The sequence below is a fragment of the Kitasatospora sp. NPDC001660 genome (genome assembly GCF_053596725.1).
Map to the genome: position 1 here is coordinate 111,498 of NZ_JBSFGU010000007.1, position 112,191 is coordinate 223,688.

At 73.3% G+C, this 112,191-nt stretch carries 104 protein-coding genes and 3 pseudogenes (2 of these 107 running past the window's edge); 53 read left to right on the forward strand and 54 right to left on the reverse strand.

Features of this window, described 5'->3' with window-relative positions; genetic code table 11:
* From ACWCXH_RS10565 to ACWCXH_RS10585, 5 genes are all read left to right on the forward strand, one after another.
* Nucleotides 1–698 carry the 3' portion of a thioesterase II family protein gene (locus ACWCXH_RS10565; RefSeq protein WP_449801001.1) on the forward strand. It extends 73 nt beyond the left edge of the window, so only the last 698 of its 771 coding nucleotides appear in the window; the start codon falls outside the window, past its left edge; it ends in the stop codon at nt 696–698.
* 299 nt (nt 699–997) lie between these two features.
* A complete protein-coding gene (locus ACWCXH_RS10570; RefSeq protein WP_449801002.1) occupies nt 998–1,459 on the forward strand; it encodes an archease in 462 nt (153 codons plus the stop codon).
* A 25-nt stretch (nt 1,460–1,484) separates the two neighbouring features.
* A complete protein-coding gene (locus ACWCXH_RS10575) occupies nt 1,485–2,912 on the forward strand; it encodes an RtcB family protein (RefSeq protein ID WP_449801003.1) in 1,428 nt (475 codons plus the stop codon).
* Between the two features lie 142 nt (nt 2,913–3,054).
* The gene (locus ACWCXH_RS10580; protein WP_449801004.1) at nt 3,055–3,981 is read left to right on the forward strand and encodes an ABC transporter ATP-binding protein; all 927 of its coding nucleotides are present in this window, start codon (nt 3,055–3,057) and stop codon (nt 3,979–3,981) included.
* Nucleotides 3,978–4,811 (forward strand): ABC transporter permease subunit, encoded by an 834-nt coding sequence (locus tag ACWCXH_RS10585; protein WP_449801005.1) that lies wholly within the window; start codon nt 3,978–3,980, stop codon nt 4,809–4,811. The genes ACWCXH_RS10580 and ACWCXH_RS10585 overlap by 4 nt, the downstream gene beginning before the upstream one ends.
* A 17-nt stretch (nt 4,812–4,828) precedes the next feature.
* Here the strand turns inward: ACWCXH_RS10585 and ACWCXH_RS10590 are convergent, their stop codons facing one another.
* Nucleotides 4,829–5,218 (reverse strand): hypothetical protein, encoded by a 390-nt coding sequence (locus ACWCXH_RS10590; protein WP_449801006.1) that lies wholly within the window; start codon nt 5,216–5,218, stop codon nt 4,829–4,831.
* Nucleotides 5,219–5,608: 390 nt separating this feature from the next.
* On the reverse strand, nt 5,609–6,793 hold the full coding sequence (locus ACWCXH_RS10595) for an erythromycin esterase family protein (RefSeq protein ID WP_449801007.1): 1,185 nt from the start codon (nt 6,791–6,793) through the stop codon (nt 5,609–5,611).
* Between the two features lie 77 nt (nt 6,794–6,870).
* Between ACWCXH_RS10595 and ACWCXH_RS10600 the strand changes: the two genes are divergently transcribed.
* On the forward strand, nt 6,871–7,608 hold the full coding sequence (locus ACWCXH_RS10600; protein ID WP_449801008.1) for a MerR family transcriptional regulator: 738 nt from the start codon (nt 6,871–6,873) through the stop codon (nt 7,606–7,608).
* Between the two features lie 120 nt (nt 7,609–7,728).
* On the forward strand, nt 7,729–8,778 hold the full coding sequence (locus ACWCXH_RS10605; protein WP_449801009.1) for a TIGR03617 family F420-dependent LLM class oxidoreductase: 1,050 nt from the start codon (nt 7,729–7,731) through the stop codon (nt 8,776–8,778).
* Nucleotides 8,779–8,808: 30 nt separating this feature from the next.
* Here ACWCXH_RS10605 and ACWCXH_RS10610 read toward each other — a convergent pair whose 3' ends face one another.
* Nucleotides 8,809–10,437, reverse strand: a complete 1,629-nt coding sequence (locus tag ACWCXH_RS10610; protein WP_449801010.1) for a serine/threonine-protein kinase — start codon at nt 10,435–10,437, stop codon at nt 8,809–8,811.
* Nucleotides 10,438–10,567: 130 nt separating this feature from the next.
* Between ACWCXH_RS10610 and ACWCXH_RS10615 the strand changes: the two are divergent.
* Both ACWCXH_RS10615 and ACWCXH_RS10620 read left to right on the forward strand, forming a co-directional pair.
* Nucleotides 10,568–10,645: pseudogene (locus ACWCXH_RS10615) on the forward strand (ABC transporter ATP-binding protein); the annotation flags it as partial.
* A gap of 208 nt (nt 10,646–10,853) precedes the next feature.
* The gene (locus ACWCXH_RS10620; protein ID WP_449801011.1) at nt 10,854–12,002 is read left to right on the forward strand and encodes an agmatine deiminase family protein; all 1,149 of its coding nucleotides are present in this window, start codon (nt 10,854–10,856) and stop codon (nt 12,000–12,002) included.
* A 382-nt stretch (nt 12,003–12,384) separates the two neighbouring features.
* On the opposite strand, the gene ACWCXH_RS10625 is transcribed toward ACWCXH_RS10620, so the two are convergent.
* From ACWCXH_RS10625 to ACWCXH_RS10635, 3 genes are all read right to left on the reverse strand, one after another.
* Complete coding sequence (locus tag ACWCXH_RS10625; protein WP_449801012.1) at nt 12,385–12,939, reverse strand: TetR/AcrR family transcriptional regulator; 555 nt, start codon at nt 12,937–12,939, stop codon at nt 12,385–12,387.
* 79 nt (nt 12,940–13,018) lie between these two features.
* Nucleotides 13,019–13,315 carry a hypothetical protein gene (locus ACWCXH_RS10630; protein WP_449801013.1) on the reverse strand — a complete coding sequence of 99 codons (297 nt, stop codon included), beginning with the start codon at nt 13,313–13,315 and terminating at the stop codon, nt 13,019–13,021.
* The gene (locus tag ACWCXH_RS10635) at nt 13,312–13,848 is read right to left on the reverse strand and encodes a nucleoside-triphosphatase (protein WP_449801014.1); all 537 of its coding nucleotides are present in this window, start codon (nt 13,846–13,848) and stop codon (nt 13,312–13,314) included. Before ACWCXH_RS10635 ends, ACWCXH_RS10630 begins: the two co-directional genes overlap by 4 nt.
* A 153-nt stretch (nt 13,849–14,001) precedes the next feature.
* Between ACWCXH_RS10635 and ACWCXH_RS10640 the strand changes: the two genes are divergently transcribed.
* On the forward strand, nt 14,002–14,460 hold the full coding sequence (locus ACWCXH_RS10640; RefSeq protein ID WP_449801015.1) for a DUF5709 domain-containing protein: 459 nt from the start codon (nt 14,002–14,004) through the stop codon (nt 14,458–14,460).
* Between the two features lie 489 nt (nt 14,461–14,949).
* Here the strand turns inward: ACWCXH_RS10640 and bla are convergent, their stop codons facing one another.
* Nucleotides 14,950–15,873 (reverse strand): class A beta-lactamase, encoded by a 924-nt coding sequence (gene bla / locus ACWCXH_RS10645; protein ID WP_449801016.1) that lies wholly within the window; start codon nt 15,871–15,873, stop codon nt 14,950–14,952.
* A gap of 115 nt (nt 15,874–15,988) precedes the next feature.
* Here bla and ACWCXH_RS10650 point away from each other — a divergent pair, with 115 nt between their 5' ends.
* On the forward strand, nt 15,989–16,936 hold the full coding sequence (locus ACWCXH_RS10650) for a LysR family transcriptional regulator (RefSeq protein WP_449801017.1): 948 nt from the start codon (nt 15,989–15,991) through the stop codon (nt 16,934–16,936).
* Nucleotides 16,933–17,844, forward strand: coding sequence for a serine hydrolase (locus tag ACWCXH_RS10655; RefSeq protein WP_449801018.1), 912 nt, complete (start codon nt 16,933–16,935; stop codon nt 17,842–17,844). Before ACWCXH_RS10650 ends, ACWCXH_RS10655 begins: the two co-directional genes overlap by 4 nt.
* A 25-nt stretch (nt 17,845–17,869) precedes the next feature.
* Here ACWCXH_RS10655 and ACWCXH_RS10660 read toward each other — a convergent pair whose 3' ends face one another.
* Nucleotides 17,870–18,793 (reverse strand): winged helix-turn-helix transcriptional regulator, encoded by a 924-nt coding sequence (locus ACWCXH_RS10660; RefSeq protein WP_449801019.1) that lies wholly within the window; start codon nt 18,791–18,793, stop codon nt 17,870–17,872.
* An 89-nt stretch (nt 18,794–18,882) separates the two neighbouring features.
* On the opposite strand from ACWCXH_RS10660, the gene ACWCXH_RS10665 reads away from it, so the two are divergent.
* Nucleotides 18,883–20,121 (forward strand): MFS transporter, encoded by a 1,239-nt coding sequence (locus ACWCXH_RS10665; RefSeq protein WP_449801020.1) that lies wholly within the window; start codon nt 18,883–18,885, stop codon nt 20,119–20,121.
* A gap of 115 nt (nt 20,122–20,236) precedes the next feature.
* Here ACWCXH_RS10665 and ACWCXH_RS10670 read toward each other — a convergent pair whose 3' ends face one another.
* Nucleotides 20,237–21,418 carry a helix-turn-helix domain-containing protein gene (locus ACWCXH_RS10670; protein ID WP_449801021.1) on the reverse strand — a complete coding sequence of 394 codons (1,182 nt, stop codon included), beginning with the start codon at nt 21,416–21,418 and terminating at the stop codon, nt 20,237–20,239.
* A 259-nt stretch (nt 21,419–21,677) separates the two neighbouring features.
* Here ACWCXH_RS10670 and ACWCXH_RS10675 point away from each other — a divergent pair, with 259 nt between their 5' ends.
* Nucleotides 21,678–22,622, forward strand: coding sequence for an esterase/lipase family protein (locus ACWCXH_RS10675; protein WP_449801022.1), 945 nt, complete (start codon nt 21,678–21,680; stop codon nt 22,620–22,622).
* Nucleotides 22,623–22,674: 52 nt separating this feature from the next.
* Here ACWCXH_RS10675 and ACWCXH_RS10680 read toward each other — a convergent pair whose 3' ends face one another.
* The 3 genes from ACWCXH_RS10680 to ACWCXH_RS10690 form a co-directional block, all read right to left on the reverse strand.
* On the reverse strand, nt 22,675–23,433 hold the full coding sequence (locus tag ACWCXH_RS10680) for a G1 family glutamic endopeptidase (RefSeq protein ID WP_449801023.1): 759 nt from the start codon (nt 23,431–23,433) through the stop codon (nt 22,675–22,677).
* 270 nt (nt 23,434–23,703) lie between these two features.
* The gene (locus ACWCXH_RS10685) at nt 23,704–24,573 is read right to left on the reverse strand and encodes a class I SAM-dependent methyltransferase (protein ID WP_449801024.1); all 870 of its coding nucleotides are present in this window, start codon (nt 24,571–24,573) and stop codon (nt 23,704–23,706) included.
* Nucleotides 24,574–24,765: 192 nt separating this feature from the next.
* Nucleotides 24,766–25,317 carry a PadR family transcriptional regulator gene (locus ACWCXH_RS10690; protein ID WP_449801133.1) on the reverse strand — a complete coding sequence of 184 codons (552 nt, stop codon included), beginning with the start codon at nt 25,315–25,317 and terminating at the stop codon, nt 24,766–24,768.
* A 115-nt stretch (nt 25,318–25,432) separates the two neighbouring features.
* Here ACWCXH_RS10690 and ACWCXH_RS10695 point away from each other — a divergent pair, with 115 nt between their 5' ends.
* Entirely contained in the window at nt 25,433–26,812 is a 1,380-nt protein-coding gene (locus ACWCXH_RS10695) for an MATE family efflux transporter (protein ID WP_449801025.1), read from the forward strand.
* Nucleotides 26,813–26,863: 51 nt separating this feature from the next.
* Here the strand turns inward: ACWCXH_RS10695 and ACWCXH_RS10700 are convergent, their stop codons facing one another.
* The 3 genes from ACWCXH_RS10700 to ACWCXH_RS10710 form a co-directional block, all read right to left on the reverse strand.
* A complete protein-coding gene (locus ACWCXH_RS10700; protein WP_449801026.1) occupies nt 26,864–28,234 on the reverse strand; it encodes an MFS transporter in 1,371 nt (456 codons plus the stop codon).
* Entirely contained in the window at nt 28,231–28,821 is a 591-nt protein-coding gene (locus ACWCXH_RS10705; RefSeq protein WP_449801027.1) for a TetR/AcrR family transcriptional regulator, read from the reverse strand. The genes ACWCXH_RS10700 and ACWCXH_RS10705 overlap by 4 nt, the downstream gene beginning before the upstream one ends.
* Before the next feature lie 287 nt (nt 28,822–29,108).
* Complete coding sequence (locus ACWCXH_RS10710; protein WP_449801028.1) at nt 29,109–29,285, reverse strand: antitoxin; 177 nt, start codon at nt 29,283–29,285, stop codon at nt 29,109–29,111.
* A gap of 198 nt (nt 29,286–29,483) precedes the next feature.
* Here ACWCXH_RS10710 and ACWCXH_RS10715 point away from each other — a divergent pair, with 198 nt between their 5' ends.
* The 6 genes from ACWCXH_RS10715 to ACWCXH_RS10740 all read left to right on the forward strand — a co-directional run bounded on the left by ACWCXH_RS10715 (nt 29,484) and on the right by ACWCXH_RS10740 (nt 36,954).
* Entirely contained in the window at nt 29,484–31,058 is a 1,575-nt protein-coding gene (locus ACWCXH_RS10715; RefSeq protein WP_449801134.1) for a M28 family peptidase, read from the forward strand.
* Between the two features lie 147 nt (nt 31,059–31,205).
* Nucleotides 31,206–31,526: a hypothetical protein gene (locus ACWCXH_RS10720; protein WP_449801029.1), complete on the forward strand. Its 321-nt coding sequence runs from the start codon at nt 31,206–31,208 to the stop codon at nt 31,524–31,526.
* A 132-nt stretch (nt 31,527–31,658) separates the two neighbouring features.
* On the forward strand, nt 31,659–33,065 hold the full coding sequence (lpdA, locus tag ACWCXH_RS10725) for a dihydrolipoyl dehydrogenase (protein ID WP_449801030.1): 1,407 nt from the start codon (nt 31,659–31,661) through the stop codon (nt 33,063–33,065).
* 324 nt (nt 33,066–33,389) lie between these two features.
* A complete protein-coding gene (locus ACWCXH_RS10730) occupies nt 33,390–34,556 on the forward strand; it encodes an alanine--tRNA ligase-related protein (RefSeq protein WP_449801031.1) in 1,167 nt (388 codons plus the stop codon).
* 142 nt (nt 34,557–34,698) lie between these two features.
* Nucleotides 34,699–35,364, forward strand: coding sequence for a DUF5701 family protein (locus tag ACWCXH_RS10735; RefSeq protein WP_449801032.1), 666 nt, complete (start codon nt 34,699–34,701; stop codon nt 35,362–35,364).
* 84 nt (nt 35,365–35,448) lie between these two features.
* Entirely contained in the window at nt 35,449–36,954 is a 1,506-nt protein-coding gene (locus ACWCXH_RS10740) for a flavin-containing monooxygenase (protein ID WP_449801033.1), read from the forward strand.
* Between the two features lie 150 nt (nt 36,955–37,104).
* Here ACWCXH_RS10740 and ACWCXH_RS10745 read toward each other — a convergent pair whose 3' ends face one another.
* From ACWCXH_RS10745 to ACWCXH_RS10760, 4 genes are all read right to left on the reverse strand, one after another.
* Entirely contained in the window at nt 37,105–37,512 is a 408-nt protein-coding gene (locus tag ACWCXH_RS10745; RefSeq protein ID WP_449801034.1) for a hypothetical protein, read from the reverse strand.
* Nucleotides 37,509–37,772, reverse strand: coding sequence for a hypothetical protein (locus ACWCXH_RS10750; RefSeq protein ID WP_449801035.1), 264 nt, complete (start codon nt 37,770–37,772; stop codon nt 37,509–37,511). The genes ACWCXH_RS10745 and ACWCXH_RS10750 overlap by 4 nt, the downstream gene beginning before the upstream one ends.
* Nucleotides 37,773–37,993: 221 nt before the next feature.
* Entirely contained in the window at nt 37,994–38,464 is a 471-nt protein-coding gene (gene cynS / locus ACWCXH_RS10755; protein ID WP_449801036.1) for a cyanase, read from the reverse strand.
* A 108-nt stretch (nt 38,465–38,572) separates the two neighbouring features.
* Nucleotides 38,573–39,157 (reverse strand): carbonic anhydrase, encoded by a 585-nt coding sequence (locus tag ACWCXH_RS10760; RefSeq protein ID WP_449801037.1) that lies wholly within the window; start codon nt 39,155–39,157, stop codon nt 38,573–38,575.
* A 127-nt stretch (nt 39,158–39,284) separates the two neighbouring features.
* Here ACWCXH_RS10760 and cynR point away from each other — a divergent pair, with 127 nt between their 5' ends.
* The 3 genes and pseudogenes from cynR (at nt 39,285) to ACWCXH_RS10775 (ending at nt 41,895) form a co-directional block, all read left to right on the forward strand.
* On the forward strand, nt 39,285–40,196 hold the full coding sequence (gene cynR, locus ACWCXH_RS10765) for a transcriptional regulator CynR (protein WP_449801038.1): 912 nt from the start codon (nt 39,285–39,287) through the stop codon (nt 40,194–40,196).
* Between the two features lie 230 nt (nt 40,197–40,426).
* Nucleotides 40,427–41,281 (forward strand): annotated as a pseudogene (locus ACWCXH_RS10770) (multicopper oxidase family protein); the annotation flags it as partial.
* A 305-nt stretch (nt 41,282–41,586) separates the two neighbouring features.
* Nucleotides 41,587–41,895 (forward strand): multicopper oxidase domain-containing protein, encoded by a 309-nt coding sequence (locus ACWCXH_RS10775; RefSeq protein WP_449801135.1) that lies wholly within the window; start codon nt 41,587–41,589, stop codon nt 41,893–41,895.
* A gap of 191 nt (nt 41,896–42,086) precedes the next feature.
* Here ACWCXH_RS10775 and ACWCXH_RS10780 read toward each other — a convergent pair whose 3' ends face one another.
* From ACWCXH_RS10780 to ACWCXH_RS10790, 3 genes are all read right to left on the reverse strand, one after another.
* Complete coding sequence (locus ACWCXH_RS10780; protein ID WP_449801039.1) at nt 42,087–42,575, reverse strand: YybH family protein; 489 nt, start codon at nt 42,573–42,575, stop codon at nt 42,087–42,089.
* A gap of 195 nt (nt 42,576–42,770) precedes the next feature.
* A complete protein-coding gene (locus ACWCXH_RS10785) occupies nt 42,771–44,873 on the reverse strand; it encodes a PIG-L family deacetylase (protein ID WP_449801040.1) in 2,103 nt (700 codons plus the stop codon).
* Between the two features lie 165 nt (nt 44,874–45,038).
* Nucleotides 45,039–46,268 carry a globin domain-containing protein gene (locus tag ACWCXH_RS10790; RefSeq protein ID WP_449801041.1) on the reverse strand — a complete coding sequence of 410 codons (1,230 nt, stop codon included), beginning with the start codon at nt 46,266–46,268 and terminating at the stop codon, nt 45,039–45,041.
* A gap of 425 nt (nt 46,269–46,693) precedes the next feature.
* Here ACWCXH_RS10790 and ACWCXH_RS10795 point away from each other — a divergent pair, with 425 nt between their 5' ends.
* Entirely contained in the window at nt 46,694–47,557 is an 864-nt protein-coding gene (locus ACWCXH_RS10795) for a hypothetical protein (RefSeq protein WP_449801042.1), read from the forward strand.
* A gap of 55 nt (nt 47,558–47,612) precedes the next feature.
* On the opposite strand, the pseudogene ACWCXH_RS10800 reads toward ACWCXH_RS10795, so the two are convergent.
* A pseudogene (locus tag ACWCXH_RS10800) lies at nt 47,613–48,230 on the reverse strand (alkaline phosphatase family protein); the annotation flags it as partial.
* Nucleotides 48,231–48,405: 175 nt separating this feature from the next.
* On the opposite strand from ACWCXH_RS10800, the gene ACWCXH_RS10805 reads away from it, so the two are divergent.
* Entirely contained in the window at nt 48,406–50,472 is a 2,067-nt protein-coding gene (locus ACWCXH_RS10805) for a phosphocholine-specific phospholipase C (RefSeq protein WP_449801043.1), read from the forward strand.
* 52 nt (nt 50,473–50,524) lie between these two features.
* Here the strand turns inward: ACWCXH_RS10805 and ACWCXH_RS10810 are convergent, their stop codons facing one another.
* The 15 genes from ACWCXH_RS10810 to ACWCXH_RS10880 form a co-directional block, all read right to left on the reverse strand.
* The gene (locus tag ACWCXH_RS10810) at nt 50,525–51,451 is read right to left on the reverse strand and encodes a JmjC domain-containing protein (RefSeq protein WP_449801044.1); all 927 of its coding nucleotides are present in this window, start codon (nt 51,449–51,451) and stop codon (nt 50,525–50,527) included.
* Between the two features lie 72 nt (nt 51,452–51,523).
* The gene (locus ACWCXH_RS10815) at nt 51,524–53,173 is read right to left on the reverse strand and encodes an AMP-binding protein (RefSeq protein WP_449801045.1); all 1,650 of its coding nucleotides are present in this window, start codon (nt 53,171–53,173) and stop codon (nt 51,524–51,526) included.
* Nucleotides 53,174–53,190: 17 nt separating this feature from the next.
* On the reverse strand, nt 53,191–54,609 hold the full coding sequence (locus ACWCXH_RS10820) for a class I adenylate-forming enzyme family protein (RefSeq protein WP_449801046.1): 1,419 nt from the start codon (nt 54,607–54,609) through the stop codon (nt 53,191–53,193).
* A gap of 6 nt (nt 54,610–54,615) precedes the next feature.
* Nucleotides 54,616–54,867, reverse strand: a complete 252-nt coding sequence (locus ACWCXH_RS10825) for an acyl carrier protein (RefSeq protein WP_449801047.1) — start codon at nt 54,865–54,867, stop codon at nt 54,616–54,618.
* A gap of 64 nt (nt 54,868–54,931) precedes the next feature.
* Nucleotides 54,932–56,302 (reverse strand): condensation domain-containing protein, encoded by a 1,371-nt coding sequence (locus ACWCXH_RS10830; RefSeq protein WP_449801048.1) that lies wholly within the window; start codon nt 56,300–56,302, stop codon nt 54,932–54,934.
* Nucleotides 56,290–58,572 carry a peptidase domain-containing ABC transporter gene (locus ACWCXH_RS10835; RefSeq protein ID WP_449801049.1) on the reverse strand — a complete coding sequence of 761 codons (2,283 nt, stop codon included), beginning with the start codon at nt 58,570–58,572 and terminating at the stop codon, nt 56,290–56,292. The genes ACWCXH_RS10830 and ACWCXH_RS10835 overlap by 13 nt, the downstream gene beginning before the upstream one ends.
* Before the next feature lie 536 nt (nt 58,573–59,108).
* Nucleotides 59,109–60,011 (reverse strand): class I SAM-dependent methyltransferase, encoded by a 903-nt coding sequence (locus tag ACWCXH_RS10840; protein ID WP_449801050.1) that lies wholly within the window; start codon nt 60,009–60,011, stop codon nt 59,109–59,111.
* A gap of 70 nt (nt 60,012–60,081) precedes the next feature.
* Nucleotides 60,082–61,317, reverse strand: a complete 1,236-nt coding sequence (locus ACWCXH_RS10845) for a cytochrome P450 (RefSeq protein WP_449801051.1) — start codon at nt 61,315–61,317, stop codon at nt 60,082–60,084.
* A gap of 11 nt (nt 61,318–61,328) precedes the next feature.
* A complete protein-coding gene (locus tag ACWCXH_RS10850) occupies nt 61,329–62,402 on the reverse strand; it encodes a Gfo/Idh/MocA family protein (protein WP_449801052.1) in 1,074 nt (357 codons plus the stop codon).
* Between the two features lie 10 nt (nt 62,403–62,412).
* A complete protein-coding gene (locus ACWCXH_RS10855; protein ID WP_449801053.1) occupies nt 62,413–63,246 on the reverse strand; it encodes a phosphotransferase in 834 nt (277 codons plus the stop codon).
* A gap of 43 nt (nt 63,247–63,289) precedes the next feature.
* Nucleotides 63,290–64,897 carry a B12-binding domain-containing radical SAM protein gene (locus ACWCXH_RS10860; RefSeq protein ID WP_449801054.1) on the reverse strand — a complete coding sequence of 536 codons (1,608 nt, stop codon included), beginning with the start codon at nt 64,895–64,897 and terminating at the stop codon, nt 63,290–63,292.
* 46 nt (nt 64,898–64,943) lie between these two features.
* Nucleotides 64,944–66,209: a B12-binding domain-containing radical SAM protein gene (locus tag ACWCXH_RS10865; protein WP_449801055.1), complete on the reverse strand. Its 1,266-nt coding sequence runs from the start codon at nt 66,207–66,209 to the stop codon at nt 64,944–64,946.
* On the reverse strand, nt 66,206–67,348 hold the full coding sequence (locus ACWCXH_RS10870) for a Gfo/Idh/MocA family oxidoreductase (RefSeq protein ID WP_449801056.1): 1,143 nt from the start codon (nt 67,346–67,348) through the stop codon (nt 66,206–66,208). The genes ACWCXH_RS10865 and ACWCXH_RS10870 overlap by 4 nt, the downstream gene beginning before the upstream one ends.
* On the reverse strand, nt 67,345–69,003 hold the full coding sequence (locus ACWCXH_RS10875; RefSeq protein WP_449801057.1) for a hypothetical protein: 1,659 nt from the start codon (nt 69,001–69,003) through the stop codon (nt 67,345–67,347). Before ACWCXH_RS10875 ends, ACWCXH_RS10870 begins: the two co-directional genes overlap by 4 nt.
* Before the next feature lie 376 nt (nt 69,004–69,379).
* Entirely contained in the window at nt 69,380–69,610 is a 231-nt protein-coding gene (locus tag ACWCXH_RS10880) for a hypothetical protein (RefSeq protein ID WP_449801058.1), read from the reverse strand.
* Nucleotides 69,611–69,794: 184 nt separating this feature from the next.
* Here ACWCXH_RS10880 and ACWCXH_RS10885 point away from each other — a divergent pair, with 184 nt between their 5' ends.
* From ACWCXH_RS10885 to ACWCXH_RS10905, 5 genes are all read left to right on the forward strand, one after another.
* On the forward strand, nt 69,795–70,667 hold the full coding sequence (locus tag ACWCXH_RS10885) for a response regulator transcription factor (RefSeq protein WP_449801059.1): 873 nt from the start codon (nt 69,795–69,797) through the stop codon (nt 70,665–70,667).
* A gap of 321 nt (nt 70,668–70,988) precedes the next feature.
* Entirely contained in the window at nt 70,989–71,882 is an 894-nt protein-coding gene (locus tag ACWCXH_RS10890; RefSeq protein ID WP_449801060.1) for a hypothetical protein, read from the forward strand.
* A gap of 412 nt (nt 71,883–72,294) precedes the next feature.
* On the forward strand, nt 72,295–75,042 hold the full coding sequence (locus ACWCXH_RS10895; protein ID WP_449801061.1) for an SdrD B-like domain-containing protein: 2,748 nt from the start codon (nt 72,295–72,297) through the stop codon (nt 75,040–75,042).
* Between the two features lie 91 nt (nt 75,043–75,133).
* Complete coding sequence (locus ACWCXH_RS10900; protein WP_449801062.1) at nt 75,134–75,913, forward strand: hypothetical protein; 780 nt, start codon at nt 75,134–75,136, stop codon at nt 75,911–75,913.
* Between the two features lie 96 nt (nt 75,914–76,009).
* Nucleotides 76,010–77,233 (forward strand): cytochrome P450, encoded by a 1,224-nt coding sequence (locus tag ACWCXH_RS10905; RefSeq protein ID WP_449801063.1) that lies wholly within the window; start codon nt 76,010–76,012, stop codon nt 77,231–77,233.
* 12 nt (nt 77,234–77,245) lie between these two features.
* Here ACWCXH_RS10905 and ACWCXH_RS10910 read toward each other — a convergent pair whose 3' ends face one another.
* Nucleotides 77,246–78,544: a right-handed parallel beta-helix repeat-containing protein gene (locus ACWCXH_RS10910; RefSeq protein WP_449801064.1), complete on the reverse strand. Its 1,299-nt coding sequence runs from the start codon at nt 78,542–78,544 to the stop codon at nt 77,246–77,248.
* Between the two features lie 265 nt (nt 78,545–78,809).
* On the opposite strand from ACWCXH_RS10910, the gene ACWCXH_RS10915 reads away from it, so the two are divergent.
* From ACWCXH_RS10915 to pip, 3 genes are all read left to right on the forward strand, one after another.
* Nucleotides 78,810–79,802, forward strand: coding sequence for a Dyp-type peroxidase (locus tag ACWCXH_RS10915; protein WP_449801065.1), 993 nt, complete (start codon nt 78,810–78,812; stop codon nt 79,800–79,802).
* A 187-nt stretch (nt 79,803–79,989) separates the two neighbouring features.
* Nucleotides 79,990–80,640 carry a TetR/AcrR family transcriptional regulator gene (locus ACWCXH_RS10920; RefSeq protein ID WP_449801066.1) on the forward strand — a complete coding sequence of 217 codons (651 nt, stop codon included), beginning with the start codon at nt 79,990–79,992 and terminating at the stop codon, nt 80,638–80,640.
* Between the two features lie 64 nt (nt 80,641–80,704).
* Nucleotides 80,705–81,664, forward strand: a complete 960-nt coding sequence (gene pip, locus ACWCXH_RS10925; protein ID WP_449801067.1) for a prolyl aminopeptidase — start codon at nt 80,705–80,707, stop codon at nt 81,662–81,664.
* A gap of 127 nt (nt 81,665–81,791) precedes the next feature.
* Here pip and ACWCXH_RS10930 read toward each other — a convergent pair whose 3' ends face one another.
* Nucleotides 81,792–82,703 (reverse strand): phytoene/squalene synthase family protein, encoded by a 912-nt coding sequence (locus ACWCXH_RS10930; RefSeq protein ID WP_449801068.1) that lies wholly within the window; start codon nt 82,701–82,703, stop codon nt 81,792–81,794.
* 278 nt (nt 82,704–82,981) lie between these two features.
* Nucleotides 82,982–84,910 (reverse strand): putative Ig domain-containing protein, encoded by a 1,929-nt coding sequence (locus tag ACWCXH_RS10935; protein WP_449801069.1) that lies wholly within the window; start codon nt 84,908–84,910, stop codon nt 82,982–82,984.
* Between the two features lie 1,118 nt (nt 84,911–86,028).
* Here ACWCXH_RS10935 and ACWCXH_RS10940 point away from each other — a divergent pair.
* A complete protein-coding gene (locus ACWCXH_RS10940; protein WP_449801070.1) occupies nt 86,029–86,346 on the forward strand; it encodes a low affinity iron permease family protein in 318 nt (105 codons plus the stop codon).
* 195 nt (nt 86,347–86,541) lie between these two features.
* On the opposite strand, the gene ACWCXH_RS10945 is transcribed toward ACWCXH_RS10940, so the two are convergent.
* A complete protein-coding gene (locus ACWCXH_RS10945) occupies nt 86,542–87,756 on the reverse strand; it encodes a YihY/virulence factor BrkB family protein (RefSeq protein ID WP_449801071.1) in 1,215 nt (404 codons plus the stop codon).
* A gap of 167 nt (nt 87,757–87,923) precedes the next feature.
* Between ACWCXH_RS10945 and ACWCXH_RS10950 the strand changes: the two genes are divergently transcribed.
* The 12 genes from ACWCXH_RS10950 (at nt 87,924) to ACWCXH_RS11005 (ending at nt 94,735) form a co-directional block, all read left to right on the forward strand.
* The gene (locus tag ACWCXH_RS10950; RefSeq protein WP_449801072.1) at nt 87,924–88,436 is read left to right on the forward strand and encodes a hemerythrin domain-containing protein; all 513 of its coding nucleotides are present in this window, start codon (nt 87,924–87,926) and stop codon (nt 88,434–88,436) included.
* Between the two features lie 543 nt (nt 88,437–88,979).
* On the forward strand, nt 88,980–89,603 hold the full coding sequence (locus tag ACWCXH_RS10955) for a hypothetical protein (RefSeq protein ID WP_449801073.1): 624 nt from the start codon (nt 88,980–88,982) through the stop codon (nt 89,601–89,603).
* Nucleotides 89,604–89,608: 5 nt separating this feature from the next.
* Nucleotides 89,609–90,733, forward strand: coding sequence for an SRPBCC family protein (locus ACWCXH_RS10960; protein ID WP_449801074.1), 1,125 nt, complete (start codon nt 89,609–89,611; stop codon nt 90,731–90,733).
* A 4-nt stretch (nt 90,734–90,737) separates the two neighbouring features.
* On the forward strand, nt 90,738–91,178 hold the full coding sequence (gene gvpJ / locus ACWCXH_RS10965; protein WP_449801075.1) for a gas vesicle protein GvpJ: 441 nt from the start codon (nt 90,738–90,740) through the stop codon (nt 91,176–91,178).
* Entirely contained in the window at nt 91,175–91,987 is an 813-nt protein-coding gene (locus tag ACWCXH_RS10970) for a GvpL/GvpF family gas vesicle protein (protein ID WP_449801076.1), read from the forward strand. The genes gvpJ (ACWCXH_RS10965) and ACWCXH_RS10970 overlap by 4 nt, the downstream gene beginning before the upstream one ends.
* Complete coding sequence (locus tag ACWCXH_RS10975; protein WP_449801077.1) at nt 91,978–92,229, forward strand: gas vesicle protein GvpG; 252 nt, start codon at nt 91,978–91,980, stop codon at nt 92,227–92,229. Before ACWCXH_RS10970 ends, ACWCXH_RS10975 begins: the two co-directional genes overlap by 10 nt.
* 3 nt (nt 92,230–92,232) lie before the next feature.
* Nucleotides 92,233–92,670 (forward strand): gas vesicle protein GvpO, encoded by a 438-nt coding sequence (gvpO, locus tag ACWCXH_RS10980; RefSeq protein WP_449801078.1) that lies wholly within the window; start codon nt 92,233–92,235, stop codon nt 92,668–92,670.
* Entirely contained in the window at nt 92,667–93,080 is a 414-nt protein-coding gene (gene gvpJ, locus ACWCXH_RS10985) for a gas vesicle protein GvpJ (RefSeq protein ID WP_449801079.1), read from the forward strand. The genes gvpO and gvpJ (ACWCXH_RS10985) overlap by 4 nt, the downstream gene beginning before the upstream one ends.
* Nucleotides 93,077–93,883, forward strand: coding sequence for a GvpL/GvpF family gas vesicle protein (locus ACWCXH_RS10990; protein WP_449801080.1), 807 nt, complete (start codon nt 93,077–93,079; stop codon nt 93,881–93,883). Before gvpJ (ACWCXH_RS10985) ends, ACWCXH_RS10990 begins: the two co-directional genes overlap by 4 nt.
* Nucleotides 93,880–94,131, forward strand: coding sequence for a gas vesicle protein (locus ACWCXH_RS10995; RefSeq protein WP_449801081.1), 252 nt, complete (start codon nt 93,880–93,882; stop codon nt 94,129–94,131). The genes ACWCXH_RS10990 and ACWCXH_RS10995 overlap by 4 nt, the downstream gene beginning before the upstream one ends.
* Nucleotides 94,128–94,472: a gas vesicle protein K gene (locus tag ACWCXH_RS11000; RefSeq protein WP_449801082.1), complete on the forward strand. Its 345-nt coding sequence runs from the start codon at nt 94,128–94,130 to the stop codon at nt 94,470–94,472. The genes ACWCXH_RS10995 and ACWCXH_RS11000 overlap by 4 nt, the downstream gene beginning before the upstream one ends.
* Nucleotides 94,473–94,561: 89 nt before the next feature.
* Entirely contained in the window at nt 94,562–94,735 is a 174-nt protein-coding gene (locus ACWCXH_RS11005) for a CsbD family protein (RefSeq protein ID WP_449801083.1), read from the forward strand.
* Between the two features lie 842 nt (nt 94,736–95,577).
* Here ACWCXH_RS11005 and ACWCXH_RS11010 read toward each other — a convergent pair.
* The 6 genes from ACWCXH_RS11010 to ACWCXH_RS11035 all read right to left on the reverse strand — a co-directional run bounded on the left by ACWCXH_RS11010 (nt 95,578) and on the right by ACWCXH_RS11035 (nt 103,001).
* On the reverse strand, nt 95,578–96,231 hold the full coding sequence (locus ACWCXH_RS11010; protein ID WP_449801084.1) for a hypothetical protein: 654 nt from the start codon (nt 96,229–96,231) through the stop codon (nt 95,578–95,580).
* A 300-nt stretch (nt 96,232–96,531) separates the two neighbouring features.
* Complete coding sequence (locus ACWCXH_RS11015; RefSeq protein ID WP_449801085.1) at nt 96,532–99,285, reverse strand: bifunctional YncE family protein/alkaline phosphatase family protein; 2,754 nt, start codon at nt 99,283–99,285, stop codon at nt 96,532–96,534.
* Between the two features lie 88 nt (nt 99,286–99,373).
* Complete coding sequence (locus ACWCXH_RS11020) at nt 99,374–100,732, reverse strand: ABC transporter permease (RefSeq protein ID WP_449801086.1); 1,359 nt, start codon at nt 100,730–100,732, stop codon at nt 99,374–99,376.
* The gene (locus tag ACWCXH_RS11025; protein ID WP_449801087.1) at nt 100,729–101,676 is read right to left on the reverse strand and encodes an ABC transporter ATP-binding protein; all 948 of its coding nucleotides are present in this window, start codon (nt 101,674–101,676) and stop codon (nt 100,729–100,731) included. Before ACWCXH_RS11025 ends, ACWCXH_RS11020 begins: the two co-directional genes overlap by 4 nt.
* Nucleotides 101,677–101,996: 320 nt before the next feature.
* A complete protein-coding gene (locus ACWCXH_RS11030; RefSeq protein WP_449801088.1) occupies nt 101,997–102,470 on the reverse strand; it encodes a nucleoside deaminase in 474 nt (157 codons plus the stop codon).
* 93 nt (nt 102,471–102,563) lie between these two features.
* Nucleotides 102,564–103,001 carry a DUF2000 family protein gene (locus ACWCXH_RS11035; protein ID WP_449801089.1) on the reverse strand — a complete coding sequence of 146 codons (438 nt, stop codon included), beginning with the start codon at nt 102,999–103,001 and terminating at the stop codon, nt 102,564–102,566.
* Nucleotides 103,002–103,050: 49 nt separating this feature from the next.
* On the opposite strand from ACWCXH_RS11035, the gene ACWCXH_RS11040 reads away from it, so the two are divergent.
* Nucleotides 103,051–103,854, forward strand: coding sequence for an AraC family transcriptional regulator (locus tag ACWCXH_RS11040; protein WP_449801090.1), 804 nt, complete (start codon nt 103,051–103,053; stop codon nt 103,852–103,854).
* 17 nt (nt 103,855–103,871) lie between these two features.
* On the opposite strand, the gene ACWCXH_RS11045 is transcribed toward ACWCXH_RS11040, so the two are convergent.
* A complete protein-coding gene (locus ACWCXH_RS11045) occupies nt 103,872–104,027 on the reverse strand; it encodes a hypothetical protein (RefSeq protein WP_449801091.1) in 156 nt (51 codons plus the stop codon).
* A gap of 196 nt (nt 104,028–104,223) precedes the next feature.
* Between ACWCXH_RS11045 and ACWCXH_RS11050 the strand changes: the two genes are divergently transcribed.
* Nucleotides 104,224–105,882 carry a beta-1,3-glucanase family protein gene (locus ACWCXH_RS11050; RefSeq protein WP_449801092.1) on the forward strand — a complete coding sequence of 553 codons (1,659 nt, stop codon included), beginning with the start codon at nt 104,224–104,226 and terminating at the stop codon, nt 105,880–105,882.
* 247 nt (nt 105,883–106,129) lie between these two features.
* On the opposite strand, the gene ACWCXH_RS11055 is transcribed toward ACWCXH_RS11050, so the two are convergent.
* On the reverse strand, nt 106,130–106,654 hold the full coding sequence (locus ACWCXH_RS11055; protein WP_449801093.1) for a hypothetical protein: 525 nt from the start codon (nt 106,652–106,654) through the stop codon (nt 106,130–106,132).
* A 76-nt stretch (nt 106,655–106,730) separates the two neighbouring features.
* On the opposite strand from ACWCXH_RS11055, the gene ACWCXH_RS11060 reads away from it, so the two are divergent.
* Nucleotides 106,731–107,132 carry a peptidase inhibitor family I36 protein gene (locus ACWCXH_RS11060; protein ID WP_449801094.1) on the forward strand — a complete coding sequence of 134 codons (402 nt, stop codon included), beginning with the start codon at nt 106,731–106,733 and terminating at the stop codon, nt 107,130–107,132.
* 46 nt (nt 107,133–107,178) lie between these two features.
* On the opposite strand, the gene ACWCXH_RS11065 is transcribed toward ACWCXH_RS11060, so the two are convergent.
* The 3 genes from ACWCXH_RS11065 to ACWCXH_RS11075 all read right to left on the reverse strand — a co-directional run bounded on the left by ACWCXH_RS11065 (nt 107,179) and on the right by ACWCXH_RS11075 (nt 109,553).
* Nucleotides 107,179–107,718 carry a SixA phosphatase family protein gene (locus ACWCXH_RS11065; RefSeq protein ID WP_449801095.1) on the reverse strand — a complete coding sequence of 180 codons (540 nt, stop codon included), beginning with the start codon at nt 107,716–107,718 and terminating at the stop codon, nt 107,179–107,181.
* A complete protein-coding gene (locus tag ACWCXH_RS11070; RefSeq protein ID WP_449801096.1) occupies nt 107,715–108,131 on the reverse strand; it encodes a hypothetical protein in 417 nt (138 codons plus the stop codon). The genes ACWCXH_RS11065 and ACWCXH_RS11070 overlap by 4 nt, the downstream gene beginning before the upstream one ends.
* Nucleotides 108,132–108,233: 102 nt before the next feature.
* A complete protein-coding gene (locus ACWCXH_RS11075) occupies nt 108,234–109,553 on the reverse strand; it encodes an MFS transporter (RefSeq protein ID WP_449801097.1) in 1,320 nt (439 codons plus the stop codon).
* A 72-nt stretch (nt 109,554–109,625) separates the two neighbouring features.
* On the opposite strand from ACWCXH_RS11075, the gene ACWCXH_RS11080 reads away from it, so the two are divergent.
* On the forward strand, nt 109,626–110,123 hold the full coding sequence (locus ACWCXH_RS11080) for an ArsR/SmtB family transcription factor (protein ID WP_449801098.1): 498 nt from the start codon (nt 109,626–109,628) through the stop codon (nt 110,121–110,123).
* Nucleotides 110,124–110,142: 19 nt separating this feature from the next.
* Here the strand turns inward: ACWCXH_RS11080 and ACWCXH_RS11085 are convergent, their stop codons facing one another.
* Entirely contained in the window at nt 110,143–111,084 is a 942-nt protein-coding gene (locus tag ACWCXH_RS11085; protein ID WP_449801099.1) for a TIGR01777 family oxidoreductase, read from the reverse strand.
* A gap of 156 nt (nt 111,085–111,240) precedes the next feature.
* On the opposite strand from ACWCXH_RS11085, the gene ACWCXH_RS11090 reads away from it, so the two are divergent.
* Nucleotides 111,241–111,876 (forward strand): PadR family transcriptional regulator, encoded by a 636-nt coding sequence (locus tag ACWCXH_RS11090; protein WP_449801100.1) that lies wholly within the window; start codon nt 111,241–111,243, stop codon nt 111,874–111,876.
* Nucleotides 111,873–112,191: the start of an FAD-dependent monooxygenase gene (locus ACWCXH_RS11095; RefSeq protein ID WP_449801101.1), read on the forward strand. Its footprint extends 1,175 nt past the window's final position; the window shows 319 of its 1,494 coding nt (coding positions 1–319); it begins with the start codon at nt 111,873–111,875; its stop codon lies beyond the right edge, outside the window. The genes ACWCXH_RS11090 and ACWCXH_RS11095 overlap by 4 nt, the downstream gene beginning before the upstream one ends.

The window sequence follows — 112,191 nt, forward strand, 5'->3', positions numbered from 1 at the left end:
TCGTCTTCTTCCCGCACGCGGGCGGCGCCGCGAGTTTCTTCGTCGACCACGCGACCGCGCTGGCGCCGTACGCCGATGTGCTCGCCGTGCAGTATCCGGGGCGGCAGAACCGGTTCGCGGAGCCGGGGATCGACTCGGTGGCGGAGCTTGCGGAGTGCGTGTACCGGGAGTTGCGGGCGTGGGCGGACCGGCCGTTGACGTTCTTCGGGCACAGTCTGGGGTCGGCGGTGTGCTTCGAGGTCGCCCGCCGGTTCGCGCGGGACGGGGTGGCCGGGCCGGAGCACCTGTTCGTGTCGGCGGGGCGGGCGCCGTCGCAGCCGCGCGACTCCGAGGTCCACCTCATGTCGGACGACGGGCTGCTCGCCGAGATCGGGCGGCTCGGCGGCACCGATCAGAGGCTGCTCGCCGATCCGGAGCTGCGCGCCCTGATCCTCCCGGCGCTGCGGGCCGACTACACCGCCATCGAGACGTACCGCTGCGCGCCGGACGACACCGTGCCGCAGCCGATCACCGCGCTGGTCGGCGACGCCGACGACCGGGCGACGGTCGCCATGGCCGAGCCGTGGGCCGGGCACACCACCGGGGGGTTCGACCTGCGGGTCTTCCCCGGTGGGCACTTCTACCTGACCGACCAGGCCCCGGCGGTGCTCGACCTGCTCACCGCGCACCTGCGCGGCCGGTCCGGTTCTAGCTGGTGACGACGCCCGACCGTCCGACTACTGTGCACATTTGACGTCCAGTCGGCCCGACTCCCCATCGGCCGGGTCACCCGGGAGGCGCGCCATGCGTCGGATCGCCGTTGTCGGAGCGGGCCAGGCCGGTCTGCAGCTCGCGCTCGGACTGGCGGCGGCGTACCTGGCGGCGGTGGGTGTGCACGCGCAGTGACCGAGGCGACCTGCCCTTCTGTGCACGCACAGTGACCTGTCCTGCTGCTCTTGCCGCCGCCCGGGGTGCGGGTCGACGCTGGGAGGAGACGACGGCGGAGGAGGCATCGCTCGTGGACGGGCGGGAGCCCGCGGTGCCGCCGGGTGCCGGCAGCGGCCACCGGACCGTGCCGCACACGGCGGACCTGCAGGTGGAGGCGTGGTCGCCGACGGCCGAGGGCTGCATCGGCGAGCTGGTCCGTGCCGTCGTCGGCAGCTTCGCCGACCTCACCGCCGCCCGCCCCGTCGGCGAGCGCGCCTGCACGGTCGTCGCGGCGAGTGACGCCGACCTCCTCGCCGGCGTCCTGGAGGAGGTCATCTACCGGATGGACGCCGACGGCGAACTCCCGGCCGACCTCGCCCTCGGCGCGATCCACGACGAGGACGGCGGACGGACCCTGGAGGTGCGCTTCCGGATGGCCGACACCGCCACCGCCGCCCTGGTCGGGGCCGTGCCGAAGGCCGTCTCGCTGCACGGCCTGGACCTGCGGCCCGGCCCCGGCGGCTGGACCGGCCGGGTCACCGTCGACGTGTGAACCTGTCAGCTGCGGGGTGAGCACCGTGGAGATCGCACTGGTCGAGGAGGGCCGCTACCGCTGGCGGATCGAACCGAGCCCGCCCATGCGCGTGCCCGGCGTCGTGTTCGCGACCCGCGAGCTGCTGCCCCAGGCCGCCGGGGACAAGGCCCTGGAACAGGTCGCGAACGTCGCCACGCTGCCCGGGATCGTCCGCGCCTCCTTCGCGATGCCCGACGTGCACTGGGGCTACGGCTTCCCGATCGGCGGCGTCGCGGCGACCGACGTCGACCAGGGCGGCGTCATCTCGCCGGGCGGTGTCGGCTTCGACATCTCCTGCGGCGTCCGGCTGCTGGCGTCCGGCGTCGGGCGGGACGAGCTCGGCCCCGAGCGGCTGCGCCGGCTGATGGACCTGCTCGGCCGGACCGTCCCGCGCGGCCTCGGGCGCGGCGGCCTGTGGCGGCTGGACGGGCCGCAGGAGATGGACGAGCTGCTCGTCGGCGGCGCCCGCTACGCCGTCGAGCACGGCCACGGCGTGCCGCGCGACCTGGAGCGCTGCGAGGACCGCGGGGTCCTGGAGGGCGCGGCGCCGGGCGAGGTGAGCACGCGCGCCGTCGAGCGCGGTCTGCAGCAGGTCGGCAGCCTCGGCTCGGCGAACCACTTCCTGGAGGTGCAGGCGGTGGACACGGTGCACGACACGGAGACGGCGGAGGCCTTCGGGCTGCGGCCGGGGCAGGTCTGCGTCATGATCCACTGCGGGTCGCGCGGCCTCGGCCACCAGATCTGCACCGACCACGTCCGCGTGATGGACCGCGAGCTGCACCGCTACCGGATCGAGGTCCCGGACCGCCAGCTCGCCTGCACCCCGGTCGACTCGCCGCGCGGGCGGGCGTACCTGGGCGCCATGATCGCCGCCGCCAACTACGGCCGGGCGAACCGCCAGTTGCTCTCCGAGGCGGCCCGCCACGCCTTCGCGACGACCCTCGGGGTCGGCCTCGAACTCGTCTACGACGTCTCGCACAACCTCGCCAAGCTGGAGACGCACGAGGTGGACGGTGTCACCCGGCGCCTGTGCGTCCACCGCAAGGGCGCCACGCGTGCCCTCCCGCCCGGTGACCCGAGCCTGCCCGCCGACCTCGTCCGGGCCGGCCAGCCGGTGCTCGTCCCCGGCACGATGGGCACCGCCTCGTACGTCATGGTCGGCCTGCCCGGCAACGACGCGTTCCGCTCCGCCTGCCACGGTGCCGGGCGGGTGTGGAGCCGGCACCAGGCGCTGCGGATGGTGCGCGGCGAGCGGCTGCACAGCGAGCTGGAGGCGCGCGGCATCGCCGTCCGGCCCGCCTCCTACCGGGCGCTCGCGGAGGAGACGCCGGACGCGTACAAGGACGTCGACGCGGTGGCCGCCGTCACCGAGGGCGCCGGGCTGGCGCGGCAGGTGGCCCGGCTGGTGCCGCTGGGCGTCTGCAAGGGTTGAGCGCCGCTCCCGCGCGGCGGCGTTGCTCGACACCTCTGGCGGGGAAGGATTTGATGTCCCAGGCCGGACGGGCCCGGCCGGGGGCCGCCGCGTCCGTCATGATCCGCCGAGATCCGCCACGATCCGCCACGGGAGGTGGGCCATGCCCAGCAGCACGCCGGTGATCGAACTGCGCGCGCTCACCAAGCGGTACGGTGCCACCGTCGGCATCGACCGGCTGGACGTCACGGTCGCGGCCGGGGAGGTCTTCGGCCTGCTCGGGCCGAACGGCGCGGGCAAGACGACGACGCTGCGCTGCCTGGTCGGGCTGCTCCAGCCCTCCGACGGGCGGGTGCGGGTGCTCGGCCTCGACCCGGTGGCCGACCATCGCCGCCTCGCGCCGTCGATCGGCTACCTGCCCGGCGAACTGCGGCTCTACCCCGAGCTCACCGGGCAGCAGACGCTCGACCTGCTCGCCGCCCTCCAGGGCGCCCCGGTGCCGCGCCGGCGCGAGCTCTGCGACCGGCTCGCCCTCACCCGCGCCGACCTCGGCCGTGCCGTGGGCGAGTACTCGCGGGGGATGAAGCAGAAGCTCGGGCTCGTCCAGGCGCTCCAGCACCGGCCCGAGGTCGTGGTGCTGGACGAACCGACCGAGGGGCTGGACCCGCTCGTCCAGGAGACCTTCTTCGAACTGCTCGCCGAGGAGACCGCCGCCGGGCGGACCGTCCTGCTCTCCAGCCACGTCCTGCCCGAGGTGCAGCGCACGTGCGAGCGGGTGGCGATCGTCCGGCGGGGGCGGCTGGTCACCGTCCGCTCGGTCGCCGAGCTGCGCCAGGCCCGGGCCCGGCGGGTGCGGCTCGTACTCGCCGACGGGCAGGGCGCCCGGTCGCTCGGCGCCGCCGACCGGTGGTCGCCGCGGTGGGAGGGGCGGCGCGTGGAGCTGGTCGTGCCACCGGACGAACTCGTCCCGGCGGTGCGGGAGTTGCTCGCCGATCTGCCGGTGGCGGACCTCACCGTCGAGGAGGCGGGGCTGGACGAGGCGTTCCTCGATCTTTATCGCAACTCGGAGGATCCGGGGGAGCGGCCGTGATCGCGCGCACCGTCAACCGTCGCCTTCCGCTGGTCTGGCTCGCCCTGCACCGGCGGCGCCGGATGCTCTTCGGGCTGGTGCTGGGCATGGCCGTCTTCGAGACCCTGATCACCGTGATCACCGGCACCATCCCGCCCGGGGAGCTGTTCGGCGCCCGCCGCACCCCGCCCGACGCGTTCAAGGCCTTCAGCGGATCCAACGGCGATGTCTCCATCGCCAGCTACCCCGGACTGCTCGGCGCCGGCCTGACCCACCCCTTCTGGATCGCGCTGCAGCTGACCGTCATCGGCTCGCTCGGCGCCGCCGCCGTCGCCGCCGACGTCGAATCCGGCACCATCGAGCTGCTGATGACCCGCCCGCTCTCGCGCCGCCGCCTGCTCGCCGAGCGGACCGGTGCCCTCGTGGCGGCCTCGGTGCTGCTCAACGCCGCGGCGACACTGACGATCGCGCTCGGGGTGGCGTTCTCGCCGAAGCTGCGGGACGCCGTGCCCGAGGGCGGGGTGTTCGCGGCCGGACTGCTCGGCTGCGCGCTGGCGTTCAGCCTGACCGGGCCGGTGCTCGCCGTCTCGGCCTTCAGCCGCCGCCGCGCCTACGTGATCGGCGCGGCGGTGGCCCTCGGCGCGGTCGGCTTCGCGCTCAACTTCGTCGCCCTGGCGTGGTCCCCGGCCGCGCCGCTGCGGTACGTGAGCCCGTTCCACTACTACGCGCCCGGCGACATCCTGGCTCACGGGGGCGTGCCGTGGCAGTCGTTGGGCGTGCTGGTGGGCATCGGCGCGGTGGGGCTGATCGCCGCGTTCCGGCTGCTGGAGCGGCGGGACCTGGCGATCTGACGCTCGGGCGCGGGGTTCTACGCGCGCGGGACGGCGTTGCCCGGGCCGGGCGCGCCGGAGCGGTCGGCGTGCTCGGCGATGGACTCGGCGGCCGCGACCGGGAGACCGAGGTGCTGCGCGAGGCAGTCGGGGCCGTGGCCCTGGAGCGCGAGCAGGTAGGCGGTCTGGACGCGGGCGTCGTACGCCACCTCGGGGGACGTGGTCGCGGCGAAGTCGCGGTGGTCGAGCAGGTACAGGCGTGGGGTGCCGTCCCGCAGGGTCAGCCGCAGGTTGCCGCGGACGATCGGGGCGTCGGCGGGGAGTGCGAGCGGCGGCACGCGCCGGGACGGGCGGCGCAGACCGCGCAGCAGGCCGGTGCCGCGGGCGTGGGTGTGCGAGAACGACTGCGGGAAGGAGAGGCGGGTCATGGCGAACCTCCGACGGCCCGGGGCCGGGGGGAGGGCGCGCGCGAGCGGACCGACTGGCGTCAGCGCGCGCCGGGGCGGGGTGCGGAAAGCGGGGTACGGGGCCGACTGGGGCCCGGACTACTGCTGGAGTCCATGTCTCTCGCCTCCCTCCCGATCGGTGCCGCCACGAACCACCCGTAGCGTAGCCCCCGTTTGTGAACGGACCGCCGATGGCGGAGGAGGAACTGCTGCGCCTGCTGGGTTGAGGCGGTTGTATGGCGGGCTGGTAAAGGGAATTGACCGAGCGGAGCCGACGGCACCTACCCCACAGCGGTTGGGTGCCGCCGGTCCGCTCTCGCAACCGTATCGAGCTCGCGCGGGTCGTGACGCACCGACCCGCCGCCTGCGGGACTACCGGATGTCGCGGACGAAGACGATCGCGTCGGCCTGGTCGGTGGTGGCCGGGTCGAGGGCGGCGTAGGTGTGGTCGGCCGGGACGCGGGGCGCCAGCTTCCCTGTGATGTCGGAGAGTTGGGTGGGATCGACGACGGCCCGGTCGTGCGGGAGGGTCGACAGCAGCCCTTCGAGCGTGCCGGGCGGCGGGACGTCGGAGCCGCGGCTGCCGAAGGTGGTGGCAGCGAAGGCGTACCGGTCGCCGAGGCGGGTGCCGATGATGGCGCCCGCGCTCCACCAGCGGGCGGGCCGGTTGGCGAACCGCATGCTGCTCTCCTCCCGCTGGAGGTGGGCGTTGTGGGCGAAGGCGAGGGTCGGGCCGCGGCGCTCCTCGCGGCGGAGGACGGCGTCGAGGTTGTCGGCCATCATCGCGTCCCGTCGGCACAGGAGAGTGCCGATGCGCTCGGGCGTGGTGTCGGCCATGGCCGCGTGGTAGCGCAGGAGGCCGGTGGCGGCACGGGCGTGCAACTCGGCGCGCCAGAACGCGTCCGGAGAGGTCGCGGCCGTCAGGTGGGGAGCGTGGGCAGTGAGTAGAGCAGTCAAGTCGTCTGCCATCACGCGCAGTTCACGGGCCGCGGGGGTACGGCCGACGGACTTGGTCGGATCCATCATGATGGCCTCGTCCGTCCAGTGCTCGTCGTCGCCGAGGAGGTCGTCGAGGGCCGTGCGGTCGCAGGACGGTTCGAGGTGGGCGGCGACGTAGTCGTGCAGCGCGGTCAGTGCCGGGCGCGGACTGGCGGCGCCGGTGATCTCCAAGGGGCCGTCGAAGCCGTAGAAGCGGAGCTGCTCCGAGCGCGGGCGTTGCTGGTTGAACTCGCGCATCCAGCGCAGGAGTTCGCGGTTGGCGGGCGAGGCGCCGAAGCCATGGCTGAAGCCGTGCGCCATCGCGTCGTCGAGGGTGCCGGCGCCGTCGGTGACGTACGCGTCGGCGACGAGACCGGCGAGGCAGTCGCTCTCGACGGCGATCGAGCGGTAGCCCTCGTGCTCGACGAGGTGGCGGAAGAGTTCGTTGCGCAGCTCGGGGAAGGCCTCGACGCCGTGGGTGGGCTCGCCGAGGCCGAGGAGGCGGGTGGCGGGGGAGAGGAGTGCGCCGAGGGCGTGGCCGGAGAAGGGACGGGCGGCGTCCCGGATCGATGCGGTCATGGCTTCAACCGTATCGTTGAAGCCTCGGTGTAGACTTTGCCGCCATTATCCGCCAGTGATGGGGGGAAAGTTTCAAAATGAGGTTGCGGCCCATCGATCTGGCGCGCGAGCACGGCCTCTCCACTCAGGCGGTGCGCAACTACGAGGAGGCGGGCTTCCTGCCGCCGGCCGAGCGCTCGCCGAGCGGCTACCGCGTCTACGCCCCGCGCCACGCGGCGGCGCTGCGGGCGTTCCTGGCGCTGCTGCCCGGACACGGCCACGCGACGGCGGGGGCCGTCATGCGGGCCGTGCACGCGGGTGAGGTCGAGGAGGCGCTGCGGCTGATCGACGCGAGCCACGCGCAACTGGCCGGCGACCGTGCCACGGTGGACGCGGTGGAGGAGGCGCTGCGCGACCTCACTCCGTCGCCCGACCATGAACCGCCGGCCCACCCCGAACCGGGCGGCACGTTCATCGGCCCGCTCGCGCACCGCCTCGGCCTGCGCCCGGCGACCCTGCGTACGTGGGAACGCGCGGGCCTGGTCGTGCCCCGGCGAGACCCGCGGACCGGCTACCGCGTCTACACTCCCGCCGACGTGCGCGATGTGCTGCTCGCCCACCAGCTGCGGCGCGGCGGGCACGGCCTGGAGCAGATCGCGCAGGTGCTGGAGCGGGTCCGGACGGCGGGCGGACCGGAGCCGCTCCAGGCGACGCTGCGCGAGTGGCACGACCGGCTGACGGCACGCGGCCTGGCACTGCTGGCGGGCGCGGCCGCGCTGCACGCCTACCTGGGTGACGCCTACCCGGCCGACGAGTCCGGACCGGCGAGGTCGTAGGCGGTGGGCGACTGCCCGGCCGCGTCGGCGGACGGGCGGGGCAGCCCGGGAGGTGACGGCATGGCAGGCTGGCCGCGTATCGCCGACGCATCACCGAAGCCCGTGACCAGGAGCCCCGCCATGGACCGCCCGACCGCCGCCCTCCGCCTCGACGCCGTCGCCTCCGGGCACCCGGCGGGGATCCTCGACGCCGCCGAGCAGGCCGAGCGCCGCGGCATGGACCGGCTGGTGGTCGCCGAGACCGCGTACGACCCGTTCCTCCAGCTCGCCCGCGCCGCCGACCGGACCGAGACCATCGAGCTGGCCACCGGCATCGCGGTCGCCTTCGCCCGCACGCCGATGACCCTCGCCTACCAGGCCTGGGGCCTGCACGCGGCCTCCGGCGGACGGGCCGTCATCGGACTGGGCTCGCAGGTGAGGACGCACATCGAGAAGCGCTTCGGGATGCCCTGGGACCGTCCGGCCGCGCGCATGCGCGAGTACGTCCACGCGGTGCGGGCGATCTGGGACAGCTGGCAGACCGGTGCGCGGCTGCGCTTCCGCGGCGAGTTCTACACGCACACGACGATGACCCCGGTCTTCTCGCCCGACCCGGTGCCCGCCGGGGTGCCCCGGATCCTGCTGGCCGGCGTCGGCCCGCTGATGACCCGCACGGCCGGCGCCGTGGCCGACGGCTTCCTCGGCCACCCGTTCTCGTCCCCCGCCTACCTGGCCGAGCGGGTGCTGCCCGGTCTGACGGAGGCCCGGGCCGCGTCCGAGGCCGAGGGCGCCGCGTGGACGGCGCGCCCGTTCGAGATCGCCGGGAGCGTCCTCACCGCCACCGGGCGGACGGAGGAGGAGCTGGCCGCCAACCGTGCCGCCGTGCGCGAGCGGCTGGCCTTCTACGCCTCCACGCCCGCCTACCGCCCGGTGCTCGCCCAGCACGGCTGGGAGGACCTCCAGGAGCGCCTGCACCCACTCTCGGTGCGCGGTCGCTGGCAGGAGATGGCCGCGATGATCGACGACGAGGTCTTCGACACCTTCGCGGTCTCCGGCCCGGTGGAGGACGTCGCCCGCGAGATCACCCGCCGCTACGCGGGCCTGGTCACCCGGCTGTCCGTCAGCCTTCCCGAGGACGCGGACCCGACGCTGGGGCTGGACGTGCTGGCGGCGGTGCGCGCGCTGGGGTGAGCGCCGGGGTGAGCGCCGGGGGCCGCGGCGTCAGGCGGTCTTCCGCAGCACGGCGGCCTGGGTCACGACGCCCGCGTGCGCGACGCCGTAGTGGATCGAGCCGTCCAGTTCCAGCACGATCACGCGGAGGTCGGTGCTGGCGGCGGCGGCGCAGGCGCCGCTCGGCGTACTCCGCACCAGTCGCGACGTGTAGGTCAACGAGGTCGCCGAGACCTCGGTGAGCTTCCACACGGCCTCGCACCGCGTGGCGCCGTTGTCGAGGCGCGATCTGGTGCTCTCGTCGCCGATGGCGCCCTGGCCGACCGTCAGGGTGACGACCCCGGCCGGGGTGTGGTCGGGGTGTACGGCCGGACCGCTCCACGTGCCGAGGTACGCGACCGGCACGCGGTCTCCGCCGAGGGCGTTGCCGCCGGCGGGAAGCTGGGGGGCCGGCGCGTTGCCGGAGGCCGACCCGGTGGTGGACGTGGCCGTCGTCCGGTCCTTCACCGCGTAGCCCCAGACGGCGACCAGCAGCACGGCCATGACGACGGCCACCAGCACCAGCACGCCACGCCGCCCGCGCGGGCCGTGGCCCGACGGGGCGTACACGGGGATCGGCTGGGGCGGCAGGGGCCACGGCCGGGTGGGTACCGGCTTCGTCGGGGCGGTGGGCTGCCGCAGCGGCTCGGCCGGCGCCGGGCGCGGTGGCGGCACCGTGGCGCGGGGCGGTGCCGACGGCGGCTCCGGCACCGCGGTGCGCGTGGTCCCGGTCCGGTCCGCCTCCAGGTCCAGCAGCTGCGCGGCCGCCCGCCCGATCGCGGCCGCCACCCGGGACGGCAGCCAACTCCCGTTCGTCAACGTCCTGGTGGCCTCGCCGTCGTCATCCAGCCAGGCCCGCAGCAGCTGCGGCGACGGGCGCGCGGCCGGGTCCTTGGCGAGGCAGTCGAGCAGGTTCCGGCGCAAGGAGTCGCTCATCGCGAGGAGGCGGGGATACTCGTGCAGCACCCGGTAGAGCAGCACCACCGGTGCCGTCCCCTCGCCGTACGGGAGTTCGCCGGTGGCCGCGTAGGCGAGGACCGCGGCGAGCGAGAACACGTCACTGGCCGGTCCGACCTGCTCCCCCCGGGCCTGCTCCGGCGACATGAAGCCGGGCGAGCCGATCGCGTTGCCGGTCCCGGTGAGGGTGCTGGTGACGGCCAGGGCGCGGGCGATGCCGAAGTCGATCAGCCGCGGCCCGTCCGGCGTGAGCAGCACGTTGGACGGCTTGACGTCCCGGTGCACCAGCCCGAGCGCGTGCACGTGGGCGAGGGCCTCCGCGAGCCGGACGCCGAGCGCACGGACCGACGCCTCGGGCAACGGGCCGAACTCCCGAACGGCGGCGCTCAGGGACGGCCCGGCGACGTACCCGGTGGCCACCCACGGCCGCTCGCCCTCGGTGTCCGCGTCCAGCACGGGCGCCGTCCACGCCCCGCCGACCCGCCGGGCCGCCTCCACCTCCCGCCGGAACCGCGCCCGGAACTCCCGGTCCCCGGCCAGCTCCGGGCGCACCACCTTGACGGCCACCGTCCGCCCCCGCGCCGACCGTCCGAGGTACACCCGCCCCATCCCGCCCGCCCCGAGCCGGCGCAGCAGCCGGTACTCGCCGACCCGTCGCGGATCGTCATCCTCCAGCGACTGCACGCCCCCACGCTCCCCTCGGCACGCCGTGTGCCCAGAGCAGACCGTACCGGTCCCAATATCCGGAAGCGGCACCGTTGTTGTCACAGCCCGGTGACCACGGCCGGTACCGGGAACCGGCTCCGCGCGGCGGATCGGGGGAGCCACCGCCGAGGTCCTCGACGGGCCATGGCACCCGTACACCCGGATCCTGCTGGAGTCCATGCCGCGGCCCGGCTGGGACCCGCGAACTCGATCGCCGCCGCCCGCCGGGCGCTGTAGGGCCCGGTGTCCTGAAGGCGTGGCCGCTCCGGATTCCGCCGGGCCGGGGCGGCCACCGGGTGATTCGCCCGGATGGCGGGTGCCTGTCGGGCCCGCTCCTGACCGCTCTTTCAGTAGCGTGCGGGACCGTACCCAAGCGTCTATCGGAACGAGGCCCCATGGCTCACCCCCGGCCGTCCCGCCGCTCGCTCCTGCGCTCCGGGGCCGCGTTCGCCGCGCTGGCCCTCACCGACGGCTGCTCCTCCGACGGCGGTGGGGAGGAGCGGCCCCGCCCGGCCCCGTCGAGTGGCCCGGCGGCCTCGGGCAGCCGGGTGATGCCGGCCGAGTCGCGCCCGCACACCCGCACCTTCATGGCCTGGCCGGCCCTGGAGGAGGTGTGGGGCGACCAGCTCCCCGGCGTCCGCCAGGACATCGCCGCGCTGGCCCAGGCGATCGCCGGCTTCGAGCCGGTGGTGCTGATGGCCCGCCCCGACCAGGCCGACCAGGCCCAGCAGGCGTGCGGCTCCTCGGTCGAGGTGATGGAGCTGATGGTCGACGACCTGTGGGCCCGGGACACCGGCCCGACCTTCGTCGCCGGCCCGCAGGGGCTCGCCGGGATCGACTTCAACTCCAACGGCTGGGGCAACAGGCAGACCCACGCCAACGACGGCCAGGCCGCCCGCGACCTCCTCGACCACCTCGGCATCACCCGCCTCCAGGCGCCGATCACAGGGGAGGGCGGCGGCATCGAGGTGGACGGCGAGGGCACGCTGATGGCCACCGAGAGCTCCTGGGTCAACGACAACCGCAACCCCGGCAAGTCCCGCGACCGGATCGAGGCAAGCCTCAAGGACCTGCTCGGCGTCCGGAAGGTGCTGTGGTTCGAGGGCGTCGCCGGGCAGGACATCACCGACTGCCACGTCGACGCCCTCGCCCGCTTCGCCGAGCCCGGCACCGTCGTCCTGCACCGCCCGGCCGCCGACACCCCGTCGGACATCTGGAGCGCGGCCCACGACCAGGCCCTCCAGGTCCTCAAGTCCGAGACCGACGCGAAGGGGAGGACGCTCAAGGTGGTCGAACTCCCCGAGCCGAACTTCGACCTGATCCAGGGCACGGGCAAGAACTTCCTCGCCACCTACGTCAACTACTACGTGTGCAACGGCGGCGTCATCGTGCCGCGCTTCGGCGACCAGGCCGCCGACGACCACGCGGCCGGGATCATCGGCGACCTGCACCCCGGGCGGAAGGTCACCCAGGTCACCATCAACCACATCGCGGGCGGCGGCGGGGGCATCCACTGCGCCACCCAGCAGCAGCCCGCGGTGTGAGCCGACCGGACCTCAGAGCCGTGCGTCTTCTGCGCGGCGTTCGCTCCCGAGGCGGTCGTGACCGGGGCTGCGGCAGCGGCTCGTGCATGGTCGAGCAGTCGTGCACGGGGATCACCTGGAGGCGGCGGCCCCGGGCGTCGGTGGGGATGGCGGTGGTGACCTCGACCGCGGGGCCGCACTTCGCGCGGGCCTCGGCGGCGGTGTGGTCGTCGGGGGCGCACATGACCACGGGCTCGAACTCGGCGATCGTGCGGGCGATCAGCGCGATGTCGGGTTCAGGCCCGCATTGACTGAAAAATCAGTCAAATCTTGGGAGAAGCCATGACGCACCGGGGAGCAAGGTCGTACGGAGCGCGACGCCCCGCGGCCTTCCCGGGCCCGATCAGGAACCGAGCCGCGCCACCTCGGCGTCGATCGCGTCGACCATGAGCGTGCGGGCGTGCGCCAGCGGGAGGCTGCCGCTGAGCCAGCGCACGCTCAGGCCCTCCAGCAGCGCGGTCAGCCGCTCGGCGGCGCCGGCCAGCGCGACCGCCGCCGATATCGGCTGCACGCCCCCCAGCAGTTCGGCGATCTCCTGCACCCAGATCCGGGTGGCCCGGGCCAGGTCCTCGCGGAGCGTCTCGTCGAACACCGCGCTCGCCCGCAGCTCGCCCCACGCGGTGCTGTTCTCGCGCACCTCGGCCGTGTCCCGGAGCTCCAGCAGCAGCGTCTGCTCCAGCTCCTCGCGCGGTGTCAGCGGCGGCGCGTCCGCGGCGCGTTCGGTCGTGTAGCGCCCGGCCCGGTCGTTGATGAACTCCAGCGTCTGCCGGAGGATCCCGGTGCGGTCCTTGAAGTGGTAGTAGATCAGCGCGGTGGACACCCCCGCCTCCGCCGCGAGCTCCTCCACCCGCAGCCCGCGCACCCCGCGCCGCGCGATCACCCGCGCCGCTGCTTCCATGATCGACGTTTTACGACTGGCCACGATCCACCACCTTACCCGGGCTCGACCGGGCGCGGCCCGCCCCCTGAAAACGGCGTCAGCCCACCCGGTCGCCGAGGGCGCGGGAGAAGACCCGGCAGGTGTGGTGGGCGGCTCGGCACCACACGCGGGCCGTACCGCCGACGGCCAGGTACCACCCGATGCCGAAGGGCAGTGCGATCGCGAACCACGACGGCGGAGCCATCTCACCAGGCCGCTGCGCGCCCTCGCGGGCCCACCGGCGGCACCGCTCGACGCCCCGGCGGGTCCAGGCGGCGCAGCGCGAGGCGCGATCGGCCCAGCGGGCGGAGGCGAGCAGGAGCCGGGCGTACAGGTCGTCGCGGCGGCCGCTCATCCCGGCTCCAGGCGGGCCGCGAGCCGCCGGGGGAGGGCATCCCGGTTCGCGGGGGTGAGGTGGAGGACCTCGACGTCGGGGCGGCGCTTGAGGGCGTCCGTGAACGGTCCGGGCTGCGCCTGCACGGTGGCCACGACGTCGACGTCGGCGGCGAACAGCGCCCGGACGGCGTCCTCGAACGGGCGATAGGCGAGCTCCATCCGTCCGAGCTCGTCGATGAGCACCAGCGACGTCCCGGAGGTCCACGCCAGGGACGGCAGCGCCAGCCGCTCCATGACCCCCAGGTCGACGCCGTACCGGCCGACCTTCGGAGGCCCCGGGAAGCCCACATGGGCGAGCACGGCCCGCCGGCCCGCCAGCGTCTCCAGGGCGAAGCCGACCCGGGCGCCGCGGCCCTCACCGTCCGGGTCGGCGCGAATCTCCTCCGTGGTGAAGCCGACGGCCACGCGGGCGCGCAGCAGCCCCGCCAGCCGGCGGATCGCGGTGGTCTTCCCGGCGCCGGGGCGGGCCTCCAGCAGGATCCTGGTGGGCATCGCGGGGACCGTGGTTCGGGAGTCGTCCTGCTACCAGCCTGCCACCGGGAGCGCCGGCGTTCCCTGCGGGCCCGGCCGCCGCGTGGGACTCTGGGGTAGTAGCGACGGACGGGCGGTGACGGCTCGGCGCGGTGGTCCGTGAAGGAGGACCTGATGTCGGACGAAGCGTTGATGGGCGACCAGGTGTACCAGCCCGACGGCTCGGAGGTGCAGGACGACGCCGGCCCTCTGGAACCGGAGGACACCCTGATCGACCGCGGCCTCGAATCGGCGCTCGACGAAGGCTACGCGCCCCCCGAGCGCCCGCTCGCCGTGGAACGCCACGGCGTCACCGCGGCGGAGCAGCACACCCGCGAGAGCCTGGCGCAGCGCCTGGCGGAGGAGCTGCCGGACGTCGCCGCGCCCGAGTGGGACGGCATCGGCGACACCTACGGCACCGACGGCGAGCCGATCGACACCGAGGCGGGCGAGGTCCGGACCGGCCGGCTGATCGCCTCCTCCGGCTCGCGCAGCGACCTGATCGCCGAGGACGTGGGCATCTGCGGCGGCGCCGCGACCGCCGAGGAGGCGGCCATGCACACCACCGACGACCCCGAGGCCCTCATCGACTGACGGCTGCGACACCTCCCCCGTTCCGCTGACAACGCCGACGGCCGTGCGCGAGCATGGGGCGATGCCCGAGACGTCGCACTCCCGCGCCCCCGGGCAGCTCCGGCGCGCCGTAAGGACAGTGACGTAAGGACAGTGAGGAGTGGGAAGTCGGCCGTCCCGACTTCCCATGGGGCTCCGGGAGTCGCGCCGTTCGCGGTCTCCCACCGTGCGACGCCATCGTGGCCCAGGGCCGGTTTCCGCCGTCCCCGGCGGGAACCGGCTCGCAGGGTGGTGAGGGTGCCGGGGCGGCGTCGTCGGCGGTCCGACGGGCGGGCCTCGCCGGCGGGCGGGGCCGCGCCGAGTACGGCAGTGGCGCCCGCGCTTGTTGCGGAGGCGGTGAGCAGGCGGCGGCGGGACAAGGGCATCGTCAGCGGTGCCCTTGGGCGGGTGAGTCGGGTCAGCAGGTGTGAAGCGTCGCCGTGGGCCGGAGCTCCCGGGACCTGGGGCGGGTCAGCCGAGGGCGCCGACGACGGCCTTCGTCGTCTGGGCGATCAGAGCGTCGTCGGAGGTGGCGTCGGCCTTGCCGCGGTCGGACAGGACGGCGATGACGATCGGGCTGCGGCCGCCGGCCGGCCACGCGACGGCGACGTCGTTGCGGGTGCCGTAGCCCGCGTTGCCGGTCTTGTCGCCGACCTTCCAGTCGGCGGGCAAGCCCGCGCGGATGTACGGCGCGCCGGTGGTGTTGCCGACGAGCCAGCTGGTCAGCAGCTGGCGCCAGTCCTCCTTGAGGGCGTCGCCGAGCACGTAGCGGCGCAGGTCGGCGGCGAGGACCCGGGGCGTGCTGGTGTCGCGGGTGTCGCCGGGGGTCGCCTCGTTGAGGGTGGGTTCGGTGCGGTCGACGCTGGTGGTCATGTCGCCGAGGAAGCGCAGGGACTGCTGGACGGCCGCCGGGCCGCCGAGCTCGGCCATGACGAGGTTGGCCGCGGTGTTGTCGCTGTACTCGATGGCGGCGGCGGCCAGATCGCGCACCTTCATGCCGGTGGCGACGTGCTGCGAGGTGATCGGCGCCCACTTCAGCACGTCCTCCTGGCGGTACGCGACCACCTTGTCCAGCTCCTCGTCGGAGGCCTTGCGCAGCAGGGCCCCGGCGGCGAGCGACTTGATCGTGGACGCGAACGCGAACCGCTCGTCGGCGCGGTACGCGATCTCCCGGCCGCTGCCGGTGTCCACCGCGTACACGCCGAGGCGGGCGCCGAAGTGCTGCTCGAGTTCCTCGAAGGACTCGGTGGTTGCAGCAGTCGTCGCGGCGGCCGCCGGCGCCGGCGGGCTCTTGTCGCTGCTCCTGCCGGCATGGCCGCACCCGCTCATCAGGGCGGTCGCGAGCAGGGCCACGGCGGGCAGCGCGGTACGGGGGCGGCGGAGCGCAGGCGTCATCGGTCATCTCCAGGGCGGGTTGTGCCGTCGCCCTCAGCTAAACAGGCCGTCAGGTCCCCAGTCCAAGAGCATGATGATGAAGAGACCTATATCGAAATGCCTATGATTGCTGCCCATGGACCTGTTGGGGCACCTCCGCCACTTCCGCGCCGTCGCCGAGGAGCGGCACTTCGGCCGCGCCGCCGAGCGCCTGCGGATCGCGCAGCCCTCGCTCTCGCAGCGGATCCAGCGCCTGGAGCGCGAACTCGGCGTGACCCTGTTCGACCGCGGCCCGCGCGGGGTCGACCTCACCCCGGCGGGCCGGCTGCTGCTCGCGGAGGCGGAGGAGGTGCTGGAGAGTTCCGCCCGTCTCCTCGCCACCGCCGCCGACCTGCGCACCGGTCGGGCGGGTACTCTGCGCGCCGCCGTACCACCCGAGCTCGGGTCCGCCGCCCTGGCCGCGCTGCTCACCGGCTTCGAGAGCGCCTCCCCGGGTACCCGGCTCGAACTGCGGGAGCTGCCGGTCGCGGCCGTGGTGCGCGAACTCGCCCAGCACACGGTGGACGTCGCCGTCGTCCGCCACCCGTGCCCGGCCGCCGGGTTGGCCTTCGGGCCGATCCTGCACCAGCCGCTCGGCGTCCTGCTGGCAGCCGGGGGCCCGTACGCCGACCGCGCCGAGCTGGCGGTGGCCGAGCTGACCGGCCGTCGCCTGGTGCTCTTCCCCCGCGCCACGGCCCCGGCGCTGTACGACGAGATGCTCACCACCCTGACCCGGCACGGCTGCACCCCGGAGGCCGTCGTCGACCCGCCCGGCCCGGACGTCGCCGGCGCGCTCGTGCTCACCGGCAGCGCGGTCGCCCTGGTGCCGCGCACCGCGCCGCCGCCGGGTACAGTCTGGCGTCCGCTCACCGGCACCCCGTTGGCCTGGCGCATCTCCACGGCCTGGCCGGCCGGGCGCGGCGGACCCGCCGTCCGACTGTTCGCCGAGGCCGCCCACGAGGCGCTGACCGAACACGGCGGCCTGCTGCCCCAGCCGCCCAACCGCCCGCTCTTCCCCCGGCCCGCAATGGAGTTCCCGCTGTGACCAGCGACCGCACCAGAGCCGATCGCACGGCGCGCGCCCGCATCGCCGCCGCCTTCGCCGACGCCGGCGTCAGCGGCTGCCTGCACGCGCGCGACCTCGACACCGGCGCCGAGGTCGCCGTCGGCGCCGACACCGCGGTCAGCACCGCGAGCGTCCACAAGGTCTGCCTCCTGGTCACGCTGTTCCGCGAGGCCGCTGCCGGACGGATCGACCTGGCCCGGCAGGTGGACGTCCCCGCCGCCGGCCGCACCCCCGGGCGGACGGGCCTGGCGGCCATGCTCGACGCCGCCCGGCTCTCCCTGCGCGACCTCGCCTACCTGACCGTCGCCGTCAGCGACAACACCGCCGCCGACGTGCTGTGGGACGCGGTCGGCCTGGACACCGTCAACCGCACCATGGCCGACCTGGGCCTCACCCGGACCGTCGCCGTCCACAAGCTCCGCGACCTGTTCGGCGCCCTCGCCGAGGACACCGGCCCGGACTCCCCGGTCGACCCCGCCGTCGTCGCGAGGCTCCGCGTCCTCGACCCGGCCTTCACCAACCACAGCACCGCCCGCGAGATGACCGCCCTGCTCGCCGCCCTCTGGCACGGCGACGCCTGCCCCGGCGAACAGGGCGCCGCGCTGCGCCGCCTGCTCGGCCTCCAGGTCTGGCCGCACCGGCTCGCCTCCGGGTTCCCGTTCGACGACGTCCGCGTCCACGGCAAGACCGGCACCCTCCCGACCCTGCGCCACGAGGTCGGCGTCGTCGAGTACCCCGACGGCGGCCGCTACGCCCTCGCGGTGTTCACCCGCGCCGCCGCCACCACCATCACCCTCCCCGCCGCCGACGCCGCCATCGGCACCACCGCCCGCCTCGCCGTCGACGCCCTGCGTGCGACGGCGGCCGGGAGGGATGGCAGGCCCTGACCCCGAGGAGTGGTTCCGACGTCGGTCAGTGGCCGTCGGCGATCAGTGAGCGGGTGACGGGGTTGTCACTCCTCCGGTGCGCGGCCCGGGCTGCGGCCAGGGCGGCCGTCACGCTCGCGGTGATGTCGGTGATCGGGTAGAACACCTCGCGGATGGTCCGGTCCCGGTCGACCACCAGGGTCAGCCGCTTCAGGCGGGTGGTGCCGGCGGCTCGGAAGGTGGGCAGGCGCAGGGCGCCGGTGAGGCCGAGAGCGAGGTCGGAGAGCAGCGGGAAGCCGAGGTCCTGGGCGTCGGCGAAGGCGCGCTGCTCGTCCGGGCGTTGGGTGGAGACACCGTGCACGACGGCACCGGCGGCGGTGAACTCGGCGAGGCGGTCCCGGTAGGTCAGCGATTCCAGGGTGCAGCCGGGTGCCCCCGGCACCGACGACCAGCCGGGCGGGTAGGACTCGGGCCGGGCGAAGGCTCCGGGGAAGCAGTACAGGACGGTGGCCGCGCCCGCGGCGACGGGATCGTGCGCCTCGCCGTCGGCGCCCGGGAGCAGCAGCTGGGGGATCCGGGTGCCGCGCAGCGCGTGTACGCGCTCCGCCTCCTGGGAGTCCTCGGCGGCGGTGGCCGTGTGCGTGCCGTCACCGAGCAGCCAGCTGTCGCCCCAGTCCTGGAGGGCGACCAGGACCGGCAGCAGGGCGCGCCCGCGCGGGGTGAGCCGGTACTCGTGGCGCGGCGGGTGCTCCTGGTACGGCTCGCGGGTGAGCACGCCGGAGTCGACGAGCAGACGCAGGCGTTCGGCGAGCACCTTCCGGGAGAGGCCGAGCTCCTGCTGGAACTGCTCGAAGCGGTTCAGCCCGCGGGCCGCGTCGCGGACGATCAGCAGCGTCCAGCTGTCCCCCACCACGTCGAGGGCCTGGGCGATCGCGCAGTTGTCGTCCTCCGGGCCGCCGCGTCGGACCATCCTGGCCTCCTTCCGGGAGTGATCACGTCGTTGACCATAGCCCCGCCGGGCTGAGATAGTCCGTTCCGAAAAGGAACGGACTAGCGGGGGTGGCCGTGCGGAACGGGACCAGCGGCAGTGCGCGGGACAGGGGTGCGCTACGGGCGCTGCCGAAGACGGTCTGGCTGCTGGCGGCCGGGGGCTTCGCCAACACGATGGTGTCCTTCACCTTCGTCTACCTCTTCGTCTACCTGACCGGTTCGCGCGGGCTCAGCACGGCCGCGGCCGGGACCATCGCCGGCGCCGGCGGCTTCGGCCTCGTGGCGGGCAACTTCACCGGCGGCTGGTTCGGGGACCGCTTCGGCCACCGCCGGACGCTGCTCACCGGGGCCGCGGTCGGCGGCGCCGGGCTGATCGCCCTGCCGGTGCTGCCGACCGCCGTGCTGCTCCTGGTGCTGCCGGTCTGCCAGTACGCGGCCGGAACGGTGCGCGCGGCCAGCTCGGCGCTGGTGGCGGTGGCCGTGCCGCCCGGCGACCGGCGGCAGGGCTTCGCGGTGCTGCGCTTCGCCGGCAACGCGGGGTTCACCATCGGGCCGCCGCTCGGCGCGTTCATCGCGACCCACTACTCGTACGAGTGGCTGTTCCGCGCCGACGGGCTCGGGTCGCTGCTGTTCGCCGCGTACGCCGCGCGCGTGCTGACCGCCGACCAGCCGCGCAGCCGGCGGGCCGCCACCGGGGGCGGGATGTGGGCGGCGCTGCGGGAGCGGCCCGCGGTGCTCGTGCTGCTGCCCGCGATCGTGGTGGTGGACACCGTCTACCGGCAGCAGTACTCGATCCTGCCGGTGTTCCTCGCGGACCACGGGATCGGCACCGGCGTGTACGGCGCGGTGCTGGCGATCAACGGCGGTCTGATCCTCGCACTGGAGCTGGTGGTCACCATGGCGCTGCGCGACCGGGCACCGCTGCGGATCATCGGCACCGGCCTGCTGCTGGTCGGCGCGGGTTTCGCGGCGCTGGTCGCGGGGGCGTCGGTCGGCGCCGCCGTGGTGATGATGGTGGTCGTCACGGCGGGCGAGATCCTCTACAAGACCCCGGCGACGGCCTTCGTCGCCGACAGCGCGCCGCCGGAGTTCCAGGGCCGCTTCCAGAGCCTGTACGCGGGGGCCTCCACCGCCGGAACCGTCCTCGCCCCACCGCTCGGCGGAGCGCTCTACCAGTCGGCGCCCGGCTTGCTGTGGCCGCTGTGCGCCTGCCTCGCGGTACTCGCCGGGCTGGCCGTGTTCGCGGCCGGCCGCCTGGCCGCTCCGGGCGTGGACGCTTCTCCGGTGCCCGAGGCGGTCGGGGGATGAGCAGCCCGCGCGGGTGGGCGCGGACGGGGCCGCGCGGGGCCATCCCCTGTCGCGTGGGCTCCGTGTGATGATGCCGGCGGGTTGCTCCACGGCGCCCCGCCTCGGTAGGTGACGGTCACCCGTCCGGGCGGAGGGCCCGGGCGCGCAGGGCGATCTCCAGCTCGAAGCGGCCGCCCGGGCCGGTGAGCGCCGCGCCGAACAACTCCTGGACGCGGTGCAGGCGTTGGCGGGCGGTCTGGGGGTGGATGTCGAGCCGGTCCGCCACCTCGGGTGCGCTGCCGTGGTCGGTCTGCAGCCAGGCCAGCAGCGTCTGCGCCGCCCGGTCGGCCTGCTTGGCGGTCAGGCCGTTCAGCGGCGCCAGCCGGTGTTCGGCGATCAGCCGGACCAGTGGGCGGTCGGCGAGCAGCAGCAGTTCGGACAGGTGGTCGTGGCAGTCCGCCGGCTCCGGCGGCGGGGGATCGGGCAGCCGGGTGCGCAGCAGCCGGGCCCAGCGCAGGGAGTGTGCGGCCTCGCCGAGCGGCACGGTCGGGCCGATCACCGCTCCCCGTCCGCGCAGGGCGTCGCGGACCGCGCCGTCCCGCAGGAACGGTTCCGGCAGCAGGAGACAAGGCTCGGGCGGTTCCAGGTCCGCCAGCACCGGATCCGGCAGCCGGGGCGGCCAGGAGGGCGGGGACGGCAGGGGCCGGTCCGTGCCCGGGGCGTCCAGCGCCACCGCGGCCACGCGCGAGGGCAGCGCCCAGTCCGCCGCGTCGGCGGCCCGTCGCACCTCGTCCTCGCTCGCGCCGTCCAGGAGGGCGCGCAGCAGGTGGTGCCGGGCGCGGCCCAGCGCCCCGGCCCGGTCGGCCCGCGCGTCGAGGTACCCGCGCACGCTCGCGGCGGCGATCTCGTCGATGTGCGCGAACACCGCCTCCGCCAGCGTCACCAGCGCGTCCGCCCCGAGGCCGCGGCGTCGCGCCACGCGGGCGTAGCGCCGCCAGGCGACCCGGGCGCCGAGCCGGTAGGCGGCCTGGAGCGCGTCCAGGCTGCGGCCCTCGGTGAGTTCACCGCGCCCGAGCGAGCGGTAGACGTGCAGCCGCTCCGGGGCGAGTCCGGCGGCGTCCTCGACGCGGTCGGCGAACTCGGCGAGCGCGGTCTCGACGCCGTGCTGGATTCCCGCGCCGAATTTCCCGGAGAGGGGGCGGGAGAATTCCGGAATGGCCGCCCGGATCTCCCTGATGATCTCGGCGGCGAGGCCCTTCTGTTCGGCTCTGAGTTCGGTGGAGAAACCGCGCGGAAGGGCGGCCCATGGTGCTGTCACGTCGTGTGAGTATGCGGCGGTGTTACTGGTCAGTCAATACTTCCGGCAAGGGGTTGAGCACCCGTCGGACGGCCGGTGGCCTACCGGACACTCGCGCGGGTGACAGTTTTTGGCGCGCGTGGGAGAAATTCCTGGCAGCTGGGAAAGAACTTGCGGCAGGGCGTTGTCGAATCCGTTGACGATCCATCGTGGCGCACCTAGCTTCGGGATCCGTCGCCGGATGTCAGGGAATTCCGGCGCGAACCGGAAGGCGTGCAATATGAGAACGAAGCGAGCACGGGCGCTCGCGGTCGCGGCACTCGCCGGGACCGGCCTGCTGGCCACCGCCGCCCAGCCGGCCGACGCGGCCACGGCGTACCCGGTCGAGTACCACTACGCGGTCGGCTTCCCGCAGGGCTTCTTCGCCCCCGACGGCGCCCCGCCCGGCGCGAACGACTGGTCCTGCCGGCCGAGTGCCGCCCACCCGGAGCCCGTCGTGCTCGTCCACGGCACCGCCGAGAACATGAACGACAACTGGCGCGGCGCGGCGCCGCTGCTCGCCGACGCGGGGTACTGCGTCTTCGCCTTCGACTACGGTGGCGCTCCGGGTTCACCGGTCCAGGGCCTCGGGCCGATCGCGGACTCCGCTCAGCGGTTGTCCGCGTTCGTCGACGAGGTCCTCGCCGCCACCCGGGCGGGCAGGGTCGACCTCGTGGGCCACTCCCAGGGCGGCGGCCTGCTGCCGCGCTACTACCTGAAGAACCTCGGCGGCGCGGCCAAGGTGGCGAAGCTCGTCGGCATCACCCCCAACAACGGCGGGACCACGCTGGACGGCCTCACCGAACTCGGCCGTCAGCTCCACCTGCTGGAGCCGGCCAACGCGGTGCTCGACACCGTCTGCGCGGCGTGTGTGGAGCAGGAGATCGGCTCCCCGTTCCTCACCGGGCTCAACGCGGGCGGGATGACCGTCCCGGGCGTCGACTACACCGTCATCGCGACGCGGTTCGACGAGGTCGTCACCCCGTACACCAACTCCTACCTCCCGGCGGGCCCGCGCGTCACCAACCTCACCGTCCAGGACCAGTGCGCACTCGACACCACCGACCACCTGGAAGGCGGCTACGACCCGATCGCGCTCGCCGACGTCCGCAACGCGCTCGACCCGGCGCACCCCGTCCCGGTCCCGTGCCTGCCGGTGCTCCCGGTCACGGGCCCGCTGCTCTGACGCACCGCCCGGCGTGCCTCGGCGAGGAGGCGCGCCGGGCGCATGCCGTTCGTCAGCTGTGCTTCCAGGCCACCGAGAACGCGGTGCCCCCGCTGAGCCCGGAGGTGGCGGCCTTGGTGACGCCGCCCGAGGCCATGGTGATGCTCGACGCGCCGGACGAGCCGAGGCTCTGCCCGTTGACGGTCGCCCCGTTGAAGCCGACGGTGCCGAAGTCCGAGAGCGGGAGGACGCCGGTGGAGCTGGACGGCGCTTCCGCGATCACCTCGGCGGAGGCGAGGGCCGCGCTCCGCAGCGACTTGTTGACGGTGCGCTTCCAGCCCTGCGTGGTGTCGGCGAGCGTGAGCGTGAACGACCCGGAGCCGGTGGTGGTGACGCTCGCGGTGAAGCGGTCGCCGGGCCGCACGGTGTTGGTGAAGTCGGTCGGGTACGCCGGGTACATCTCGTACCAGGACGAGTACACCGGCGAGCCGCCGGAGCAGTCCGCCTCGGTGCCGAGCTGCTCGACCGTGCTGCTGCCGTCCCCGTCGATCCCGACCCAGAAGCTGGACCAGGTGTCGGAACCGGAGCAGGAGATGGACGGCTGGACCCAGCTGGCGCTGACGCTGGTGAACCTGCCGCCGGTGGCGGCGTAGCCGGCCCAGTTGCTGCTGGTGCTCTGCAGCACGCCGCCGCCGTGGTGGCCGAGCGGGGCGTGGACCAGGGTGGGGGCGGTGGCGGCGAGGGCCGGCGTCGCGCCGCCGAGTACGGTCAGCAGGGCGACGGAGGAGGCGACGAGGGCGCGTCGAGGCGTGCGTCGACGGGCTATGGACATGGCTACTCCTGTGTGAGGGAGTGGAGTTGACCAAGCGTCGACAACGGTAAGGCTGGCGGTCCGCGGTGATGAGTCACCGGGCGGTAAAGAATTTCCGGGGGGATCCTGGGACGGCATGGCCGCCTACCCGGTCGCATCGTGACCGTTGTTCACGATCGATCGGATCGCCGATGGTCAAGTCGACCACCGCACTGCCGTCGGACTGCCGATCCCCGACGGCTACGACTTCCCGACGCGCGCCATCGTGGGCATGCCCGCGGGGGTCGGCCGTCAGGCGGAGCGCACCGGCTGGACGGCGCGGCGCTCGCGCAGCGTCCGCAGCACGCGCCGGGTCGCGCGGGTGGCGACCGGGGGAAGGAGTTCCAGGGCGAGCCGGCGCGGCGTGGAGCGCTGGACCGGCGCCTTGACCTGGTAGTTGAGCCGCAGGACGCGCGCCCCGGCGATGGTGTCCTCGTCCACCGTGTAGCCCTCCGCCCGCCAGTCGCGGCCGAGCAGGACATCGCGGGCGGCGGCCGCGTCGCCCCAGGTGCCGTAGAACTTCATCGGGGTGAGCAGCACCGGCCGGAGTCCGCCGGTGAACACCGCCTCCCAGACCGCCGCGGAGACGCCCGGGGTGTGCTCGGAGCGGTAGTCGTCGAGCGCGACGAGGCCGTCGTCGGCGAGCGCGGCGCGGGCGACGGCGATGTCCCCGGCGACGTGCTCGTACAGGTGCGAGGCGTCGACGTGGGCGAACCGGCAGCTGCCTGCCGGGATCCGGCCGTCGGCCAGCACGGACGTGGGGGCCTGCACGATCTCCGGCAGGGTGGCGTGGAACGCGAGGTAGTTGGCCTCGAACGCGCTGCGGGTGAGCGTCTTGTGGTAGGACATCGCCATCTCGGCGGCGTTGTCCGCGTCCCCCGCGTCGGAGTCGAAGAGGTCGCAGACGGTGAGGCGCTCGCCGGGCCGGAGGTGGTCGCCGAGCAGGACGGCGCTGCGGCCGAGGTAGCTGCCGAGTTCGAGGATGTCGCCGGCGACCCCGGCCGCGCTCTGGGCGGAGAGCAGGTGCCCGAAAGCCGCCCGGTCGAGACTGAAGAACCAGCCGGGGATGTCGTCCCGCTTCAGCGGGGCGGGTTGGGCGGCTGCGGTCTCGCTCGTGGTCACGGCGGCCTCCAGGGGAGCGGGCGGGGCCCGGCGGCGGGTTCACGCCGCACCGGTGCCCCGCGGGTCCGTCGGACGTGAGGCGGATCATCATAGCGATGGCGGGGCCCGATGGGACCAGGTGGCGATCGGCAGAATTCCGCTTCCCTGCCCTGCTGTTCGGTCCCGCTCGGCAGGGGCGTGGGGCTGTCCGGCCTACGCCCCCGTGCCCTTCGGGCCGGCTCCCACCAGCTGCTCGATCGTCTCCGCGAGCCACGTCCGCTCCGCCGCGCCGGAGGCGCGGGCGACCAGGAGCATGCCCCGGCGGAACGGGTTCGGCTCGCGCTCGGCGGTGACCGGCCGGCCCTCCCCGTCGTAGAAGAAGCTGCTCGGCGCCTCCAGGAAGTCGAGCCGGCGGCGCAGCACCGCGGCCTGGCGGGCGGGGTCGGCGAGGTGGTGGAGGAAGGCGGCCAGGGCGAAGAAACGAATCTGGTCGGTGATCTCCGCCTCCTCCGGATCGGCCAGCCGGCGCCGGAGTTCGGCCCGCCCGGCGTCGGTGAGCTCCAGCGTCTGGCGGGGGACGGCGCCGCTGCCCGGCTCGGTCCTGCGGTGCAGCAGGCCGGCCTTCTCCAGCCGGGTGATGGCGGGGTAGAGCGCGCCGTCGCTGACCGGCCGGACGTGCCCGGTCAGGCCGGTGATCCGGGACTTGAGCTCGTAGCCGTGCAGCGGCTGGTCGTAGAGGAATCCGAGGATCGCGAGCGTCAGCACGTCGAAGCCCTTTCGTCGGAGTGCGCCCGATGCGTGCGCCACTTTACCTCTTGCCGATGTGCATCGATGAGAGGTATCTCTATTCGATGTATCGCACATCGAGTGGGGGAGAAGCATGCGCACACACCTGGCACGACTGGCCGCCCTGGCCGGACCGGTCTACGCCGAACTCCTGTCGGGCGTGATCGCCTCCGTGGTCGGTGCCTTCTGGGTGGCCGGGCTCGGCGGCGCCGCCGTCGCGGCCGTCACCCTCGCGGGCACCGTCGAGAACCTGCTGCTCGGACTCGTCCTCGTGGTCGCCTCGGGCACCGGCCTGCGGCTCTCGCGTGCCCTCGGTGCCGGCGACCACGCCGAGGCCGCCCGCACCACCCGCGCGGCGTGGCGGCTCTGCGCGCTCGGCACCGCCGCCCTCGCCGTTCCCGGCTTCCTGCTGCGCGAGCGCCTCGCGGCGGGCTTCCTCGACGGCCCCGCGGCGGGGCTCGCCGCCGGGTACTTCGCCGTCGCGTTCCCGGCGTTCGCGCTGTTCTCCGGCCAGCGCGTCGCCGACGAACTGTTCAAGGGCGCCGGTGACACCCGCACCCCGATGCGGATCGCGCTGCTCTCCAACGCGCTGCTGGTCGCGCTCGACCCGCTGCTCGTCCTCGGCGCCGGGCCCCTCCCGGGCCTCGGCGTGACCGGCGCCGCGTTGGCGCTGACGGCCGCCCGGGCGGGGGCGTTCGCCGTCACGCTGCGCCTGCTGGCGAGGCGTCGGACGGCCGGGCGTGGGACGGCCGGGCCCGCCGGGGGAGTCGGCCCGGCGATGGGGCGGATCGTCCGCGCAGGGGCGCCGTTCGGCCTGGACTTCACCGCCCGGATGGCCGTCGGGACAGCCCAACTCGCCCTCGTCGCGGGCTTCGGCGTCGCCGCCGTCGCCGGGTACGGGGTCGGCTACCGGGTTCTGCTCGTCGTCACCATGGCGTTCTACGCGCTGCGGCAGGCCGCCGCGATCGAGGCTGCCCGCCTCGGCGGTGCGGGGAGAGGTGGCGAGCTGCCCGAACTCGCCCGCGCCACCGGCCGGTTCGCCGCCCTCCTCGGCGCGGTGGGGGCCGTGCTGTGTGCGGCGCTCGCCGGGCCGGTGAGCGGGCTGTTCACCGACGACCCGGCCGTGGCCGGGCAGTCCGCCGGCTTCCTGCGCATGGCGGCGCTCTACCTCCTCCCGTACGCCCTCGTGGTCGCCCTCGGCGGCGTGCACCAGGCCGCGGGCGCGGGGCGGGCGCTGGTGCTGTCCGTCGCGGTCGGCCTCGGTGCCCAACTCGCCTCCGCGGCCGCCCTGTCGGGGCCGCTCGGGGTGAACGGCGTGTGGGCCGGCCTCGCCGTGGGCGCGGTCGTCCAGCTCGCCCTCCTGCTGGCGCTCACCCGCCGCCGTGCGCCGAGAAAGCCGAGGAACGGGCCAGCCGAGAAGCGCGCGGTCGACGTGCTGGTCGAGGGGCGTGAACCGTCCAGGCCGGTGATGTGACCGATGGTCAGAACCTCCTTGCTCTCCGTTATTCCGTACCGGGCCCCGCTCTCACGGCTGAGGAGCGTTCTGTGCGCGCGCCGTGCCGGGGATGCGGGTGGCGAGCAGCGCGCCGCCCGCGGCGACGGCGGCGAGGGCGAGGGCGGCGGGGCCGAGGGCCGTGCCGACGGCGGCGGGTCCGGCGACGGTGGTGGCGAGCGCGATCCCGAGGGCGGGGCCGACGTTCATCGCGGTCTGCTGGAGGCCGCCCGCGACCCCGGCCCGGGTGGCGGCCGCTCCGCGCACGAGGACCACCGTGGCGGTGGCCATCACCGCGCCGAACCCGCCCCCGAGCAGCAGGAAGCCCGCTGCTGTCTCGACCGGCCCGGACGACCGGTCGAACCGGGAGATCAGCAGCACGCCCAGCGCGATGAGCGCCATGCCCGACACGACGGTTTCACGCGGGCCGTGACGCTTCGCCAGTCGCGTCGACGCGGGCGCCGCGAGCACCATCGTCACGGCGAGCGGCAGCGCCCGCAGTGCGCTCTGCAACGGGTCGAGGGCGAGGACGTCCTGGAGGAAGTAGGTGGCGAGGAAGAGCGTCCCGGAGAGCGCCGCCGACGCCGCGAGCAGGACGCCCAGCGCGGGCGCCACCTCCGCCGAGCGCAGCACGGCGGGCGGCAGCAGCGGACGGGCGGTGCGCCGCTCGTGCTGGGCGAACGCGAGGCCGAGGACGGCGGCCGCGGCCAGGCCGAGCGCGCCCGAGACCGATCCGCCGGCGGTCGGCAGGACGACCAGGGTGTGGACGAGGCAGGCCAGGGTGAGTGCGAGCAGGGCCGCGCCCGGCAGGTCGAGCCCGGCGGCGTGCTCGTCACGAGCCGGCCCCGGCATCGGGACGGCGAGGGCGAGCAGCCCGGCGGCAGCGGCGGGCAGGAGGGTCAGGAAGAACACCGCCCGCCAGCCGAAGTGCGCGGTGAGCGCGCCGCCGACGAGCGGTCCGACGGCGGCCGCGAGCCCGAGCGCGCTGGTGCGCACGGCGATCGGCGTGGCGAGCCGGTCGGCGGGGAACACCGCGCGCAGCATGCCGAGCGTCGCGGGCTGGAGCAGGGCCCCCGCGACGCCCTGCGCGACCCTGAGCGCGATCACCCACCCGATGTCCGGCGCCAGGCCGATCCCGGCGGAGGCGGCGGCGAAGCCCGCCACACCGGCGCCGAACACGCGCCGGTGCCCGTACCGGTCGCCCAGGCGGCCGGCGAAGACCAGCAGGGCGGCGACGGCGACGAGGTAGCCGGTGCTGGTCCACTGGACGGCCGCGGCGGTGGTGCGGAGGTCGCGCTGGAGGTCGGGCTGCGCGACGGTGAGCACGGTGCCGTCCAGGGCCACGACGACGGCGCCGGTGATGCTCGCGGCGAGCGTGCGGCGCTCCCGCCGGGTGGCGCTCACCGCTGCCCCGGGCCGCCGACGTGGGCGTCGATGATCGCCTCCACGAGCGGCTCGACGCGGTCGTCCCCCGTGAGCAGCCGCAGGCTGCCCCAGGTGCGCAGCTGGGCGAGGCCGTGCAGGTTGGCGAGCAGGGCGACGGCGGTGGTGTCGGTGTCGCGCTCGGGGCAGGCCTCGCCGACCAGGCGGGCGAAGGTGCGGAACAGCGGCAGGGAGGTCGAGCGGAGGTCGGCTCCGCTGCCCTCCAGCAGGTCGTGGCGGAACATCAGCTCGAACATGCCGGGGTTGGCGGCGGCGAAGCGCAGGTGGGCGCGGGCGAGGCCGGTGAGCCGCTCCCGTGGCGGGAGGCCTTCGGTGGCGGCGAGGGCGTCGACGGTCGCGAGGGCGTCGGTGAGTTTGCCGAAGCCGTGCCGGGCGATGGCGGCGAGCAGTTCGCGGTGGGTGGGGAAGTAGCGGCGCGGCGCACCGTGCGAGACGCCGGCCTGGCGGGCGATCTCGCGCAGGCCGAGCGCCTGGACGCCGTCACGGGCCAGCAGCTCGACGCCGGCGGCCACCAGGCGGGTGCGGAGGTCCTTCTCCTCTTCGGTCATAGACACTGTCTACCAGGACTGCGTAGACAATGTCTACTCGCCGGGGCGCGGCGCCGCGCGGCACGATCGGCGCCATGGACGAAGGCGGAGAGCCGGCCTGCCGGCTGGATCGGGTGTGCCCGGAATGCGGCCGGCTGCGCGAGCGGCCCGGGCCCGGGCCGTGCGAGAACTGCGGCGCCGGTCCGGACGGGCCGGACGGGAGGCGATCGAGCCCGGAGGGCGACTGAGCCCCGGCGCGGCACGGCGGCCGGACCGGGGCGTCAGGGGCTCGCGGGAGCGGTGGCCGACTACTGCGGCGGCTCGTCGCGGAACTGTTCCTTGAGCTTGTCCTGGGCGGTGTCCACCTGGCTGCTGTACTTGCCCTCGGTGCGCTCGTCGAAGGCGTCTCCGGCCTTGTCGACGCCCTTCTCGGCCTGGTCCTCGTGGCCCTTCAGCAGGCTCTTGAGCTTATCCAACATGGACATGGTCACACTCCTGGAAGTCAGGCCCCCGCCCCTCCAGGATCACCGCGCGGGCGCGGGTCCGCATCCCGTTGCGATCCGGCCGCGATCCGGCCGCGATCCCGCCGCCGTCCCCCGGGTGGACGCGGCGGTCTTGGCAGGCGTGGTGACGGTCATGTCAAATCGGGATTCCATGGACCGTCGGAAGGACTCGCCTTGACGCTGCGTAGCCGCCGCCCGGGCCCCCGCCGCCCGAGCGCCCCGTTCGCCCGTCCCACCGGAGTCTCCCTGACCATCGCCGTCCTGGTGACCCCGGTGCTGCTCGCCGGGGCCAGCGCCGAGAGCGCCGATCCGGATCCGGCCCGCCGCGGTGCGGAGTTGGCCGCCAAGCTGGTCGGCGAGAGCAGCGCCGACGACGCCCTGGACACGCTGAGAGCCCTCCAGCGGATCGCGGACCGCAACGGTGGTACCAGGGCGGCCGGTTCGAAGGGCCACGACGAGTCGGCGCGCTACGTCGACGAGCAAGCTCGCCGGGCCGGGCTCAAGGTCTCGCGGCAGGAGTTCACGTACACCTTCTTCGAGGTGCGGGCGCAGCGCCTCGACGTCGTGTCGCCGCAGGCCGAGCAGGTGCCGGTGATCGCCATGACGTACTCGCCGAGCGGCCCGGGGGCGGGCGCGAGGGGCGAGTTGGCGGTGGTGCCGGTGAGCGCGTCCACGGGCTGCGCGCCCGCCGACTATCCGGAGGGGGAGTTCACCGGCCGGATCGCGCTGATCCGGCGCGGCGGGTGCAGCTTCGCCGTCAAGCAGGCCGCGGCGGCGACGGCGGGTGCGGTCGGCGTGATCGTCTACAACAACGCGGACGGCGGACTGAGCGGGACGCTCGGCGATCCGAACGCCGTACGGATTCCGATCGGCGGCGTCTCGAAGGCGGCGGGGGAGGCGCTGGCGGCGAAGGCGGCGGCCGGGCGGGTCGAGGTGAGCCTCGACATCCGTACGTTCATGGAGCCCCGCTCCACCTGGAACGTCCTCGCCGAGACCCGCGACGGCGACGAGAACAACACCGTCGTCGTCGGCGCTCACCTCGACTCCGTCCCGGCCGGTCCGGGCGTCAACGACAACGGCTCCGGCTCGGCGGGCATCCTGGAGGTCGCCCGCAACCTCAACGTCCGCCAGGTGCGGAACAAGGTGAGGTTCGCCTGGTGGTCGGCCGAGGAGTTCGGGCTCAAGGGTTCGGAGGCGTACGTCGGGTCGCTGTCGGAGGCGGATCGGAAGAAGATCCGGCTCTACCTCAACTTCGACATGATCGCCTCGCCGAACTACGGCCAGTTCGTCTACGACGGCTCCGGCAGCACCGGCGGCGGTGCCGGTCCCGCGGGTTCGGCGCAGATCCAGCGGCACATCTCCGACTTCCTCGACCGCCGCCGCCTGCCGCACGAACCGGTGGCCTTCAACGGGCGCTCCGACTACGGCCCGTTCATCGAGGCGGGCATTCCGGCGGGCGGCACCGACACCGGCGCCGAGGTCGTCAAGTCGACCGCGCAGCAGGTCCGTTACGGCGGAACCGCGGGTGTGCCCTTCGACCCCTGCTACCACAAGGCCTGCGACGGCCTGGACAACCTCGACCGGGACGCCTTCGACGCGAACATCGCGGTGATCGCCCACGCCGTCGGCACGTTCGCGTGGGACCTGAGCGAACTGGAGCGGCCCGCGCAGGTGTTGCCCGCGGCGAACGGCGGCGGCCCCGGCGGCGCCGGGGGAGGCCTGGGCGCGGACCACGCCCACGAGGTGGCGGCCTGACGACCGGGTGGGCCCGCTGCCGTCCTCGGGCGGCGGGCCCACCTGGCCGTCAGCGCCCGCCGGTGCCGGAGCGCTTGAAGCCGACACGGATTTCAGCTCTTCCAGGAGATCCGCGAGGCCTGGCCCGGCCGCCTGATCGCCAACCCGGTGCTCGGCCGGGGCGGGCCCCTGCCCGAGGACGGTGGCCGGGCCGGGGCCGACCGCCTGCTCGCGGCCGGCGCCGACCTGATCTCCTTCGGCCACGGCTTCCTCGCCGACCCCGACCCGGTCGAGCGCCTGCGCACCGGCGCGCCGCTCAGCCCGGTGCGTGACGGCCTGATGTACACGGGTGGCGCCGAGGGATGCACCGACTACCCGGCGCTCACCGGGTGCCGCCCCGGGGGCCGGACGGGTCTCGAACGCGCGTGCCGGTCGTCCGCCTCACCCCGGGTGACCTGCGCCGTCGAGCACAGTAGCGGACGCCACTGACAATTCCGCCCCCGGGCGGGTACGGTGCCGCGCGGAGCGCGTCCGCCGAGACCCGGTGGGTGCGCCGGGCCCGGTCCTGCCACCATGGGACCGAGATCACGACACCGTGACACCCTCGGAGGAGTCAGCAACATGAGCACGCACTACGACGTCGTCGTCCTCGGCGCGGGCCCCGGCGGTTACACCGCCGCCGTCCGCTCCGCCCAGCTGGGCCTGAAGACCGCGATCATCGAGGCCAAGTACTGGGGCGGCGTCTGCCTGAACGTGGGCTGCATTCCCTCCAAGGCCCTGCTGCGCAACGCCGAGCTCGCCCACATCTTCACCAAGGAGGCCAAGACCTTCGGCATCAAGGTCGAGGGCAAGGTCACCTTCGACTTCGGCGAGGCCTTCCGCCGCAGCCGCGCCGTCGCCGACGGCCGGGTCAAGGGCGTCCACTACCTGATGAAGAAGAACGGCATCACCGAGTACGACGGCTGGGGCACGTTCGTCGACGACCACACGCTCCAGGTCGCGCTCAGCGGCGGCGGCTTCGACGTCGTCACGTTCGACCACTGCATCATCGCCGCCGGTGCCACCACCCGCCTGCTGCCCGGCACCAGCCTGAGCGACCGCGTGGTCACCTACGAGGAGCAGATCCTCACCGAGCAGCTGCCGGAGAGCATCATCATCGCGGGCGCCGGAGCGATCGGCGTCGAGTTCGCCTACGTGCTGCACAACTACGGCGTGAAGGTCACCATCGTCGAGTTCCTGGACCGCGTGGTGCCGCTGGAGGACGTTGAGGTCTCCACCGAACTCGCCAAGCAATACCGCAAGCTGGGCATCGAGGTGCTGACCTCGACCCGGGTCGAGTCGATCGACGACAGCGACCCGAACGCCAAGGTCCGCGTCACCGTCACCAAGGACGGCCGACAGCAGGTGCTGGAGGCCGACAAGGTGCTCCAGGCGATCGGCTTCGCCCCGCGCGTCAACGGCTACGGGCTGGAGAACGCCGGCGTCAAGCTGACCGACCGGGGCGCCATCGCCGTCGACGGGCGGGGCCGCACCAGCGCCGACCACATCTTCGCGATCGGCGACGTGACGGCCAAGCTGATGCTCGCCCACGCCGCCGAGACGATGGCCGTGATCGCCGCCGAGACCATCGGCGGGGCGGAGACCATGGAGGTCGACTTCGCCATGATCCCGCGCGCCACCTACTGCCAGCCGCAGATCGCCTCCTTCGGCTACACCGAGGCCCAGGCCCGAGACCTCGGCTACGACGTCAAGGTCGCCAAGTTCCCCTTCACCGCGAACGGCAAGGCGCACGGCCTCGGCCACCCGATCGGCTTCGTCAAGGTGATCAGCGACAACACCCACGGCGAGCTGCTCGGCGCCCACCTGATCGGCCCCGAGGTCACCGAACTGCTCCCCGAGCTGACGCTCGCCCAGCAGTGGGACCTCACCGTCCACGAGGTCGCCCGCAACGTCCACGCCCACCCGACCCTGGGCGAGGCCGTCAAGGAGGCCATCCACGGCCTGGCCGGCCACATGATCAACATGTGATCCCCGCCGTCTCCCGACACCGGCTCCCGAGGCCCTGCCGGTGGCCTCGGGAGCCGGTGCTTCCGTGCCCCGGAAATCGGGTGGCCCCTGGTACGCCCGGGGCGTTAGCCTCGGTGGCATGGACGTCATGGACCGAAGCACCACCGCAGCCGCGCGAGCGACCAGCTCGCCGGTTGCCGCCGCCTGACGTACCTCCCCCTCCCCTCGGCGACCGGAGACGGTCCGCCGGTGGTGGCTTCGAGGCGTTTCCCTCCTCGGTTCCGATGATCGCGTGGACTCGTTGTCCGGTGCCTCCCCCCGGCACACACGCGAAGGAGCCACCCCGTGAACACCGATCAGCTCGTCCGCACCTTCATCGAGTACTACGAGGACCGCGGCCACCACCGGATCACCGGCTCGACCCTGCTGCCCCCGCCCGGCGACCCGGTGCTGTTCACCACCTCGGGCATGCACCCCCTCACGCCGTACCTGGAGGGGCGCCCGCACCCGCTCGGCAGGCGACTGGTCAACGTGCAGCGCTGCCTGCGCACCACGGACCTCGACGAGGTCGGCGACCGCACCCACCTGACCGTCTTCGAGATGCTCGGCACCTGGTCCCTCGGCGACTACGAGGGCCCGCAGAGCCTCGACTGGGGCTACGGGCTGCTCACCGACGGGTTCGGCATCGATCCCGGCCTGCTCCACGTCACCGTCTTCGGCGGCGACGACCAGGTCGGCCCGGACACCGGCTCGCTGGAGCTGTGGCAGGACCGCGGAGTCCCGGTCGAGCTCACCGTCGAGGACAACTGGTGGTCCAACGGACCGACCGGCCCCTGCGGCCCGGACTCGGAGATCTTCCTGTGGACCGGCGACACCCCGCCGCAGTCCACGCCCACCCGGGACGACCGCTGGGTGGAGGTGTGGAACCACGTGATGATGCGCCACCGGCGGCTCGACGACGGCTCGCTCGTCCCGCTCCCGCAGCGCAACGTCGACACCGGGCTCGGCCTGGAACGGCTCTCCTCGCTGCTGCAGGGCCGGAACTCGGTCTTCGAGTGCGACGTCTTCGACCCCTGGCGCCGGCTCGTCCCGACCCTCTGGCAGTTGGACGAACCCTCCCTGCGCCTGGTCTGCGACCACCTGCGCTCGGGCATCGTCGTCATCGGCGACGGCGTCCGCCCGTCCAACACCGGCCGCGGCTACGTGCTGCGCCGCCTGGTGCGCCGGGTGCTCACCGTGCTCCGCCGGGACGACCCGCAGCGCGGACTCGGCGACCTGCCGGGCGAGTTGATCCGGCACACCCTGGACCGCTTCCGCCAGGACGTGGATCCGGAGTCGGTGCGCCAGGTGCTCCTCGACGAGGAATGCCGCTTCGGCCGCCTCCTGGAACGCGGCCGCCGGGTACTGTCCCGTCCCCGCTTCCGCGGCCCCCTGAGCGAGGACGACCTGCACTACCTCCACGACACCCACGGCCTGCCCCGCGAGCTCGTCCTGGACCTGCGGCCGCAGTGACGGGCGGGGCCGAAGCCGTTCGCCCAACTTCCGAACCAACGACGGAAGTTGGGCTGCTCTGCCGTTGCGGGCCGGACGAGGGGAATGTTCCGGCGGGCGCCGGCGTTGTGCGACCGTATTCGTCGCAAGTGATGGGAGCACTGTGCTCGAAACGACGTTCGCCGACTCCGCCGCCCTGCCCCGGCTTCCGGCCCCCGGCGCGCAAGCCGAGCGGCTGATCGGCCTGGGGGTGCACTCGATCGCCGGGCTGTCCGCCGACGAACTCCGCGCCTTCGCCACGGCTGCCGGGGACGGTGACGGAGCCCTGCTCGTCATCCACCCCGCCCACGCGCCCGCCTCGGCCGTCGCGCCGCTCCTGCGCCACGACGGCAAGGCGGGCTTCGTCGTCACCGACATGACCGACGTCGACCTCTTCGCCCCGCTCGACACGGTGTCCCTGCCCGACGCCCCGGTCTACCTCGTCACGGGCCTCGACCGCGGCGACCGGATGGCCAACTGGAGCCCGAACGAGGCGCTTCCCGCCCTCACCGCACAGGCCCGCACCCCGCTGCTGCTCGCCGAGGGCATCCACTGGGTGATCCAGCAGCCGTCCGCGCTGGAGCGCAACCGCTGCTTCATGACGGTCGGCTCCCGGCTGCGCAGGGCCAACGGCACCCTGGACGCCCGCACCCCGGCGATCTGGATCAGCAACGGGACCGGGCGGGACGGGCGCGAGCGCCGCAACGCGCCCAAGGTCGGCTGGTGCTGGGCGGGCAACCGGCACACCTGGCTGGGCTTCGCCTCCGCCACGGGCCGCCGGGTGCCGTAGCCGCGTCGGGTGGAACGTTTCGGCGCTGTCGGGCGATGGTCATGACTGACATGTCCCCAGCACCGCGACGGCCAGGAGGCACGAGTGACGACCACGACCAACAGTCAGGCGACGGGCACGGATGTCGACGTGCTGATCATCGGCGCCGGCATCTCGGGCATCGGCGCCGCCTGTCACCTCAAGGCGCGCCGCCCGGGCACGTCGTTCGCCGTGCTGGAGGCGCACGACTCGATCGGCGGCACGTGGCGCCAGTTCCGGTACCCCGGGATCCGGTCCGACTCGGACATGCCGACCTTCGGGTTCGGCTTCCGGCCGTGGACGAGCCGGAAGTTCCTCGCGGACGGCGACAGCATCCTGGACTACCTGCGGGAGACCGTCGCCCGGTTCGGGATCGCGGAGCGCATCCGGTTCGGGCACCGGGTGCTCGGCGCGGAGTTCTCCTCGGCGACCGGGCGGTGGACCGTCACCGCCCGGCCGGCCGGGAGCGCGGAGCCGGTGACGTTCACGGCGCGGTTCCTCTTCCTCGGCACCGGCTACTTCGACCACGAGGCCGGCTACGCACCCGAGTTCGCCGGCATCGACGACTTCGAGGGCCGGGTGGTCCACCCGCAGCACTGGCCGCAGGACCTCGACCACGAGGGCAGGCGCGTGGTCGTGATCGGCAGCGGCGCCACGGCGGTCACGCTCGTCCCGTCCCTGGCGGTCCGGGCCGGCCACGTCACGATGCTCCAGCGCTCGCCGGGCTACGTCCTCTCGGCACGGGCCGAGGACGGGATCGCCGCCGTGCTGCTGAAGCTGCTCGGCCCCCGGCTCGCCCACCGGATCGTCCGCCGCAAGAACATCCTGCTCGGCCGCGGCCTCTACAAGGCCTGCATGCGCGCGCCGAAGCTGATGCGCCGCGTGTTGATCGCCGACGTGCGCCGGCAGCTGCCGAAGGACTTCGACGTCGACACCCACTTCGCGCCGCGCTACAACCCGTGGGAGCAGCGCCTGTGCATCGTGCCCGACGGCGACCTGTTCAAGGCGATCTCGGCGCGACGGGCCTCGGTGGTCACCGACCGGATCGAGCGGTTCACCAAGGCGGGCATCCTCCTCGTGTCCGGCCGGGAGCTCCCCGCCGACATCGTCGTGACGGCGACCGGGCTCGCCCTGTCGCCGTTCGGAAAGGTGCGGCTGAGCGTCGACGGACGGCCGGTCGACCCGGCGGACACGACGGTCTACAAGGCGATGATGCTCTCCGGCGTGCCGAACCTCGCGTTCGCCTTCGGCTACACGAACCTCTCCTGGACGCTCAAGGTCGACCTCGTCTGCACGCACTTCTGCCGCCTGCTCGACCACATGGACGCCCACGGGCACGGGATCGTCGAACCGGTGCTGGACGATCCGCTCGTGGAGCGCGTGCCGTTCCTCGACCTGAGCTCCGGCTACGTGCAGCGGGGGATCGCGGCCTTCCCACGGGCGGGGACGCGCGGGCCGTGGACGGTCGAGATGGCGTACGAGAAGGACGTCGAGCGGCTGATCGAAGGGCCGGTGGCGGACCGGGCGCTGCGGTTCACGGGCGTCAAGTCGCCGTCGGCGGAGGCCCGCTGAGATCGCGGGCCCGGCCGCGTCGAGTGAGAGCGCGGGGCGGTGGGTGTCGTACGAGAGGTCGTTTCGTCGCGCGCGCATGGCGGCGCTCACCGGTACGTCAGCCTGCGGTGGGGTGGCTCCGTTGTCGCGGCCGGTGTCACGGGCCAGACCCTACGAGTCGGCACCGACAGCGCTGCCGGTCTCCGGCAGCGTTCCGACGATGTGGGCGAACCGCAGCTCCGGCTGGTAGTGGCCGCCCGCGAGGTTCTCCGCCACCTGCAGCACCAGCCGGCCGGTGCCGACCCGCCAGACCGTCGAGGTCTCGAAGTCGCCGAACAGCGGCAGCCTGAGGTCGTCCTGCACCGGCTCTCCGTAGCGGGCCGACAGCAGCTCGGCGAGGACGTCCTGGTAGTGCGCGAATCGCGAGGCGTGGTCGTCGATCAGGAAGGGGAACTCGCCCGCGACCATCTCGTCCACGTAGCCGCGGGCCAGCACGACGACCGCGCCGGTCTCGACGCCGTAGTCGTCGTCCTCGTCGCACCCGGACAGGTCGTACGGATCGCGATCGCGGCCGCTCATCGAGTTGGGGATGCGGAACCTCCGGGGTTCGGCGGCGATGAGCGTTCCGCCAGGTCCCGGGCGGGGACGAGGTGACCGCCGCGGCCGTCCGGCGCGAACTCCCCGACCCAGCTGAGGTCCGGCCGCCGGACGAGCCGCCCGGCCGAGTCGACGAGCGCGAACCGCAGCCCGTACGGCCCCTCGCCCTCACAGGGGACGACGTACGGCGCACGGGCCGCGCCCCGGGCGGACGGGGCGGCGGCATCGGTGGGTACGGACACGGAAGAACTCCTCACGACGGACGGCATGGTGACGTGCGAGTGGAACGGCGCTTTCCACTCGCACGCCATCATCCAAGCGCCTCCCGCCGACAGTCCCCAACGGCGTGAAACCGCGAGGGTCTCGTCGTCCGCCCTCCGGCGCCAGAGCAGCGGGCCGTTGCGGTTGGCCGGGCGCCTGGCACGGCCTCGCGGTCGCGGCCCGCCCCACCAAGGGAAGTGGATCAGAACGGCTTGGTCGCCAGGTACTTGCCGTCCAGGGTGATGACGGCGCGCTCGCCGCCCTCGGGGTCCGCGACCTTCTTCACGTCGAGCTTGAAGTTGATCGCGGAGATGATGCCGTCGCCGAACTGCTCGTGGACCAGGGCCTTCAGGGTCGTGCCGTAGACCTGGAGCATCTCGTGGAAACGGTAGATCGTCGGGTCGGTGGGGATGCCGCCGGGGATCGAGCCGCGGGTCGGGATGGTCTGCAGGAGCATCGCCGCGTCCTCGTCCAGGCCCAGCAGCTCGGCGACCGCCTTGGCGGAGCCCTCCGGCAGGGCGTGCTGGCCGAGGACGGCGGCGGTGGTGAAGGCGACCGACAGGCCGGAGGCGTCGGCGATCTCCTGCCAGGAGAGGTCCTTGCGGGTCTTGGCGTCGACGGCGGCGATGGCGAGGGCCTGACGGGCGGTGGGGTCGAACTGGGCGTGCACCATGGGTGGTTCCTTTCGCTGGGTGCCCCTCGCGTGCTTCGTGCGCGCAGAGCGGGCGGGATCAGGGGCCCCGGGCGGCGCCGAAGGGGCGGGCCCGGGAAGGGGGTGGGCTCAGGCGGCGAGCGGGGCGGTGGCCCTGAGTTCCTCGACGCGGCCGGTGGCGATGTCGAAGACCCAGCCGCGTAGGGTGACCGTCCGCCCGGCCAGGGCGCGGGCCACCGACGGGTGGGTGGCGAGGTTCGCCAGCTGGGCCAGCACGTTCTGGCGGACCAGGGCCGGTACGTCCGCGGCGGTGGCGGTACGGGCCACCGAGGCGTCGGCGAGCCGCAGCCAGCCGGCGACCGCCGGCGCGCCGCTCAGGTCGTGGCCGTGGGCGAGCGCCGTCATGGCGCCGCACGCGGAGTGGCCGCAGACGACGATGTCCCGCACGCCCAGCGCGGCGACGGCGTACTCGATGCTCGCCGCGACGCCGTCCGCGCCCGGAGTGTAGGCGGGAACGAGGTTGCCGGCGGTGCGGATGACGAACAGCTCGCCGGGCTCGCACCCGGTGATCAGCTCGGGGACGACGCGCGCGTCCGAGCAGCCGATGAACAGCGTGTGGGGCGCGTGATGGGCGGCCAGGCGGGCGAAGAGCTCCTTCTTGGCGGGGAAGACGTCCCGCTGGAACTGCGCGACGCCCTCGGCGAGGTCAGGCATGAGGTCACTCCCTTTCGTGGCGGCCCGGCCCGTCGGGCCTGGCGAGATCCACCCTGCATGACCTGTGCCTATAGTGTCCAAGACGTACGATCCATGGTTTCCATTGATGCCATCTATAGTTGCCCCCATGGCCCTGGAACTGCGCCACCTGCGCTACCTGCTCGCTGTGGCCGAGCACGGCAACTTCACCCGCGCCGCCGAGGAGCTGCACGTCTCCCAGCCGACGCTGTCCCAGCAGATCAAGCAGCTCGAACGGACCCTCGGCACGCAGCTGCTGGACCGCACCGGCCGCACCGTGCGCCTCACCGACGCCGGCGAGGCGTACGCCCACCACGCGCGCAGCGCGCTGCGGGACCTCGCCGCCGCCGAGCGGGCCGTCCACGACGTGCAGGACCTCTCCCGCGGGCAGCTGCGGCTGGCGGTCACCCCGACCTTCACCGCCTACCTCGTCGGCCCGCTCGTCGCCGGCCTCCACACCCGTCACCCCGGCATCGCCCTGACCATGCGGGAGACGACCCAGGACCGCATCGAAACCGGCCTGCTGGCCGACGAGTTCGACCTCGGCATCGCCTTCGCCGGCCGCCACCTGCCGGGCGTCACCGCCACCGCCCTGTTCACCGAGACCCTCACCCTCGTCACCGGCCCGCACCACCCCGCCGCCGATCCGGCCGGCCGGCCGCTGCCGGTGCGGGAGCTCGCCGATCGGCAACTCGCCCTGCTCGGAGCCGACTTCGCCACGCGCGGCCACATCGACGGCTACTTCGAGCAACACCGCGTCAGCCCGCGCATCGCCGTCGAGGCCGACTCCATCCAGGCCCTCACCGAGGTCGTCCAGCGCACCCCGCTCGCCACCGTCCTGCCCGACGCCGTCACCCACGACCACCCCCACCTCACCCCCGTCCCGCTCGACCCGGCCCTCCCGACCCGCACCGTCGCCCTCCTGCGGCGCACCGACGCCTACGAGAGCGCCGCCGCCCGCGCCTTCACCCGTCTCACCCGCGACCTCGTCCGCGCCCGCGGATATCCGCCCGCCGCCTGAGCACCGGCTGCTGCGGTGTGCCTGCGGACCACCCTTGTCCGATTAATCTAGATTGCCCGGCTGTGAGCGAAAAAGAAGGAATCGTCCGTCGATCGGTGCTCAAGGCCATCCCCGCAGCCGCCGTCCTCGTGGCGTCGTCCGACGGGCTCTTCGCCGGCCGGAGCGCGGCGGCGCCCGTCCCCTCCCCGCCGGCGTCCTTTCCCCAGCCGGTCGTGTGGACCTCGCGACCGGTGCCCGGCTCGCCCGCCCCGGCCGTCGAGCGGACCCTCGACGTACGGTTCACGGACGTCGCCATCCCGGGCTACGGGCCGGCCACCACGCGCACCTACAACGGGACGATCCCGGGCCCGACCCTGCGCGTGCGCGGAGGGGACACGCTACGGCTGACGCAGGTCAACGGCCTGCCGCCCAACCCGGCCCACAGCGGTGACCACAACAGGCCGCACAACGCCAACAGCTTCAACCTGCACACCCACGGACTGCACGTCTCCCCGTCCGGCGACGCCGACAACGTCCGCCGCGAGTTCGCGCCGCGCACGGCCGACGAGGTCGCCGCCGGCGCTCCGGAGCCGCGGTACGTGACGACCGTCGACATCCCGGCCGGCCACCCGGCCGGCACGTACTGGTACCACCCGCACCTGCACGGGGCCACGTCCGTGCAGGTCGTCGGCGGCATGGCCGGGGTCCTCATCGTCGAGGGCGACGTCGACGAGGTGCCGCAGATCGCGGCGGCCGCCGACATCGTCGTGTGCATCAACGAACTCAGGCTCAAGGACGGCAGGGTGCCCGACTTCGCCTCGGGCGGCGCGCTCGCCGCCGTGCCCGCCACCTTCACCGTCAACGGCGCCGTCAACCCCACCCTCACGCTGCGCCCGGGCGAGGTGCAGCGCTGGCGGCTCGTCGCCGCGACCGCGTCCACCGCACTGTCGTTGCAGATCGCCGGTGGCGGAAAGAACGTGACGTTCCATCAGATCGCGCAGGACGGTGTGACCTTCCCGGCCGTGGTCGCCTCCGACACCGTGCGCCTGGCCATGGGCAACCGCGCCGACGTCCTGGTCCAGGGCTGCGAACCGGGCACGTACGAACTGCGCGCCGACGGCGTGTCCGGGCCCCTGATGACGGTCGAGGTGGCGGGAGCGCCCGTCGAACCGCCGATGGTCTGCCGACCGCGCTGCCGCCCGGAAAGCCGTTCCTCGACGAGAGCGACATCGCCAACCCGGACGCGGACCGCGAGGTCGTCTTCCACGTCGACCCGGGCGTCTTCGAGGGCCCGTTCTCGAACGCCTTCCGCGCCCTGGGCACCCACCCGACCCCCGCGGCCGACCCCGCCGGCGACCTCACCCGCGACCCGGCCTACGGCCTGTTCGACCCCGGACACGTCAACCACACCCTGCAACTCGGCACCGTCGAACGGTGGACGGTCCGCACCGACGAGACCAACCCGGCCTTCGACCACCCCTTCCACCTGCACACCAACCACGTCCTCGTCACCCACCGGAACGGCAACCGGCTCGACCCGCCGGTGTGGCACGACACCATCGGCCTGGCGGGCGGCGAGCCCGGCGACCGCGTCACCTTCCTCGTGCGGTACGAGGACTTCACCGGCGGCACGGTCGTCCACTGCCACCAGCTCCCGCACGAGGACCTCGGCATGATGCAGGCCGTCGACTACGTCGTGCCCCGCGGGCCCGGCCGCTGACGCCACGGGTCCGCCGGCCCGCCGCGGCCGCCACCGATCCCGAGGCCTCCCCGCCGGCGCCGACGGGCGGGCGCCGACCGTGATGGTCGAACAGTTCGGCCACGAGGACCTCGGGACCTTCACCCGCGGCTGACCTCAGGGCGTGGGGAACCCGCTGGGGATCCAGTTGTCGGGGCAGCTGGGGCCGCGGCTCAGCCGCGGACGGCCTGCTGGTAGGCGCGGAGCATGTCGGCGTCGTCGATGCTGCCGTGGTGGTGGTACTGGCGCCAGTGGCCGTCCTCGTAGCGGAAGTAGCGGCTGGTGCGGATCTCCAGCGGGCGGCGCTCGCCGTCGGGGCCGCGGTAACTGCCGCTCTCGCGGCCGGCGTAGACCGCGTGGTCGGTGCCGACGTAGGCGACGACGTCGTGGAACGTCACCTGGACGTCGAGCGGGCCGGCGAAGATCCGGCCGTAGAGCTCGGCGATGGCGTCGCCGCCGCGCAGGATCCCGCCGACGGGGTTGTTGAGCTGGGCGAGCGGGTCGGTGGACCAGTCGGCGCGGAGCGCGTCCGCGTCGCGGTTGTTCAGGGCGTAGTAGAAGGACTCGAGTGCGGCCAGCGCACCCTTCTCGGAGGGCTCGGCCGTGTCGGCGAGCCGGTTGCCGGAGTCGGGGCCGAAGGAGATGTCTGTCTTTTCGATCACGGCTGGAGCAACGCCGCCCGGGGGATGGGAATTCCGCACCGTGACGATCCATCAGGTGGGGTTCGACGCTCGTGCGGCTCGTGTGCCTCCCGGGCGAAGGACTGTGTCGTCGACATCGACCAGATGGTCTCGCTCCAGGGCAACACGGGCGTGTGCATGCGGGATGCACACGCCCGGGGCGCGTCGGCGGGACGGTCAGGAGGAGACGGCCGGCCGCCAGGCGGCGAACGGACTGTCCGCCTTCGCGTCGGTCTGGCGCCGCAGCTGGAGCTGGGCGTCCGTTCCGAGCGCGAGCACGACCACGCGGCCGGTGGCGTCGGTGGCCAGGGACGGCGAGCCGACGATCACCGAGCCGAGGTCCTGCCAGGTGGTGGCGAAGGCGCCGTTGTCCTCGGTCTGCGTGGCCAGGCTGAGGCCGCCGCCGCCGTTGCGCGTCGCGACGACGATGCGGCCGTTCGCACTGACGACGCCGGGGCCGTCCACGCTGACCGGGCCGCCCGTGGACGACGAGACCGGGGTCCAGGTCCTGTCGGCCCGCACCCACTGGTTGACGGTCTGCCCGGTGTCGGGGTGCGAGAAGAGGATCTCCTCCCGGCCGCCGGCGGTCCGCGCGACGCCGATCGGGCCGGCCGGGGTCGGCCCGCTGAAGGCGGTGTCCTGGACGAACGGGCCGTTCGGCGCGGACTGGCGCCAGTGCAGGATGCCGCCGTGGCCGGTCACCGTGGGGGCGAAGAGGTCGATCCGGCCGTCGTCGCCCAGGGCGGCCGCGAGGCCGTCCTGGACCCACGCGCCGTGCAGGTCGTCCCAGCTGCCCGGCCAACCGCCGTCCGTCTGCTGGGTGATGGCGCTGACGCCGCCTCCGGCGTTGGGCACGAAGACGGTGAGCGCTCCGCTGCTGTTGGCCGTCACCACCGGCGAGCCGATCATCTCGCCGACGTCGTCGGAGTTGGGGTTGCCCAGGGAGGTCCATGCGCCCCAGCCGCCGCCGACGGCGGTCTGCGCGAGCGTGACGACCTCGTCGTGGTTGTCGGTGCCCTTGTCGTCCGCCAGACGGATGCCGAAGAGGTGGAGCAGGCCCTTGCCGTCCTTGATCACGGTCAGGTAGGGAGCGAACTGCCCGCCGCCGCCCAGGCCCTTCGGGCCGGTCCACGATCCGCCGGTCGCGGTCTCCTTCCACTGCGAGGGCTGCCCGTTGATCACCGCGAAGGCGTTGAGCAGGTGGTTGCCGTCCTGGGCCGACCAGGTTGAGCCATTGAACCAGCGCGGGTACTCGCGGAACTCGTACATCGCGTAGTGGTTCTGCCAGACGCTCTCGTTGCTCTCGTGGAGCTCCGAGTCGTGCGGCATGTAGCCCTCTCTGAAGACGTGCCACTTGGCCGCGGCCTGGCCCGGGTCCACGTTCGTCGGCCGCAGCCGGATGTTGTAGTCGCGGTAGTACCGCAGCAGGACGTTGCCCTGCGCGGGGTGGTACCCGGCCGCCGCCTCGCCCGCGAACCGGGCGGCGCCGCGATGGTCGGAGTTGTCCCCGTAGTTGAGCGGGTCCTTCCGGTAGTCGTAGCCGGCGTCGTCGTGTCCCCTGCCCAGTGGATACACCTTCGGGTCCTGGGCCAGCAGAATGCTCGGGTTGTACTTCCCCATCAGGTCGGTGAGGGCGGTGACCAGCTCTTCGTGGGTGTAGGTCTGGTTGTCGTAGGGCCGGTAGTCCGGCGTCTTCAGGGGGTCATCGGGTGCGGTCCGGCACTCCGTGCCGTCCGTGTCCTGGCTTCCCACGGTCCGTTTGGGATTCGGGGTGACGGGATTCCCGTCCTTGTCGGGGAGGGGGCCGATGTAGAGGTCGTCCAGCGAGGTCTCGGTGGCGGCTCCCGGGTCGCCGCTCTGGTAGAGCCGGAAGAAGACCAGGCGCACCGGGTTCGCGGTGCCGCGCAGGGTGTCGACCTCGACGACCTTGTTGTTGCCGAGCGTGAGCGTGTCGAAGGCCCAGTCGTTCGCCACCCCGGCCAGTTCGGCGTGCGCCTCGCGCGCGCCGTCCTCGCGGTGCTGCGCGTAGAGGCACGCGCTCTCGGTGTCGCCGGCCTGCTCGCCCGAGGTCAGGTAGACCGTGGTGGACGGGGCGCCGTACTCCCGGGCGAGGTCGGGGTTCATGAACAGGATGTCGTCGTCCTCGTGGGCGACGATCTGCAGGTAGCCGTTGGCATGCGGCACGGTGTCGGCCGCTGCCGTGCCGACGAGCGGTGTGACCGTCGCGGCGACCAGCGCCGTGGCGGCGCAGACGGCGGTCCGCCGGAATCCGAAACGCATTGGTGAAGTCCTCCCCGTCGGCGGACCTGGTGATGTGGAAGATCGTCCGCCGTGGGGGAACTGTTCTGCAGGATACGAACAGCTGTCAAATTGTGGGTGAGTGCCGGACTTTGGTGGATCGAACGGAAGGCCGGAAGTCCTTTCCCGGGAAACCGGCGCCCGGAGTCAGAGCGCGAAGTCGAGCCGGACGAACGGGTCGTGGTGGATGCGGTCGAGCGGTACCCCGGCGTGGTACAGGGCCTGGGCCGCGCTCACGATCATCGGGCCGGGGCCGCTGACGTAGGCGTCGTGGTCCCGCCAGGGGCCGGCCGCCGTCAGGGCCCCGGGCAGGCCCGGGACGGCGCCGGGGGTGTCGTCGTCGTGGACGACGGCCCGCACCGTGAGCCAGGTGTGCTGGTGGGAGAGCCGGCGGAGGTCGTCGAGGCCGTGCGGTCCGTCCGTGCCGCACGTGCCCACGAAGACGTCCGTCCGCCGCCGGACGCCGTCCAGGACGGCCTGTTCGACGAGGGCGAGGATCGGCGCGAGGCCGGTGCCGCCCGCGACGCAGACGACGTCGCGGCCCGCGGTGGGATCGAGGACCATGTCGCCGAGGGGCCGGCCGAGCCGCAGGACGTCGCCGACCCTCGCGCGGTGCACCAGGGCGGTGCTGACCGGGCCGCCGGGGACGGCGCGGACGTGGAAGGTGATGGTCCCGTCCGGGCGCTGGGCGTTGGCGGGGGAGTAGTAGCGCCAGCTCTTCGGCCACCACGGCGTCGCGAGGCTCACGAACTGCCCGCCGGTGTACGCGTACGGCGGGTCGGTCCGCACGGTGATCTCCGCGAGGTCGCGGCCGTGCCTGCTGTGGTCCACGACGCGGGCCTCCCAGACGGCCGGCCGCTCGGCGGCGTCGGCCGTGGCGGCCCCGTCCATGACCTGGGCGGCCGCGGTGTAGGCGCGGGTCCACGCCGCGGCGACGGCCGGGGTCCACGCGGGGCCGGCGAAGTGCTCCAGCGTGGCGAGCAGGCACTCGCCGACCGCCGCGTAGTGCTCGGTCCTGGTGCCGAACTTGCGGTGGTCGCGGCCCAGTTCGGAGCAGAAGCGGACGAGGGTCGCAGGCTCGTTCACCAGGTCGACGATGAGCATCAGTGCGCGCACCAGCTTGTCGTGCTGGACATCCATGTGCTCCGGGAAGAGTTCGCGGACCTGGGGGTGACGCTGGAACAGGGTCGCGTAGAAGTGGCCCGGGAGGTCGGCGGCGTACGGCTCGACGGCGGCGCGGCTCGCCCGCAACAGGGCGATCTCGTACGGGGAGACGATCACCTCGGCGGTGCGGTGCGGTGTCGTCGGCCGGGGGCTGTCCCGGGAATTCGCCGGTGCGGAGGGGTTTCTGACCGGGTATTGGGCGCGAAGGTCCACGCGATATCTCTCCTGTCGAATTCTTTGCGTTCTTCGCGCTGGTGGGTGCGGCTGGCGGTTCGGAAAGCGGCTCATTCTTCCCACGGCGGCGATCGGATTTGCAAGCCGGCGTGGTGAATGATTTGTGAAGCGCAATACTGGCGTGTAGTGGCCGCGACTGGTAAGGTCCGCCCGCGCGAGGCGGGCCGGGCGCTCCGGGCGGCGGCACTTTCGGAACCCGCGTGAACAATCTCGGCCTCCGGTTGCCGTACGGGGCGGTAGGTTCGCCGGGGCGGCCGGAAATAACAATTCGCTCTCGGGAGCCGTTCGGGGCTGTCCGAAATTCCCTCCGGGGTCCTACGCTGCGGCGCGTGTCGATATTCCGAAGACTCCGCGCTTCCGGACCGCGCGTGCGGCCGGAACTCGATGACGTCCAACTCGGCCGCGTGCGGAAGCAATTGAATTCCGCCGGGCGGCTGGGGCCGGACGACATCCAGATCGACCAGGTCGAGCGGCTGCTCCAGGACGCCGGGCGGGACCCGGACCGCCGGGCGCACCGCTTCGCCGTGCTCGCCGAGGCCGCCGCGCCGTCGGCGTTCGCGCGGTCCTGGCGGCTGCGCCGGCGCGGTGCGGATCCGATGGTGTTCGAGGCCTGGGTCGAGCTGGTCCGCGGCCGGGCCGCCGGGGGGATGGAGGACGCCCGGGCGGCTGCCGACCACTGCTACCGCGCCGCCGAGGTCGCGCCGGCCGACCCCTTGCCCTGGGTGGTGCTGCTCGGGATCCTGCGCCTGATGCGGGCCGAATCGCGCCAGCTGTTCGCCGTCTGGGCGGAGGTGACCGCGCGCGACCCCTGGAACCGCGAGGCCCACCTGCAGATGCTGCGCTACCTGTCGCCCGAGGAGCGCGGCTCGCGCAGCAGCCAGCTGGACTTCGTGGAAACGCTCCGGGCCTCGGCGCCGCCGGTCTCGCCGGTCGTGGGCGTGGAGTTGGCGGCCCTGGTCGACGAGCACGACCGCACCGCCGCCAAGGGCGGCGTCGAGGCGCTGCTGGCCCGCCGTCTCTGGACGCACAGCCGGGCCGTCGGCGCGCTGGACGCGGCCCTCGCCACCTGGCCCCGCGAGGGTTACCTGCGGCACGCGGCGGCCCTGGCCGACCTCAACGTGCTCGCCTACGCCCTCGTCCAGGCCGGCCGCGTCCGCGAGGGCGGCAACACCTTCGACGCGATCGGGGACACCGTCACCGCGTGGCCGTGGTCGCTCGACGGTGACCCGATCGAGCGGTTCACGTACTGGCAGGCGAAGGCCCTTTGACCGGCTCGACCGGTGCGGCTTCCCTCCGTGCGGCGTCCCTCCGGGTGATGGCCGCTCAGGCCTGCTTGGCCAGGGCGTCGCAGACCCGGTCCAGGTACGACTCGGTGCTCACGAAGAAGGCGTTGCCGTCGGAGGTCGGGACCAGGGCCAGGGGGTTGTCGGTGCGGGGGGAGTCGAGGGTGAGGACGTCACCGAAGCCCGGGGCGGCCTTGTCGCGGTCGCTCAGCGGGGGGAGGTTCCACCGCTGCTCGATCGTCTTCAGCAGGGAGGTGTGGTCCAGCGGGGTGTCGCCGGTGGCCCGGTAGACGGTTCCGGCCGCGATCAGCGGGGAGACCAGCACGGTGGGCACGCGGACGCCGAAGCGGGTGAAGTCGAAGCCGAACTCGCCCTGCGCGTCGTCGGGAGGGACCGCCCCGGAGGGCGGGGGCACGTGGTCGTAGCAGCCGCCGTGCTCGTCGTAGGTGATGACCAGGAGGGTCGAGTTCCAGTCCGGCCCGGTGCGCAGGGCGGTGGAGACGTCGAGCATGAGCTGCTCGCCGTTCGAGACGTCGTGGACCGGGTGCTGGTCGTTGCCGGCCAGGCCGAAGTCGGGTTCGAGGAAGACGAAGCCCTTGGGGAGGGTGCCCGTCCTGGCGGCGTTCCGGAACTGGGTGAAGGTGCCGAAGTGGCTCGGGTCGGCCCGGGTCGTGTCGGGGGCCGCCCTCTGCGCTGCCGCGAGGCTTCCGCCAACCGTCGACCGCGTGTAACTTCTCCGCCACCCGGCTACCGACCGGTAGCCATCTGACTGCCCGACAGTCGCCGCTGCCGGATCGTCCGCCGGAGTTGTCCGTACTTCTCGGAGGCCTCACGTGTCCCCTGTCACCCGCCGCACCTTCCTCGGCTCGGCCGCCGCACTGGGCGCGGCCATCGGGCTGGACACAGCCCTGCCCGGCGCGGTGCCGAGCGCGTCCGCCGCCACGACGGGGACGATCCGCGACGTCAAGCACGTCGTGGTGCTCATGCAGGAGAACCGCAGCTTCGACCACTACTTCGGCGCGCTGAAGGGCGTGCGCGGCTTCGGCGACCGCACCGCGATCCAGATCGCGGGCGGAAACAGCGTGTTCAACCAGCCCAACGGCAGCGGCCGGCAGTACCCCTGGCAGCTCAGCAGGACCAGCACGTGGTGGTGGGGCGTCAGCGGTGAGCAGCTCGCGCAGTGCGACGGTTCGCTCGACCACTCGTGGTCCACCCAGCACCAGGCGTGGAACAACGGGAAGATGGACTCCTGGATCTCCGCCAAGGGCTCGGACCGGACCATGGGATTCATGGCCCGCGAGGACATCCCGTTCCACTACGCGCTCGCCGACGCCTACACCGTCTGCGACGCCTACCACTGCTCGATCCTGTCCGCCACCGGCCCCAACCGCACCTACCTGTGGTCCGGCACGATCGACCCGGGCGCCACCGCGGGCGGTCCGGCCTACGACGGCGGCGAAGAGAAGGGACTGCGCTGGCAGACCTACGCCGAGGCCCTGCAGAACGCGGGCGTCAGCTGGAAGGTCTACCAGAACGCCAGTGACAACTTCGGCGACAACGCCCTCGCCTACTTCAGCCAGTTCACCAGCGCGCCGAGTTCGAGCCCGCTCACCCAGCGCGGCATGGCCTCGGTGCCCAGCAGCGGCTCGACCCCGGACGACATCGCCGCCGCGATCAGGGCCGACGCGCTCGCCGGCAGGCTGCCCCACGTCTCCTGGGTGGTGTCCAACCAGCTGTTCTCCGAGCACCCGGACGGCCCGCCGGAGAACGGCGCGCACTTCGTCAACCTGGTGGTGCAGGCCCTGGCGGCCGACCCGGACGTCTTCAACTCCACCGTCCTGTTCCTCAACTACGACGAGAACGACGGCTTCTTCGACCACGTGCCCCCGCCCGCGGCCCCGGCCGGCACCGCCGGCGAGTTCTACAACGGCACCAACATCGGCCTCGGCTTCCGCGTCCCGATGATCGTCGTCTCGCCGTGGAGCCGCGGAGGCTTCGTCGACTCCCGGGTCTACGACCACACCAGCGTCATCCGCTTCCTGGAGACCTGGACCGCCGCTCTCGGCACCCCCGCCGTCTGCCCCAACATCAGCACGTGGCGCCGCCAGGTCTGCGGCGACCTCACCGGCGCCTTCGACTTCACCAACCCCGTGTACGGCGTGCCCGCGCTGCCCGACACCAGCGCCACCATCAGCCAGGCCACCGCCAACCTGCAGATCAACCCGAGCCCGGGCACCAACTCCATGCCCACCCAGGAGCCCGGCACCAAGCCCGCCCGCGCGCTGCCCTACCAGCCCAACGCCCGGGTCGACCGGATCGAGTACGACGCCGACAACCAGATCCTGCTCTGGATCGACCTGGCCAACCAGGGCCCGCAGGCCACCGCCTGGGCGCACTACTCGATCCACGCCAACGCCTACCGCACCGGCGGTCCCTGGCAGTACACCGTCGCCCCGCACGACGCCACCACCGGCACCGACGGGCGCACCAGCGACTACTTCAACATCGGCGCCAACTACGGCAACGGGCAGTACGACCTCACCGTGCTCGGCCCCAACCGCTTCCTGCGCCGCTTCACCGGCAACGCGACCACGGCCGGCCGGACCGCGGAGGCCACCACCTCCTACGCGCCGGCGCCGGACAGCGGCAAGGCGGCGGTCTGGTTCACCATGACCAACACCGGGACGGAAACCGTCACGTTCACCATCACCGCCACCAACTACCGCACGGGCACCTGGACCTACCAGGTCGCCCCCGGCGCCACCGTCAGCGACTACTTCAACGCCGTCACGATCGCCCAGGGCTGGTACGACTTCACCGTCACGGTCAGCAGCGACCCGGCCTGGACGCGCCGCGCGACCGGCCACATCGAGACCGGCGCCGCCAGCATCAGCGGCTGACCCGTGCGCACGGGCGGCTACCGGGGCCCGGTAGCCGCCGTTCACCTCCGGACTACGCCGGGTCGTCGTACCCCGCCGCCACGGCGCTCAGCGAGATCGGCGAGCGCGGCACGGGCAGGGCGGCCAGCTTCCGGCGCCGGGCGTGCCGCACCAGGTCCTCGGGCGCCAGCTCGGCGACGGCCGCGCGGACGTGCTCCAGCATCGCGGTGGCCGTGGCCAGCACGGCGGCGTCGTCCAGCGGGCGGGTCTCGATGTCCATGGACCTGGCCGAGAGCTTCTGGAGGCTGCGGAACAGGTCGCCCATGTGGATCTCACGGACGGTCAGCGACAGGTGCACCGAGAGGCCCTCGTTGCCGACGGCCTGGTGGGCGAAGCCCCTGGGGATGTAGAGGACCTCGCCGGCGTGGAGGGTGGTCCGCAGCACCTCGGCCGGCGGCTCGCCCTCGACCCGGCCGTGCCGCCAGTTGCCGTCCGTCGGGCCCTCGTGGACGCGCCAGGACTTGCTCCCGTTCAGCTGGAGGACCAGGACATCGGCGTCGTCGCGGTGCAGGGGCACGCCCTGGGTGCCGGGCGGTGTCACGAAGCAGAACGCCTCCACCGCGCGCTCCAGTTCGGCGGAGAGCCGCGCGAGCAAGTCCCGGGTCGGGCCGTGCCACTGGTCGACCCGGCGCATCAGCAGCGTCGCGCCGCCGTCGAGCAGGGCCCGGATCTTCCTCTCGTCGGCGAATCCCCCGTACGAGGACTCGTAGACCGCGCGCGGTGTCAGATAGGCGTCGCGGTCGAGCGGGTCCTCGGCGCGGGTCATCTCCACGTAGGGCTCGTGCAGGAAGCCGGTGGCGAGCGCGGCGTCGACGTCGGCCAGGGTGAAGGGGCTGCGCACGCCGCCCTCCGGCCTGAAGACGCCCGGTCGGCGGCGCCAGTACGCGGTGGTGAAGCCGACGGGGTCGCCGACCCACTGAGCCAGTGTCGGAGCGTGCACGGTTCCTCTTCCCTGTTCTTTCCGCTGCTTCTTTGCCCTGCTTCTTTGCCCTGGTCCTTTTCCCGCCGGGACTCACCGGCGGGGGAGCGTCCCCCGCGCGAGGCGCCGTTTCGTCTCGCCGACCTGCACCTTTCCGCTGGTCGTCACGGGCAGTCCGCCCTTGGCCAGCAGGACGACCTCGGAGACGTACAGGTCGAGGGCGCTCGACAGCCGCCGCCGCACCAGGGCGGCGACCTGGTCGGCGGGCGCCGCACCGGGGCCGTCCGCCAACTCCGCCACCAGGCACACCCGGTCGTCGGACTCCCCGTCCGCGAGGCCGAAGGCGGCACAGCGCCCGGGCCGGAGGCCGGGGACGTCCTCGCAGGCCGCGAGGACGTCCGCCGGGTGGAAGTTCCGGCCGTGGTGGACGAGGACGTCGTCGGTCCGGCCGAGGACGAACAGGTGGCCGCCGTGGGTGAATCCCCGGTCCCCGGTCGCGTGCCACCCGGCCGGGCGGTGCGCCGACGGCCAGTAGCCGCTGAACAGTTGCGGCCCCCGGACGAGGACGTCGCCCACGTGCGGGCCGTCGTCCGGCCCGGCGGACGTGTCGCGCACCCGCACCTCGGTGCCGGGCAACGGCGTGCCCGAGGAGAGCAGGACGGTGGCGGGTGTTCCCGGGGCCGCCGGAACCACCTGGCCCGCGCGCAGTGCGTCGGTGCGGACGGCCAGCCGGACCGGCGGACTGTCCGGGGTGCAGGTGGTGACGGTGAGGGTGGCCTCCGCCATGCCGTAGGAGGGGCACAGGCTCCGGGGGGAGAATCCGGCGGCGGCGAACCGCGCGGTGAACCGCGCGGCGGTGGCGGCCCGCACCACCTCGCCCGCACTGCGCGCGACTCGCCAGGTGCTCAGGTCGAGGCCGGCCACCTCGTGGTCGGTGACCTTGCGCGCGCACAGCGCGTAGGCGAAGTCGGGCGCGCTGGAGAGCGTCCCGCCGTGGTCGGAGATGGCGGACAGCCAGGCTCCCGGGCGGCGGGCGAACGCCTCAGGTGGCATCAGTGCGGAGGCGTAACCGCTGAAGAGCGGCCTGAGGACTCCGGTGACGAGCCCCATGTCGTGGTGGAGCGGCACCCAGGTCACGGCGACGTCGTCCGGGCGCTCGCCGTACACGCGGGCGGCCTGGGCGCAACTGGCCCGCAGCGCGCGGTGGCTGATGACGACGCCTTTGGGGGAACCGGTCGATCCCGAGGTGTACTGCAGGAAGGCGGGTGCGTCCGGGGAGGGCGCGGGCGCCCCGGCGTGACCACCGGAGCCGGCCTCGACCAGGTCCGGCCAGGGGTGCACCCCGCCGGGAACGTCGAGGTCCCCCAGGGCCGTGCGGACCGCGTCGCGCCAGGACGCGGTCGTGGCGATCAGGGCCGGACGGCAGTCGGCGACGATGCCCCGCAGCCGCAGTCCGAACGCCTCGGTCCGCGTGGTCGCCGGGGTGGCCGCGGGCACCGGCAGGATCCCCAGTGCCATGGCCGCCAGCAGGACGGCGACGAAGGACTCGTCGTTCGGCAGCACCAGGACGAGCCGGTCTCCGGGGCGGGCGCCGAGGGCGGTCAGCGCCGAGGCTGTCGAGCCCACGAGCTCGGCGAGTTGGCGGTACGTCAGGGTGCGGGGCCGGTCCCCGTCGAGGCAGGTGAGCGCGAGTGCGTCGGGCCGGCGCCGGGCATGGTGCGCGAGCCGGTCGTGAGCGGTCACGGACTGCGGGTCCGCCGTCATCCGCGGGCCTCGTCCACGTCCTCCGTGGTGCGGGCGAGTTCGGCACGCCGGATCTTGCCGCTGGGGGTGCGCGGCAGCGTACCGGACGCGGCCAGGACGACCCGGGGCGCGGGCAGGCCGAGCCTGCGGGCCGAGGCCTCGATGGCGGGCACCGGGTCGACGGGCGCGTCGCCTTCGTGGTCCACGGGGCCGTGTTCCACGAAGCAGACCGGGGCGGTGCTTCCGAGCACGACCGCGTCGGTGACGCCGGGCAGCAGCCGGATGTCGTGTTCGAGCCGGGCGTTGCGCAGCTCCTGCGGCGTCCCGGCCCGGCCGATGACGAACAGGTAGCCGTCGGCGTCGAGGAAGCCGACGTCCCCCGTGGCGTGCACGGGTTCCTCGGACGGGTCGCGGTCGGCCGCGCGCAGCCGGATCCCGATCTCCCCGACCGCCCCGGCGGGCAGGACCCGGCCGTCGCGGGTGACGTCGATGCGGATCCCGGGCAGTGGACGGCCGACCGAACCGGGTTTGCGCAGCCACTCCGGCGTCGTGATCTCGGACAGGACGCTCTTCGAGGTGCCGTAGTACTCGTGCAGGACCGGCCCGAACAGCTCGATGGCCGCGCGCTTCGTGCTGGGCGGGCAGGCGGCGCCACCGTGGAAGACCACCCGGAAGGGTCGGTGCGGCGCCCGCCTCGCGGCGACGAGGTCGGTCAGCCGGTCCGGGCTGAGCATGACGCTGTCCGCCGCGTACCGGTCGGCCAGTTCGACGAACGCCGCGGTGGACCAGGTGCGCTGGACGACGACCGTGCTGCCCGCCTGGAGCGCGTACAGGGCGGGCCCCAGGGTGCCGAGGTGGTAGGTGGGGTTGGCCATGAGGTGCGGGCCGCGGTCCAGGCCGGCGCCGTACCGCTCGGCGACGGCCACCCCCTTGTAGGGCCGGCCGGGGCGGGTCCGGACGACGGCCTGCGGGAGGCCGGTGGTGCCGGAGGTCGCGAAGACGAGGTGCCCGGCGGCGGGTGGCACGGCCGGAGCGGGGGCCATGGGGGAGCGGAGCAGCTCGTCGTCGCCGACGACCGGGCAGGGCAGGGCCGGTCCGGCCGCCGTCGGCGCCCCCGTGGTGATGTGCAGGGCGCCGTTCGCATCCGTCAGCAGGGACGGGCCCTTCGGGAGTGCGAGCAGCTGCGGGTCGATCGGGAAGAGGCCGTACCCGTGCCGCAGCGCGGCGAGGACGAGGGCGAAGAAGCGGGGCCCGGTGGGGATGTCGGTGGACAGGACGGTGCCGTCGGGGATGCCCCGGGCCCGCAGGGCGCCCGCCAGGGCGTCGGCGCGGTCGGTCAACTCGGCGAAGGTGCACGTCTCGTCGTCGGCGACGACGGCCGTGCGGTCGGGGGCCGTCCGCGCGGTGGCCCACGGGTCCCAGAGGTGGGGGCGCATGGTTCCTCAGCGTTCGGGTGTCGACGGGACGGGGACGGCAGCCTCGGCCAGGGCTTCGGCGAGGGCGGCGAAGTCCGGGAGTCCGACGATCAGTTCGGTGTCGACCTCGACGCCCAGGAGCTCCTCCAGCCGGACGGCGAGTTCGACCGCGGTGATGGAGTCACCGCCGAGGGAGAAGAAGTCGTCGGCCGGTTCGGCCGGCCGGCCGAACACCTCGCTCGCCGCGGCCAGGACCGCGTCGATCGGTGCGGGGGGCATGGCACCTCCTGTGGTGCGTGAGGGGCGGCGTCCGTGACGGACCCGACAAGGGATTGGGACGTGCTCAGAGCGCGGCTCCGCGCCCCTGGCCGACCGCCCGGGCCGTGGCGGCGGCCGCGCCGAGCACGTCGTCGAGGACCGCCCGCGCCAGCGGCCGGCCCACCCGCTGCCCGTCGTAGCGCAGGCCGATGAGCAGGCGGTCGCGGAACTCGGTGCACCGCAGGTGCAGCGCGTGGATGTCCGTGACGGCGATCCGGCGCAGGTCGTAGGCGTCGGCGGTGATCCGCAGCGGGCCGGCGTCCCGGGAGCCCGCGTAGTCGCCGTCGAACCGGCGCAGGTTCACGTAGATGTCGCGGCCGACCGGGGTGCCGTGCCGCGCCTCGGTTTCGCTCGTCACCGCCGTGATCTCCTCGGCGGTCAGCCGCTGGTGCCGCAGCGCGTTCAGCAGCTGGGCGCGGACCCGGCCCCGCACCGCGTCGGGGTCGCCGCCCGCCTCGGTGACGACCAGCGGGCAGGAGGCGGCGAACATCCCGACCACGTCCCGGTCCCGGGACGGCCGGGAGTCCATGGAGGTCCACAGCCCGACCTCGGCCCGGCCGGTGCGGGCGGCCAGCGCGTGGACGAACGAGCCGACCGTCCACTGCAGCAGGCCGAGGCGGCGCTCCTCGCAGGCGCGGCGCAGCGCCACGGTGGTCCGGGCGTCGAGTTCGGCCTGGAGCCGCCCGGCCTCGGTGGCCGTCGCGCCGTCCGGACGGACCCACGCGGTGCGGGCCAGGAATCCGAGGCGCTCGCTCCAGTCGGCCAGCGCGCGCTCCCGCTGGGCCGGGGTGGTGCCGGCCCGCTGCCTGGCGGCGGCCTGCGCGAACGACGGGGCGCTGTCCGGTACGGGCTCGCCGCGCCGGACGGCCGCGTAGTCGCGCCAGACCTCGTGGGCGAACAGGTGGTGGGCCCGGCCGTCGAAGACGAGGTTCTGGAAGGTCGCGAGCAGCGCGTGCCGGCCCGCGTCGTACCGGAGCAGCCGGATGGTGAACGGCCGCTGCTCCCCGTACTGCCACGGGGTGACGCAGTCGCGCGAGAGCAGTGCCGAGACGTAGCGGGAGAACTGCTCGGGCGAGGTGGCGCCGACCTTCTGGCACTCGACGACCTGTTCCCGCGCGTCGATCGGCCGGGTCCACTGCAGGGGGTGCGGTCCGGGGTCCGGGGGCAGTTGCAGGTGCAGGGCGTCGTGCCGGGTCACGAAGGCGCGGACGGCCGTCAGCAGCGCGTCGGTGTCGAGGTCGCCGAGGAGCTCGAAGCCGAGCCGGACGTTCTTGTGCGCCCAGGCGTCGGTGCGGGTCTTGGTGTGGAACCAGTCCTGTTCGTAGGTGAGGGGCACCGGAGTGCCGGGCGCCGGCCAGGCCGGGGCCGGACCGGGTGCGGCCGTCAGGTCAGGCACAGGTACTCCTCCCCGCTCTCCTTGAGGGCGGCGGGCGCGCCCGCCTCGACGATCCGGCCGTCGCGCATGACGATGACCTGGTCGGCGTCGTCCAGGACGGTCAGGCGGTGGGCGATGACGACGACGGTGATCCCGGCCGCGAGCAGGCCGCGCATGATGGACTCCTCCAGTGCCGGGTCCAGGGCGCTGGTCGCCTCGTCGAGGATGACCAGCTTCGGCTGCTTGGCCAGCGCGCGGGCCAGCACGATCCGCTGGCGCTGGCCGCCCGACATCCCGTGCCCGCCGGGGGCGACCAGGGTGTCGTAGCCCATGGGCATGGCCCTGATCTCCTCGTGGATGTGCGCCAGTTGGACGGCGTTCTTGAGGTCGGCCTCGCTGATGTCCTCGCTGCCGAGGAGGATGTTGTCGCGGATCGAGCCGCCGAAGAGGTGCGCGTTCTGGTTGACGTAGCCGATGCGGCGGCGGTACGTGGGCCGGTCGAGCTCGTCGAGGCGCATGCCGTCGACGGTGATCGTGCCGCCGGTGGGGAGGTACAGCCCGGCCAGCAGCATGCCGAGGGTGGACTTGCCGGATCCCGAGCGGCCGACGACGGCCACGAACTGCCCCGGCCGGATGTCGAGTTCGATCTCGCCGAGGGTGGGCCTGGGGGCGCCGGGGTAGCGGAACGAGACCTCCTGCGCCGTGATGCGGCCCGGTTCGGCGACGCCCGTCCCGACCAGGGCGCCGCGCGGTTCGGGGGCCGCGCGCAGGACGTCGTCGAGGCGGGCGAGCGTGGGCCGGACGGCGGCGAGTTGGGAGCCGGCGTCGAACATCCCCTGCATCGGGATGAACAGGGCGATCGTCAGCGTCATGAAGCCCATGGCCTCGCCCAGCGAGTCACGGCCGGTCAGCACCAGCCAGATCCCCGCGAGCAGGACGGCGAGGGGGGCGCCGAACTGCACCGTGCGGCTGACGGAGGAGAAGAGGGCGAGGTTGCGGCGGGCGCCCAGGCGCTTGTTGACCTCGTGGACCAGCGTGTGCGACCAGCGTTCGGCGGCCCGGCCCTCCAGGCCGCTGGACTTCAGCGAGGAGATGCTCTCCAGCATCTCCACCAGTTCCTCCTGCGCCTTGGTCTGGCGTTCGAGGACCTCCTGGCTCAGCTCCGTCTGCCGGCGCCAGGTGATCACGAGGAGGCCGGCCTGGGCGGCGACGAGGGCGGCGACGAGCGCGGCCATCGGCGGATTTGCCAGGAGGATCGCGACCAGGTACGCGACGACCAGCACGCTGTCGAGCGCGGCGGAGACGGCGGTCACGCTCAGCACCTGGATGAGGACGTTGCTGGCACGGGCGCGCATGGCCAGGTCACCGGGGTTGCGCACGGTGAAGAAGTCGTAGGGCAGGTCCGCCATGTGACTGACGATCCCCAGGGTGAGCCGCTTCTCGATCACGGCCTGGCGCTTGGCCACCAGGACCGACCTGGCCAGCTGGAGGAGGAAGAAGAGGGCCCCGAGCCCGGCGAGCAGCGCCCCGGCGCCCCAGAGCGTGGCGGTGGAACCGTCGGGCACCACCCGCTCGACCAGGATGCCCGCGGTGAGCGGCAGCGCGAGTTCGAAGGCCATCAGCCCGGCGGATGCCGCGAGGAGGAGCACCAGTTCCCGGCGGCCCGGCAGGAATTGGCGCAACCGGCGCCAGGGGCTGCCGGGCTCAGTGCCGCGGGCGGCCGCGGACGTGCCGTCCAGGGGCGGGTCGAACTCCAGCGCCACCCCGGTGAAGGACTCCGCGACGGAGGCCCTGCTGAGGCGGCGCCGGCCGTACGCGGGGTCGACGACGTCCACGTACTCCTTGCCGGCGCCCTCCAGGACGACGAAGTGGTTGAAGTTCCAGAACAGGATCGCGCCGGGCCGCAGTCGCCGCAGGGCGTCCAGGTCGGCGCGTACGCCGCGGCCCTTGACGCCGTACTCGCGGGCGATCTCCAGCAGGGTGCGGGCCGACGCGCCGTTGCGGCCGGAGTCGGCGCGGGCGCGGATCGCGTCGAGGGACACGTCGACGCCGTGGTGGCGGAGCACGGTCACCAGGGCGGCCGGTCCGCAGTCGCTGACCTGGGTCTGGAAGCAGACGGGCAGCCGCTTGGTGCCCGAGCGACCGGGGAGCCGTTCGCGGACGGCCGCCATCCGCTCGGCGAATCCCCTGGGCCGGGGCGGGGCGGGAGTGTGGCCGAGCACCGGCCCGAGGCCGTCGCGCCTGCGGTGGTGTTCCAGCGCCTCGGGCCGGAAGCGCGATTCACCGGTCATCGATCCCGATCCCTTTCCTTGCGCATCACCGGCGTGCGCCGAGAGGACTCGTGTGGTGAGGAGAACCCCCGACACACGCCGGTACTGGTGCGTCCCGGCGGAGGGACGCGCAGGCGGTGGACTCAGGTCCTCCGCGGTGGGCCGGGCGGGATCACCGCCCGGCCGGAGCACACCGTCGTCAGATGACGCAGTGGGCGGCGATGGAGAACTGGCCGCCGACGATGTCGTCGAGCTCCTCGTCGGACAGCTCGGTGATGTCGATCTCGTCGAAGTTGTTCATGACGATTCCCTTCTGATGGATTTTTCCCCGACGCTGACGCAACAGGGTTGTATTCCGGTCGGGCTGACCGGATGTCAAAACTCTAAAACTGCGGGAGTCGGACGGGCAAGGCCGGATTGGCAATTTCTCGAAAATTGTCCGGCGTCCCGGAATTGGGCATGCAAAAGCGGCCGGAGGTGCCGGCCGGGAATTCGTGAATTCCCGGCCGGCGTCGCCGGCAATGCAAAAGGTATTTCCTGCGGAGGGTTTCCGGGGATCAGCGGCGGCAGACCGCGAAATGCGCCGTGAGCACGTACGGCAGGGTCCCGTCGGGGGCGCGCAGCGGTGCCAGGGCGCTCTCGGCCGCGGCGCGGGCGGCCGGCAGCCGATCGGGCGGGACGCTCTCCCAGAAGGCCCGCGCGGCGGTCGACCAGGTCCACGCCCACCAGTGGTCGGTGTCCCGGAACGTCGCCTCCAGACGCTCCTCGTACAGCTCGACGGTGGCGAAACCCGTCTCGTGGGCGAGTTCCCGGACGAGTTCCGGGGTCCGTGGCCGGCTCTGTCCCGGAACGGCGGTCTCGATCTCCTCGCGCGTGCCCGAGCCGAAGGGCCGGGTCGCCTCGACCACGCGGTCCCACCCGGGCGCCTCCGGCCCCCACCAGGAGACCGCCAGCCGCCCGCCGGGGCGCAGTGCCGACCGGAACCCGCGGAAGACCCGGTCGGGCCGGCGGAGAAAGGTGAGCAGCATGCCGGCCGTGACCGCGTCGAATCCGTCGGCCGGCGGGCGGAGGACCGCGGAGGGCGCGTCCTCGACGTCGGCGACGTACGTGCGCATCCAGTGCAGCCGGTGTTCGGCGGACTCCTGCCGTACGCGCTCGACCATCTCCGGGGAGACGTCGACGCCCGTGACGCTGCCACGGGGGCCGACCGCGTGGGCCGCCGGGAAGAGGCTCGCGCCGGTGCCGCACCCGGCGTCCAGGACGTGCTCGCCCTCGGCGATCCGGGCGTGCGTCACCAGGAGGCGGCCCGCGGCGGGGAGGAGGTCGATGCCCACGCGGTCGTAGGTGGCCGCGGCGCGGTCGAAGAGGCCCGCGATGCGGCCGCCGTCGCCGTCGAGCCGGGGCGCCCCGGCGGGCGCTCCCCGGGAGGTGTCGGGCGGGGCGGGGGTGGGACTGGGCATGGGGGTGACTCCTTCCCCGCGGGCCGACGGGCCCGGGGTCGACGTTCTGTGCGGGCGGCGCCGGGACCGGCTAACGGACGCGGACGCGAAGCCCGAGGATGAGATCGGCGCCCAGCGGCGCGGCCCGCCGGAAGGTGGCGGGGTCGTGGCTCACGCGGGTGCCGTCCGTCGCGAGCACCCGGCACAGGGCGTCCGTCGCGGCGCGCGCCAGGGTGGCGCCGACGCAGTAGTGGGTGCCGGCGCCGAAGGCGAGGGGACGGGCTTCGCGGGCGCCCGGCCGCCAGTCGAGGGGGTCGGGGAAGACCGTGGCGTCGAGGTTCGCGGCGGCGAGGATCAGCATGACCCGCTGCCCGGCGGCGACGTGGTGACCGGCGATCTCCATGTCCTGCAGGGCGTACCGGGGAGCGAACCGGAACGGGCAGCTGATCCGGAGCACCTCGTCGGTGAACTCCCCGTGTGCGCAGGCCCCGTGCGCGGAGGCGGGGCCGGCCTCCGGGTCGGCGACGGCGGCCATCCGCTCGCCGCCCCGCATGACCATCTCGGTCAGGACGGCGCCGAGCGGGTCGATGGTTCCGGTGACGATCTGCGCGGTCACGGCGACCGCGACGTCGTGCCCGAGCCGGGGATCGGCCGCGATGTCCCGCAGGATCACGGCGAGTTCGCCCTGCGCCCGGTCCAGGATGTGCTCGCGCACCTCGGCGCGGGCGCGGTCCAGCGCGGCGGTCGCCTCGCGCGCCAGGTCGTCATCGGTGTACGACCTGGGCTTGGCGAGGTAGGCCATCAGCCCGTCCGTCGCGCGCGCGAGGTCCGCCATGCGGTCGGTGCTCGTGCCGAACAGCCGGGCCAGCACGGACAGCGAGTAGGGACGGCAGAAGTCCGCGATCCAGTCGCACTCCTCGCCCCTGTCCCGCAGCCCGGTCAGCAGGGCCCGGCACTCGTCCTCCAGCCGCGGGACGAGGGAGGTGACGTTCCTGCGGTCGAGGGCCGGGCGGAGGCGGGAGCGGATGTCCTGGTGGTAGTCGCCGGAGCTGAACACGGGCCACAGGGCGACGAAGTCCCGCACCGGCCGGTGCAGCGCGATCTGTTCCTCCGACAGGCCGGTGCCGGCGAGGGGGTCGCGGATGGTCGCACTGGTCAGCCCCGGGTGCAGCAGGAGCTCCCGGACGAGGTCGTAGCCGGTCACGAACAGCGCACCGGTGCGCGGGTCCTTCATGGCCGGGACCGTCGCCATGGCCGCCAGGGCCTCGCGGGGGTCCTTCGCGGAATAGTCGCCGTAGAGCAGTTCGGCGAGCTCTGGGCTGGGCATCGAGGTCTCCTTCATGGCGCGCCGGGGCCGTCCGGGCGTACCGGCCGTCCCGTGCGCGCGGATTCGTACAGGGCGAGCGTGAGGGCGAGTGAGCGGCGTGCCTCGGCCCCGTCCACCAAGGGGGGCCGTCCCTGTTCCACGGCGTCGCAGAAGTCCGCGAGCTGGTCGCGGTGGGGTGTGCCGGGCATGCCGGTGGGGTCGCGCGCGTCGTCGTACCGCAGGGGGAGCTCGGCGGCCCGGTTGCCGGCCCCGTACGCGCCGTACGGGTCCCCGTCGTCGCCGTCCGCGCGGGTGTGGAAGTAGGCCATCCGGTCGTCGTCGAGGACCGCGGAGCCCCGGTCGCCGTGGACCGCCAGCCGTGCGGTGCGCCCCGGGTACGCCGCCGTCGTGGCGAGGACGGTGGCCAACGCGCCGTTCGCGAAGCGGACCACCGCGGCCGCGGTGTCCTCCACGTCGATCCCGTGGTGGGCCAGGAGCGCCGTGCGGGCCGTCACCTCGACCGCCTCGCCCATGACCCACTGGAGGAGGTCGAGGGTGTGGACGCCCTGGTTCATGACCGCCCCGCCCCCGTCGAGGCGGCTCGTGCCGCGCCACTGCCCGGAGTCGTAGTAGCCCTGCGACCGCCACCACGCCACTTCCGCGTGCGCGGAGGTGAGGGTGCCCAGGGCGCCCTCGCGGACGGAGTCGTGCAGGAACCTGGCGGCGGGGTCGAACCGGTGCTGGAGGACGACCCCCAGCGTGCGCCCGGTGGACCCGGCCGCCCCGATCAGCCGGTCGGCCGCGGCCAGGTCCACCTCCAGGGGCTTCTCCACCAGGACGTGCTTGCCCGCCCGCAGGGCGGCCTCGCCGACCTCGGCGTGCAGGCCGCTGGGCACGCAGACGCACACCGCGTCCAGGTCGGGCCGGGCGAGCAGCTCGCGCACCGTCGCGTGCCAGTCGCAGCCGTGCTCGGCCGCCAGGGCGCGGGCGCGGTCCGGGCCGCGGCCCGCGACGGCCACCAGGGTGGCCTGGTCGGGCAGTCGGGCGAGGGTCCGGGCGTGGACCCCGCCGATCACTCCCGCTCCGATGATGCCGAATCTGAGCATCCTGTCCTTCCTACCGAACGCGCCGAGGGGCTTCGAGCGGATCGTTGATGAGCGGAGCCTCGACGGGCTGCAGCAGCGCTGCGGTGAGCTCGTCCCGGTGCGCCTCCGTCCAGCGGGCATCGCGTTCGACACCGTCGGCGAGGCCCGACTCCACCAGCCGGACGAAGGCCGGCTCGCCTTCCGCCGCACGGCGCCGGATGAGGTCCAGCGTGAAGCGGATCCGGGCCGTGGCGGCCTCGGCCAGGCCCGCGCGCCGCGCCGGCGCCAGCCCGTACCCCTCGACCAGCAGCCGGAAGCGGTGCCCGCGGTCCGGCGGCGTGGGCCACCCGAGCGCCGCGCACCCGGCGTCGTCCGTCAGGGGCGCGAACTGCCAGGCCGCCTGCGCCAGATCCCACTCCGGGGTCTCGCGGCCCGCGGCCTCCCAGTCGATGAAGGCGACCGGCCGCCCCGCCACGAAGACGGTGTTGCGCGGAGCGATGTCGTTGTGGCACACGACCGTCTGCGCACCCGACGTGGCGCGTTCGTGTGCCCAGCGCGCGGGCTCCGGCGAGAACCCCTCGGCGGCCCGGTGCATCCGGCGCATCAGACGTCCCACCTCGAACACCGCGCGGTCCGGCAGCTCTGCCACCTCCGCGCCCTGCGGCACGTGGCCCTCGACGTGGTCGAGGACCTCACGCCCCTCCTCGTCGAAGCCGAACGCCCGTGGGGCACCGTCGAATCCGACGCGCTCGAAGTGGGCCAGCAGCCCGTGGACCGCCGGGGTCCACGGACCGGGCGGGCGGCGCACCGTGTTCCCGATGCGCACCACCGTCGACATGCCGACGTGCTCTTCCCCGTCCTTCACCGCTGCCGTCCTCCCCGCGCCGTCCCGTGCCCCCATCGCTCGCTCACGGGCGGGCACCCGCCAGTGCCCGCCCGGCCGTGGGCTCCACGCCCAAGTCGCGCAGCAGGCGCATCTGGTGGTGGATCTGGCGCGCCCCGGTGTCGATGTCCGAGTGCACCCGGGGAGCCAGGGCCAGGCGCTCCATGCACTTCTCCACCCGCAGGTTCTCCCGCCGGCTGCGCTCCGGCATCAGCCAGTGGTCGAACTGGTGCTGCCACAGCAGCAGCACCGCGTCGTCGTTGCGCTCGCGGATGTCGTCGAGCGCGTCCAGCTGCAGCACCCGGGCGTCGTCGCTGTTCATCCCGATGTGCGACCACCAGGTGTGGGTGTCGTCGGGGTCCTCGACCTCGATGCGCAGGCGTTCCCGGTCCTGCCACAGCGGCATGGTCTCGTCGGAGATCGAGAAGAAGTTGAGCATGAAGTGGCCGGAGTACTCCTGCATGAGGAAGTCGCGTGTCTCGCCGAAGAGTTCGGGAGTCTCGCCCGGGTACCCGATCATGAAGAAGACCACGTAGCCCAGCTCGCTGTCGCGCAGCGCGTGGAAGGCCCGCCGGTTCTGCTTCGCCGAGACCCGCTTGCTCATCAGCTTCAGGACCTCGTCGCTCATCGCCTCGAAGCCGATGTGCAGTTTGTAGCAGTGAGCCTCCAGCAGGGCGTCCACCAGCTCCGCGGAATCGACGGTGTTGGCCCGGCTGAAGCCCTCCCAGCGCACCCCCGCCGCCGGCAGGATCTCCAGCAGCCGCCGCAGTCGGGTGGGCGGGACGGTGAAGGTGGAGTCCATCGCGGAGATCGTCTGCGCGCCGTTCTCGGCGGCGTAGGACATCCAGTCGTCCCGGATCTTCTCCGCGGACTTGTAGCGCCACTTGGGGGAGGCGGCGGGGAACGAGCAGAACTTGCAGTCGAAGGGGCAACCGCGCATCGACTCGTACGGGACGATCGGGTACCGGCCCTTGAGGCGCGGCGACGGCTGCGCGTCGAAGTCCAGGTACTCCAGCGGGTTCACCCGGATCCGCTCGCCGTCACGCCACACCGCACCGGGGACGGCCTCCAGGGAGCGGTTCGCGCCCACGGCCTTGAGCACGGCGGGCAGGGCCTGCTCGCCGTCGCCGCGCACCACCGCGGTCACGCCGGGGAAATCCGACATCACCTGGAGGAACTTCAGGTTGGTGTACTGGCCGCCGCAGACGACGGGGACCGAGGGCAGCCGCTCGGCGATCCAGTCGATCACCCTGGCGAAGATCGCCTTGCTCCACATGTAGGTGGTCGACAGCAGGACGACATCGAAGTCGCCGGGCGGCAGCACGGCCTTGCCCGACCACACCCCCGCCAGGTCCAGCAGCGTGTAGTCCTGCTCCGCCTCCTGGAGGATCGCCTCCAGCGTGAAGGTGGTCAGGTGGGGGACGGAGGTGGTGCGGGGGCGGCACAGGGGACGCCGCCCGCCGTCGGCGGTGTAGCTGAAGTCGGCGAAGTCGAGGTCCGCGCAGCCGGCGCGCTCCAACATGGTGCGCGTGCGGGCGTCACGGCCGGTGCCGCTGGTGTCGAACAGCGATCCCCGCAGGTAGTCGAGATTGACGTAGCTCGGTCCCAGACCGCACATCAGTAGCGCGCGCACAGGCTGTCCTTCTCCTCGGCTTCGGTGGCGGGATCGGTGGCGGGGCTCACGCGGCCGCCATGGCGTTGCCCAGGTAGTTGGGCAGGGCGGTCAGCCGGTCCCACTGGGCGTCCAGGTCCGTCGGGTACTGCGCCCGGTAGCGCCGGGTGACCTCGGCGACCTCGGCCCACGACGAAGGCGTCCGCCCGCCGTTGTAGCGGGGGGCGAGCCGGTCGTAGAGCGAGGTCCCCGGACGCAGGACGAGCTGGTTGAGCCCGAAGTCCACGGGCAGTGAGGCCGCCCAGTCCACCAGCTCCCCGTTGGCGCAGGCCGGGTCGTCGGGCAGGCCCAGGAGGATGAAGGCGAAGGGCTTGATGCCGGCGTCCGCGAGCTTGTGGACGGCGTCGGCCACCTTCTCCGGCGGCACCCGCTTGCCGACACCGGTGTCGGCGACCCCGGGGGACTCCGCCCCCAGCCACATGCCCCGGCAGCCGGCGTCCGCCCAGCGCCGGACGTCGGTGCGCAGCACCACCTCGGCGCGGGTCTGGCCGGTCCACTCGACCCCGGAGCCGACCAGGCCGGAGCACAGGTCGTCGTAGAACGTCCGGTGCAGCCCGAAGACGTAGTCCAGGAAGAAGACCGACTCGGTGCCGCGCTCCCGGAGCGCGGTGATCTCGGCCAGCGTCTGGACGACCGGCCGGTCCCGCATCCGGGCGCCGAAGGGCAGGTGGCAGAAGGAGCAGCCGTAGCTGCAGCCGCGCACGCCCATCACCAGCCCGCACGCCGCCCGGCGGGTCCGCCCGTCGACCACGACCTCCGCGGTGTAGGCGAGGGGATCCGTCAACTCGTAGGCAGGCAACGGCCATTGGTCGACCGGGAGGTCCGGGTAGGTGCCGGCCGCGGGCAGCACGGGGGTGAGGGCGCGCCGGTGCAGCACGTCCCGCACCGCCTGGACGGCGGCCGAGTCGGCCTCGCCCCGGGCGACGAAGTCGACGCCCAGCTCGCGGTGGCAGGCCTCCGGCAGGTGGGTGGCGTGCGGTCCGCAGGCGAGCACGGGCACGCCGGGCCACAGGTCGCGCACCTCGGTCACCGCGTCCTTCACCGGGCCGAGGTCCAGGGGGTAGCACTGGGCCCGGTCGGCGACGGCGGTGACCACGACCACCAGGTCGGGGGCGTCCTGGTCGGCGGGCAGCGGGTGGAGCCGGCGGTCCCACAGGCCCACCTCCACGCCGTCCTGCCGCAGGACCGCCGCGGCGTTGAGCACGTCCAGCGGCTGCTGGAGGAAGTGGCGTTCGAACTCGTCTTGGGGGACGACGAAACACACCTGGGTCATGCGGACTCCTGTCGGGGCGAGAAGACGGACTCGGCCGGCCTGCCGGGCGGGCGCCCGGTCCGGTCGGCGCCGACCAGGGCCGCCTCGGCGCCCCGCGGCCACACGACGCCGATCAGGGAGGCGATCCGGTGCAGCGTGCGCAGGTCGGGTGGCGGGCAGGTGACGGCCGACAGGGTCGCGAGCATGCCGGTCCAGGCGTTCTCGATGAGCGGGTCGACGACCTCGATCCGGCGGTCTCCGGCCGAGGTCCGCACCGTGATCCGGTGCACGTCGCGGCGGACCTGCTCGGGCGCGGGGCCCCCGAGCGGTTCAAGTTCCGCGGTGAAGTGGGCGGAGGCCGTCTCCACCCGTACCAGGCGCTGCCGTTCCCCCACCGCCGTGGGGTAGTCGCGGGTCCAGGCGGGACGGGGGAGCGCGGCCTCGGCGCCCTCGCCCGCCACGGTGGAGAACAGCTCCAGCGCCACACCGCGCACGGTGGCGCGCTCGTGTGCGGCGGCCAGGACGAGCTCGGGGTCGTGCGCCACGCGCAGCGAGCCCGGCGCCACCGGGCCGCGCAGGTAGGCGTCGTAGCCGGCCGCGGGCAGGAAGTGCCCGAGCGCCGCGAGCATGTGGAGCCACTCGTAGCCGAAGACGCCGTGGTCCCGGTCGACGAAACGGCCCCGGGCGACGTCGGGCCTGCGGTCCTTGGCGAACACGACGCGCAGCGCCCGGATCGGTTCGCCCGGGGCCTCGCGGGCGACCAGGCGTGCCATCGAGGACAGCACGGCGGCCTCGCGGTACTGGTTCATCACGACGACCCTGGCCGCCGGCAGCGTGGCGAGCAGTTCGGTGAACGCGGTGGTCTCCGCGGCGCGGCAGGCGGGCTTCTCCACCACGATGCGGGCCGCGGCGTCCTGGGCCAGTACCGAGGCGACGACGGGCAGGTGGGTGTGCGTCGGTGTGCACACCACCCACACGTCGATGTCGCGGACGTCGGGGACCTGTCCGATGCTCCGCCACCACGACACCCGCGGGGCGGGGGGCCGTACCGGATCCGGGTCCAGCACGCTGACCTTCAGGCCCAGCCGGGTGAGGACCTCGGCGTGCAGCCTCCCCACGCTGCCGTATCCGACGACACAGGCGTGTCCGCGCCCGGTCACGGGCGCTCCTCCGGCTCCGACGCGCAGGTGCGGTCGGGGGCCGCCTCGGCGATGTACGTGTCGTAGTACGCCTCGAACAGGCCCGCCGACCGGACGGCCTCGTCGACCTCGCGCACGTGCACGCCGGGGGCGAGCGTGTCGGCCCGGCGGCACAGCTCGCGGACGGCGATCAGGGTGCCGGCCCGGTAGGCGTCGTAGCCGGAGTTGGGGATGCCCTCGTAGTCGAAGAGGTTGAGCGAGCGGCCGTCCCCCAGGAGCGTGGCCGCGCCGCCACCGGGGAGGCGGTAGCGGATGCCGACCCCGGTCAGCGCATCCTCGGGGGTGCCCGCGCCGCCGGTGCTGAGGATGCTGAAGTCCTTGGTGGCGAAGCCGGCCAGGAGCACCCCGTCGGGCAGGAGCGGCAGGTCCTCCGGACGCAGCAGCGGCTCGCCGGTGCTGCCCGTCACGAGGAAGGGCGCGCAGCGCCGCAGCGCGGCGTGCAGCGTCGGCTCGGTCTCGAAGCCCTGCTCGGCGGCCTGGATCAGGGCCAGGGTGTCGGTGTCCACCACGGTCACCCGGCAGCCCACGGAGCGCAGTCGGCGCGCGAGCCGGGAGCCCAACGTGCCGAACCCGACGGCGACGACGCGGCGCCCGATGAACTTCTGCCCCGGCAACAGCTCGCGCAGCCGCCGGAGGCAGGAGTCGGCGATCTCCTCGTACGACAGCAGGCTCTTGAGCTGGGAGCGGGCGACGTTGAAGACCGGAACGGCGGGCGGCGGTCCGGCCCCGATCCGCTTGAGCCCGCTGACCGTGAGCTCGACCACGGCGTCGACGGGTTCGGTCACCAGCCGGGACGGTCCCGCACCGCGGGCGAGCAGTCCGCCGTCGTCGACGACCAGCACCCGGCGTCCGGCGCGGTGGGCGGCGGCGATGAAGCGGTCGACGTCGGCGGCCACCTGCCGGGCGGCGGCGACCTCCTGGCCGGGGGCGGTCCCGTCGATGACGGAGTTGTCCAGCACGGCGCTGCGGTAGCCCCGGGCGCGGAACCAGGCGTGCACCCGGTGCCGACCGGACGTGCGGTCCCCCTTGGCCAGCGCGTAGATCCACTCCTGCGGGATGCCCGCCCGCTCCGCCGCGAGGAGGAAGCCGACGCTGTTCTCGACGTAGTGGTCGCGGAAGACGAGCGCCCAGTCCTGGATCTGCTCACCCCGGTCCGCGAAGTGACGGAGCAGCGGCATCGAGGACCACACGCCGTCGGCCTCCTCGGCGGTGAGCCGGTCGGCCCGTTGCCGCACGGCCGCGACGATCACCCGCACCGGTTCGGGCAGCGGGGCGCCCGCGGGTGCGTCGGTCAGCACGGCGGTCCGCCAGAGCCGGGGCTCCGGCACGACCGGATCCAGGGTGCGGTGCCGGGCGGGCGCGGCCGCTTCCACGGCCAGGTGCACGCGGTGACCCGCGAGCCGGAGGCCGATCACGCCGGCCAGGGCGTCCGTCCCGTCGGCCTCGTGCCAGGCCGCCGCCGCGAAGCGCGGGCCGAGGGCCTCGGCGACGGCCTCGCGCACGTCGACGGGGGAGGCCGGTCCCGTCACGGCCTCGATCAGCCGGAGTCCGGCGGACGCGCCGTCGGCGTCGCCCAGCCCGGTGTCCGGGCCGGCCGTTTCGACATCGGTGGTCACCGCGCCACCTCCGTTCGGGCGGCGCCCGGCGCCGCACCGGTCCGGCGGAGCCACGCGTGTGCACACAGGGGCAGATCAGTCAAAACGGTCTCCTTGGAGCGGGCATGACGAACGGGCGCACCTCGCGCTCGGCGTTCGGCAGGGAGCGTCGACGGGGGCCGGGGTGAGCAGAAGGGCGCGTGAATGCGTTCCGGTCCGGGCCGGTGACGGCGGTCGGCCGATGGCCGGACCGCGGGAACCCTGGAGCTGCGAGACGCCAACGCCTCGTCAACGGGGTGCGTCGGCGGGAGCGTCGACGCCGGTTCCTCGATCGCGGGGGCGGACAGGGGGCGCCCCCGCGATCGACGGACCTGCCCCTTGGTTCAGGGCGGTGTCGCTACTTGATCTGGGTGGGGCCGTTGATGCACTTGCCGTCGGGGCCGTGCCAGCACTCGCCCCAGGACGTGTTGCGGATCTGCGGGGCCGAGTGGGAGGGAGCGGACTGCGCAGCCCGGGTGGCCGTCGACGAGGGCGCCGTCGACGTGGCGGCGACGGCGGGTGCCGCGAGGGCCCCCAGGGCGGTCAGGGTCGTGAGGGCACCGGTGGCAATGCGGAGAAGACGGTTCAAAACAGGATCCTTCAGATCAACTGGCGTGGAACAGGAGCGAACGGCGGGGCCGACGAGAAAGCGGAGCGTTCGCTTGCCGATATCTGGATTGTTTCCCGCGCGTCGCCAACCGACCAGGCGCGATGTCCGTCATTAAAGTGTCAGGGCACTAACGGGACAGGGGGAGGAAATGGGGGAAACGGACATGAAAGACAATCCAGGTGCGCTGCGACCGGAGGTGCACCCCCACACGCCCCTGGCGGACCTCGCCGCCGAATTCGAGGCCCGCATCGCCGCCGAGACCGTGGCCCACCAGCAGCGCCTGGCCGCCCTGCAGGAGGACATCCAGCGCCTCACCCGCCTCGCCCGCCCCGGCATGCCCGGCGCCGACCCGGAAGCGGTGACGGTTCTGCCGGACAAGAGGGCGGTCCACGTACTGCTGGAACAGGAAGCCGCCCGCTGCCGCCGCGAGGTGATCGCCTGTCAGCCCGGCGACGTCTCCCGCAGCCCCGCCAACCTCGAACCGGCCCTGGGCCGCGACCGCGCCCTGCTCGAACGCGGCATCCGCATGCGCACCCTCCAGCAGCACTCGGTCCGCTTCCACGGCCCCACCCAGGCCTACGTCGAGGCCGCCACCGCCCTGGGCGGCGAGTACCGCACCGCCCACGAGCTCTTCGGCCGCCTCATCCTCTTCGACGACAACGTCGCCTTCCTGCCCACCGACACCACCACCTGGGGCGCCGTCGTCGTCCGGCAACCCCATCTCATCGCCTACCTGCGCGGCATCTTCGAACAGGCCTGGACCCACGCCAGCGTCTTCACCGACCCGACCACCCGCGGCGCCGGAGGTCTCGAACAGGCCGCCCGCGACATCGACACCACCCTGCTGAGACTGCTCGCCGCCGGCCTCAAGGACGAGACGATCTCCCGCCGCCTGGGCATGTCCCTGCGCACCGTCCGCCGCCGCGTCGCCGACATCCTCGAACGTCTCGGCGCCGAAAGCCGCTTCCAGGCCGCCGTCATCGCCACCCGCACCGGCCTCCTCGACAGTCCGGGCGGCGATCCGGGCAAGCCGTGATCCGCGTCACGTCCGGCCCGCCCGGTTTCCTTGTGTGCACGGAACACCGCAGGCCGGGATCCCCCGGATTCCGGACGGGCCGTCACGGACGGCGCCTGGGGGACGGTGCTCAAGCCGGACCCGGCCCCGGGCAACTCTCCCTGCCGCACCTCCTGGATCACCGACGTCCGCGTCCAGCCCGGCAGCAACGGCACGAGCCCGGTCGCCGTCCTCGGCCGGCGCGGTGGCACCCAGACCGACGACCTCCCGCATGACCGGGACCCACCCTTGGGCGTCGACCGTCTAACATCGGCGGGTTGCCGAGGTGAGGACGGGGAGCCGATGAGTGGTCTGGGGCGGCTGATGGGCGTGGCGGCCGAGCGGGGCGAGGCCGGGTGGCAGGCCGCGCTCCGGGGCGGGCGGTCGGTGGCGGGCGGGCGGTGGGCGCTCGCGGCGCTCACCTCCGTCGCCCCGCCGCCCGTTCCCGTCACCGAGCCGTGGAAGCTCTCGGTGGGCACGCTGCTCGGCCGCCACCCCCGGACTCCCGCCGCGGTGCACAAGCTGCTCGGGCTCCTCGACGGGCTCGGCGCCGTGCACCTGGGGCCGGTGAAGGCCGGATTCGACGGCGAGGAGATCGAGTGGGACAAGGTCGTGGAGGTGCGCACCCGTAACGCCTTCGAGGTGCTGACCACCACGGCCCTGGAGCAGGAGGTGGACAAGGTCCGCGAGTTCCTCCCGCCCGTGCCCGGCCGCAAGTGGGCGGTCACCAAGGTCGGCGAGGCGCTGGCCACGGTCGTCCTGGCGGCACTCGAACGCGGCTCGGTCGAGCAGCGCCTGGACGAACTGGCCGTGCCCGCACGGATCGTGTACCGCGGGCTGCTCGGCCGGCAGCGCACCCTGGACGCGGGCTGCTTCGCCGTCGCCACGCTCGTCGTCTCCGGCCAGGTCACCGAGAGCCTGATCGCGACCGCCCGGCGTCGCGGGATTCCCGTCCGGCCCGCCGAGGAGGCCGTCAAGCCGGCGCAGGCGGCCCACGTCGCGGTGCTGCGGGACCGCACCGACGCCGTCGCGCGCCTGCTGAGCCGCATCGAGCGGCCGGGCGGTCCGGAGACGGCGGAGGCGGAGCCGGCCGATGTGACGGGGGCGACGGCGGAGGCGGGGACGGGCCCGGTCGACGTGCCGGAGGCGACGCGGCCGACGGCCGACCGGCCAGCCGGAGCGGGTACCCGATGGTGAGCACGCAGACGGTGGCCATCGCCGTGTCGGCAAGAGCGGTGTCAATTCGCCGCTGACGGTTCTGCGCCGGAAGTGGCCGGTGGGGCAGGTGTGTTGAAGTCGGTTGTGAACAACTGTCAGGGGAGATGTGCGCAATCGCCGAGGTGTTCGAGCGGCGACCCCTGTTTGTGTCTGATGTACCGTCAAAGTTCCTGTTCTTCATCCTGGTTGTGTCAAGTCGCCTTAAGCTCCGGTTAAGGATGGCGGCCTGCCGCCATTCCGTGAACTCTCCAACGAGGCGGGGCCGCAGGGCCCTTCTGAACGATGAGAGCAGGGGATGACAACGACCGACGAAGAACCGAACGGCGCCGCGCGCGGTCCCGGCCGACGGAGACCGGGCAGGTCCGGCCGCCGTGCGGCGGGAAGCGTCGCGGTGCTCGCGATCGGGGTGGGCAGTTGCTCGCTGCTGGCGGCCCCGGCCGCGTTCCCGCAGACGGGCGACGGATCCGTGACGGTCCGGGTGATCCGGGCGGTGGACGCGAGCGGCGTGTGGACGCCCGCGCTGGAGCCGGGCATCGCGGGCGTGAAGGTGACGCTCACGGACGACGCGGGCGTCGGCATCGAGGGCACCACCGCCGCCGACGGCACGGTGACCCTGGCCCCGGCCGCGAGCAAGGCGGCCGGCGGCAAGTACCGCGTGCAGGTGGTGAATCCGAAACCGGGCGTGCTGTTCCCGGCCTTCGCCTCCCGCCAGGGGCTGGACGGCGCGCCCAAACAGCTCAGCAGTAACGAGGAGTTCGTCGACCTCTCCGGCGGCAAGAACGTCTCCTACACCACCGGGCTCTGGTACCCGGGGGACTACTGCCAGAAGAACGCGACGCTGGTGACGACCTGTCAGACGTCCAACCGCGAGGGCGGGGCCCAGCGCACGCTGGTCTCCTTCCCGTACAGCGCGCGCGGCCAGGACGGCGTCGACGTCAAGGTGACGAACCTCGCCACCAACGCCGAGACGGGCACGCTGTACGGCATCGCCTGGAACAAGGCCGACAAGCGGGTCTTCTCCTCGGCGGTGGCCAAGCGCGGCACCGACTACGGCCCGGGCGGTGCGGGGGCGGTCTACGTCACCGACCCCGCACAGAAGAGGACGACGCTCTTCACCACCGTGCCGAACGCGGGCAGCACCGTGCACGGGCCGGGGACGGACGACGCCTTCCTCGACGTGCCCGGCAAGGAGAGCCTCGGCGGCATCAAGATCACCGAAGACGGCAAGGACCTCTTCGTCGTCAACCTCAACGACCGCAAGCTCTACCGCTACGACGCCACCGTGTCGACGGCCTCGGCGCCGAAGGCGTCCTACGCCATCCCGGACCCGGGCTGCCCGGCGGAGGGGGACTGGCGGCCGTTCGGCCTCGGCCTCCAGGACGGCACCGGGTTCCTCGGCGGGGTCTGCTCCGGCCAGTCCACGGGCAAGCCCGCGGACATGCGCGCCCTGGTCCTGCCGTTCGACCTCGCCACCGGGGCGTTCCGGAAGGCGGTGCTGGACCAGCCGCTGGACTACCCGCGCCTGTCCACCGTGGGTGGGGGCCCGTGCGACGGCGCGGGCTGGTTCCCGTGGACGAGCACCTACCCGACCACGCAGAACGGGAAGGCCTGCGGCAACGCCACCATGGCCAACCCCGAACCCGAGTTGGGTGAGGTCGGCTTCGAGACCGACGGCTCGATGCTGCTGGCCTTCCGCGACCGCTTCGCCGACCGCGAGCCGGGCGCCCCCGCGCCGGGCTCGGTCTTCAACGTCATGTCCGGCGGCGACCTGAACAAGGCCTGCCCGTCGAACGGCACCTACGTGATGGACACCAACAACGGCTGTGGGAAGTCCCCCCGGGGCACCCGGTTCTTCGACACCGCCTGGGCCGCGGTGGGGCACCACAACACGGCGTTCGCCGGCATGGCACTCTCCAAGGTCGAGACCACCATCGCGACGTCCGCCTTCGACCCCGACCACACCCCCGTCGGCTACGGCACGTCGTTCCTTCAGCGTGCCGACGGCAAGCAGGACCCGAAGTTCGGCCTGAGGCTGACCCCCAAGGGGACCGCCGCCCCCTTCGGCAAGGGCGCCTCGATGGGCGACCTGGAGGTGCTCTGCGACCAGGCGCCGCTCCAGATCGGCAACCGGGTCTGGTACGACCCCGAGCGCAAGGGCATCCAGAGCCCGGGCCAGCGCCCGGTCCCGGGCGCCACCGTCAACCTGTACGACGAGTCGGGCAAGGTCGTCGGCACGACGAGGACGACGGCGCGCGGCGAGTACTACTTCGACGACTCGAACGTCACCGGCGGCCTCAAGCCCCGGACGAAGTACACGATCCGGATCGACAACCCGGCGGACTACGCGAATGGCGGCCCGCTCCACCAGTGGGTGCCCACGGACGCCGACGTCGGCGACAACCGCTTCATCGACTCCAAGGGCATCGTCCCGGCCGGTGCGAGGTTCCCCGAGCGGTCGCTCACCACCGGCGGACCGGGCGAGAACGACCACACGTACGACTTCGGTTACCGGCAGCAGGAGGGCGCGCTGCGGGTCGTCAAGCACGACCAGGACGGCAAACCGCTGGCCGGGGCGAAGTTCCGGCTCTGGAAGGAGACCAACGGCACCGACGGCCTCCAGACCAGCGGGACCAAGCCGGACACACCCGTCGGTGAGCCCTGCACGACCGGGGCGGACGGCGTGTGCCAGGGCAGCGGCACGCCGGGGACGTACTACTGGCAGGAGGTGAGCCCGCCGGACGGCTACTCCGCGCCGGACCCGGCGGTGTCCGAGCCGCTCGTGCTGACCGCGGACAACCTCGACGCCGGGGTCTCGGTGACGATGGTCAACCGGCTCATCCCGACACCGACACCGACGCCTACCCCGACTCCCACACCCACGCCCACGCCCACACCCACGCCGACTCCGGTGCCGACCGGCTCGCCGACACCGCCGGCGCAAACCGTCCCGGCCGTGCCCGGCAACCCGGGCAACCCGGGCAACCCGTTCCCGCCGGCCGCACCGCGCCCGGCGCCCGGCACGCTGCCCGGCACCGGTGCGAGCCAGGCGATTCCGCTGGCCCTGGCCGGTGCGGTCGTGCTCGCCGCCCTCGGCTCGGCGTTGCTCGTGCTGACCCGCAGGCGCAGGTCCAGGCGGTAACGGCCCGGAAGGGCCCGATCGGGCGGGTTTCCCGGAGTGTCCGGGAAACCCGCCCGATGGTCGTGACCCATCGAGGAGAGAAGGCAGTTGCATGGCCCGGAAGCCCGACGGCCGCAAGCCGCGCCGTACGTCATGGCTCAGGACGCTCGCCGCGGTCGTCGTGTGCGGCCTGGCGGCCGGCGGCTTCGCCGTCTACCGGACCGTCTCCGACGGGACCGCGGAGCGGCCGGTCACAACCGACGAGGCATCAAGGCTGGCCCTCTCGCGGCTGAACCTCTACCAGGCCAGCCCCGTGACGGTGTCCCTCACCGCGGCCGAGGGCGGGGGAGTGGAGATCCACGTCGAGGGCGTCGTCGACTACCGGACCCGCCGGGGCGTGGGCCGCTACCGGACCGGCGGTCCGGGCGGGCAACCCGACCACGGCCTGATCGTCTGGGACGCCGGCGGTCTCGGCCTCGCCCCCGAACCGGCGGGCGACACCGGCCGGTTCTGGGAACAGGCCGAACACGTCCCCCGTTCCGGCTGGTCGCCGCGCTCGTACACCGCGGACCCGCTGGACTCCGGCCTCCAGCTGATGGTCCAGCTCGGCGCGGACCGGCCCGACAACCCGCTCCTGCTCGCCCAGTCCGGCGCACGCTGGCTCGGCCGGGACCGAATCGACGGCCGGAGCCACGACCGCTTCGCCGGTCCGCGCGCCCAGGGCGCCGCACCCGACGGCGGCCGGTCGCCGCTCACCTACTGGGTCGACGGCGACGGCACGCTGCGCCGGGTCGCGATGGAGATGGCCGGCCTGGGCACGCCGACCACCGTGGAGTTCGCCGGCCGCGACGGCGAGGCGAAGCTCCCCGAAGCCCCGTGGCTCACCGGCTGACGTCCGATCCGCGCAGGCCCGTGTCAGAGCCGTGTCAGCGGGATGTCAGGCGCGCCGGGGATGGTGGCTGCACCGCCCGCCCCGAGAGGACATCCGATGAGCGACCAGGTTCCCGTCCCGCACGGCCTGCCCACCGACCGCGACGCCGGCCCCTTCGCCCCGCCCGGCGCCATCACCCGCCTGCGTGATGCCCGTCCGGTCAGCCCGATGCTCTTCCCCGACGGCCACGAGGGCTGGATCGTCACCGGCTACGACGAGGTCCGCGGCCTCATGGCCGACAACCGGTTCAGCTCCCGCCAGGACCTCGGCATCCTCCACGTGCCGCACGAGGTCCCCGGCATGCCCGCCATCACCGAACCGTCCCCGCAGGTGCCGGGGATGTTCATCGCCATGGACCCGCCGGACCACACCCGGCTGCGGCGCAAGCTCACCGGCGCCTTCACCGTCAAGCGCACGAAGATGCTGGAGGAGCACATCACCGGGATCGTCGAGCGGCAGCTGGACGAACTGGCCCGCCTGACCCCGCCGGTCGACCTGGTCAAGGAGTTCGCGCTGCCGGTGCCGTCACTCGTCATCTGCGAACTGCTCGGCGTCCCCTACGCGGACCGGGAGAGCTTCCAGGTCAACACCGCCCGGTTCATGGACCGGGACCTGCCGTTCGACGAGAAGATGGCCGCGTACGGCGCCATGAGCACGTACCTCGCCGAACTGGTCACCGCCAAGCGCGCCGACCCCGGCGAGGACGTCCTCTCCGACCTGGCCCGCGACGAGGACCTCGGCATCGACGAACTGACCGGCATCGCCTTCCTGCTGCTGCTCGCGGGCCACGAGACCACCGCCAACATGCTGGGCCTCGGCACCTTCGCGCTCCTGGAGCACCCCGAGCAGCTCGCCGAACTGCGCGAGAACCCCGACCTGCTGCCCGGTGCCGTCGAGGAACTCATGCGGTACCTGTCCGTCGTCGACATCCTCTACCGCTACGCCACCGAGGATCTCGAACTCGGCGGCGAGACGATCCCCGAAGGCTCGACCGTCCTCGTCTCCCTGCTCGCCGCCAACCGAGACCCCCGGCGCTTCGACGACCCCGACACCCTGGACATCCACCGCGAGGCCCGCGGCCAGCTGTCCTTCGGCCACGGCGTCCACGCGTGCCTCGGCCAGATGCTGGCCCGCATCGAGATGCGCGCCGGGTTCGCCGGACTGCTGCGCCGCTTCCCGACCCTCGAACTCGCCGTCCCCGCCGAGGAAGTGAAGCTCCGGACCAACATGCAGATCTACGGCGTCCACGGGCTGCCCGTCACCTGGACGGCAACAGCGTGACGGCCGGCGGACTCAACTCGGCGGCTGAGGAAGGGCGGTGACGTCGGCCGGCAGCCGGTACGCGTCCGCGTCGACCGCCCCCGGCAGGCCGGTGGCCGGACGGCCGGGCGCGGACGGATCCGGCAGCGACGGCTGCGCGGGCGGCGCCGCCACCTGGCTGAACGGGACGCCGGGCGGTGCCTGGACCGGGGCCGCCCGCCCGCCGGGCAGCGGGCCGCGGCCCGGGGCGCCGCACCCCGCCAGGCCCTCCAGCCCGTCCGGACTCTGGACGGCCGGCTGGTTGCCGGTGAAGCAGTTGCCCGGGTCGGCCGAGGCCAGGACGAGGTCGGCGCCGTTGCCGTCCGTGCGGTTGCCCTCGACGCGGTTGCCGCTCGCCGGGTGCCCGGGCGGGTCGGTGACGATCACACCGGCGGCGCGGTTGCCCCGGACGAGGTTGCGCAGCACCTGGTTGGCCGTCCCGCCGCCGATCCCGATGCCGATGCCGAAGCCACCGTCCGCCTGCTCGGGGGTGTCGGCGGCGTTGTTGTCGGCGACGACGTTCCCGGCGATCACCGCGCCGTGCTGCGGGGCGAGCGCCTCCAGGTCGTTGGAGTTCACCGTGACGCCGACCCGGTTGCCCACCACGCGGTTGCCCAGCACCGAGAGCCCGTCCGAGGCGTTGGTCAGCTCGATGCCGACGGCGTTGCGCTCGACGGTGTTCCCGCGCACCACGGTGTCGCACGGCTTGCACTGCCCGACGTAGATGCCCGAGTCGGCCTGCCCGGAGGCGTACGAGTCCTCGATCACACCGCCGTGCGCGTCGAACGCGTAGATGCCGTACAGCCCGTTGTCGTAGGCCGTCACCCGGCTCGCGCGGAAGCCCTGGACGGCCGGGAAGCGGGTGGTGTCCAGCGGGTTGTACGCGGACCCGCCGGCGCCGCGCTGCTGCAACTTCTCGTCGGTGACCCCGGTGAAGAGCACGCCGTTGGCGAGGTAGCCGTGGACGGTGAGGTTCTCGACCACCGAGCCGGGCCCGGTGACGGTCACGCCGTTGACCAGCTTCAGGCCGCCGTCGAGGACGACACCGCCCCGGTCGGTGCCCCGCAGGACGAGGCGCGCCTTGGTGACGCGGACGCTCTCGCGGTAGACGCCGGGGGAGACCAGCACCGTCTCGCCCTCGCGGGCGACGTCCACGGCCTTCTGGATGGTGGGGAAGTCCTCCGGCACCCGCAGGACGCTCCCGGCCGGGTGCTCGGCATCGTCGGAACCGGAACCCGCGGAGGAACACCCGGTGGCCGCCAGCGCGGTGGCGGTGACCAGGGCAGCCAACAAGCGTCCAGAAGAGAGGAGTTGCATAGTCAGTGTTCTATCGTCTCCAATAGCGCGCATGCCTACCGAACGGGAAAATGCGCAGCAACCGGGCCGAGACGCCGCCCCCGGGTTCGGCCGGCGAAGGGCACTGCTCGCCGCCGGGGCGGTGCTGGCCGCCGGGGCGGGCGCGGCGGCCGGCCAGCTCGCGAGGGACGATGGCGAGTCCAGGCGCGCAGCGCCTCCTCCCGTAGCCGCGATTCCCTTCCACGCTCCACGGCAAGCCGGTTTGACGTCCCCTCAGCAGGCCGCCACGCGGCTGCTCGCCTTCGACCTCCCGCAGAATTCCCCCGCCGCCGACCGGGAGGCCTTGCGCACCCTCCTCGCCGCGCTGACCCGCACGCTCTCCGCGGCCGCCTCCGACACGCCGCCCGACCCGCGTCTGGAGCGCGGCGCCGCGAGCCGGCTCACGTCACTGGTGGGCGTCGGCCCCGCGCCCGCGTCCCGGCTGGGCCTCAACGTGCCTGCCGCGCTGGGGGAGTTGCCGCCCTTCCCGGGAGACCGCCTGGATCCGGCGCGCGGCGGCGGCGACCTGCTCCTGCAACTGTGCGCCGACGACCACTGGACACTGGCCGTCGTCGCCGAACTCGTCGGCACGGCCGCGCACGCCGCCGGCGCCGTGCCCCGCTGGTCGCAGTCCGGCTTCCTGCCGAGGACTCCCCCCGGCACCACGCCGCGCAACCTCTTCGGCTTCAAGGACGGCACGGCCAACCCCGACGACGCGGCCGCCCGCCAGTGGGTCTGGGGCCCGCCCGGGCCGCACGAGAACGGCACCGTCCTGGTCTACCGCCGCATCCGCATGGACACCGCCGCCTTCGCCGCGCTCCCCGGTGACCGCCGGGACCAGGCGATGGGCCGCCGCGCGACCGACGGCGCCCCGCTCACCGGCACCGCCGAGCACGACGACCCGGACATCTACGCCAAGAACCCCGACGGCTCCTACGTCATCCCCGCCACCGCCCACGTCCGCCTCACCAGCCCCCGCCTCGACGGCGGCGCCCGCATGCTCCGGCGCGGCTACAGCTACGACGACGGCCCGGCCGACCGCGGCCTCCTCTTCTGTGCCTTCATGCGCGACCCCGCCCAGTTCGCCCGCGTCCAGACCCGCCTGGCCGCCCACGACGCCCTGAACCCGTTCCTGGACCACACCGCCTCCGCCGTCGCCTACGTCCTCCCCGGCGCCCCGGAGGGCTCGGTACTCGGCGAACAGCTCTGGGCGTGACGCCACGCGTCGGGCTCCGGCCGTTCCGCCCGATCACACCCCCTTCGTCGATCGGATGGGCGAGCGCCACGCGAGGAACACTCGTGTTCGTTATATGCTCTAACTCGCCGCCGGATGGGGGCAAGGGGGAGTCGGTGATAGGTTCTAGCAACATCTTGATCGTGTAGCCACAACTGACGGGGCGGCCATGGCGAAGACCGGTGCGGACACTCCGCGGGAGCGGTACCGGGCCCAGGTGCGGGCCGAGGTCAAGCAGCACGCCTGGGAGCAGATCGCCACGGCGGGGGCGTCCGCGCTCTCGCTCAACGCGATCGCCAAGCGGATGGGTGTGAGCGGGCCCGCGCTCTACCGCTACTTCGGCAGTCGGGACGACCTCATCACCGAACTCGTCCGGGACGCCTACCGCGGCCTCGCCGACGCCCTCCGCGCAGCCTGCGCCGGCGGGGCCGATCTGCCCCGTCTGGCACACGTGCTGCGCGAATGGGCGCTCGAGGACCCCCACCGGTACCTCCTCATCTACGGCACCCCCGTCCCCGGTTATCGCGCACCCGAGGACACCACCGTCATCTCGCAGGAGATCATGGCGATCCTCCTCGGCGCCTGGACGGCCTTCGCCCCGGACGGCCCCGCGACGGCGTTCGACGCCCACCTGGCGGACCACCGGGACTGGGCCGGGGCCCACCCCGCCCCGCCGCTGGTGCTGCACCGGGCGCTGTCCTTCTGGACCCGCCTGCACGGCGTCCTGTCCCTGGAGCTCGCCGGGCACTTCGGCGGGATGGGGTTCGATCCCGCACTGCTCTTCGCCGCCGAGCTGGACGACCTGCTGGACCGAAACTGATGCGTGGTCAAGAGTTCTGGAAATAAGCTGAGTTCAACCACGATCGCGCTTAGGATCGATGGTCATGGTTGATCTCTATCCTCCGACCGAACCCTACGACACCGGATTCCTCGACACCGGAGACGGCAACCGCATCTACTACGAGCAGCTCGGCAACCCCAAGGGCAAGCCCGCCCTCATCGTCCACGGCGGCCCCGGATCGGGCGCGATGCGCAGGCCCGCGAGGTCCTGGGACCCGGAGTGCTACCGCGTCATCCGCTTCGACCAGCGCAACTGCGGCCGCAGCACCCCGCACGCCAGCGACCCGGCCGCCGACATGAGCCGCAACACCACGCAGCACCTGATCGACGACATGGAACGGCTGCGCGAACACCTCGGCATCGAGCGCTGGTTGCTCAACGGCGCCTCCTGGGGCTCGACCCTCGCCCTGGCCTACGCGCAGCAACACCCCGTGCGCGTCACCGAGATCGTCATCGCGGCCGTCACGACGACGAGCCCCGCCGAGACCGAGTGGCTCTACCGGGGCGCCGGGCGCTTCCACCCCGAGGCGTGGGACCGGTTCCGCGACGGCGTCCCGGAGGACGAGCGCGACGGCGACCTGCTCGCCGCCTACGCGCGGCTGATGGAGAACCCCGACCGAGCCGTCCGGGAGAAGGCCGCCGCCGACTGGCTCGCCTGGGAGGACGCCGTCATCTCGGGCGAGCCCAACAACACCCCCGGCATGTACAGCGACCGCGGGATCGACGACCAGATCGCCTTCGTCCGCATCTGCGCCCACTACTTCAGCAACGGTGCGTGGCTGGAGGAGGACCAACTGCTGCGCGGCGCCCACAAACTGGCCGGCATCCCGGCCGTGCTGGCCCACGGCCGGTACGACATGGGCGGCCCGCCGAAGACGGCGTGGGAGCTGGCGAAGGCGTGGCCGGACGCCCGCCTCCACATCATCGAGGACGCCGGGCACGCCGGCAGCGAGGAACTGCACCAGGTGATCCGGACGGCCATCGAGGACTTCAAGCACCGCTGACCGTCAGGGTCCCCGTGAGGGGCGGGGCGCTGCCGGACGTTCCGGCCTGCTGACCGGGACGGCAACTCTCCGGCTCCTGCCCGCTCGGGCAGGGGCCGGAGGTCCGCCGGCGGGAGGAGGGGCGCGGTCAGCGGGCCACGCGGCGGGCCTGGAGGTACTCGCGGGCCAGGAGGCGCAGGGCGCCGAGCTTGGGCGGGCCGGCGGGGCGGTGGAGGAGGGCGGGAACGTCGGCGCGGGCGGTGGCGCTGGTGAGCGACTCCAGGCCGACCATGCACCGGATCATGGGGCGGTGGGCGGGCGGGACCAGGTCGATCACGGTGCGGGCGGCGGCGAGGGTGCGGTCGACCTGGTCGAGCTCGTCGGTGATCAGGGCGCGGACGCCCGGTGTGGCGCGGGCCTGCTCCAGGTCGTCGCGGGTGACGCCGTGCCGGTCGAGGGTCTCGGCGGGGATGGTCAGGCGGCCGTCGGCGAGGTCCTCGGCGAGGTCGCTGACGAAGTCGAGGCGCTGGCTGGCGTCGATGAAGACGCGGCAGGCGGCCTCGTAGGCGCTCTGGTCACCGTCGGGGCCGAGCAGGGCGGCGACGACCATGAAGGCGGGCAGCGCGTAGTCGTCGAGGTAGTCCTGGTAGTCGGATCCGGTCGCGAACCCGGTGAAGTCGAGGTCCGCGAGGGCGCCGGCGAGGTGGCCGGGTACGCGGTCGCGCAGGACGGGGTGCGCGGCGACGGAGTTCAGCAGCGGGCGCAGCTCGGGGTTGTCGGTCCGGCCGGTGGCGAGGCCGTCGACGACCTCCCGCTCCCACTGCGCGTACGCGGCCTTCCGCCCGTCGACCGGGCCGCTGTCGAGCAGCGTGTCGGTGCGGTGCATGAACGCGGTGGCGGCGATCACGTGCGGCACCAGCCGGGGCGGCAGCAGCAGCCCGGCGGCCATGGCGGCCTCGCGGCGGTACCGGGTGACCTGCTCGCGCTGGCGGCCGTAGTCGCCGCGCAGTCCGGGGTCGTGGATCCCCGCCGCGTCCAGCGCGCGCTCCCAGCTGCCCACGTGCTTCCTTTCGGTTCTTCGTTCGGTGCCCGTCGAGCCTAGACGGTGGTTGGGGAGCGTGCCGCGTCGGGGCGGGCGTCGGTGGGCGATCGGTAAGAAAGGCCCTTCCAGGGTTTGGATGCGAGCCGCGCCGGGGCGCGGGCTTTCATGGCGAACGCCGCCCGTTTTCATCGCCGACGGGGCGATGAGAACGGACGGCGAATTTCCGGTCGGACTCGCTCCATGCTCGATCTACGTGCCGTCGAAGGGAATTCGCGGCACTGCGGTGCGGCGGTTCGTCAGTTGACGTTGAGCGCGGTGTCGTCGATGACGAAGCTGGTCTGGAGGGAGGCGTCCTCGGTGCCGGTGAACTTGATGGTCACCGTCTGGCCGGCGAAGGCCGACAGGTCGAAGGTCTTCTGGACGTAGCCGGTGTTGGCGTTGAGGTTGGAGTAGGTGGCGAGGGTGGTGGAGTTGGCCTGGACGGTCAGCTTGTCGTAGGCCGTGGTGGTCGTGGTCTCGGCGGTGTCGATGTGCAGCCAGAAGGAGAGGCCGGCCTTGCAGCCGGCAGGGACGGAGACGGTCTGGCCGAGGGTGTCGGTGTGGGTGGTGCCGTAGCCGTCCAGCCAGGCCTTCCAGGAGCCGGAGTGGGCGGGCTCGCTGGACGAGTTGTCGATCACGCCCGACGTCGCCGTCCAGGGCGCGGCGGTGCCGGTCTCGAAGCCGGGGTTGCCGAGCAGCTGACGGGCGGTGCAGCCGCCGCCCGAGGTCGTGACGGCCCAGCTGAAGGACGCGCTGCCAAAGGCGCCGGTGCCGTCCTTGGCGGTCACGGTGACGGAGGAGTTGCCCGCGGCGGTCGGGGTGCCGGAGATCAGGCCGGTCGAGGAGTTGATCGACAGGCCGGCCGGCAGGCCGGTGGCGGAGTAGGTGAGGGTCTGGCCGGAGGCCGAGTCGCTGGCGTGGATCTGCAGGCTCGCCGCCGTCCCGACGGTGCCGCTCTGGCTGCCCGGGTTGGTCACCGTCACCGTGTTCTGGCCGGTGCCGCCGCCGACGATCGGGTGCGACATGGCGCAGGCGTTGGTGTCGTTGGACCAGCTGGCCTGCTCGGCGAAGGTGCCGGTGCCCATGGTGACCATGGCCGCGCCGCCGGCGGTGCCGGGCTGGAGCCAGGCACACTCGTCCGAGTTCTCCTGGCCGTTGTAGCTGCTGCCGGACACGTGGTTGGTCCAGCCGCCGGCCGGGAACTGGTCGGACATCGTCTCGTGCCACTCGTGGCCGAGCGTCATCGTCCAGCCGTCCAGCCTGCCGCTGCCGGAGTTGACGAATCCGACCCCGCAGCCGGCGCCGGAGTCCATGTTGTAGGGCTGGTTGGAGAACGCCAGGTCGCCGTAGGGCGAGTTGACCGCGCCGCCGGTGAGGGTGGAGTCACCGGTGTAGTCGTGCCAGGCGCAGTACTGGTTCTGGTAGTTGTCCGGGTTGGTGCCGGTCGGCGAGAGGATCACGTAGTACGCGTCGCGGTTCGACGCGGCCGTGGTGTTGCCGAAGTGGGCGGCCGCGCTGACGGCCTCCTGGCCGAGCTGGTTGCCGGTCGCGGCGCTCGGTGAGGCCCCCGCGTTGTCGTACCAGACGCCGGACAGGACGCCGCCGCTCTGGTACGGGACGAAGCTGGCGTTGGACGGGCAGCTGACGGCGCCGGACGCGACGTTGGGGCCGTCGCACCACTGGGTGAGGTCGGCGGACCACAGCTCGCCGCCGGTGCCGATGTCCTTGAACATCTCCTGCGCGACGGGGGCGGCGCCGTCCGGGTCGCCGGAGAAGGTGGCGTCGCCGCTGCCGTTGGTGCCCTGGCTGCCCCACTGGCTGCCGTAGAACACCAGGTAGACCTTGGCGTGGCCGTCGAGGACGCCGACGCCGTTGGTGCCGCCGCCGTACGACAGCGTCTGCGGGCCGGTCGCCGCGGTGCCGGCGTGGGTGTCCGCCCAGGCCTTCATCTTGGCGTTCTGCTCGATGGTCGGGACGGCACCGTGCCGGTACGGGTGCTGGTACGCGGGGCTGTACGGGTTCGCCGCCGACTGGCTCGGCCGGCTCGTCGCGTCGGGCTGCGCCTGCGCGGCCGTGGCGGCGAATCCGGCGGCCGCGAGGGCCAGCGCCGCGACGCCGGCCAGTGCCGACTTGCGGGCCTTGCGGGCGGATCTGCCCGCCTCGTGGGGCGTGCGGGAAATACCCATGGTGGGGGAAGCCTCTCTCATGCCGACCACCCGCCTGCCTGGTGGCAGCGGGGCTGTGCGGAGGTGAGGACGGAGGAGAACAGGCGGCGCCGGCACGTGATCCGACTGATCGTCAGCCACGGTTTTGCGAGGGGGATGGGGCAGCGCAGCCTGCCATGCCACAGCAAAGCAGGCTCCCGAAATTGGGGTCAACGGCCGTACGGGTAAAGTGATGTGAGCTAAAGTCAACGGGTACGGAAAATCCGCACGCGGGCGCGCCATTGCGATCTCGGATTCCCCGTGTGAACAGATGACGGGCCGCTTATTCAGTGATGGCGGGCTTTATCCAGTGAAGGGGCGGCAGGGGTGCGCCGGCGCCGACCGGACACTCGGATCCGGGGGCGAACGTACTCGGGTGCGTGCGCTGCGCCTGTGGCGCGCTCTCAGCCGCCGTAGCGCCGCTGTCTGGCGGCGAAGCTGCGGACGGCGCGGAGGAAGTCGACCTCGCAGCCACATGCCCGCGACGCCGGCGATCAGGTTGGGCCAGGACTTCCAGCCCGCGCCGCGGGCCTCGTCCTCCACCATGGAACCCCAGCGCTCGCGGAAGGCGTCCGGGTAGAGCCTCGCGCTGCGCCGCAGTGCGGGCGTTCTGCGGTTCGGGATGTCCGAGCGGGCGGCCCAGTGGGCCGTGACGACTCTGGCGGATGTGCGTGAGACCTGGATCTGCCAGGTGTGTTCGGCGTCGCCATGTTCGACTCCGGACCGCTCGGATCGGGTCCGGGATGGCCTCCGCCTCCCGCACGTCCGCGCGAGTAGCCCGGCCCGGGAGGGGCGAACGCGGGGCGTGGACGACCAGCAGGCGGCCCGCCCGGCCGCAGCCGGCGCGGTGTTCCAGGATCCCGGGCGGCCCGCAGCGGCCGCCGACACCGTGAAGACGGTAAGGGCCGGTACGCCGGTCGCCGGACAGAAGGCACCACGAGCCCGACGGGCCGGGCACGCCTGCCGCGCGTCGCCGGGATCCGGGAAGGAGTGGTGCTCGTGGGCGACCGTCCGGCGCCCGCCCTTCCGCCGGACACTTTGGAGGATCCATGTCCTTCCGGCATCCAGCGGAGCGCGCAGGCGTCGGCCACGGTCGCTTCGTGCGTGCGGCCGAGCGCGCCTCGAACTTCACCAGCTCGCCCGTGTTCTTCCTGCTGTGCCTGCTTCTGGTGGCCGCCTTCGTGGCCGGCCACGCCGCAGGCCTCTGCCTTGGCTGGCAGCTGCTGATCGGCGACCTGATGACCGCCGTGACGCTTCTGCTACTCGCCCTTCTGAAGAACGCCGAACGGCGCGCCGAACACGCCATCCAGCGCAAGCTCGACGCCATCGCCGCTGCCCTGCTGGAGCAGCGCAGCGGGCACACCGACAAGGCGGTCGAGTCCCTGGAGGAGGCGATCCGGCTGGAGGACGAGGCCTGAACCGTCGGCCGGGAAACCGCTGGTCGTCACTCGGTGTCGACCAGGCTCCGGCTGCCGCAGCGCATCACGGGTGTGGCCCCTGGTGCGGGTCCGGCTGCGCATCGGAGAGTGACCCGCGCTGCCGCGGCCGACAGTTCGTTTCTCGCGCTGTCTCCACGGTGGTTGACGACGGCGGTGGAGTTCCGGCGACTGAGGTCAGGACGCACCCGAGCCCGTGTCCCCGCCGTCATCAGGCTCGTTCTCGTCTTCCGCGGCGGTGTCACCGTCCGTGAAGGCGACGTCGACTTGCTGTTCGGGCCGGCGTTCCTCCTGGCGGGCGATCGCGTTCAGCACCTGTTCGTCGGCGTCGGTGAGTGGGGGCTGGAGCAGGCTGCGCGGCCACAGGCGGCGGGCGAGGACGACGTCGGTCTCGGCGGCGTACACGGTGATCTGCGCGGTCAGGTAGAGCCAGGACAGCAGGCCGATCACGGTGGCGAAGAAACCGTACACCTGGCCGGCGTGGCGCAGCTCGTGCACGACGAGCAGGGAGCCGAAGGCCTGGAGGACGGTGAAGAGGGGGCCTGCTATCGCGCAGCCCGGCCAGAGGGCTCGCGTGGGGATCTCGCGGGGCGTGAGCACGCGGAAGCAGGCCAGGCACAGGGCCGCGTTCAGGAGCGCCGAGACGAGCAGGCCGCCGATCCGGGCGGCCGGGCCGCCGAGGGAGGAGGCGACGACCGAGGCCGCCCCGGTGCCGAGCGCCAGGCCGGAGCCGAGCACCACCAGCAGCAGGAGGCTGCGGGCCAGGCGCGGCCAGTAACCGGGGCGGCGCACACCGGGGACGTTCCATATCTCGGCCATGGCGTGCTGGAGTACCTGGGCGATGCCGAGCGCGCCGTACAGCATGAACAGCATGCCGACGGCCAGGGCGAAGCCGCTGCCCTGGAGGGAGTGGACGTTCTGGCGGAGCTGGTTGCCGATGATCGGGAAGTCGGCGAGCGCGGAGTTGAGGACGGACTTCTGTGCGCCGGGGTTGCCGTGCAGGACGAATCCGAGGACGGTGCTGAGCAGGAGGAGCAGCGGGATCAGGGCGAGGAATCCGTAGTAGCTGACGAGCGCGGCGAGCAGCCCGCCACGGTCGTCGCCGTACTTCTTGATCACGCCGAAGACGACGGCGGTGGGCCGGTGGCGCTGCTGGTAGCCGTCCACCCAGTGCAGGGCGCGTTCGACCGGGTTCATGCCGTCCTCCTCCGCGTGGCCGGCGCGCGGACCCGCCACGGATCGGGTCTGCGCCCCGGGCGTCTGCCCGGTCGGCCCGTCCGTACACCACGGGCGCGGCCGCAGGCCGTGGCCGGCGCTCGGACGGGTCCACCACGGCTCCGCGCGCGGGGCGTCCACGGACGGGCCCGGCAGCCGGACGTCCGCCTCGCGCATCACTCCTCCCGCCGCGGTCACGTTGGCCGTCCCGGTGGTCGTTCCGGAGCCGGGACGTACCGGGCGGATGCCCGGCGGTGCTCGTCCCAAAAGCGGCGGTGTTTGGACCCGGGCCGTCCGGGGACACGCCCGGTACGTCCCAGAAGCCGGTGAAGAGGAGGCGAGCGATGTCGAACGACGCCATCGTGCTGCTGCGCGAGGACCACCGGAAAGTGCGGCGGCTGTTCCGCGAGTACCGCGGGCTCGCCGAGGGCGACGGGCAGGGGGGCGATGACGCGCGGCGCGAGAAGGTCGAGCGGATCGTCGAGGAGCTGACCGTCCACACGTACCTGGAGGACGAGCTCTTCTACCCGAGGCTCCGGCAGGAGGTGCCCGGGCTCGCCGAGGACATGGACCGCGCCAGGGAGGAGCACCACGTCGCCGACCTGCTCTGCGAGGAGCTGAGCCGGATGACCCCCGCCGACGCGGGCTACGACGCCAAGGCCGTGGTGCTGATCGACGCGGTCGAGCGGCACATCGACGAGGAGGAGAGCTCCTGGTTCCCGAAGGTCCGGGCCGCGCTCGGTCGAAAGGAGCTCCGGGAGATGGGCGAGCGGATGCAGTTCGTGCGCGAGACCGCGCCGCGCCACCCGACGGGCAGCGGCATGCTGCACCGCATCGCCGACGCACTGGAGGGCTGAACGGCCGGGCGCGCCCGCCGCACCCTGCTGGGTGAGCCTGCTGAGCCGCGACCTCGTCGCCGCGAAGGCCTTCTACGGCGAGCTGTTCGGCTGGGTACTCCGCCAAGTGCCCAGCTCCTGGTGCCCGTTCCTGCACGGTCTCCTCGACCGCACGGTCGTCGCAGGCCTCGCCGAGCTCTCCTTCGCCGTGGGGGGCCTCTCATCGTCATGGCAACACCTCGCGGCGACATGTGTCGGCGGTGACGCTGCTGCTCGCGCTCCTCAAGAACGCCCAGCGCCAGGCCGAGCACGCGATCCAGCGCAAGCTCGACGCCGTAGCGGCGCCCCTCCTGACGGAGAGGAGGGCAATCGGGTGAGGCCATGCACGACCTCAAGCACGCGATCCGCGTGGAGGACGAGACCTGACCCGGCGAGGTGGAACCGGCTGACATCGTGATGATGCTGCGTTGTTTCCCGTGGGGCGGGCGGGGTAGACGAGGGGGCTACCAAGGCAGGCCGTGTGTCTGCGAACGGAAAGTTTCCGCCTCTCCCCAGGGATGGACCATGAAGAACGCGAAGCTCGCCGCCGCGGTGGGCGTCGGCTACCTCCTCGGGCGGTTGCACAAAGCCCGATGGGCGCTGGCGCTCGCCGGCATGGCGGCCGGTAAGAAACTGGGTGCCGGCTCGGGAGCGGCCGTCGGGCAGCTCATCGAGTCCTCGCCGCAACTCCGGCGCGTGGTCGACGACGTGAGGGGTGAGCTGGCGAGTGCGGGGAAGAAGGCGGCCGTGGCCGCCGCGGCCCGGCGCGTCGGCGCACTGACCGACCAGTTGGAACAACGGACCGAGGCACTTCGGGACGCGAACGGGCACAACGAGGACGAAGAACCGTCTGATGAGGAAGAAGCGCGGGAGGAGAGCGGGGGCTCCGCGGAGTCCCGGCGCACCCGGTCCGGGGCGTCGCCCCGGAAGTCCTCGTCCACCGGCGGTTCGTCGCGTGCCCGGACGGCGACCGAGCGCTCCGGCACACGGACGTCGACCCGCAAGAGCGCGGCGAAGGCGCCGCCGAAGAAGGCCGCCCCGCGCACGGGCACGGCCCGGAAGACCGCGGCCTCCTCGGCCGCGAAGAAGACGAGTGCTCCGGCTCGCAAGACGGCCGGATCGCGGACGTCCGCACGGAAGTCGGGGTGAGGACGATGGCCAGGCAATCAGCCGGGCCCGAAATCGGCGGGATCGGCGACCTCCTGGAGGCGCTGCCCACCGACCGACTGATGGAACAGGCGCGCGAGTTCGTGTCCGTGCTGGGGGAGCGAGCCGTCGGCGTGGCCGGGGACCGGGTCGCCGACCTCGCGGACCGCCTGGTGGACTACGCCGAGAACGGAGGCGGTGGTGGCGGCGGTCTCCCGGTGGGGAAACTGCTGGGCGCCGGCGCGGCCGGGGTGAAGAGACTCGTGGCCAACGGCCTTTCGCTCTCGGGCGGGCGAGGCAAGCGGGGCGGCAACAAGGAGACCAAGATCACCAACATCATCGAGGAGATCGAGGTCGGGGTGCCGGTGCGGGTCGCCTACAACCAGTGGACGCAGTTCCAGGACTTCCCGAAGTTCACGAAGCGACTGGAGAGCGTCGAGCAGAAGTCCGACGAGAAGCTCGCGTGGAAGGCGGGGATCTTCCTCTCCCACCGCACCTGGGAGTCGACCATCGTCGAGCAGGTGCCGGACGAGACGATCGTGTGGCGCTCCAAGGGTGAGAAGGGCCACGTCGACGGCACGGTGACCTTCCACGAACTCGCCCCCAACCTCACGAAGATCCTGCTCGTCCTCGAGTACCACCCGCAGGGCCTGTTCGAGCGGACAGGCAACCTCTGGCGGGCCCAGGGGCGGCGGACGCGTCTTGAGCTCAAGCACTTCCGCCGGCACGTGATGACCCGGACGATCCTCGATCCCGACAGCGTCGAGGGCTGGCGCGGCGAGATCCGCGACGGCGAGGTCGTCCGCTCCCACGAGGACGCCCTGGAGGAGGAGCGGTCCGATGGAGGCCCGGAAGCGGACGAGTCCGAAGGCGCCGACGAGGGGGACCGCGAGCAGGGCGACGAGGATGCGGAGGCAGAGGAGGACTACGACGACGAGGACTACGCCGATGAGGGGGATGACAAGGACTACGCCGATGAGGAGGGCGACGAGTACGACAGCGATGAGTACGAGGACGAGCAGGAGGAGCCCGAGGACGAGGAGGAGCCCGAGGAGGAGCCCGAGGACGAGCCCGAGGACGAGGACGAACGGCCGCACGGCCGCCGCCGCGCCCTCGCCCGGAGCGGGAGGTGACGGCGTGACCGTCGCGCCACGCACCGGCCACTACCTGGACCGTCCCTCGCCGAGCGGCCTGGCCGACGTCCTCGACCTGATCCTTGACAAGGGCCTGGTCATCGACGTGTACGCCCGGGTCTCACTCGTCGGCATCGAGCTGATCACGATCGACGCACGGATCGTGGTCGCCAGCGTGGACACCTACCTGCGCTTCGCGGAGGCGGTCAACCGCCTCGACCTGAAGCAGGACGACACGGAGGGCCTGCCGGAGCTGATGAACGACGTGCGGCAGGGCGGCGCCCGCCGCAAGACCCGCGGCGCCCTGGAGGGCGTCAAGGAGACCGTCGGCGAAGTGATCGACCGCGTCCGTGACCGCGGCGAGGAGGACGAGCCGGAGGAACCGGAGGAGCGGCCCCGGCGCCGGTCCCGGTCGTCGGCCGAACGCAGGGAGCGTGAACGGTGAACCGCGACACACCGGCCGCCGGTGACACCGGACCGGTCTACTACGTCTACGGGATCGTTCCCGCCGACGCCTCCGCGCCCACGGCCGTCCGCGGGGTGGGCACGCCCCCGGCGGCCGTCGAGCTGCTCCGCAGGGGACGGGTGGCCGCGCTGGTCAGCGAGATCGATCCGGCCAAGCCCCTGGGAACGCCGGACGACCTCCGAGCGCACGCCCGGGTGCTGGACGCGGTCGTCTCCGCCAAGGTTCCCGTCCTGCCCTTCCGGTTCGGCTCGGCGGTCCACGGCCGCGGGGGCGTGGTGGACGAACTGCTCGGTCCGTCCGAGGAGGCTTTCGCCACCGCGCTGGAGAACCTCCGCGGCCTCGCCCAGTACACGCTGCGCGGGGCGTACGTCGAGGACCGCGTGCTGCGGGACATCCTCGACGCCCGGCCCGACATCGCCGCCCTCCGGGAGGGGATCGGGGCACTGCCGGAGGACGCCGCCCACTACCGGCGGGTCCAGTTGGGGGAACTGGTCGCCTGGGAGATCGCCGAACGCGGCCAGGCCGACGGACGGCACCTGCTCGACACCCTCGGCCCGCTCGCGGTGGCCGTCGCCAAGGGCCCGGACACGGATCTCGACCAGCCGATCGACGTGTCCTTCCTGGTCCACCACACCCGTTGGGCGCGCTTCGAGGCCGAGGCGGAGGACCTGGCGCGCAGCTGGGCCGGTCGGATAGGCGTACGCCTCCTCGGTCCGCTGGCCCCGTACGACTTCGCGCCGTCGGCCGTCGACGGCACCGCCGAGGGGGTGTCCGGCCCATGGGCCTGATCACCGGGGTTTTTACCCTGCCGCTCGCGCCCGTGCGCGGTGTGGTCTGGGTGGCCGAGCAGCTGTACGCCCAGGCGCGCCGCGAGCTGGGCGACCCGGCGGCCGTCCGTCGGCGGCTGGCCGAGCTGGAAGCGGCCCGCCGCAGCGGCGCTCTCAGCCCGGCGGAAGCCGACCGGGAGGAGGAAGAACTGGTCGGGCGGCTGTGGCGCGCCAAGGGGACGAGCGGTGGGCGGGAGGTGTGAGCCGTGCCCGAGCCCCGTCCTCGCCGACCCGCCGATCACGGCGACCGTGAGACGGCCCGGCGACCTCGCGCCACCACCCCCAGCGCCGACGGTGAGCACCGCGAAGCCTCGGCCGGGCGGAGCGCGCGGGCGTCCGCCCCGCCGGACCGAGCCGGAGCCGGAGAGCGCCCGCGGACGGACCTCCCCCGTCGGGCCGTCGCCCGCGCCGCGCGCCAGGTGCAGGAACTCACCGGCCGCGCGCCCGAAGGCATCGCCTCGCTGGAACGCGACCAGGAGGGGTGGCGGGTGGGCATCGAGGTCCTGGAAACCCGTCGGGTCCCCGACTCCACCGACATCCTCGCCGTTTACCAGGTCGTCCTGGACGAGCGGGGTGGCCTCGTCTCCTACCGCCGTGAACGCCGCTACCACCGCGGCCGCGTCGATCAGGGGGAGACACCATGAACGGCCGGGACTTCGGCCCGCCGCTGCCTGCCGGCTACCGCACGCCGGCCGCCCCGCAGCCGGCCAACCTCGCGGACCTCCTCGAACGGGTCCTCGACAAGGGCATCGTCATCGCGGGGGACATCCGCGTGAACCTGCTGGACATCGAGCTGCTGACGATCAGGATCAGACTCCTCATCGCCTCCGTCGACCGCGCCCGGGAGATGGGGATCGACTGGTGGGAGCACGACCCCAGCCTCTCCTCCGGCCGACGCAGCCTCGCGCTGGAGAACCAGCGCCTGCGCGAGCGAATCGGCGAACTGGAGGACGCGAAGAGCGAACCGGAGCGTCCCGCACCCGGCAGCCGCTCCGACGAGACGCCGCCTCCGTCCACCCGGCGTCACCCACCGCGCACCGGGAGGGAACCGTGACCGCCACCCACCACACCTGGCTCTACGCCATCGTCCCGGCCGACCGGCTCCCCTCTCCCGAGCAGCGGGGTGTCGCGGAGGAGCCCCTCCGCACGCTGGGCGGACCGGACCTCGCCGTCGTGGCCGGCTCGGTGCCACGGGACGACTTCGACCCGGAACCCCTGCACGCCCATCTGGAGGACCCGGTCTGGCTGGAGCGCGCCGTCCGCGCCCACCACAGGGTCGTCGAGTCCCTCGCCCGTGCGGGGGCGGCCCTGCCCTTGCGCTTCGCCACCCTCTACCACGACGACGCCCGGGCGGAGGCGCTCCTGCGCGAGCGCCACGACGAGTTCGCCGAGGCGCTCCGGCGGGTCGAAGGACGGACGGAATGGGGTGTCAAGGCGTACCTCGCCCGCCGGCCGCCCCCGCCTGGGACGGACACCGGCTCCGGGCCCGGCGACCCCACTGGACGTGACCGGCCCGGCACCGCCTACCTGCTGCGCCGCAGGGCCCAGCGGCAGGAGCGCGAGGACACGTCGCGACAGGCGCTGGACGACGCCCGGACGATCCACGCCCGGCTGGCCGGGGTGGCTGTGGCGGCGGCCCTTCACCCGCCGCAGTCCGCCGAGGCCAGCGGACGCGCCGAGGCCATGGTCCTCAACGGCTCCTACCTCCTCGACCACGCCGACCGGCAGCGGTTCGCGGATGCCGTCGCCGCTCTCGCAGCCCGCCACCCCGGTCTCCGGCTGGAGCTGACCGGACCTTGGCCGCCCTACTCGTTCGCCGGTCTCGACGGGCCGGCCGGGCCTCGGGAGGTGCCGTGAACACCCCGGACCGACCGTTCGCGGACCGCTCCGGCGTTCCCGCGCCGGTCGGTGCCGAGCGCGTCGCGCTCGTCGACCTCCTCGACCGCGTGCTGGCGGGCGGTGTGGTCATCGTGGGCGAGATCACCCTCGCCATCGCCGACGTGGACCTGGTCCGGATCAGTCTGCGGGCGTTGGTGGCCTCCGTGCGCTCCGCGACCCGGACCGTCGAAGGCAGCGTGACCGTGCGGCAGGAGCCGCTGCCGTGACCGCGCGCCCGCCCGCCGGTAACTGCGGTCCGGGTCCGCCGGAGGACACGTGCGGGGCCCGGGTCGGGCGACGCGTCGCCGTCGACCCGGAGACGGTGGGGAAGGACCTGGCCTGCCTGGTCCTCACCGTGGTCGAACTGCTCCGCGAGCTCATGGAGCGGCAGGCCCTGCGACGCATCGACGAAGGCGACCTCGACGAGGACCAGGTCGAGGCCCTGGGGCAAACGCTGATGGCCCTGGAGCAGCGGATGGACGAGCTGCGGGAGCACTTCGGCCTCTCGCCCGAGGACCTCGACATCGACCTCGGCCCGCTCGGTCCCCTGCTCGGTTCCGGCCCCTGAGCGGAATGCGGCCGATCGCGACGGAAGGGATTGAGTCCTGGGATCCAGGGCACACGCGGAAGGAGTTCCGAGCAGACGAGGAGGCAGCCGTGGGCGCCGGAAAGAAGATCGCACACACCGCCGAGACCGCGAAGGGCAAGGCCAAGGAGGCAGTCGGCAAGGTGGTCGGGAACGAGCGGCTCACCGTCAAGGGCAAGGCGGAGCAGGTCAAGGGAGACCTCTCCCAGGCGGGTCGGAAGACGAAGGACGCGATGAAGCACTGACCGCGCCCGGCCTGGCCTTGCCGGAGCAGCCCGCCACGGTCACGACCGTGGCGGGCTGCTCCCTGCGCGCCCCGGTGGCCCCGGGGAGCCGGAGTGCGAGCGCTGGCCTTCGCCCGCCGCGCAGTGTCCGTGCCCGCACATTGCCCCCGACACGGACGGCCTTGTGCGCCGTCGGGGCCTGCGGCGGGCCGGACGGATGCCCGTGGTCCTGGCCGCTCCGCTGCCCCAGAAGCGAAGGCTGCTGGAGATCACCGAGCCGGCGCACTCCGCGGCCGCGTCCTCGGGCGCTCGCGGGGATCGGTGCCGCGCGGGGCGGTGACTGCCCCAGGCGAAGGCGGGCGGCCCCGGCGCCGGGGGGAGGGGCAAGCTGGGCCGGGACCGCCACGCGCCTGCGTGTACCCCGCCGGGACGGGCCCACGCGCCCGCCGCCCGACGGGCGCGGACGAGCATCCGGGCGAGGCCGGTGTCGAGGTGCCGGGCTTCGCTGCCGGCCGGTACCAGGTCGGAAGCCGGGTTGGTTGGTCGCGCTGCTCCCCGTCGCCCCGCCGACCGGCTCTTGACCGGCCGGTTACCTGGCCTCCGCGACTGTGGCGGCGGTTCGCGGGTCGAGGGCGGGCGCCGTGATCGAACGTTCCTCGGCGGACCGCTCCCGCGTCGGTTCGTCCGGGTGTTCGAGTTTCGCCTCGCCGAGCTCGACGGCGATCCCGGTGCACTCCCCGCTTCCACGTGGGCGCGGCGTTGACCACGGCCAGGACCCTGGCGCGGCCCGGCCGGCGGCGGGCGGCCCGGGAGACCGACAGTGGTCGGTTCCCGGGCCGCCCGCAGGTGTTTGTCCGGGGGAGTCAGCCGGCCGGGGTGCTGTCCGCGTCCTCGACGAGGCTGTACATCACCGAACGCTGGTCCTTGCGGCGCTCGACGCGGCCCTTCGCGACGAGCGCGCCGAGGGCGTTGCGCACGACCTGCGGGGTGGGCTCGCGGTCCGGGTGTGCCACCAGGAACTCGTCGCGCAGTTCCTTGGCGGTGCGGGGCTCGCCGTGGCCGGCGAGCAGGTGCGTCAGGATGTCGCCCAGCAGCGGGCGTTGCGACGGGGCCTTCACGACGCGTCGGGCCTTGGCGGAGGCCTTCACCGTGGAGCCGGCCGTCGAGCCGGCCCGCGGTGACGGGGTGCGGGCCGCCCGCTTGCGGCGCGACACCTTCGCGGCGGGCACGTCGGTGGGTGCTTCGGCGGGCGTGTCGGCGGGCGCCGGCTCGTCCCGGGTCCGGGCCTGCTCCGGGACGGGCGGCGAGTCCTGGGCCTGCTCCGGGATGGGGGCGGGCTTCGTGTCGTCGCTGTAGCGCTCGGCCACCGACATGATGTCGACGAGGAGCGCTTCCTCCTGCTGGAGCTTCTTGAGTTCGTCGGCGAGCTCCTGCTGCCGGCGGCGGTTCCCCTCGAGATCCGACGCGGCCTGTACGGCGTACCGCGATCGGAGCGAGGCGGCTGTTTGGCTGGTCACGACCGGTCACTCCTGCCTGTGGACGTTGTTGCGCATGGTACCCGTGTCGAGGGCCTGCGCAGGACGCCGAGAGCGAAATGACCGTTCAGGCAGGTGATGTTGACGCACGTGATGGCGTGCGGGAGAACACATGTGTGAGCTGCCGCAGTCTCTGACGGTGACTCATATATGGCATGGCCGACAACGGGGTCCGCCGTTCGGCGATCGTTGGAACGGTCCGTCCGGGCCGGTCGGGGGTTCCGGGCCCCGGGGCGGCGTGGTGGCGCCGGCCCGGGGCCCGATCACGGTTCCCCGGCAGGATCAGCCGTCGTTCTCCGTGGACGGCAGGTATGCGCCGGGGACGTCGTTCGGGGCGTGGATCTCGGACTCGCCCGGGTACGGGGCGGTCCAGTTGTGCGTCTGGTACCAGGTCAGGTGGTCCATCTGCGCCGGGTTCGCGCGGTCCGGCGCGGCGTTCGAGCCGGTGAGGTGCTGCTTCGACTTCCAGGCGTCCCACTGGGCCGCGACGCCCTGCTCCGCCGCCGGCGGCGCGACCGTGGTCGGGGCCGGGGCCGCCGCGCGGTCCTGGACGGCGCCGGGCACGTCGACGCCGCACGCGGGCGGCGTCTTCAGGCCGTCGGTCAGGGACGTCCGGTTGGGCACCGCGGTGAACGGCGTGTAGTCCGGCTTGTCGGTGAAGGCCGTGGTCATCGGACTGGCCGCGCTGTCCTTCTGGTTCATCGGGTGGATCCCGAGGATCTGCTCGATGGTGCGGACCATCGTGATCTGCGAGTAGTAGCGGCTGTCGACGGCCCCGTGCTGCGCCCAGGGGCTGATGATCTGGATCGGGGCGCGGTGGCCGTCCACGTGGTCGAGGCCGGCCTGGGAGTCGTCCTCGACCACGAAGATCGCGGAGTCCTTCCAGTACTCGCTGTGCGAGATCTCGTCGACGACCCTGCCGACCGCGAGGTCGTTGTCGGCGACCTGTGCGGCCGGGCTCGCCGGGCCGCCGGTGTGGTCGCTGGACAGCCACAGCATGTTGAGGTTCGCTGGGCCGTTCTGCTCGAAGTCCTGCTTCCACACCTGGTAGCGGTACTGGTCCGGCACGTCGAGGTCGAACTTCGGGAAGCCGGGCACCGACACGTCGTTGAGCGACGGGATCGGCGAGGACGAGGCGAGGGGGTAGGCGGTGTCCTGCCCGGTCGCGTCCATGGTCTTCGCGTCGCAGTACAGGTTCTGCCAGTTCGCGCCGTCGGGCTTGGTCAGGAACTGGTGGAACTCCCCGAAGTCGCGCACGTCCTGGCCGGCCGCCTGCGCTCCCGTCCACAGGAAGCCCGACCGCTGGTGGCCGAGGGCGTCGTCCTCGGTGTCGTAGCTGCGCTGGTACTCGCCCGCGGAGGACTCGGTGTACTCCGGGTCGTCGGCCTGCATCAGCCAGTTGTGGCCCTCGGCGGAGTTCGTGCCGATGTCGTAGGTGTTGTCGTAGAGCCCGAACTGCTCGGCCAGCGCGTGCTGGTTGGGCGTCACGTTCGCGCCGAACTGCGCCAGCTTCGGGTCGCCGTTGCCCTTCGCCAGGTCGCCGAAGAGCTGGTCGTAGGTCCGGTTCTCCTTGACGATCAGGAACACGTGCTTGATCGGCGACGGGTCGCCGATCCGGGCCGGCACCGGCACCGGCTCGGCCTTGTGCCGGCCGGCCGTCTCGACCGCGCCGCTGGTCCAGCCGTTCTGCCGGAAGACCTGGTCGGTCCGGTCCCGGATCTCCCGGTCGCCCGGCAGTGTGAACTGCGTGACGCTCGACGTCGTGTCGTGGGTGTTGTGCGCGCCGGTGGAGTTGGGCCGCCGCGCGTCGATGCCACGGGTGTTGGAGACGACCACCTTCGAGCCGACGGTGGTGATCCCGGTCGGGAGGTAGTCGGTGGGCAGGAGGCCGACGTAGCCGACCGGCTCCTGCGCAGTGGTGTAGCGGTAGACGGCCACCGCGTTGGCGCGGCCGAGGGTGACCAGCAGGTGCCCGTCGTCGGTGAGCGTCACCGCGGTGGGTTCGTAGCCCACCGAGGCCTCCGGCCACGGCTTGGTGGAGATGGTCTGCACGACCCGGTCGTGCGCGGTGTCGACGACCGACACCTCGTCGGTGCCGGTGTCGGCGACGAACAGCACCCCGTTCCCGGCGTACAGCGCCGTCGGGTGCAGGCCGACGTCGACGGAGCCGACGGCGGCGGCCGGGTCCGCGAGGTCGATCACGCTGACGGTGCCCGTCGTCGTGGCGCCGGTGGCCGGGTCGGCCGGCACCTGCGTGCCGTAGGAGTTGAGCGTGTCGTCGTCGCCGGTGGCCGCGCGCCCGCCCTCGTTGCCGACGTACAGCTTGTGGCCGGCCTGCACGACGGCGCGCGGCGCGTTGCCGACCGTCCAGCTCCGCTCGATCGCGCCGGTCGCCGCGTTGAGCGCGACCACCCGGTTCTGCCCGTTGACCGCCGCGTACACCGTCGAGCCGTCGGCGGAGAACACCGCGCCGGACGCGAGCGCGTGCTTGGCGCCGTCGGCCGGGATCGGCACCTTCACCGGGTTGGACAGGGAACCGTCGGCGTTCACGGTGAACCGGGTGTAGCCGTCGAGCTGACCCAGCCACAGCTGCGAGCCGTCCGGCGAGTACACCGGCGCCTCCTGGCCGACCGAGCCGTCGGTCAGGTGCAGGTCGTCCGCCTTCGCGGTGCCGACGCGCTGCTGCACCCGCCCGTTCTTCAGGTCCACGACGACGAGCGACGCGTCGCCGTCGGCGACCGTGGCGGCCAGGTGGCCGCCGTCCGGGCTGACGCGGGACGCCATGATCTTGCCGTCGTCGACGACGAGCCGGCTGCCGAAGGGGGCGATGTACTGGTCGCTGGAGATGACCTGGCCGTTGGCGGTGACCTGGCCGACCTGGTCGGTGCCGAACTGGTGGGTGGTCGCGAAAGCCGTGCCCGTGGCCACGGCCACCGCCGTGATGCACGCCGTGGCGAGCGTGGCGCGGCGGCCCATGTGCCGGCCGAGAAGGGCGGAGTGCTCCTTCTGGACGCGGCGACGACGCGTTACCTGCATGGCGTCATTCCTTCGTTGGGGTCGTCGGGTTGGTGGGGTGCGTTCGGTGCCTGCCGTGGGTGTGGTGCGTTCGGTGCGCCGGGTGCGTTCAGTCCGGCGAGGAGGCGAGCAGCTCGACCTGGCCGTCGAACTGCCACAGCGGGTTCGGCGCGTCCCCGGTCGGGGTGTGCACCAGGAAGTAGCCGTTCACCTCCTTCGGCCCGTCGCCGTCGGCCATCAGCCGCCCGTCCGGGGCGACGTCGAGCTGGTAGACCGCCGTCCCCGGCGCGGTCACGCCGGGCAGGTGCCAGGTGACGACGCAGCGCCAGTCGTTGCCCGGCCCCTGCGGGTCGACGTGGCCGTCCCCCCGCTCGCACGCTGCCGCGACCCGCAGCTGTTCCTCGGTGACGGCGGGACGGTGCAGCTGCTCGGTCTGCAGCCGGTACAGGTGCGCGAAGACGGTGGAGACCGACCGCTGCACCTTCGCCTGCGTGATCCCCGAGCCGGTCGAGGGCGTGGCCACGGCGACGGCCGCGAAGGTCAGCGCGAGCAGCCCGGCCGGCGGCAGCACCCCGAAGGCGAGCGCGCGGCGCTCCGCGCCGTCCTCGCTGCCGTTGGTGAAGTCCCGCCGTACGAACAGCAGGTAGGCCGCGGCGGTCGCCACCGTGACCCACGCCAGGCTGACCGCGACGGAGATCAGCAGCTCGTCGAGCCGTACGGGGGCGGCGAACAGCCCGTTCCAGGAGACGAAGGCGTAGCCGGGCAGTGCGAGGCGCAGAGCCACCGGCAGCGGCAGCATCTGCGCGAGCTGCATCGCGACGGCCGTCAGCGCGGGGACGAGCAGCCCCATCGGCGAGCGCCCCAGGAGGACGGAGCCGAGCAGCCCGATCGCCGCCAGCGCGAGCGTGGGCGCCAGCGCGCACGCCCATGCGAGCAGCACGCTCCCGGCCGCGTCGGACGGCGACAGCAGGTGCCCGTCGACCCCGACCAGCGGCCCGTTCCCGACCGCCGCCAGCCCGCCCACCGTGCCGGAGGCCACCAGCCCGGCCACCAGCAGCACGATCACGGTGCCGCTCGCCAGCGCCTTCGCCGCGAAGATCCGCCGCGGCGAGCGGATCGCCACCAGCAGGTGGCGCCAGGTTCCGAGCCGGTCCTCGGCGGCGAACACGTCGCCGGCGACCACCGAGGTCAGCAGCGGCAGCGCCCAGGAGCCCGAGAAGCCCAGCACCACCAGCGGGCCGGCCCAGCCGGTGGCGTGCATCCACCGGCCGAACAGCGTGTCGGACGGCAGCGTGCCCTGCCGGGCCACCGCGGCGACGAACAGCCCCGGCAAGGTCCAACAGGCCAGCACCAGCAGCCGGATCCGCCACTGCGAGACGAGCTTGACCACCTCGAAGCGGTACACGCGGCCCACCGGCACCCGGCGCGTCCCGGGCGTCACGCCGGTGCCTGCCAGTGCCGTGCTCATCGCGCACCCTCCTGCCGCTGATCGGTCAGCGCGAGGAACGCGGCCTCCAACGGCGCCACCACGGGGGCGACCTCGCGCACCCCCACGCCCGCGTGCACGAGCGCGCCCACCAACTGCTCGACAGCGGGCGCCGACGCGCGCACGACCAGCGATCCGGCCCCGCGCCGCGCCGCGGCTTCCTCCACCGCCCGCACCCCTGTGGTTTCGTCGGCCACCCTCCGCGCGGCCTGCGGATCGGAGGTGAGCAGGCGGTAGTCGAGCTCGGGGCTGTCGGCCGCCAGCTTCTCCATCGGGCCGGAGAAGCGGACCCGCCCGGTCGCGAGGATCGTGACCTCGGAACACAGCGCTTCGAGGTCGTCCATACGGTGACTGGAGAGCACGACGGCCACGCCGTCGTCGGCGAGCCGCCGCAGCGCCGCGTACACGTGCTGCTTGCCCGCCGGGTCCAGGCCGTTGGACGGCTCGTCGAGCACCAGCAGGCGCGGATCCGTGAGCAGCGCCGCGGCCAGCCCGAGCCGCTGCCGCATGCCCAGCGAGAACCCGCGCACGCGGTCGTCGGCGACGTCCGTCAGCCCGACCTCGGCCAGCGCGTCGTCGATCCGCCCCGCCCGCGTGTCCTGGCCGCGCAGCGCCGCGAGTGCGGCCAGGTTCTTCCGTGCGGTGAGCGACGGGTACAGCCCGGGCCCGTCCACGAATCCGGCCACCCCGTGCGGTGCTGCCAGGGCCCGGCCGACCGGAACGCCCAGCACCTCCAACTCGCCCCCGTCGGCGACGGCCAGGCCGAGCAGCAGCCCGAGCAGCGTCGTCTTCCCGGCACCGTTCGGTCCGGCCAGCCCGTGGATCCGTCCGGGCGCCAGGTCCAGCCCGACCCCGTCGAGCGCCACGACGTCACCGAAGCACTTCGTCAAACCGCGTGCGCGTACGGCAGGTTGTGTGTCGTCCATGGCCCCTTCTCGCAGTCTCCCAGGGACCGTAGAGGGCCGGCGGGGCGGCGTCAGGATCGCGCGGTTGAACGGTGATGGAACAGCAGTCGGACGGGCCTGCGGTGACGCGCGGCTCGTCCTGCGGCCCGGGAGCTCGGACGTCAGGCCAGGCGTTCGCGGTCAGGGCGGCACCGGCCCCGACCGCGAACGCCTCGCGCGTTGTGCTTCAGATCCCGAAGGGCGCCGCCCAGCGGACCGTCCCGGACGGCAGCGGGTGGCGCGCCCCGCCGCCGGGAGGGCGGATCACGCGGCACCGGTCTCCGGGAGCTCCCACCGGCCGGTCAACCCCAGTACCCCGTGTGCACCGCGGCGGCCTCCTCGAAGAGGTGCGGCCCCGAGACCTCCACGGTGTTGCCGCCGGCCGCGAAGACCTCGCGGCACGGCAGGGTGAGCACCGGTTCGTCCGGGTCCGCTCCCGCGATGACGTTCAGCTCGGTCGCGGCGAGGGCGTAGACGACCCGCCGGATGCCGCTCCAGTAGATCGCGCCGGCGCACATCGCGCACGGCTCGGTGCTCGTGTACAGGGTGGCCGTGGCGAGCTGTGCCGGGGCCAGGTGCCGGGAGGCCTGCCGGACCAGATTGGTCTCCGCGTGGGCGGTGACGTCGTGGTCCGACAGCACGGTGTTCTCGGCGGTGAGCAGGACGCCGCCGGAGGGGTCGGTCAGCAGGGCGCCGAACGGATGGTTGCCGTGCGCCCGTGCGGAGGCCGCGAGTTCGATGGCCGCGAGCAGGTGGGTGCGGGTCTGATCAGCCATGACGGGTCTCCTCCGGGCGGTGCGAATGGCGAAGTCAAACGTACAGCGCGAGGAGGCCGCCGAGCCGGACAGGGACACGGCGACACCCGCTGCTCAGGGGTGCATCCGCGCCCCCTTGAGGACCTTGTCCACGGCGTTCCGGGGCCCGTGGACCACCATCCCCACCAGATCGAGCCGGTCGGTGCCCACGGCCCGGACGGCCGCGCGATTGTCGCGGTCGTTGCCCGTGGCGAAGAGGTCCGAGGTGAACACGGCGCTGTGGAGCGAGCGGGCCAGGGCGCGCCGGTGGGCGGCGGCAAGGACCTCCTTCGTCCCTTCGAAGACCAGCACGGGCTGGCGGAACATCGGCAGGTACCCGGTGCCGTCGGCGTCCTCGTACGGCTCGCCGATCACCTCGGGCGACGCCGTGCCGAGCCCGCTGACCACGAAGGCGGTCACGTTGAGCCGCTGCCAGGGTTCGAGGTCCTCGCGCAGCAGGACGGCGATCTTGGTGTCGAAGCGGACCGGAGCGTCCGTCTGATCGGTTCTCATGCAGTGAGACTGCGGGGCGCGCGGCCCCGCCGTCTTGTACGTTCCTTGCATGGCGCCGCAGCAGGAGGTCTCCGCTTGGCGCCCGGCCGTCCCGGGCGTCGTGGAGGTCCTGCACGCCCACTTCACCGAGCACGCCTACCCGATGCACGTCCATGACGCCTGGACCGTGCTGATCGTCGACGACGGCGCGGTCCGCTACGACCTGGACCGCCACGAGCGCGGCACCCCGGACGGCACCGTCAGCCTGCTGCCGCCCCAGGTCCCGCACAACGGCTCGCCCGCCACCGCCCACGGCTTCCGCAAGCGGGTGCTCTACCTCGACATGACGCAGCTGGACGCGCGCTTCATCGGCCCGGCGGTCGACGGCCCCGACCTCGACGACCCCGTGCTGCGCCGACGCGTCGGACAGCTGCACACGGCCCTCGCCGGTCCCGGGGACGAACTCGAGGCGGAGAGCCGCCTGGCGTTCATCGGCGAGCGCCTGCGCGAACGCCTCCGCCCCCGGCTCGCCGTCCCCCACGGCACGCCCGAGCGCGGTGTCGCCCGCGACCTGCGCGACCTCCTCGACGTGCGGCTGCCCGGGACCACGACGCTGGACCAGGCCGCCCGTCTCCTCCACGCCCACCCCACGCACCTGGTCCGCGCCTTCAGCACCGCCTACGGCATCGCGCCCCACCAGTACGTGATGTCCCGCCGCGTCGACCTCGCCCGCCGCCTCCTCCTCGACGGCCGACCGCCCGGCGAGGTCGCGCCCGCCGCCGGCTTCTACGACCAGCCTCACCTCACCCGCCACTTCAAGCGCGTCCTCGGCACCACCCCGGGCCGCTACACCCGCGCGGGGCGCGCCGGCTGAACGTTCGTCCATCGAACTCACGGGAAACGCTTCGCGATCGCCGCCGCGATCGCGTCCGGTGCGTGTTCCTGAATGAAGTGCCGCGCGCACGGCAGCTCGACTACGTCGAGATCGGTGAAGGTCGCACGCATTCGTGGAATACAGGCGTTCGGGCGGAACACCATCTCCCGCATCGCCGTTGCCTCAGCTCGCGAAGTCCTGTTCGGTCGGCAGGCGGCAGACCGGATCAGATTTCAAGAAATCAACTGACTTACGCTTAGGGGTCATTTAACGTTACAGATATTGACGTGTCCAGCGCCGAGCGGGAGGGTGACAGCCAGGCGGTGCAGTCCGCGCCGTCGACCCGCCCCCACCGCCCCCGGAGCCCCCGTGATCACTCGCCGGACCATGCTCGGCGCCTCCGTCGCGGCCCTGACCGCGCCTGCGCTGTTCGCTCTGTCGCAGACCGCCGACGGCAGCACCACCCCGCAGCGGCTCGACGTCGACCTGGTCAACACCGTGCCCTCCCAGCCGGTTTACGCCTACGTCCTCGGCCTCGACCCGGCCCAGGGCAACAGCTGGGCCTTCCTGCGATCCGACGGCAGCACGCTCTACCACCCGCCCTCCCCCAGCGCCCCGGGCGCGCCGCTCGGCGCCGACTGCGCCATCGCGCTGGGCTCCCCCGACGCCACCCCGCGGCGGATCCGACTGCCGTACCTCTCCAGCGGACGGATCTACTTCTCCGTCGGCCGCGAGCTGGTCTTCCTGATCAACCCGGGTCCGGGCATCGCGCTGCCCTCGGTGAGCAACCCGAGCGACCCCAACATCGGCACCTCATACGGATTCTGCGAATTCACCTACGGGCCGGACCAGCTGTACGCCAACATCAGCTACGTCGACTTCGCCGCCGTCCCGATCGCGTTCGACCTGACTGCCGGCGACGGCCGACAGAGCGTCAGCGGCCTGCCCGCCGGCGGCCTGGAATCCGCCGCGAACGCGCTGCGCACGCAGGCCGCCCGGGACGGCGGCGACTGGGACCGGCTGATCGTCCCGGACTCCGCCGGCCGGACTCTGCGCATCCTCAGCCCCAACACGGTGGTCAGCGCCCACCCGACGCTGTTCAACGGCTATCTCGACAGCTACCTCGCCGCCGTGTGGCAGAAGTACCAGAGCACCGACCTGGTGATCGACACCCAGGCCGGCTGGGGCACCGTCACCGGCCGGGTCAGCAACGGCGTGCTCACCTTCCCCGGCGTCGGCGGCTTCGCCAAGCCCTCCACCGCCGCCGTCTTCAACTGCAGCTCGGCGCCGTTCACCACCGGCAACGACCTGATGGGCAACCTGAGCGCGCGACTCGCCGCCGCGCTCAACCGCACCACCCTGCTGGACGATCCGCACCAGCCGACCGGCGAGGACCCGGCCGCTTTCTACACCGCCGCGCGCACCAACCACTACGCCCGCATCCTGCACGCGACCAACCCCGATCACCTCGGCTACGCGTTCCCGTACGACGACGTCCATCCGGCCGGCGTGGACGTCGAGGGCAAGGTGCAGTCGGCGAACCCGACCCTGCTGTCCGTCACCATCGGAGGCACGCACGGCCCGGCCGGCCCCGGGCCGTCGCCGCAACCCGGCGGCGGGACGAGCGCGTTCGGCACCATCCGGGCCGAGTCCTACAGCTCGCAGTCCGGCACCGCGCCCGAGGCCTGCGGCGACACCGGCGGCGGACGGGACATCGGCTGGATCGCCAACGGCGACTGGCTCGGCTACGCCGGCGTGGACTTCGGCAGCTCCGGCGCGACCCGGTTCCAGGCCCGGGTCGCCTCCGGCGCCGCGCCCGGGGTCAGCGGGCTGGTCCAGGTGCGGCTGGACAGCCCGACCGCCGCACCCGTCGGCAGCTTCGCCGTCGCCAACACCGGTGGCTGGCAGAGCTGGCGGACGGTGCCCACAGACATCGCCCGGACCACCGGCACGCACACCGTGTACCTCACCTTCGCCAGCGGACAGGGCGCTGACTTCGTCAACCTCAACTGGTTCACGTTCGGTTAGGCGGTTTCGCCTGCTGTCCCGGGTGCACATCAGGGGCAGCAGGTCCGTGCCCGCGCTGCGCCGGGTGGCGGCGGTCGCCCTCGCCGCCGCCCGGTCGAGCGCGTGGTCCGGTTCCAGGCCCTCATGCTGTCGTCGCTCCGGCCACCCGGATCACTTCGGACCCAGGACACCTCCAAGCAGCTGCCGAATCGACGGCTCGACGACACCCGAGGAGCGGATTTGCCCTGCCGCACCTGGCCGTTGACGATCAAGTCGCGGATGATTTCACCGGCCGCGGGGGCCTGGCACAGGCCCTGGCCGGAGAATCGGCCGCCCACAGGAACGGGCGGACGGGGTGAGCGCCGATGAGGGTGGTGTTGTCCGGGGTGGCGTCGAAGGCTCCGCTCCAGCCCCGGTACAAGCCGATGCCGTCCAGGGCGGGGTAGAGGGTTCCGAGCTGCTGGGCAACGCGTGTGAACCATGCGGTTCGACCTTCGCCGGGCCGGGGGCGTCCCATGGAGGCCACGTCACGCGACCACGGTCCTGCGGCACACACGATGTTGTCGGCCAGGATGTCGCCCGCGGGTGCGGTGACGCGCCCGGCGGTGTTGATGGCGGTCACGGGGGTGTGGGTGACCAGGTGCGCGCCGGCTTCCCCCGCCCACGCCGAGCCGTTGATCCGGGCCGAAGCGCGGCGCTGCCGTCGCCCGCAGGCCTGCCGCGTCCGGTTGGCGAGCAACGTGGCCGCGTCGGCCGTCGTCGCCCGGTGGCGGAAAATCGCGTGTGGCGCCATTCGTTCGTCCAGGAAACATCTAGCATGCGGTGGTGCCGACGACACCGTCGGTCACCGTCTCGTGTTGGGAGCCACCATGCGCCACCGCCTGCTCCGCGTCGCCCTCGCCTCCGCCGCCGCCCTCGGCCTCGCCGTCGCGGCCGCCCCCGCCGTCCACGCGGACCCGGCGGCGCCCGCGGCCGCCCACTGCCCCAAGGGCCACCTCTGCCTCTTCGAAGGCCCGCACCAGACCGGCCGCATCCTGCTCGACGAGGACGCCCACATCACCAAGGACGGCTTCAACCTGCGCGAGCTCGACGACATCGAGCCGCCGATCCACCCGCGCTCCGCCGTCAACCCGCTCCCGGACGACTTCGGGTGCATCATCCGCCTGAACGACCGGCCCAACTTCGGCGGGGACGAGCAGGAGCTCACCGGCTTCGGCAAGCACGAGCTCGACGGCCGCCGGGTCGCCTCACTGACGCCCGACTGCGGCTGACGTCCCGGCCGGCTTCGGAACTGCTCGTCCAGCGGTCCCGCAGGGTTCAACGGAGCGGGCCGCGCGGGATGGCGAAGTCGGTCAGGCGGGCTGACGACGAGCCCAACTCATCCCACTCGACGACCAGTTCCATTACCGCGAGGCCGCTGGTCGGGAACTTCTCCCGGACACGGTCGAGCATGTCGCCGCCCGGGTCGGCGGCCAGGTCGAGGATCAGGTCCTCCAGGGCCGGGTTGTGGCCGATCAGGAGGACGGTCGATGCCCGGCGCCCCCGTTCGTGCAGCACCCGGACGAGGCCGCCGGCATCGGCGCCGTACACCCGGGGATCGAATGTCGCCGTGGGTGCCCCCGGCAGCTCGGCGGCTGCCAGCTTCCACGTCTCGCGCGCCCGCCGTGCGGGCGAGCACACGACGGCGTCCGGCAGCAGCCCCCGGTCGCGCAGCCACCGGCCGGCCTCGGGCGCATCGCGCCGCCCGCGCGGGCCCAACGGCCGTTCCTCGTCCGGCACGCCCGCCGGCCATGCGGACTTCGCGTGGCGCAGCACGATCAGCGTGCGGTGCGGCGGGGGCGTGGTCGTGTTGCTCATGCCTCCAACCTGCCACAGACCGGGCCGACGGGACGGACGGCGTCCGGCTGCGGGCAGATCCAGCAGTAGAGGCGCCGCTCACGGGCGACGGCTCGCCGCGCCACCGCTACTACGAGCTCGCGGACCGCCGGATCGCCGAACTGATGGAGAGCCTGGCCGCCCTCGCCCCCGCCCAGCCCGTGGCCCGCACTCTCCGCGCCAACAACCGCACCGAGGCGCTGCGCCGGGCACGCGTCTGCTTCGACCACGCCGCCGGGCGGTTCGGCGTCGCCGTCGCCGAGGCCCTGCTGGACAGCGGCGCGCTCGTTCCCGCGGGCGGGCCGGAGGCGGGGCCCGCGGACGCGGAACACCCGTACCGGCTCGGCCCGGCCGCCGTACCGGTGCTGACCGGCCTCGGTGTGCCGGAGAGCCACCTCACCGACGACCGGCGCCGCCTAGGAGGCCCCTGCAAGGACGACCACTGGTCACTTGTGCTCGGGGCTGCTGATTGTGCCGAGCACGTACTCGCCTCATTCTCAGGGCTCGCTCGGTACCAACGGGCTGGCAGCGGGGTTCCCCGCCGCCGCCGGCTCGGCGTAGGACGGCAGTTCGCGCATCCGGCGCAGCGGTGACAGGAAAACGGGCAGGAAAGTGAGTGACCGGCCGACCGCCCCGACAAGCAGTGTGCCGCGGACGCCGATCGTCGAGCCGAGCAGGCCGCCGAGCAGCGCCCCGAAGGGCATCGCACCCCAGACCAGGAACCGCATCGTCGCGTTCATCCGGCCGAGCAGCCCGGGCGGGCACAGCGCCTGCCGGAAGCTGACCTGGTTGATGTTGTAGACCACGATGCCCATCCACATCACGATCTGCGCGACTGCAAGCAGCCCCACCGTCCAGTCGCGCTGCACGAACGGGGTGACCAGCGCGCAGGGTCCGGCGACCGCGCTCGCGATCCAGATGGCCGGGCCCTGGCCGATTCTCGCCGCGAACCGTCCGGCCACCAGTGCACCAATCAGGCCACCCACCGCCGCGGTCGAGGTGAGCAGGCCGATGACGCCCGGCGAGAGGTGCAGTTGGCGGGCGAGCAGCACGTAGAAGGCGGCAGAGATCACCGAACCGAAGAGGTTGGCCGAGCTGGTGCACATGGCGATGGCGCGGAGCGTCCGGTTGCCGAGCACGAACCGCAGACCGTCGCGGATCTCCCGGAGCAGGTTGGGGTCGGGGCTGGGCTCGGGGCGCGGCGGCCGGACCTCGATCCGTTTCACCCACGCGGCCGACCACAGGAAGCTCACCGCGTCGACGGTCATCGCGTAGGGCGCGGTGAGCGCCTGGATCAGCGCGCCGCCGATGCTCGGGCCCGCGATCTGGCTGACCGACTCGCTGGCCTGGAGCTTCGCGTTGCCTTCGACCAGTAGCTCCCGGTCGATCAGCTGGGGCAGGTAGGACTGGTAGGCCACGTCGAAGAAGACCGTGCTCACCCCGGTGACGAGCGCGACCGCGTACAACTGCTCGATCGTCAGCATCCCGAGGAGCTGAGCCAGCGGGACCCAGGCCAACAGGGCGGCCCGAACAAGGTCGTTGACGATCAGCACCCGACGGAAGCGCATCCGCTCCACCCACGCGCCGGCCGGCAAGCCCACGGTCACGAACGCCGCGGTCTCGCACGCTGCCAGCACCCCGACCTGCCAGGTGCTGGCGTGCAGCACCAGGATGGCGACGAGCGGAAGGGCCAACTCGCTGACGGTCGTGCCGAACTGACTGACCGTCTCACCGGCCCACAGCCGACGGAAGTCGGCGTGCCGCCACAGTCCGCCGCGGTTGGCCAGTCGGTCGGGCGAGGGCTCGGGAGCGGTCATGGGGCTACCATGGAAGAGTGATTGGGATTTGTCAATCACTCTTCCTCCCGACCCATCGGTAGACTCCCGACCATGACCGAACGCCGGCTGGCGAGCGATGCGGAGGCGAAGGCGCTCGCCTCCGCGCTCCGCCTGCGCATCCTGCGCATCTGTCTCGGTGAGGCCCACACCAACAAGGAGATCGCGGCGATCCTCGGCCGCGATCCCGCCAGCGTGCTGCACCACACCAGGACCCTCGTGCGCACCGGTTTTCTGGAGGCCCAGGAGGAGCAGCGCGGCGCGCGTGGCGCACGGGAGATTCCCTATCTGGCGACGCGGAAGTCCTGGCAGATCGATGCGGCCGCCCAGGACCGGTCGATGCTCGACGCGTTCCTGGAGGAGCTGGCCCTGGCCCCCGCGGCCGAGGTCGACAGCACCAGGCTCGGGCTGCGCCTGCCGCCGGCGGAGATGGAGGAGTTCCAGACCCGGCTCCGCGCCCTGCTCGAGGAGTTCGCCGCCCGCCCGGACGACCCGACGGCGCCCGCCTGGTCGCTCTTCATGGTGGTGCACCCCGACCCGAACCGGCCCTGACGATCCGACCCGGCCGCCCTCACCGCCCGCGCAGCCGCCGCACCAGGTCGCGGGCGGCCTGCGGCCAGTCCGGGTACTCGAAGGCGAAGCCCGCGTCCAGCAGTTTGGTCGGTACGACGCGGCGGCTCTTCAGGAGCAGCTCGGTCTCCGAGCGCAGCGCGAAGGCGCCGAGCTCGGCCATCCAGCGCGTGGCGGGCAGGGCCAGCGGCATGCCCCAGGCCGCCCGCAGGTCGCGCATGAACTCGCGCTGGGGCAGCGGCTGCGGGGCGGCGAGGTTGACCGGGCCGGCGAGGTCGTCCCGGGCGGTGAGGAACTCGACGGCGCGGACGAAGTCCCGCTCGTGGATCCACGACACGTACTGCGCGCCGCCCGCGATCGGCCCGCCGGCGCCGAGCCGGGCCAGCCAGGAGAGCGAGTCGAACGCGCCTGCGCGCTCGGGCCCGAGGACGGCGGCGGTGCGCAGCGCGAGGCGGCGGGTGTGCGGGGTGTCGGCCTCGGCCTGGGCGTCCTCCCACGCCCGCGCGATGTCGATGCTGTACCGCCAGGATGCCGGGGCGTCGGGTTCGGCGCCGCCGATCAGGCCGTCGAGTTCGTCGTTGGGCGCGTCGTGGCGGTGGGCGTAGACGGTGGCGGTGCTCATCTGGAGCCAGACGGCCGGTGGGCGGCGGGCGGCGGCGATCGCCCGGCCGACGGCCCGGGTGGAGAGCACCCGGGAGTCCATCATCGCCCGCCGGTTCTCTTCCGTGTAGCGGCAGTTGACGCTGCGCCCGGCGAGGTTGAGCACCACGTCGCTGCCGTCGACCTCCGTCGCCCAGGCCCCGAGGTGCCGGCCGTCCCACCAGACCTGGCGGGGCCCGGCGGGCCGGCGGCTGAGGACGACGACGTGGTGTCCGGCGGCCGTCAGACGGCGGTCGAGCAGGGTGCCGAGCGCGCCGGAGCCACCGGGAATGACGATCTTCATGGGTTCCCCCCTCATCTCCGGCTTCGAGCCTAGCGCCTCAATTGAACGCGTTCAAATGCGTCGCACCGAAGGATTGGCCGTTCACTTCCGATAGCCGGGGCCGTATAGTCGGTTCCGGCTACTAGGGACCTACTAGGGATCGGTGAGTGATCGTCGATGGCGAAGCGAAAGATCTCCAACACGCTGGCGCTGGCCGTGCTGGGCCTGCTGCAGGAGCAGCCGATGCACCCGTACGAGATGGGGTCCACCCTGCGGGAACGGCACAAGGACAGCAGCTTCAAGGTCAACTCCGGGTCGCTGTACGACACGGTCGAGTCGCTCGTGCGGCACGGCTGGATCGAGCCGGTGGAGACGGCGCGCGACGGCCGGCGGCCGGAGCGCACCGTGTACGCGGTGACCGGACTGGGCCAGGGCGAGTTCGTCCGCTGGATCGACGAACTGCTGCGCACGCCCGTCGCCGAGTACCCGAAGTTCATGGCCGCGGTGTCCTACCTCGGCGCGCTCGGCCCTGACAGGGCGGCGGAGGCGCTGTCCGAACGGGCCGAGCACCTGGCCCGGCGGATCGAGGAGACGGGCGCGGTGCTGGCCGACACGGTCGGCTCCGGGGCCGTCCCCCGGCTGTTCATGATCGAGGTCGAGTGCGCGCTGCACGCCTGGGAGGCCGAACTGGCCTGGACACGGCGGACGATCGCCGAGATCCGCAACGGCGGCCTCGCCTGGCCCAAGGGCGAGCGAACCGAAGAGGGCTGGACCTGGTCCGACCCGACGGAGGAGAAGGGAACCACCCGATGACCGAGGTGTTAATCGCAGGAGCCGGCCCGGCCGGGCTGCTGCTCGCGAGCGAGCTCCGGCTCGCCGGTGTCGACACGATCGTGCTCGAACGCCACCCGCGGCGGCCGGACTTCTGCCGCGGCTTCAACCTCAACGCCCGCGCCCTGGACCTGCTGGCCAGGCGCGGCCTCGCAGAGCGGCTGATCGCCGAAGGTCGGCAGGTCCCGCAGGCCGCGTTCTCCGGCCTGCCGGTGACGCTCACCCTCGCGGGCGCGCACAGCGGCCACCCGTACTCGCTGGGCATCCCGCAGACCCGGGTCGAGGAGATCCTGGAGC

Bases quoted from the DNA above. Each gene is read 5' to 3' on its own strand.
- bla (WP_449801016.1), bottom strand. From the start codon at position 15,873: ATGACGCCTGCGCTCCGCCGCCCCCGTACCGCGCTGCCCGCCGTGGCC.
- ACWCXH_RS10935 (WP_449801069.1), bottom strand. From the start codon at position 84,910: ATGGGTATTTCCCGCACGCCCCACGAGGCGGGCAGATCCGCCCGCAAG.
- ACWCXH_RS11090 (WP_449801100.1), top strand. From the start codon at position 111,241: ATGGCGAAGCGAAAGATCTCCAACACGCTGGCGCTGGCCGTGCTGGGC.
- ACWCXH_RS10885 (WP_449801059.1), top strand. From the start codon at position 69,795: ATGAAAGACAATCCAGGTGCGCTGCGACCGGAGGTGCACCCCCACACG.
- ACWCXH_RS11085 (WP_449801099.1), bottom strand. From the start codon at position 111,084: ATGAAGATCGTCATTCCCGGTGGCTCCGGCGCGCTCGGCACCCTGCTC.
- ACWCXH_RS11080 (WP_449801098.1), top strand. From the start codon at position 109,626: ATGACCGAACGCCGGCTGGCGAGCGATGCGGAGGCGAAGGCGCTCGCC.
- ACWCXH_RS10600 (WP_449801008.1), top strand. From the start codon at position 6,871: ATGAGGTTGCGGCCCATCGATCTGGCGCGCGAGCACGGCCTCTCCACT.
- ACWCXH_RS10920 (WP_449801066.1), top strand. From the start codon at position 79,990: ATGGCGAAGACCGGTGCGGACACTCCGCGGGAGCGGTACCGGGCCCAG.
- ACWCXH_RS10630 (WP_449801013.1), bottom strand. From the start codon at position 13,315: ATGAGCGGCCGCCGCGACGACCTGTACGCCCGGCTCCTGCTCGCCTCC.
- pip (WP_449801067.1), top strand. From the start codon at position 80,705: ATGGTTGATCTCTATCCTCCGACCGAACCCTACGACACCGGATTCCTC.
- cynS (WP_449801036.1), bottom strand. From the start codon at position 38,464: ATGGTGCACGCCCAGTTCGACCCCACCGCCCGTCAGGCCCTCGCCATC.
- ACWCXH_RS11055 (WP_449801093.1), bottom strand. From the start codon at position 106,654: ATGGCGCCACACGCGATTTTCCGCCACCGGGCGACGACGGCCGACGCG.
- ACWCXH_RS11030 (WP_449801088.1), bottom strand. From the start codon at position 102,470: ATGGCTGATCAGACCCGCACCCACCTGCTCGCGGCCATCGAACTCGCG.
- ACWCXH_RS10960 (WP_449801074.1), top strand. From the start codon at position 89,609: ATGGCCAGGCAATCAGCCGGGCCCGAAATCGGCGGGATCGGCGACCTC.
- ACWCXH_RS11040 (WP_449801090.1), top strand. From the start codon at position 103,051: ATGGCGCCGCAGCAGGAGGTCTCCGCTTGGCGCCCGGCCGTCCCGGGC.
- ACWCXH_RS10865 (WP_449801055.1), bottom strand. From the start codon at position 66,209: ATGACCCAGGTGTGTTTCGTCGTCCCCCAAGACGAGTTCGAACGCCAC.
- ACWCXH_RS10695 (WP_449801025.1), top strand. From the start codon at position 25,433: ATGCGCACACACCTGGCACGACTGGCCGCCCTGGCCGGACCGGTCTAC.
- ACWCXH_RS10785 (WP_449801040.1), bottom strand. From the start codon at position 44,873: ATGCGTTTCGGATTCCGGCGGACCGCCGTCTGCGCCGCCACGGCGCTG.
- ACWCXH_RS10580 (WP_449801004.1), top strand. From the start codon at position 3,055: ATGCCCAGCAGCACGCCGGTGATCGAACTGCGCGCGCTCACCAAGCGG.
- ACWCXH_RS10955 (WP_449801073.1), top strand. From the start codon at position 88,980: ATGAAGAACGCGAAGCTCGCCGCCGCGGTGGGCGTCGGCTACCTCCTC.
- cynR (WP_449801038.1), top strand. From the start codon at position 39,285: ATGGCCCTGGAACTGCGCCACCTGCGCTACCTGCTCGCTGTGGCCGAG.
- ACWCXH_RS10660 (WP_449801019.1), bottom strand. From the start codon at position 18,793: ATGGTCCGACGCGGCGGCCCGGAGGACGACAACTGCGCGATCGCCCAG.
- ACWCXH_RS10850 (WP_449801052.1), bottom strand. From the start codon at position 62,402: ATGCTCAGATTCGGCATCATCGGAGCGGGAGTGATCGGCGGGGTCCAC.
- ACWCXH_RS11015 (WP_449801085.1), bottom strand. From the start codon at position 99,285: ATGCAGGTAACGCGTCGTCGCCGCGTCCAGAAGGAGCACTCCGCCCTT.
- ACWCXH_RS11045 (WP_449801091.1), bottom strand. From the start codon at position 104,027: ATGCGGGAGATGGTGTTCCGCCCGAACGCCTGTATTCCACGAATGCGT.
- ACWCXH_RS10845 (WP_449801051.1), bottom strand. From the start codon at position 61,317: ATGCCCAGCCCAGAGCTCGCCGAACTGCTCTACGGCGACTATTCCGCG.
- gvpJ (WP_449801079.1), top strand. From the start codon at position 92,667: ATGAACGGCCGGGACTTCGGCCCGCCGCTGCCTGCCGGCTACCGCACG.
- ACWCXH_RS10710 (WP_449801028.1), bottom strand. From the start codon at position 29,285: ATGTCCATGTTGGATAAGCTCAAGAGCCTGCTGAAGGGCCACGAGGAC.
- ACWCXH_RS10820 (WP_449801046.1), bottom strand. From the start codon at position 54,609: ATGCGCCCCCACCTCTGGGACCCGTGGGCCACCGCGCGGACGGCCCCC.
- ACWCXH_RS10680 (WP_449801023.1), bottom strand. From the start codon at position 23,433: ATGTCCATAGCCCGTCGACGCACGCCTCGACGCGCCCTCGTCGCCTCC.
- ACWCXH_RS11075 (WP_449801097.1), bottom strand. From the start codon at position 109,553: ATGACCGCTCCCGAGCCCTCGCCCGACCGACTGGCCAACCGCGGCGGA.
- lpdA (WP_449801030.1), top strand. From the start codon at position 31,659: ATGAGCACGCACTACGACGTCGTCGTCCTCGGCGCGGGCCCCGGCGGT.
- ACWCXH_RS10620 (WP_449801011.1), top strand. From the start codon at position 10,854: ATGGCTCACCCCCGGCCGTCCCGCCGCTCGCTCCTGCGCTCCGGGGCC.
- ACWCXH_RS11060 (WP_449801094.1), top strand. From the start codon at position 106,731: ATGCGCCACCGCCTGCTCCGCGTCGCCCTCGCCTCCGCCGCCGCCCTC.
- ACWCXH_RS10650 (WP_449801017.1), top strand. From the start codon at position 15,989: ATGGACCTGTTGGGGCACCTCCGCCACTTCCGCGCCGTCGCCGAGGAG.
- ACWCXH_RS11065 (WP_449801095.1), bottom strand. From the start codon at position 107,718: ATGAGCAACACGACCACGCCCCCGCCGCACCGCACGCTGATCGTGCTG.
- ACWCXH_RS11035 (WP_449801089.1), bottom strand. From the start codon at position 103,001: ATGAGAACCGATCAGACGGACGCTCCGGTCCGCTTCGACACCAAGATC.
- ACWCXH_RS10705 (WP_449801027.1), bottom strand. From the start codon at position 28,821: ATGACCGAAGAGGAGAAGGACCTCCGCACCCGCCTGGTGGCCGCCGGC.
- ACWCXH_RS10635 (WP_449801014.1), bottom strand. From the start codon at position 13,848: ATGCCCACCAGGATCCTGCTGGAGGCCCGCCCCGGCGCCGGGAAGACC.
- ACWCXH_RS10760 (WP_449801037.1), bottom strand. From the start codon at position 39,157: ATGCCTGACCTCGCCGAGGGCGTCGCGCAGTTCCAGCGGGACGTCTTC.
- ACWCXH_RS10640 (WP_449801015.1), top strand. From the start codon at position 14,002: ATGTCGGACGAAGCGTTGATGGGCGACCAGGTGTACCAGCCCGACGGC.
- ACWCXH_RS10745 (WP_449801034.1), bottom strand. From the start codon at position 37,512: ATGAGCGGCCGCGATCGCGATCCGTACGACCTGTCCGGGTGCGACGAG.
- ACWCXH_RS10945 (WP_449801071.1), bottom strand. From the start codon at position 87,756: ATGCGCGAGGCGGACGTCCGGCTGCCGGGCCCGTCCGTGGACGCCCCG.
- ACWCXH_RS10950 (WP_449801072.1), top strand. From the start codon at position 87,924: ATGTCGAACGACGCCATCGTGCTGCTGCGCGAGGACCACCGGAAAGTG.
- ACWCXH_RS10825 (WP_449801047.1), bottom strand. From the start codon at position 54,867: ATGCCCCCCGCACCGATCGACGCGGTCCTGGCCGCGGCGAGCGAGGTG.
- ACWCXH_RS10835 (WP_449801049.1), bottom strand. From the start codon at position 58,572: ATGACCGGTGAATCGCGCTTCCGGCCCGAGGCGCTGGAACACCACCGC.
- ACWCXH_RS10590 (WP_449801006.1), bottom strand. From the start codon at position 5,218: ATGACCCGCCTCTCCTTCCCGCAGTCGTTCTCGCACACCCACGCCCGC.
- ACWCXH_RS10625 (WP_449801012.1), bottom strand. From the start codon at position 12,939: ATGGAAGCAGCGGCGCGGGTGATCGCGCGGCGCGGGGTGCGCGGGCTG.
- ACWCXH_RS10890 (WP_449801060.1), top strand. From the start codon at position 70,989: ATGAGTGGTCTGGGGCGGCTGATGGGCGTGGCGGCCGAGCGGGGCGAG.
- ACWCXH_RS11025 (WP_449801087.1), bottom strand. From the start codon at position 101,676: ATGGACGACACACAACCTGCCGTACGCGCACGCGGTTTGACGAAGTGC.
- ACWCXH_RS10905 (WP_449801063.1), top strand. From the start codon at position 76,010: ATGAGCGACCAGGTTCCCGTCCCGCACGGCCTGCCCACCGACCGCGAC.
- ACWCXH_RS10840 (WP_449801050.1), bottom strand. From the start codon at position 60,011: ATGCCCAGTCCCACCCCCGCCCCGCCCGACACCTCCCGGGGAGCGCCC.
- ACWCXH_RS10595 (WP_449801007.1), bottom strand. From the start codon at position 6,793: ATGACCGCATCGATCCGGGACGCCGCCCGTCCCTTCTCCGGCCACGCC.
- ACWCXH_RS10675 (WP_449801022.1), top strand. From the start codon at position 21,678: ATGAGAACGAAGCGAGCACGGGCGCTCGCGGTCGCGGCACTCGCCGGG.
- ACWCXH_RS10900 (WP_449801062.1), top strand. From the start codon at position 75,134: ATGGCCCGGAAGCCCGACGGCCGCAAGCCGCGCCGTACGTCATGGCTC.
- ACWCXH_RS11020 (WP_449801086.1), bottom strand. From the start codon at position 100,732: ATGAGCACGGCACTGGCAGGCACCGGCGTGACGCCCGGGACGCGCCGG.
- ACWCXH_RS10975 (WP_449801077.1), top strand. From the start codon at position 91,978: ATGGGCCTGATCACCGGGGTTTTTACCCTGCCGCTCGCGCCCGTGCGC.
- ACWCXH_RS10605 (WP_449801009.1), top strand. From the start codon at position 7,729: ATGGACCGCCCGACCGCCGCCCTCCGCCTCGACGCCGTCGCCTCCGGG.